A 112,567-nucleotide genomic window follows, 5' to 3' on the forward strand; every position below is an offset into this window, starting at 1 on the left:
GCTCAGGAAGTGTCAGGACCACGGGCACCGGAACGTGCTCCTGGTCCTGACAACTCTGCGGGTTCGGCAGGGGAGGACAGCCCGGAGCCGAACCTCGTCGGGTACGGCGCGCGCCCCGCGCGCACGGGACGCCCGGCGCGACGACGGCGCCGGGACGCCCCGGTCGCCGTCCCGGCTCCCGCCGCGGCGGCGACCCCGGCCCCGACAGGTTCCGCGAACGGCGTCGCGTCGTCCCCGTCGCCGGACGGGCGGGGGGAGCGGCCGCGGTCGACGCCGGTCGTGCGGGCGCTGGCGCGGCAGCACGGGATCGACCTCGCCACCATCACGGGCACGGGCCCGCACGGCCGCGTCACGCGCGACGACGTCGAGGCGGCGTCGTCGGGCACCGCGGGCCCGGTGGCACAGGGCCCGACGTCGGCCCCCGCGAGGACGGCGGACGGCGAGACACGCACCCCGGTGCGCAGCGTCCGCAGGCGCACGGCCGCGGCGATGGTCGCGAGCGCGGCGGCGCCGCAGGCGTCGGTGTTCCTCACCGTGGACGTCACGGCGAGCATGGAGCTGCTGGCCCGGCTCAAGACGCACCCGATGGCGGGCGGTCAGCGGATCACGGTGCTCGCGCTGGTGGCGCGCGCCGTCCTCGCGCTGCTGCCGCAGCACCCGTCGCTCACGAGCCGCTGGGTCGACCTGCCGGGCGGCGAGGCGGAGATCGTCCGGCCCGCGCACGTGAACCTCGGCATCGCCGTCGCGACGGACCGCGGGCTGGTCGTGCCGCACGTCCCCGCCGCGGACACGCTGTCGCTCACCGGGTTGGCCGCCGCCCTGACGGACCTCACGACGACGGCGCGGGCCGGTCGGACCACGCCCGAGCGGCTGATGAACGGGACGCTGACCATCACGAACATCGGCGTCTTCGGGGTGGACTCGGGCACGCCGATCCTCAACCCGGGCGAGCCCGCGATCCTCGGCCTCGGCCAGGTGGCGCGCCGGCCGTGGGAGCACGACGGCGAGGTCGCGCTGCGGCAGGTGACGACGCTCAGCCTCACGTTCGACCACCGCGTGGTGGACGGCGAGCAGGGCGCTCGCTTCCTCGCCGAGCTGGGGGCGGTGCTCGCCGACCCGGCGCTCGCCGTGCTGCTGGGCGGGGACACCCCCGTCCCGGCCCCCGAGGGAGAGGAGCCCGCGTGACCGTCCTCGACTCCGCCGTCGACCCCCGCGCCGACGCGGCCCGCGCCAACGACGAGGCGCAGCGGGCGCTCGCGGACCGGCTCCGCGAGCGCACCGCCGTCGCCGCGGAGGGCGGCACCCGGCGCGCCCGCGACCAGCACGTCTCGCGCGGCAAGCTGCTGCCACGGGACCGCGTGGCACGGCTCCTCGACGAGGGCAGCCCGTTCCTCGAGGTGGCGCCGCTCGCGGCGTTCGGCGTGGACGACGGGGCCTGGCCGGGCGCGGGCGTCATCGCCGGCGTCGGGCTGGTGAGCGGGCGGCAGGTGATGGTGGTCTGCAACGACGCGACCGTCAAGGGCGGCACCTACCACCCGCTCACCGTGAAGAAGCACCTGCGGGCGCAGGAGATCGCGCTGGAGAACCGGCTGCCGTGCGTCTACCTCGTGGACTCGGGCGGCGCGTTCCTCCCCCGGCAGGACGAGGTGTTCCCCGACCGCGACCACTTCGGGCGGATCTTCTACCACCAGGCGAGGCTGTCGGCGGCGCGCGTCCCGCAGATCTCGGCCGTGCTGGGCTCGTGCACCGCGGGCGGCGCGTACGTGCCGGCGATGAGCGACGAGACCGTCATCGTGCGCGACCAGGGCACGATCTTCCTGGGCGGCCCGCCGCTGGTGAAGGCCGCGATCGGCGAGGACGTCACGGCCGAGGAGCTGGGCGGCGGGGAGCTGCACGCGCGGCGGTCCGGCGTCGTCGATCACCTCGCCGAGGACGACGAGCACGCGCTCGACCTGGTGCGCGACATCGTGAGCACGCTGCCGCCGGACCCGGAGCCCGCGTGGGACGTCGCGCCCTCCCGGGAGCCCGTCGTCGACCCGCAGGGCCTGTACGCGGCCGTGCCGGTGGACGTGCAGCAGCCCTACGACCCGCGCGAGGTGATCGCCCGGATCGTCGACGGGAGCGAGCTGCACGAGTTCAAGCCGGAGTACGGCACGACGCTCGTCACGGGGTTCGCGCGGATCCACGGCCACCCGGTGGGGGTGTTGGCCAACGCGGGCGTGCTGTTCCGCGAGTCGGCGCTCAAGGGCGCGCACTTCGTGGAGCTGTGCGACCAACGCGGCATCCCGCTGCTGTTCCTGCAGAACATCTCCGGGTTCATGGTGGGCCGCGACGCGGAGGCGGGCGGCATCGCCAAGGACGGCGCCAAGATGGTCACCGCCGTCGCGACGACCCGCGTGCCGAAGCTGACCGTCATCGTGGGCGGCTCGTTCGGCGCCGGGAACTACGCGATGTGCGGGCGGGCGTACTCGCCGCGCTTCCTGTGGTCGTGGCCCGGCTCCCGCATCTCGGTGATGGGCGGCGCGCAGGCGTCGTCCGTGCTCGCGACCGTGAAGCGCGACCAGCTCGCCCGCCGCGGCGAGGAGTGGGACGCGGGCGAGGAGGAGTCCTTCCGCGCCGAGATCCGCGAGGGCTACGAGGTGGCCGGCGACCCGTACCACGCGACGTCGCGCCTGTGGGACGACGGCATCGTCGACCCGCCCGACACCCGCCGCGTGCTGGGCCTCGCGCTGGGCGTGTGCGCCCGCACCCCGCTGCCCGGCGGCTCCCCGACCGCCCCCGACGACGAGCCCCGCTTCGGGCTCTTCCGGATGTGAGGGCGATGGGTACCCGAGAGCTCTCGACCGTCCTCGTCGCCAACCGCGGCGAGATCGCGTGCCGCGTGATCGGCACCCTGCGGCGGCTGGGGATCCGGTCCGTGGCCGTGTACTCCGACGCCGACGCGGACGCCCGGCACGTGCGGGAGGCCGACGTGGCCGTCCGCCTCGGCCCGGCACCGGCCGCGCAGAGCTACCTCGACGTCGAGGCGGTCGTGGCGGCGGCCGTCGCCACGGGCGCCGACGCGATCCACCCCGGCTACGGCTTCCTGTCCGAGAACCCCGCCCTGGCGCGGGCGTGCGAGCGCGCCGGCGTCGTCTTCGTCGGGCCGTCGGTCGAGGCGCTCGAGACCATGGCGGACAAGGCCGCGGCCAAGCGCCTCGTCGCGTCCCACGAGGTGCCCGTGCTGCCCGGCACGCTCGACGACGGGCTCGACGACGCGGCGCTCGTCGCGGCGTCGGACGGCGTCGGGTTCCCCCTGCTCGTCAAGCCCGTCGCGGGCGGCGGCGGCAAGGGCATGGAGGTCGTGCGAGCGGCGGACGAGCTGCCGGGCGCGCTGGCGTCGGCCCGGCGGGTCGCCGCGGCGTCGTTCGGGCACGACGGGCTCCTGCTCGAGCGGCTCGTCGAGCGCCCGCGGCACATCGAGGTGCAGGTGCTGGCCGACACGCACGGCGCCGTCGTGCACCTGGGCGAGCGCGAGTGCACGCTGCAGCGCCGCCACCAGAAGGTGGTGGAGGAGGCGCCGTCGCCCGCCGTCGACGACGCGACCCGGGCCCGGCTCGGGGAGGCGGCCTGCGCGGTGGCGCGGTCGGTGGGGTACGTCGGCGCGGGGACCGTCGAGTTCCTCGTGCCCGGCGACGACCCCGGCGCGTTCTGGTTCATCGAGATGAACACCCGCCTGCAGGTGGAGCACCCCGTGACCGAGCTGGTCACCGGGCTCGACCTGGTGGAGCAGCAGCTGCGCGTCGCGGCGGGCGAGCCGCTCGGCCTCGCGCAGGGCGACGTCCGGCTGGACGGGCACGCCGTGGAAGCCCGCCTGTACGCCGAGCAGCCCGCGCGGGGGTTCCTGCCCGCCGCCGGGCGGGTGCTCGCGTACGACGACGCCGGCGTCCCCGCCGGCCCGGGGGCCGTTCCCCTGCGGCTGGACAGCGGCCTGCTGGCGGGCGCCGCGGTGACCGGCGACTACGACCCGATGCTCGCGAAGGCCGTGGCCTGGGCGCCCACCCGCGCCGAGGCGATCGCGCGGCTCGACGGCCTGCTGGCCGACGTCGTCGTGCTGGGCGTCGAGACCAACGCCGGCTTCCTGCGCGACCTGCTCGCCGCCGACGACGTGCGCGCCGGCCGCCTCGACACCGGCCTCATCGACCGCTTCGTCGCCGAGCGGTCTGACGCGCGGCACGCCCCCGACAACGTGTCAGACGCTCGGGTTGCCCCGGTGGCGCGGACGCCTGAAGGGTCGCTGGTCGCGGCGGCGCTGCTCGCCGTCGACACCGGCGCCCCCGCGGCGACCGGCCCGTGGGCCGCCTCCGACGGCTGGCGGCTCAACGGCGCGCCCGTGCCGCGCCGCGCGGTGCTCGTCGACGCGGCGGGCGCGGAGCACGCAGTCACCGTCATCGGGACACCCCAGGACGCCGTCGTCACCGTCGACGACGACGAGCCGGTGCGCGCCTCCTTGCGCACCCGGGACGACCCGGCCCGCGGACGCCACCTGCTCACCGTCGACGGCGTCACGCGCACCCTGGTCACCGCTGTGAGCGGGAGACACGCCCACGGCACGCCGGGCGACGGGGCCGACCGCCCGCTCACAGCAGCGCCGGCGGTGGTGTGGACGCACCTCGACGGGCGGACGTCGTCGTGCACGGTGCTCGACCGGGCGGCGCTGGCCGCACGACGGCGGGCGGAGCGCGCGCTCGGCGACGACGGCGCGGCGGGCGGAGCGACCCGCGCACCGGTGCGCGTCGCGATGCCCGGCACGGTGTCCGCCGTGCCCGTCGTGGACGGCGACGTCGTCGCCGCCGGCCAGCCCGTCGTCGTCGTCGAGGCGATGAAGATGGAGCACCCGCTGCTCGCGCCGATCGGCGGCGTCGTGCGCCTCGACGTGCGCGCCGGCGACCAGGTGCGCCTCGACCAGGTGGTCGCCGTCGTCGATCCGACCGCCGAACAGCCTGTCGACCCACCCGTCGACACCCCCGAAGACCACGCTCCCGCGCCGGCAGACCCCGCCGTGGCGGCAGCACACTCCGACACCCGAGGAGCGTCATGATCAGCGAGACCCAGTCCACCGTGCTCAGCGACGAGCAGCGGAAGCTCAGCGCCGTGGTGCGCGAGTTCGCGGACCAGGTGGTGGCGCCTGCTGCCTACCGGTACGACACCGAGCGGCGTCTGCCGGTCGAGATCATCGAGCAGATGGGCGAGCTGGGGCTGTTCGGCCTGCCGTTCCCGGTGGACGTGGGCGGGCAGGGCAAGGACTACGTGTCCCTGTGCCTCGCGGTCGAGGCGCTCGCGCGGGTGGACCAGTCGATCGCGGTGACGCTCGAGGCGGGTGTCGGGCTGGGCATCATGCCGATCTTCCGGCACGGCACGGACGAGCAGAAGCAGCGCTGGCTGCCCGGCCTGGTCAGCGGCCGCGCGCTCGCCGCCTTCGGCCTCACGGAGGCGGGGGCGGGGTCGGACGCCGGCGCCACGCGCACCACGGCGCGCCGGGACGAGGCCACGGGCGAGTGGGTGATCGACGGCTCCAAGCAGTTCATCACCAACTCCGGCACGCCGATCACCAGCGTCATCACCGTCACCGCGGTGACCGGGACGCGCACCGGCGCGGACGGCGCGACCCATCCCGAGCTGTCGTCGTTCCTCGTGCCGTCCGGCACGCCCGGCCTCACGGTGGAGCCCAGCTACGACAAGGTCGGCTGGCACACCTCCGACACCCACCCGCTGACGCTCGACGGGGTCCGCGTCCCCGCCGGGAACCTGCTCGGCGAGCAGGGCCGTGGGTACGCGAACTTCCTGCGCGCGCTCGACGAGGGCCGGATCGCCTTCGCCGCCCTCGCGACGGGCGCCGCGCAGGGCTGCCTCGAGGAGGCCCTGCGCTACGCGAAGGAGCGCGAGGTCTTCGGCCACGCGATCGGCGGCAACCAGCACATCGCGTTCACGCTGGCCCGCATGCAGGCGCGCGTGCACTCGGCCCGCCTGTGCTGGCTGGACGCCGCGCTCAAGCAGGTGCACGGCAAGCCGTTCAAGGCGGAGGCGTCCGTCGCGAAGCTCGTGGGCGGGGAGGCCGCGATGGCGAACGCCCGCGACGCGTCGCAGATCTTCGGCGGCTACGGCTTCCTCAACGAGAACGCGGTGGCCCGGCACTACCGGGACTCCAAGATCCTCGAGGTGGGCGAGGGCACCACGGAGGTGCAGCTCATGATCATCGCCCGCGACCTGGGGCTGGCGTCGTGACCGCCGACCATGCAGCTGCGCACCGTCAGACGGCTCAGAACGTGCGCAGCTGCCTGCTCGGCACGGACGAGGGAGGGCGCGATGCGTGACGAGGTGCAGCGCGGGCTGTACTACGACGAGCTGGACCCGGACGTGCGGTACGTGCACCGGCCGGGCCGCACGATGACGGAGGCGGACGACGTGCTGTTCACGTCCGTCACGATGAACCCGCAGGGGCTGCACCTGGACGCGGCGTGGGCGGCGACGCAGCCGTTCGGACGCCCCCTGGTGAACTCGATGCTCACGCTGGCCACGCTGGTGGGGCTGTCGGTGGCGCACCTGACGCGCGGGACGCTCGTGGCGAACCTCGGCTTCACGGAGGTGGCGTTCCCGCACCCGATGTTCCACGGCGACACGCTGTACGGGGAGACGACGGTCGTCGACCGGCGGCTGTCGCGCTCGCGCCCCGGCACGGGCGTCGTGACCGTCGAGCACGTGGGCCGCAACCAGGACGGCGAGGTCGTGGCGAAGGCGGGGCGGACGATGCTGATGTGGACGCGCGAGGGCCACGAGGAGCACGAGCACAAGAACGCCAGCGAGCACGGCGGGGGCGTGCTGTGAACCCCGCCCCGTTCACGCTCGGGCCGGCGCTCCTGTTCTGCCCGGCCGACCGGCCCGACCGGTTCGCCAAGGCCCTGGACCGCGCCGACGCGGCGATCCTCGACCTCGAGGACGCCGTCGCGCCCGGGCGCAAGGAGGCGGCCCGCGCCGCGCTGGTGGACACGGTGCTGGACCCGGAACGGGTGATCGTGCGCGTCAACGCGGTCGGCACCCCCGAGCACGACGCCGACCTCGCCGCCCTGGCCCGCACGCCGTACCGCACGGTGATGCTGCCGAAGGCGGACGGCCGGTTCGTCGGCCCGCTGCTCGCGCCGGACGGCGGCCCGTACGCCGTCGTCGCGCTGTGCGAGACGGCGGCGGGAGTGCTCGCCGCGCCCGCCCTGGCCGCGCGGCCCGACGTCGTCGCGCTCGCGTGGGGCGCGGAGGACCTGGTGGCGTCGCTGCACGGCACCTCGAGCCGGTTCGTCGACGGCGGCTACCGCGACGTCGCGCGGCACGCCCGGTCGGCGGTGCTGCTCGCGGCCGTCGCGGCGGGCAAGGCCGCGATCGACGCCGTGCACCTCGAGCTCGACGACCTCGCGGGCCTGCGGGCCGAGGCGCAGGACGCCGCGGCCAGCGGGTTCGTCGCGTCGCTGTGCGTGCACCCGAGCCACGTCGCCGTCGTGCGCGCCGCGTTCGCGCCGTCCGAGGCCGAGGTGGAGCGGGCACGCGAGGTGCTCGCCGCGGCGTCCGGCCGGGCGGAGGCGCTCGCGGGCATCGCGGGTGAGCACGCCGGTGAGCACGCCGGTGAGCACGGACGGCGCGTGTCGGCCGACTCCGGCGTGCTCACCGTCGGCGGCCGGATGGTCGACGCGCCGTTGCTGCGGCACGCCGAGGCGGTGCTGCGCAGGTCCGAGCAGGCGGAGCCGGGCGCGCAAGGCACTCCCGACGGCCCCGCCGTCGGACGTACGGTCGAGGAGAACGGGGGACGACGATGACGGTGTCGAGGACGGTGGACCGGCTGCAGCCCAGCGCCGTGGCCGCGCTGGACGGCCTGCTGCACGACGGCATGACCATCGCCGTCGGCGGGTTCGGCCTGAGCGGCAACCCGAACGACCTCATCGAGGCGGTGCGCGACTCCGGGGTGAAGGACCTGACGGTCGTGTCCAACAACATGGGCGTGGACGGCAAGGGGCTCGGCATCCTGCTGGAGAACGACCAGGTGCGGCGGGTGCTGTCGTCGTACGTGGGGGAGAACAAGCTGTTCGCGCAGCAGTACCTGGACGGCGCGCTCGAGGTGGAGTTCGTGCCGCAGGGCACGCTCGCCGAGCGGCTGCGCGCGGGCGGCGCGGGCATCCCCGCGTTCTACACGCCGACCGGGGTGGGCACGCCCGTCGCCGAGGGCAAGCCGGTCGACGAGATCGACGGCCGGCGGTACGTGCTGGAGCGCGCCATCGTGGCGGACCTGTCGCTGGTGCACGCGCGTCGTGCGGACCGGTTCGGCAACCTCGTCTACCGGTACACGGCGCGCAACTTCAACCCGGTGATCGCGACGGCCGGGCGGGTCACCGTGGTCGAGGCGGAGGAGATCACCGACGAGCCGATCGACCCGGACGTCGTCGTGACGCCGGGCATCTACACGCACCGACTGGTGCTCGCGCGCGAGCGGGTCAAGGACATCGAGCAGCGCACGGTGCGCCCCGCACCGGCGAGCAGCGTGGCCGACACGACGACGACGGGAGGTGCGGCATGACCTGGACGCGCGACGAGATGGCCGCCGTGGCCGCCGCCGAGCTGCAGGACGGCGACTACGTCAACCTCGGCATCGGCATCCCGACGCTGGTGGCGAACCACCTGCCGCCCGGCGTGGGGATCACGCTGCAGAGCGAGAACGGGCTGCTCGGCATCGGGCCGTTCCCGGTCGAGGGCACCGAGGACGCGGACCTCATCAACGCGGGCAAGCAGACGGTCACCGCGGTGCCCGGCGCGAGCTTCTTCGACGCCGCCGACTCGTTCGCCATGATCCGCGGCGGCCACATCGACATCGCGATCCTGGGCGCGCTGCAGGTGTCCGCCACCGGCGACCTGGCGAGCTGGACCGTGCCCGGCAAGCTCGTCAAGGGCATGGGCGGCGCGATGGACCTCGTCGTCGGGGCGCGGCGCATCGTCGCGCTCATGGACCACGTGGCCCGCGACGGGTCGCCCAAGCTGCGTCGGCGCTGCACGCTGCCGCTCACGGGGGAGGGCGTCGTCGACCGGATCGTCACCGACCGGGCCGTGCTCGACGTGACCGACCACGGCCTCGAGGCCGCGTTCGTGCTGCGGCGGCTGGCGCCGGGCGTGACCGTCGACGAGGTGCGCGAGGCGACCGAGGCGGAGCTGGTCGTGGAGCTGGAGGACGATCCGGAGGACGACGCCGGGACGGGCGACGGCTCGGCCGCGGCGGTGGAGGAGGGACGACGATGACCGTGATCGCGGGATACCGGCGGACGCCGTTCGTGCGCTCGAACGGGGCGTTCGCGTCCGTGCCGGCGACGACGCTGGGCGCGCACGCGCTGGCGGCGGCGCTCGCGGCGGCGGGCGTGGAGCCGGGGGAGGTGGACGTCGTCGTCGGCGGGCAGGTGCTGCAGGGCGGCGCGGGGCAGAACCCGGCCCGGCAGGCGGGTGTCGGCGCAGGAGTGCCGATGACCGTGCCGGCCGTGACGCTCAACGCCGTCTGCCTGTCCGGGGCGGAGGCGGTGGTGCAGGCGCACCGGCTGATCTCGGGCGGCGAGGCGACGATCGTCGCGGTGGTCGGGATGGAGTCGATGACGCTGGCCCCGCACGCCTGGGTCGGCTCGCGCGCCGGGAAGAAGTTCGGCCCGGTCGAGCTGATCGACACGATGGCGCACGACGGGCTCACCGACGCCTTCGAGCACGACTCGATGGGGCTGAGCACCGAGCGGCACGGCGAGGCGATGGCCGCCGCGGCCTGGAACACGCGCGAGGCGCAGGACGCGCTGGCCGTCGCGTCGCACACGCGGGCCGCCAAGGCGGCCGACCTGCTGGCGGAGGAGATCGCGCCCTACGACGTCCCCGGCCGGCGCGGCACCGTGCGGGTGGAGGCCGACGACGGCGTGCGCCCGGACTCCACGCTCGACGGTCTCGGCCGGCTGCGGCCGGCGTTCCGGGAGGACGGCACCATCACGGCCGGCAACGCGTCGCAGATCTCCGACGGCGCGGCGGCCCTGGTGCTCGTCGCGGACCACGTCGCGGAGGCACGCGGGCTGTCCGGTGTCCGCGTGCGCTCCCACGCGCTCGTCGCGGGGCCCGACGTCGGCCTGCACGCGCAGCCGGCGAACGCGATCGCCGCCGCCTGCGAGCGGGCGGGCCTGTCCCCGCGCGACCTCGGCGCCCTCGAGATCAACGAGGCGTTCGCGGCGGTCGTTCTCGCGTCGGTGGACAGGCTCGGCCTCGACCCGGAGCTGGTGAACGCGCACGGCGGCGCCATCGCGCTGGGGCACCCGATCGGGGCGTCCGGCGCGCGCGTGGTGGGGCACCTCGCCCGGCGGCTGGAGCTGCTCGGGCCCGGCTCGGTGGGCGCCGCCGCGCTGTGCGGCGGCGGGGGCCAGGGGTCCGCGGTGCTCCTGGAGGCCTGAGGCGCGCGGACGGTGGCCGTCACCGGGCGGCGGCCACCGTCACCAGGACGAACGCCGCGACGATCACCGCGAGGCGCACCAGGTGCAGCCGGTCCCAGCGCGTGGCCTGCTCGCGGTGGTCGGCGGGGGCGGTCTCGGCGGTCCAGGTCTTGGCCCGGTCGTTGATCGGCACCAGCAGGGTGACGGACAGGACGACGCTGACGAGCAGCAGGCCGACGGCGGCCCAGGCCACGACCGCGGCATCGGGGACGACCAGCGCGGTGCCGGCGACCAGCAGAGTCGAGCCGATGTACCAGAAGGGCATGAGGCGCCCCAGCATCCGGCCGCCGTGGGCACGGGCGAGGATCCCCGCGCCGTCGGGCAGGCTGTCGAAGATCGGGTTCATCACGAACGCGACGGACAGCTCCACCCCCACCATCAGCCCGGTGACGACGACGGCGACGATCGGCAACCACTCCATGGCCCTGCTCCGTTCCGTGAGCTAGCGCCGCTAGATCTAGCAGCGCTAGAGAACATATCAGCGATCGTCTAGCAGTGCTAGAGTCGCCGGCATGACGACCGCTGCCGCTGCACGACGAGCCCGCCAGGTCGCCGAGCGCCGGGACCGCATCGTGGCCGCCGCCCGCGCGCTCGCCGAGGAGCAGGGGTGGGAGGCCGTGACGACCCGGCGGCTCGCGGACGCGATCGAGTACAGCCAGCCGGTGCTCTACGGGCACTTCCCGCAGGGGCGCACGGAGATCGTCACCGCGGTCGCCCTGGCAGGGTTCGAGGAGCTGGCGGGCGTCCTCTCGTCCGCGACGTCCGGGCAGACAGGGACGGACGCCGCGCGGGTGCGCGGGCTGGTGACGGCGTACCTGGACTTCGCCGCGCGGCACCCCGCGACCTACGATGCGATGTTCCTCCTGCCCGTGCTGGTCCCGTTCGCCTCGGACGACACGCCGGAGACCCTCCGCGCGGGCTTCGCGGCGATCGAGGGGGCGCTGACGGGGCTCGAGGCGCCGCCCTCCGACCCGGCGACCGCGGCCGAGGTGCTGTGGGGCGCCGTGCACGGCCTCGTCGCGCTGCACCGGGCGGGGCGTCTGTCGGCCGGCAACGACGACCGTCGGGTCGACGCGCTCGTGCGGCTCGTCGTCGGCTGACCCGGCGGCGCGATCGATCCCGATCGTTCGGTGGTCCCCGGCGGGTCCCGACCGGCAGGATGGGGCGTCGTGACGACGACGCGCGACTCCCGACCTCCCCGCATCCTGATCCTCGCCGGCCGCGGCCGCCACGAGGACCCCTGGCACGACCACGCGGCGACGTCGCACCGGCTGGCGCTGGTGCTCTCCGGGCTGGACCCGGACGGCGGCGCCCCCGACGTCGTCGTCCGCTCGACGTTCCCCGACGCCCTCGACGACCTGGACGACATCGACCTGCTCGTCGTCAACGCCGGCACGCCGTGGCCGGGGCTCCGGGAGGCCGGCATCGGCCCCGACGACGCGGCCTGGGCGCCGTTCCACGCGCGCCTCGACGCGTGGGCGCGCGCCGGCGGACGGATCCTCGCGGTGCACCAGGCGGCGAACGCGTTCGGCGACCACCCGGAGTGGGAGGAGGTGCTCGGTGGCCGGTGGGTGCCAGGGGAGTCGATGCACCCGCCGCTGGGTCCCACCACGGTGCCGCTGGCCGTGGGGGCGCACGCGATCACGGAGGGGATCGGGGCCGTCGAGGTGGTCGACGAGCGGTACTGCCACCTGCGCGTGGCGCCGTCGTCGCAGGTGCTGGGCTGGGTGATCGGCGACGACGGGGAGCGGCACCCCGCCGTGTGGGTCGCCGACGCGCACGGCGGCCGCACCGTGTACAGCGGGCTGGGGCACGACGTCCGCGCCTACGACTCGCCGTCCCACGCCGAGCTCCTGCGCCGCGCCGCGACGTGGCTCCTGGAGGGTTGAGGCGGTGCGAGTCGTCCTCGTCGCTGCGCTGTTCGTGACCCTTGCGGGCGCGTCGGTCTCCGTGATCGAGGCGCTCGCGCCCGACCTCTCTCCGTTCGGCCGGTTCCTGGTCAATGTGCCGATCTTCATGGGCGGCGGGTGGGCCGTCCGGGCTGCCGCGGAGCGCCGTCGTCGAGAGCGCGCACGCGACCGGATATCTTGACGTCGAGATACTTTCGGAGACGAGGAGACGACATGCGGCTGCATCACGTGCAGGTGGCCTGCCCGCCGGGCGGCGAAGACGCGGCACGCGCGTTCTACGGCGCCGGGCTCGGCCTGACCGAGGTGGCGAAGCCGCCGGAGCTGGCGGGACGCGGCGGCTACTGGTTCCGGGGGGTCGACGCGAGGGGCGCCGTCGTCGCGGAGATCCACGTCGGCGTGGAGGACCCGTTCGTCCCGGCGCGCAAGGCGCACCCGGCCCTGGTGGTGGACGACGTCGCCGCGCTCGACGCGACGGCGGACCGGCTGGAGGATGCGGGCTTCGCCGTCGACCGCTCCGAGCGGACGACCTTCGCGGGGTACCTGAGGTTCCACACCCGCGACGGCGCGGGCAACCGCGTCGAGGTGCTCGCGCCCGCCTGACGCCGGTCCCAGGCGTGCCGGGACGCGCCAACGGCCGGGCGCCGCCGCGACCGGCGTCAGTTCTGGTTCGGCAGCGGGTGGCCCTCGGACGCCTGCACGACGACGATGCCCTGGCCGGTGAGCCCGAGCTGGTACGCCTCGCCCGAGCCGCGGCCGATGGCGGCGCCGAGCTTCGCCGTCTTGCGCACGGTGCTGGTGAGGGTCGTGGACCAGAGCACCACGCTCTGCATGTCGACGTAGGTGGGCTCGTCGACCTCGAGCACCACGGGGGTGCCGTAGGCGGTGACGGCGAGCGCGCCGGAGCCGGTGAACGTGGTGTTGAACAGCCCGCCGCTGAGCACCGACGCGCCCTGCACGCGGTTGATGTCCCAGGTCAGCGAGCTCTCGAACGCGAGGATGTTGCTGCCCGAGACGGTGACGCTCTCGTTCTCCAGGTACAGCACGAACACCTCGTCGGCGTCCTGGGCGAGGAAGACGTCGCCGCTGCCGGACACCTTCATCAGGGACATGCCCTCGCCGGTGAACGCCTTCTTGAAGAGCTTGGTCATTCCGCCCGCGCCCTCGTAGGCGAAGTCGACGTCGCCCTGGTAGGCGACCATCGACCCCTGCTTGGCGTAGAAGAACCCACCGGAGCCGGCGAGGTCGACCTTGAGCATCCGCGGGTTGACGAGCTGGAAGCTGCCGGGCTCGCCGTGCGGCTCGGTGTGGTGGAAGAGGCTGCTGCGCATGGTGCACATCCTGTCGTCAGCCCCGCAGTGCCCACCACTGGAGCAGCATGATGGTCTTGCCGTCGACGATGCGGCCGTCGCGGACCATGGCCAGGGCGTCGTCGCGGTGGAGCTCGACGGCCTCGATGTCCTCGCCCTCGTGGGCGACCCCGCCGCCGGGTCCGACACGGTCGCCCGGCGTGTAGGGCGCGGCGTAGAAGTGGACCTTCTCCGTGACGGAGCCGGGGCTCATGTACGCGGTGAAGACGTGCGCGACCGGGCCGACGGCGACACCGAGCTCCTCGGCCACCTCGCGGCGGATCGCGGTCTCGGGGTCGTCGTCGTCGAGCAGGCCCGCGGCCGTCTCGATCAGCATCCCGTCCCGGTGGTCGTTGACGTACGCCGGGAACCGGAACTGGCGGGTGAGCAGCACGGTGGACCGCGCGTCGTCGTGCAGCAGGATCGTGGCGCCGTCCCCGCGGTCGTAGGTCTCCCGCTCGAGGGTGCGCCAGCTCCCGTCACGCCGGCGATGGTCGAACGTCGTGCGGCGCAGCACGTGCCAGCCCCGGGAGGTGAGCTCGACGTCGCGCACGACCACGTCCGGGTTGCGGCGCAGGTCCCGTCCGGCCCGGTCGAGGCCGGTCCGGCCGCGGTGGTCGGGGACGTCGACGCCGGGAAGGCCGCTCACCGGTCGGCGTCCGCGAGACGCGGCACGTCGGCGACGTCGTAGTAGACGGGGAGGCCCCGGCTCTCGGCGATCGCGACGTCCTGGTCGGCCCCGGTCGACTCGCCGGGCAGCCGGAGCACGGCGTCGCAGTGCTGCAGCAGCCGCTGCGCCGTCGGGTAGAGCACGTCGTCCGCGAGGTCGTCGTCCAGCGTGGCGCCGGCCGAGCGCAGCACCGGCAGCGCCACCCACTCGCCGACCACGGGGATGTGCCCGGCGGCGAAGACGGGCCAGGCGGCCTCCTCGAGCCGGCGCAGGTTGGCCTCCATCGCGGCGGGGTCGCCGTCGGTGCCGGAACGGTAGGGGCCGGCGACGAGGATGAGCAGTGGTCGGGTCATGCCCGTAGAATAGACATAAACATGCAAGACTACGAAGAAACGAGAAGACGCGATGCTCGCTGCCGAGAGGCGTGACCACCTCCTCGAGACCCTCCGTCGCGACGGCAAGGTCGTGGCCAAGACGGCTGCGGCGGAGCTCGGCCTGTCGGAGGACAGCATCCGGCGCGACCTGCGCGAGCTGGCGGCCGAGGGGCTGTGCCAGCGCGTCTACGGAGGCGCGCTGCCGGTGTCCCCGGCGGTCGTCGACTACGCCGGCCGGCAGCGGGTCGAGGTGGCGGGCAAGGAGCGCGTCGCCGCAGCGGCGGTGCGGCTGATCGACCCGGGGAGCACGGTGATCCTCGACGGCGGGACGACGGCGCTCGCGGTGGCAAGGGCGCTCCCGCCGGACCTGGGGTGCACCGTGGTCACGCACAGCCCGACCGTGGCGACGGCGCTGGTCGAGCACCCCGTGGCCGAGGTCTTCGTCCTCGGCGGCCGGCTCTTCAAGCACTCCGCGGTGGCGAGCGGCGCGGCCGCGGTCGAGGCCGCGCGGCGGATCTCCGCCGACGTCTTCCTCCTCGGGGTCACGGGCATCCACCCCGACGCCGGGCTCACCACCGGCGACCCGGACGAGGCCGCCATGAAGCGGGCGCTGGCCGGCCGCGCCGCGGAGACCTTCGTGCTGGGCTCGTCGGAGAAGGTCGGGGCCGCGTCGCCGTTCGAGGTGATCGGGTTCGACGCCGTCGCGGGCGTCGTCACGGACGCCGACCCGGGCTCCGACGTCATGGCCAGGTTGGGAGAGCTCGTCCGCGTCGTCGGCGTGGACGCATGACCGGGCCGGGCGCGAACGTGCACGACCGTGCGCCGCTGGAGTACCGGGGAATCATCGACGTCCTGCCCGGGTGACGGCGCCGCGAGACGCGCCGCGTCGCGCTCAGACGGCGCCCGGGAAGCCCGCCTGCCGCCACGCCTCGTAGACGACGATGGACGCGGCGTTGGTGAGGTTGAGCGAGCGCCGACCGGGCAGCATGGGGATCTTCACGCGGTCGGTGACGCGCGGATGGTCCATCGCCTCGTCGGGCAGGCCGGTCGGCTCGGGGCCGAAGAGCAGGATGTCGCCGCGGCGGTACTCGACGTCGGTGTAGGTGGTGTCGGCGTGCGCGGTGAACGCGAAGACGCGCGCGTCGGGCAGGGCGTCGAGCGCGGCGTCGAACGTCGGGTGCACGTCCATGACGGCCAGGTCGTGGTAGTCCAGCCCGGCGCGCTTGAGCTTCGCCTCGGACAGGTCGAAGCCCAGCGGCTCCACGAGGTGCAGCCGCGCCCCGGTGACGGCGGCGAGGCGGATGGCGGAGCCCGTGTTCCCCGGGATGCGCGGCTCGTAGTACACGACGTGGGCGAACGGGGACGCGGGCACGGGCGGGAGCTGGTCGGGCACGGCCCGATTCTCCCACCGGTCGCCCGGGTGGTCGGGCGGGTGGCCGGGAGAGCGGCCGGGCGACGTGCCGCCGTCCCGATGACGCGACGGGCCTGCCGCCCCTACGCTCACTTGATGGCGGAGATCCCGGCGGTGATGAAGGCGGTCCAGCTCGTCGGCCACGGTGGCCTCGACCGGCTGGTGTACCGCGAGGACGTGCCCACGCCCGCGCCCGCCGCGGGCGAGGTCCTGGTCGACGTGCACGCCTGCGGCATGAACAACACGGACGTCTGGGTCCGGGAGGGCGCGTACGGCACGGAGACGGACCCGGGCTCCGTCTCGACGTGGAGACGCGGCAGGTCCACGCTCACCTTCCCCCGGATCCAGGGCGCGGACACGGTCGGCGTGATCGCCGCCGTCGGCGACGGCGTGCCCGCCGGCCGGGTCGGCGAGCGCGTCGTCGTGGACTTCAGCATCTACCACCGGCCCGAGGGCGACGACAGCCTGGCGGACATCGACTACATCGGGCACGGCCGCGACGGCGGGTACGCCGAGTACATGACCGCCCCCGCCGAGAACGCCTACGAGATCACGGCCGAGATCGCCGACGCCGAGCTCGCGACGTTCTGCTGCGCCTACCTCACCGCGGAGCAGATGCTCGACCGGGCGCGGCTGGCCGCGGGGGAGCGGGTGCTCGTGACGGGGGCGTCCGGCGGCGTGGGGTCGGCGATCGTGCAGCTCGCCCGCGTGCGCGGCGCCGTCCCGTACGCCGTGACGAGCGCCGGCAAGGAGGCCGCGCTGCGGCAGATCGGGGCGCAGGACGTCGTGCTGCGCGACTCCGCCGACCTCGTCGCCGAGGTGGGGCGTGTGGTGGACGGCCCGGTCGACGTCGTCGCCGACCTGGTGGCCGGGCCGATGTTCAACGACCTGCTGCGCATCCTGCGGCCCGAGGGGAGGTACACGACGGCGGGCGCGATCGGCGGCCCGGTCGTGCAGCTCGACCTGCGCACCATGTACCTCAAGCAGCTCGAGCTGCACGGGTCGTCGCAGGGCACGCGCACCGCCTTCCGGCGGCTGGTGCGCTACATCTCCGACGGCGAGATCCGTCCGCTCCTGGACCGCACGTTCCGGCTCTCCGACCTGCACGACGCGCAGCGCGCGTTCCTGGCGAAGTCCTACGTCGGCAAGCTCGTCGTCGTGCCGGACCGGCACTGGGACGGCGTGGGGGCACCGTATGCGCAGCCGTGAGCGCACCATCGAGCTGATCGACGCGCAGTCGGGCGGAGACGTCAGCCGGGTCGTCATGTCCGGCGTCGAGTCGCTGCCCGGGCGGACCGTGCTGGAGAAGGCGCGCTACCTGGAGCGGCAGGGCGACGGGCTGCGCCGCCTGCTGCTGTCGGAGCCGTACGGCGACCCGGCCATGTCGGTCGACCTGATCGTCGAGCCCAGCGACCCGCGGGCGCAGGCCGGCTACGTGATCATGGAGGCGATGGGGTACCCGCTCTACTCGGGCTCCAACACGATCTGCACGGCCACGGCGCTGCTGCAGAGCGGGGCCATCCCGCTGCGCGACGGCGACGGGCTCCAGGACATCGTCCTGGAGTCCCCCGCGGGCCTGGCCCGGGTCAGCGCGCGGGTGATCGACGGGCGGGTCGTGTCCATCACCACCGAGGGCGAGCCGGCGTACGTGGCCGACGAGGCACTGAGCGTCGAGGTGCCGAACCACGGCGACGTGCTGTTCGACCTCGTGTGGAGCGGGGCGTACTACGCGCTCATCGACGCGTCCCGCTACGGGTTCGACATCGGCCCGACGGAGCAGGTCGCGCTGACCGCGTTCGGGGACGCCTTCGTCCGCGCGGCCCGGCCCGGCCTGCGCCAGGAGCACCCCGACCTGGGCGACGTCGGGCCGTTGCCGTTCGCGCACTTCATGGGCCCGCTGCGCCAGGTCGGCGACGGCCGCTGGGAGTCGCCGTCGGCCACCTACGTGCACCCGGGCGTGCTCTGCCGTAGCCCCACGGGCACCGGCACGTCGGCGCGGCTCGCGCTCATGGCCCAGCGCGGGGAGATCCGCGAGGGCGAGTCGCTGGAGACGGTCTCGCCGCGCGGCAGCCGGTTCGTGGGCACCGTGCTGGAGCGCACCCGGGTGGGCGACTACCCGGCGCTGCGCTCCGCCGTCACCGGCGCGGCCCGCGTGATGGCGCGGTCGCAGATCACGGTGGACCTCGACGACCCGCTGGTCGACGCCTCCGACCTCGAGCCGCTGCTCACGCCGCCCGCCGACCGGTCCCGCTGACGAGCGACCCTCCGGCCACGAAGGGCCGGAGGGTCACCGTCGTGTCACGCCTGGACGAACGCCACGAGGTCCTTCGTGAACTCGTCCTCGTACGCCCCGACGATGCCGTGCGGTGCGCCCGGGTAGACCTTGAGCGTCGCGTCGGCGAGGATCTCCGCCGACCGGATCCCGGCGGCCTTGATCGGCACGATCTGGTCGTCGTCGCCGTGCGCCACGAAGACCGGGACGTCGATCGCGCGCAGGTCGTCGGTGTAGTCGACCTCCGAGAACTGCGCGATGCAGTCGTACGCCGGCTTCAGGCCGGCCTGCATCGAGAGCCGCCAGAACTGCTCGATCGCGCCCTGGGAGACGTTCGCCCCCTCGCGGTTCGCGCCGAAGAACGGCACGGCGAGCTCGCGGTAGTACTGCGAGCGGTCCGTCCGCACGCCCTCGCGGATGCCGTCGAACACCTCGATCGGGGTGCCGTCCGGGTTCTCCGGCGTCTGCACCATCAGCGGGGGAACGGCCCCGACGAGGACCGCCTTGCGCACGCGGGCCGAGCCGTGGCGCGCCAGGTAGTGGGCCACCTCGCCGCCGCCGGTCGAGTGGCCCACGAGCACGACGTCCGTGAGGTCGAGCTGGTCCAGCAGCGCGGCGAGGTCGTCCGCGTAGTGGTCCATGTCGTTGCCGTCGCCCGTCTGCGTGGAGCGACCGTGACCGCGTCGGTCGTGCGCGACGGCGCGGAAGCCGGCGTCGGTGACCGCCATCATCTGGCGGTCCCAGGCGTCCGCGTTCAGCGGCCACCCGTGCGAGAACACGACCGGGGTACCGGTGCCCCAGTCCTTGTAGAAGATCTCGACGGGACCGGTCGAGCTGTCGGAAGTGGTGATGAAAGGCATCACAGCCCCTTTTCCTTGAGCCACGCGAGCGCGGCGTCCGCGACCTCGGCCCAGCCGTGGTCGATGGTGAGCGAGTGTCCCCGGTCGGGGAACTCGACGAGGTCGGTGACGGCGCCGGAGTGCTTCCGGTGGATCTTCGCGGAGGTGCGCGTCAGGGACGCGGGCGCCGTGTGATCCATGCCGCCGCCGATGAACAGGAGCGGACCGCGGTCCGCGTCGCGGGTGTCGACCCGCGCGGGCGAGCCCGGCAGCAGGTTCGCCGCCGCGTCCTCGAACAGGGGCCTGCCGGGGGAGGGGATCGTCCACTGGTCGTAGAGCGCGGCGGCCTCGTCGTCCGAGAGCTCGTTGGCGAAGCCGTACCGGAACTCCTCCGGGGTCAGCGCGACGGTGCCCCGGAAGCTCGCAGGGCTCGTCAGCGCGACGGCGGCCACCCGCAGCGAGCTCGGCGGAAGGAGGATGTTCCCGCGCATGGGTGCCGGGTCGATCGCGACCGCCGCGGCCGCGTGGCCCTCGGTGAGCAGGCGCTGCGCGACGAGGCCGCCGAACGAGTGCCCGACGACGACGGGCCGCGGGTCGAGACCGTCGACGTACAGGCCGTCGAGGACGTCGGCGTAGTGCGCCACGACGTCGTCGATGCCCACGCCGCCCGCCAGCTCGGGGTTCTCCCTCGCCTCCGCCACGGTGGCGGAGGCGCCGGGCCAGCCCGGGTTGTGCGGGTCGTAGCCGGCCTCCGCGAAGCGGTCCATCCACGGTGTCCACGAGTCGGCGTGGAGCCACAGGCCGTGGACGAAGACCACGGCACGGCGGGACGCGCTGAACTCGGTCATGGTGTGTCTCCCAGGGTCGGAGACATCACCCTCACCCGTGCGGGTGGCCGGCCGCTTCTGTCAGATGACTGGTCGCGGTTCGGAGGCCCCGGCGTCGACCAGGTCGCGCAGCTGGCCGCGCGACGTCACGCCGAGCAGCGGGAACACCCGGTAGAGATGGAACCCGACCGTCCGGGGGGACAGGAAGAGGCGCTCCGCGATCTCCCGGTTGGTGCGTCCCTCGGCCGCCAGCCGCACGATGCGGCGCTGCTGGGGAGTGAGCTGTGCGAGGGCGTCGGGCGTGCGCTCCGCCACCGCGACGCCGGCGGCGCGGAGCTCGGCGCTCGCCCGGTCCGCGAACGAGGCGGCGCCGATCCGCAGGAAGGTCTCGCGCGCGGCGCTGAGCTCGGTCCGTGCCTCGCTCACACGCTGCAGGCGCCGCAGCCGCTCGCCGAGGTCGAGCCGGACGAGGGCACGCTCGAACGGCCAGGTGGCGCCGGCAGGGTCGGCCAGCGCGGCGCGGTACTCGCCCACCGCGTCGTCGGGGGACGCCAGCAGGGCGCGGGCGTGGTGCAGCAGGGCCGCCACCCGCGGCCCGGGGGCGTCGCCGACGTGTGCCGTGACGGCGGAGAGCACCTGGGCCGCGTCCTCGAGCCGCTCGGGCCGGTCCGCGCGAGCGGCGGCGGAGGCGAGCAGCGCGATCCCGTGCACCGAGGCGTGCCGGTGGGTGGGGCGCCCGTCGGGGGCGAAGGTCCGGCGGAGGGCGTCGTAGGCGGCCTCGGGCTCGCCGGCGACCAGGGAGGCGAGACCGAGCGCCTGTCGCGCGCGCACCTCCACCGACCGGGTCGCCCCGGGCCCCACGTCGGCGAGCGCGTGCTGCGCGAGCTCTCGGGCCTCGTCCGTCCTGCCTCGGCCGGCGGCGAGCAGGGCAGCCGTCTCGACCGCGGCCGCCCGCACGACCGGCATCCCCGTGGCCTCCGCGACGCGCACCGCGTCCTCGACGTGCCCCTGGGCGTCGTCCCACCTGCCGAGCTCGTGCAGCGCAGCGGCGAGGGTCGCCGTGACGAGGGCGTTGGCCCCCTGCGTGGGGCCGTGGGAGAACAGCTCCAGCAGCTCGCCGAGCAACCGCGCGGCCAGCCCGGTCTCGTCGAGCATCCACGCCGCCCCGCCGAGCACGTTGAGCTCGCTGATGCCGAGGTGCGTGGCCGCCCGGACCGCGCCGTCCAGCGTGGCGCGCGACGCCGGGGCGAACGGCGCCGCCGCGGCCCGCACCCACGCGGTCACCGGCACGGTGTCGTCCGGGTGCAGCGCCTCGAGGCAGCGCGCGACGTCGTCGATCAGCTCGTCGTCGCCGGAGTAGTAGGCCGTCACGGCGGCGGGGGCCAGCGCGGCCAGGGCCAGCTGGGGGTCGGACGCCCCCGCCCGGCGCGCGACGGTCGTCAGCCGTTCGACGGCGGCGCGGTGGCGGGGCGTCGAGGCAGCCGCCCATCCCCCGTAGAGGTCGGCCTCCCAGCGCGTGTGCTCGTCGTCGGTGGCCTCGAGGGCGCGGTCCGCCAGGCGCTCCACCCAGGCCGTGCGCCCGGTGTACATGGCGGCCGGTGCCGCGAGCACGAAGCGGCGCGCCGCCTCGTCCGAGGTTGCCGAGAGCTCGCCCGCACGCTCGAGCGCGCGGGCGCTCGCGGCCCAGCCCCCTCGCTCGCGGGCCCGGTCGGCCGTGGCCTCGAGGTCGGTCGCCACGGCGGTGTCGGGGCCGACGGCGGCGGCCGCGCGGTGCCAGGCGCGCCGGTCGAGGTCGTCGACGGCCTCCGCCAGGGCCAGGTGTGCGCCACGTCGTTCCGCGAAGGGCGCGGCGTGGTAGACGGCGGCGCGTGCCAGCGGGTGACGGAACCGGAAGCGGGGCCCGTCCAGGTGGACGAGGCCCGCGGTCTCGGCCGGTGCCCACGCGACCAGCCGGTCGTCGTCGGGCACGTCACCGGCGGCGGCGAGGACGGGCGCGAGGTCGTCGCCGTCGGCCGCCGCGGCGAGGAGCAGCAGCCAGCGCGTCGGCGCGGGCAGCGCGGGGAGCCGGGAGGCGAACGCCCGCTCGATCCGCCCGCTCACCGGCCAGGGGCCGTCGGGCGGCGCGGGCGAGGGCACCGCGGCGTCGGCGCGGGACAGCTCGACGAGCGCCAGGGGGTTCCCGGCCGCGTGCTGGATGAGGTCGTGCCGCACGGCAGCGGCGGGAGGGACGGGCTGCAGGTCGAGGACCCGGGCGGCGTCACGGGGGTCGAGGCTCGACAGGGTGATCGTCGGGAGGGGCTCGGGTGCCTCCGGCCGCGTGGACAGGAGGAGGGACGTCCCGGCGGACGCGTCGGCCAGCCGGCGGGCGCAGAAGAGCAGGACGTCGCGGGAGGCGTCGTCCGCCCAGTGCAGGTCGTCGACGACGGCGAGGGTGCCGCTGTCGCTGGAGCCGTCGCTCGTGGAGGGCCCGACGTCGCACAGGAGCGTGAGCGCCCCCGCTGCCAGGTGCAGCCGGTCCGGGACGGCCGTGGCCTCGTGCAGACCGAGGGCTGCCCCGAGCGCGCGGGCCTGCGGCGCCGGCAGGCGGTCGAGGCGGTCGAGACGCGGCAGCAGGAGCTGGTGCAGCGCGGCGAACGGCAGCTCGCGCTCGCCGCGCGCGCACCGCGCCGTGAGGACGTGCCGTCCCGACCGGCGGGCGAGCTCGCGACCGTGCTCCAGCAGGGTCGTCTTGCCCAGTCCCGGTTCTCCGACGAAGAGCAGCACGCCGCCCGAACCCGGGGCGGCGAGGCGTTCGACGCGGGCGAGCTCGGCGTCCCGGCCCAGGATCGGGGCCTGGCCCTGGGTGGTCCCGGTCGGGCGTCGTGCTGCGTTCTCCACGGGAGAATCTGACCACGGCGTGCACGGACGCGGCGCACGGACGTCCCCGGGTCACCTCGCCGCGGGCCTGGCCCGGCCGTGGCGCGGATTCCGGTCCCCCGGCCGCGGGCATAGGCTGACGTCATGACGACGCGCGCGAGCTGGTGGTGGCTGCCTCCGCAGCCCTGACCCGACGCGCCCACGTCCCCGTCCCGAGCTGCCCGTCGCAGCCGGGGCGTTCTCGTGTCCGGACCGGTCCGACGGGCGGCGATCCCCCTGAGGAGCCGAACCGATGACCGCACCGACCGTCCTGACCACCCCCACCCCCGCGACGACGAGCGCCGCCGTCGCGCAGGCCCGCTCCGCCGAGATCGAGGCGGAGATCGCGCGCGACCCGGGCCGCTTCCGCGTCCTCACCGGCGACCGGCCGACCGGCACGCTGCACCTCGGCCACCTGCTCGCCACGCTCGACAACCGGGTGCGTCTGCAGGACGCCGGGGTCGAGGTGGTGCTCGTCGTCGCCGACTACCAGGTCATCACCGACCGCGACGACGCCGGGGACCTGCCCGCCGTCGTGCGCGAGGTGGTGCTCGACTACCTCGCCGCAGGCATCGACCCGGCGCGCTCCACGGTGTTCACCCACTCGGCGGTGCCTGCCCTGAACCAGCTGCTGCTGCCGTTCCTGTCGCTGGTGAGCGTGACTGAGCTGGAGCGCAACCCCACCGTGAAGGCGGAGGCCGCGGACGCCGAGAAGCGGCAGGGGCGGGGCATGTCCGGGTTGCTCTTCACCTACCCGGTGCACCAGGCGGCGGACATCCTGTTCTGCCACGGCAACCTCGTGCCCGTGGGGCTCGACCAGCTGCCGCACCTGGAGACGACGCGGACGGTCGCGCGCCGCTTCAACCAGCGGTACGCAGGCGCCCGCCCGTACTTCCCGGAGCCGGAGGCCCTGCTCACGCGGTCGCTCACGGTGCTGGGGAACGACGGCGCCAAGATGAGCAAGTCGCGCGGCAACGCGCTGGAGCTGCGCGCCACCGAGGACGAGACGGTGCGCTTCTTCCGTCGCGCCCGCACCGACTCCGAGCGGCACATCGCCTACGCCCCGGAGGACCGGCCGGAGGTGGCGAACCTGCTGCGCATCGGCGCGCACTTCGCGGGCACGACGCCGGACGCACTGGCCGCGTCGGTCGGCGACGCCGGGGCGGGGCGGCTGAAGGCGGTCGTGACGGAGGCGGTCGTGGAGGGGCTGCGTCCGCTGCGCGAGCGGCGGGCCGCCCTGGCCGCCGACGGACCCGCCGTCGTGCGCGACGTCCTCGCCCGGGGGAACGCCCGGGCGAACGAGGTCGCCGACCGCACGCTCGCCGACGTCCGGGAGCTCATGGGCACGGTGTACGCCTGACGCCCGGCGCGGCTCGGCGCGGCAGTCTCGGCTCGCCGCGGCAGGACGGACTGCCGCCGTGAACCCGGACTGCCGCGCCGGGCGAGGGGTACGGGCCCGCCGGTGCCTCTCCGGCGGGCCCGGGTCTGGGGGTCAGCCGCGCGCGCCGAGCCGCTCGCGCAGCAGGGAGAGCTGCGCCCAGAGCTGGTCGGGCACGCGGTCGCCGAAGGTCTCGAAGAACTCGCCGGTCAGCGCCGTCTCGGCGAGCCACGCCTCGGCCGGGACGTCGAAGAGGGCGGCGAGGTCGTCGTCGGTCAGGTCGAGGCCGTCGGTGCGCAGCGCGCCCTTTGCGGGCAGCAGGCCGACGGGGGAGTGCACGGCGCCGGCGTCGGTGCGCAGGCCGCGCGCCCGGTCGAGCTGGGTGACGATCCACTCCACGACACGCGAGTTCTCGCCGAACCCGGGCCACAGGAAGCTGCCGTCCTCGCCCTTGCGGAACCAGTTCACCTGGAACACCTTGGGCCGCTTGTCGGCGTCGAGGCCCTTGCCCACCGCCAGCCAGTGCGACCAGTGGTCGGCCATGTTGTAGCCGCAGAACGGCATCATCGCGAACGGGTCACGACGGAGCTCGCCGACCGTGCCCTCGGCCGCGGCCGTCCGCTCGGAGCTGATCGTGGCGCCCATGAAGACGCCGTGGTCCCAGCTCGTCGCCTGGGTCACGAGCGGCACGTTGGTGGCGCGGCGGCCGCCGAAGACGATCGCGTCGACCGGCACGCCGGCCGGGTCCTCCCAGACGTCCGCGATGGACGGGCACTGCGCCGCCGACACCGTGAACCGGGAGTTCGGGTGCGCGGCCGGGGTGTCGGAGCCGGGCGCCCAGTCGTTGCCCTGCCAGTCGATCAGGTGCGCCGGCGGCTCGGGCGTGAGGCCCTCCCACCACACGTCTCCGTCGTCGGTCAGGGCCACGTTCGTGAAGATCGCGTCGTGCGTGAAGGTCTCGACGGCGGTGGGGTTGGTCTCGACGCCCGTGCCCGGCGCGACACCGAAGAAGCCGGCCTCGGGGTTGATGGCGCGAAGGCGGCCGTCGGGGCCGGGGCGCATCCAGACGATGTCGTCGCCGAGCGTCTCGACCGTCCAGCCCGGGATGGTCGGGCGCAGCATGGCGAGGTTCGTCTTGCCGCACGCGCTCGGGAACGCGGCGGCGAGGTGGTACTGCCGCTGCTCCGGCGAGGTGACGCGGACGAGCAGCATGTGCTCGGCGAGCCAGCCCTCGTCGCGGGCCATCGCCGACGCGATGCGCAGCGCGAAGCACTTCTTGCCCAGCAGGGCGTTGCCGCCGTAGCCGGAGCCGTACGACCAGATCTCGCGGGTCTCGGGGTAGTGGACGATGTACTTCGTGTCGTTGCAGGGCCACGGCACGTCGGCCTCGCCGTCCGCCAGCGGGGCGCCCACCGTGTGCACGGCCGGCACCCACTGCTGCCCGCCGTCGACGAGGTCCATGACCTGCGGCGAGACCCGCGTCATGACGTGCATCGACACGACGACGTACGGGGAGTCGGTGATCTCGATGCCGACCTGCGAGATCGGGCCGCCGACGGGTCCCATCGAGAACGGCACCACGTACATGGTGCGGCCGCGCATCGAGCCGGCGAAGACGCCGTCGGGCCCGGTCAGCACCTGGCGCATCTCGGCGGGCGCGCGCCAGTTGTTCGTCGGGCCTGCGTCCTCCTCGCGTTCCGAGCAGATGAAGGTGCGCGACTCGACGCGGGCGACGTCGGACGGGTCCGACCGGGCGAGGTAGGAGTTCGGCCGCTTCGCCTCGTCCAGCTTGATCAGCGTGCCGGCACCGACCATCTGGGCGAGCAGGCGCTGCTTCTCCGCGGGCGAGCCGTCGCACCACACGACCTCGTCGGGCTGCGTGAGCTCGGCGATCTCCCGTACCCAGGCGCGGGGGTCCCGCGGCGACGGGGCGGTGGCGCGCGACGACGCCGCGCCGGCGTGCTCCGCGGGCGCCAGGGCGCTGGGGGCCAGGACGTCCGGGGCGAGCTCGGCGATCGCGAGTCGCGTGCGGCGCGGGTTCGCGGTGAAGGTCATCGGGTGCTCCGTCCGTCGAGGCCCCGGCGTGCGCCGCCGGGTGGGCTGCCTCCAGCGTCCCTCCCCGCCGCACCGACTTTCCAGCGGATCGGCCGTGAAGAAATGCCGATCTTCACGTAACGTCAAACCATGGCTGCCAAGGACGTCCCCGGGGCGGATGCGCCGGACCTCATCACCCTCGGCCGGCGCATCCGGCACGCGCGCACGTCGCGGGGCCTCACGCTCGAGGCGCTGGGGGAGCGGGTGGGATCGGCGCCGAGCCTGCTGTCCCTGATCGAGAACGGGCGGCGCGAGCCGCGCCTGTCGCTGCTGCGCTCGATCGCCGACGCCGTGGGCGTGGCCGTGCCCGACCTGCTCGCCGACGAGCCGCCGTCGCGCCGGGCGGAGCTGGAGATCGCCCTGGAGCGCGCGCAGCGCGGACCGCTCTTCGGGGCGCTCGGCCTGCCGTCGGTCAAGCCCAGCCAGAAGCTCCCGATGCCCGTGCTGGAGCAGCTCGTCGGCCTGCACACGGAGCTGTCGCGGCGCGAGGAGGAGGCGATCGCCACCCCCGAGGAGGCGCGCCGCGCGAACACCGAGCTGCGCCACGAGCGCCAGGTGCGCGACAACTACCTGCCCCAGATCGAGGCGCTCGGCGAGGAGCTGACCCACCGCGCGGGGTACGCGGGGGCGGGCGCCCTCACGCACCGCACGGTGGCGCGCATGGCCGAGCAGCTGGGACTGACGATCCTGCACGTGGACGACCTGCCGCGGTCGGCGCGGTCGGTCACGGACCTGAAGAACGGCCGGATCTACCTGCCGCCGGCGTCCATCCCCGGCGGGCACGGGCTGCGCTCGCTCGCGCTGCAGGCCATCGCGCACCGCGTGCTGGACCACGAGCGGCCGCGCAGCTACGCCGAGTTCCTGCAGCAACGGGTGGAGATCACCTACTTCGCGGCGAGCTGCCTCATCCCGCAGTCGGTCGCGGTGGAGTTCCTGCAGCGACGCAAGCGGGAGAAGGACCTGGCGGTCGAGGACTTCCGTGACGCGTTCGGCGTCACGCACGAGGCCGCGGCGATGCGCCTGACCAACCTCGCCACCGTGCACCTCGGCATCCCGCTGCACTTCCTGCGCGTGGGCGACGACGGCGCGCTGTTCCGCGGCTACGCCAACGACGGGCTGCCCCTGCCGCAGGACGTGACGGGCGCGATCGAGGGGCAGCTCGTGTGCCGGTGGTGGGCGGGGCGCGAGGCGTTCACGCGCCGCGACCGCGCCACCGAGTCCTACCAGTACACCGACACCCCCGCGGGCACGTTCTGGGACTCCGTGCAGACCGGCACCGGCGCGGACGGCCGGCAGTTCTCCATCACCGTCGGCGTGCCGTACGCGCACGCGAAGTGGTTCCGCGGCCGCGACACCCACGTGCGGCACGCCTCCACGTGCCCCGACCCGGCGTGCTGCCAGCGCCCGCCCGCCGATCTGTCGCAGCGGTGGGACGGCGTCGCCTGGCCCAGCGCCCGCATGCACCAGCAGGTGCTCGCGGCGCTGCCGCGCGGCGCGTTCCCCGGCGTCGACGACACCGACGTCTTCGCCTTCCTGCAACGGCACGCCCCCGCCGCCGACCCCTCCTGACGGCGCCCACCATGTTCGGTCGGCAGGTCGGGAGAGCATGCAGGTCAGTCGAGGCGGACCTCGCGGATGCGGCGGTCCTCGACCGCAGTCACGCGCAGGACGTGCTCGCCGTCCGCATCGGGGTGGTCCGTGGCGGGGCCGGCGTCGTCGACCACGACGGCGTCGCCGGTCTCGGCCAAGCGCCCCAGCCGTGCCAGGACGTAGCCCGCGACGGTCTCGTACGGACCGTCGGGCAGCTCGACGCCGGTGAGCCGGGCGAAGTCCTCGATCGTGAGGCCGGCGTCGTACGTGCCCGCCACGCGCACCGCGGCGAGCGGGTCGTGCTCGTCGCGGATGTCGCCGACGAGCTCCTCGACGAGGTCCTCCAGCGTGACGATGCCGTCCGTCCCGCCGTACTCGTCGACGACGAGCGCGAGGTGGGTGCGGGTGCGCTGCATCTCGGCGAGGGTCGGCAGCAGCCGTCCGGTCGCCGGGAGGTCGAGCACCGGCCGGGCGACGTCGCGCACGGTGCGTCGGCCGGCCGACGGCGCCCCCGCGCCGCGGGCGAGGTCGCGCACGTGCACGAAGCCGAGCACGTCGTCGACGTCGTCGCCGATGACGGGGTACCGCGAGTAGGGCAGGTCGCGAGTGCGCTCCTCGGCCGCGGCGAGCGGCAGGTCCGCCCGCAGGAAGACGACGTCGCCCCGGGGGCGCATGACCTCCCCGAGGCTGCGCTCCGAGGCGGCGAACACGTCCGAGAGGATGCGCCGCTCGTCCTCGTGCAGGCCGGGGTGGGCGGCGACGAGGTCGCGCAGCTCCTGCTCGGTGATCTCCTCCGAGCGCAGGCTCGGGTCGCCGCCCAGCAGGCGCACGACGGCGTCCGTGGAACGCGACAGCAGCCAGATGACGGGCCGCATCAGCACGGCGAAGCGGTCCAGCGGCGGCCCGACGGCCAGGGCGACCTGCGCGGTGCGCTGCAGCGCGATCCGCTTGGGCACGAGCTCGCCGAGCACGAGCGACAGGTAGGCGATGACGAGGGTCAGGCCGACGAGCGCGACCGTCGCGGCGGCGCCCTCCGGGAGACCGAGGGACTCGAGCGCGGGGGCGACGTCGGGCGCCAGGGTGGACGCGCCGTAGGCCGCGGAGAAGAAGCCCGCCACGGTGACGCCGATCTGCACGGCCGCGAGGAAGCGGTTCGGGTCGCGGGCGATCCCGGCCACCCGGCGGCCGCGAGGGCCGCTGCGCTCGAGCTGGTCGATCTGCGTGCCCCGCAGCGAGACCAGGGCAAACTCCGTCCCGGCGAACACGCCGCCCAGGAGCACGAAGAGCAGGACGAGCGCGATGTTCCACCAGGTGTCCGCGTCCACCGGGGTCCTCTCGGTCGGTCGGCGGCCGAGGCGCCGACGGTCGCCCCGGTGTCGTCACCCGGTGAACGCGTCGCGGTGCGGCCCGGTTCCGGCGGGAAAGCTCCGGCGGGAACGTCCCGTCGGGAACCGGGGGGCCGCGAGAGACCAGGTCAGCGGAAGCGCTGCGCCGCCAGGGGCGCCGCCTCGGCGAGGCCGCGGACGGCGGGGTGCGCGTCGTCGTCGGAGCCGGCTGCCAGGACGTCGCCCATCGGGCCCGAGGCGACGAACGTGCCGTCCGCGAGCACATGCACGGTGGGGCAGAGCCGCCCGACCAGCTCGACGTCGTGCGAGACCAGCAGCACGGCGGTGCCCTCGGCGCGGGTGGCGTCGGTGAGGCGGCGCACGATCTCGCCGCGCATCGCCGGGTCGACTGCGGTGAGCGGCTCGTCGAGCAGCAGCGCCTCGGGGCGGGTGGCCAGGGCGAGGGCGAGCGCGAGGCGCTGCTTCTCCCCGCCGGAGAGGGAGTAGATCGCGCGCTTCGCGAAGTGCGGCTCCAGCGCGACGTCGTCCAGCAGGTCCGCCACGGTGCGGCCGCTCGCGCGGCCGGCCTTGCGGGCGTCCGACAGCGCGCCGGAGACGGCGCGCTCCACGGTCCAGCGGAGGTCGACGTCGAGCCCGTTCTGCGCGACCGTGCGCACCGCCGCGCGGAACTTCTTCTTGTCGCGCCGGCCGAGCTTGGCGACGGTGCGCCCCTGGAACGTCACGTGACCCTCGCGGATGCGCAGCTGACCCAGCAGCGCCTGCACCAGGGTCGACTTCCCGGCGCCCGACTCGCCCAGCACGCCCACGGGCTCCGCGCCGGGCAGCAGCTCCAGGTCGATCCCCTCGAGGATCGCGGGGCCGCCGTAGCCGACCACGAGGCCGGACGCGCGCAGGATCGGGGCGGGGGAGGTCGAGCTCATGCTGGTGTCACCTTCGTGTGTGCGTGCGCCGGACGACGGGGCCGGCCCGACAGTCCGACGAACGACGGTACCCCGCGGTTCCCGCCGCCCTCGACGGCCGAGGGCGGCGGGGACGGCGCACGGTCAGGTCACACGCCGGCCAGCACCGCCGCGGCGGCGGGCTCGTCGGGCGTCGCGGCGGGGCTGCGGCCGAGCACGGCGGACAGGGCGTCCGCGAGCCACGCCCGCGCCTCGGCCGCCGTGGCGGGAGCGCTCGCCCGACGGGCGGCGACGTGCAGGTCCGGGCGGACGAGCAGCACCCCGGAGTCCTCGATCTCCCGCAGGCCCGCCCACGTCCCGTAGGGGTCCTCGACGTCGCGGCCGGGCCCGATCGCGACGGTCGTGAGGTCGAGCCCGAGCTCCTCGCCGAGCTCCCGGGCGGCGTCGACCCACGCCTCGCCGCCGATCCCGGTGACGACGGCGAACCGCCCGTGCCCGACGAGGTCGAGGGTCGAGACCTTGGCGCCGTCGACGGTCACCCAGGTGTGCGGGATCCGGGCGCCCGGCCACGTGGTGGGCTGGGCGTACAGCTCGGGGTCGAGCGCGTACTCCGGCTCCGGGGTGCCGTCCGGCAGGACCGCGCCCGAGGCGTACCGGTGGTTGTGCTCCACCCCGTGCGCGTCGAATTCGTACTGCTTGAAGGCGATCGCCTCGCGCAGCGCGGCCCGCACGCGCTCGCCGTCCGCGCCCGGCGCCTTGCGGAGCTCCAGCTGGGCCTCGAGCCGCGCGGGGTCGCTCGTGTCCTCGAGCTCCAGCGCGGCCAGGATGCGGCCCGTGTCGGCGATGCTCTGGTTGGCGCGCTCGACGATCTGCCGCGCGATCGGGGCCCGCTCGGCGTCGTAGGAGTCCAGCAGCGCCGGGTCCGCCTGTCCGGCGACGACGTGGGCGAGCTTCCAGGCGAGGTTGTAGGAGTCCTGGATCGACGTGTTCGAGCCCAGGCCGTTCGTCGGAGGGTGCCGGTGGACGGCGTCGCCCACGCAGAAGACGCGGCCCCTCGCCAGGGTCGTGGCGTAGTGGTGGTTCACGGTCCACGGGGACGCGGACTTCACGCGCATCTCGAAGTCGTCGGTGCCCACGAGGTTCACGGCGAGCTCGCGCACGAACTCGTCGGTGAGCTCCGGCGGCCCGGCCGCGACCTCGTAGCCCCACATGACCATCCACTCGGTCCAGGGCTTGATCATGCGCAGCACGCCGAGCCCCACGCCCTCGCGCTCCGCGCCCGGCTGCAGCATCCAGTAGAGGACCGACGGCCGGTGGGCCACGAAGCGGGAGAGGTCCGCCTCGAACACGATGCTCAGGGACCCGCCCACGGCCCCGGGGCCCTCGTAGGGCAGGTCCAGGTGCTCCGCCACCCTGCTCCGGGCGCCGTCCGCGCCGACGAGGTAGCGCGAGCGCACCCGGTACGTCGCCCCGGTGAGCCGGTCGCGGACGGTGGTGGTGACGCCGTCGGCGTCCTGCACGTGGTCGACGTACTCGGTGTCGAAGCGCACGGTCGCCCCGCGCTCCTGCGCCGCCTGCACGAGGATCGGCTCGGTGATGGTCTGCGGGGCGTCGACCATCGGGCACGGGCTCTGCAGCTCGTACCGGGCGCGGCGCGCCGTGTCGGTGCCCCAGGAGGGGATGCGCCCGAGCTCCTCGCCCGCCAGGCTCGTGCAGAACGTCGTGTTGCCCATCGAGTCCCACGGCGTCGCCTCGCGCAGCAGCGCGTCCTCGAGCCCCATGTCGCGCAGCGCCTCCATCGTGCGCTGGTTGGTGATGTGCGCGCGGGGGCTGTCGGCGAGGCGGCCGTACTTGGTCACCACCATGACGCGCGCGCCGTACGTGGCGAGGAAGAGGGCGGCCGAGGCGCCCGCGGGTCCGGTGCCGACGACGAGGACGTCGGTCTCGAGCACGGGGAGGTCGGGGACGGGGGAGTCGTGGGTCATCGCGATCAGCTCCTGGTCGTGAGGGTTTCGACGCCCGCACGGTAGCGAGAACCGGCCCTCACCTGCAGCGACGTCCCGAACAGGTGTGGCGCGCCGTCCGCGGTCATACTGCACGGATGGTGGACCGGGAGTCGGTACGGAGCTGGGTCGCGGGGTACGAGCAGGCGTGGCGCGAGAGCGACGCCGACGCCGTCGCGCGCCTGTTCACGCCGGACGCGCGGTATGCGCGCTCGCCCTACGACCCCGAGGAGCTCGTGGGCCACGACGCGATCCGCGGGTTCTGGACCGTCGACCAGGACTCGGCGTTCACGATGGCGGCCGAGCCGCTCGCCGTCGAGGGCGACGTCGCCGTCGTCCGGGTCGAGGTGGGCTACACCGCGCCCCGGGAGCAGGAGTACCGCGACCTGTGGGTGCTGCGCTTCGCCGACGACGGCCGCGTCGCGGACTTCGAGGAGTGGGCGTACTGGCCCGGAAAGGCCTGGACGGCGGCGACCTGAGTCACGCGCCGTTCGTCTCCCAGTAGTCGAGTTCCACGCGCCACGGCTCGGGCAGGACCGCGGCCAGCGCGTCGCGGAGCGACTCTCCCTCGGCCCGGTGCGCCGCGGCCACTCCACGGTCGTCCCAGCCGTGCAGGTAGTGGTAGTGCCGGTCGAAGGTCGCCGCCCACGCGCGCAGTCTGGCGCCGAGGGCCTCGCCCACGGACTCCTCGACGGCGGCGGGAAGCTCGAGCGCGTGCTTCGGCCACAGGGGCCAGTCCGCCCCGTAGTCGTTCATGAGCCGCACGGTCACCAGGTCCTCGGGCGACGCCGGCGGTGACGGCAGCGGGCTGTCGGGCCACGGGCCGGCGTCCGCCCTCGGCACGAACACGGCGCCCGACAGGGGCGCGTACGCGTACCAGCCCGAACGGGGCGCACCGGCGGGGAGGTCCGGGACATCGTCCTCGGGCCGACTGCCGCCGCTCCTCCTGCTCACGACCGTGCGCCCCCGCGGGCGTCCATGCGGGCGAGGAGCCGGGGGAAGACGTCGCCCAGGCGCAGGCCGTCGTGCTCGAACTCGTTGGTCACCCAGGCGCGAGCGTTCCCGACGTGGGCCGCCGTCTCCAGGGAGAGTCCGGCGTCCACGAACATGTCGTCGTGGTAGACGGCGGCCTCGAGCGGCGCCTCGTTGCGGGCGAGGACGCCGAGGTCGTACAGGTCGGTCCAGTCGGTGCGCGCCGCCAGCGCCTCGGCGGCCGGGCGGAACGGGCGCAGCGCCGAGACCTGCTCGAACATCCAGGGGTAGATCATCTCGCCCGTGAACAGCAACGGCCGGGCGTCGGCGCCGAACGACGCGTCGTCGTCGCGCACCCGCTGCGCCGTCCATGCCGTGGCGCCGGTGCCGGACTGCGCGTAGATCGACTCGTGCAGGACGGCGTACATCGGGTTGGTGGCGAAGCCGGTGGCGGCCTCGACCTCGGCGAGGAACGTGTCGGTCAGCTCGTCGGGCGCGCCCTCGTCGAAGGCCTCGTCGACGATCCAGTGCACGCGCTCGAAGCCCGGCCCCATGCCGAACGCCATGCCGAGGGTCTGGAACCGCTCGACGGTGAGCGGGTCCCCGCCGGGCAGGCGCACGTCGCCGACGGCGAGCCGGTCGGCGATGCGCGCCACGCGGTCGACGTCGTCGGGGTACCGCTCGCGGTAGAGCGCGTTCTTGGCGACCACGCGCGGCTGGGTGCGCCGGTAGACGTCCTCGGCGCTCGCGGTGAGCCCGGCGAGGCCGCCGGTGACGTACGACGCGGCCACGCCGTCCGGTGCCTGGGACAGGTACGTGAGCGTGAGGAACCCGCCGTACGACTGCCCCAGCGTCGACCAGCGTCGGCCGCCGTAGACGGACTTCCGCACGTGCTCGGCGTCGGCGACGATCGAGTCGGCGCGGTGGTGCGTCAGGTGCTCGGCCTGGGCGTCGGCAGAGCCGAGCGCGGTGAGCGCGGCGGCCCGCACCGCCGTCGAGCGACCGGTGCCGCGCTGGTCGAGCAGCACCACGCGGAACCGCTTCAGGGCCTCGCCCACCCAGCCGTCGGGACCGGTCGGGCGCGGGCCCTTGCCGCCCGGGCCGCCCTGGAGGAAGACGAGCAGCGGCAGGTCGTCGGTGCGCCTCGTGGGGTCCACGAGCTCGCGGACGAAGAGGGAGATCGTGCGCCCGTCGTCGGGGTGCGACCAGTCCAGCGGCACCGTGAGGGTGCGGTCGGTGACATGGACGCCGGGGATCGTGGAGGTGCGGGTGCTGGTGACGGTCACCGGGTCAGCCTACGAGCGCCACCTGGGGGCGTCACCGCCGCCGTCACCGAGGCCTTCAGAGCTGGACGGTCTCGTTCTGGCCACCCTCGTACGGCTTGCCGGTGATCTTCGTGGCCACGAGGCGGAAGAGCGTCGCCACGCGGCCTCCGGGCGAGTCCCAGTACTCGGCGCTCGTCGCGCGCAGCCGGACCAGGGCCACGTTCGGGTCGTCGGGACCGTCGGGGAACCATGCGTCGGCGACGGCGTTCCACAGATCGCGGAGCTTGTCGCGGTCGCGCACCAGCGTGACCTGTCCGGCCACCGACACCCAGGACGACGAGCCCGAGAAGGCGGCGTTCGCCGCGGGCTCCTGCCGGGCGTCGGCGGCGAGCGAGGAGTCGGCGGCCGCGAAGAACCACAGGTCCCCGTCGAAGTCGACCGCCTGGACGCCCATGGGCCGGCTGACCAGGGTGCCGTCGGATGTCACGGTCGTGACCATGGCGATCGTCTCGTCCTTGATCAGCTCGCGAACCTTCTCGATCTCCCCCGAGTTAGGGCGGTCCTGGGCGGGCGTGTCACTCATGGCGTCTCCTCTCGCGGCCCGCTTGGTCGGTGGGCACCCCGCGACGCTAGGCGCATCGCCGGATGCTCGCGCGTCGCCCGCCGGATCGGGATCCGCCGCTGACCATGCCCGCCTTGGGCGCTCCGGCAGTCCACGCGCGGGTCACAGCACCAGAGAACCCACCACGCGCCGTAGTCCGAACGCAGAGCGGCGGGGAGGAACGTCGTGCGGGCGGTCGTAGACGTCCCGAAGTGGAGGGCGCCCTGGCGCCCGTGAACGCGACCGCCCGCACGACGTTCCTCCCCGCCGCGGGCTCAAGTGCGACTACTGCACGTCAGCATCAACCCAGTCGAACGTCTTCGTGACCGCCTTCTTCCACGACCGGTAGAGCCGCTCGCGCTCGTCCTCGGCCATGGCCGGCGACCAGCGCTTGTCCTCCGCCCAGTTCGCGGTGACGTCCTCCTCGCCCTTCCAGAACCCGACGGCGATGCCGGCGGCGTAGGCGGCGCCGAGCGCCGTCGTCTCGGCGACCTTGGGCCGCACGACGTCGACGCCGAGCTGGTCGGCCTGGAACTGCATGAGCAGCTCGTTCTGGACCATGCCGCCGTCGACCTTGAGCTCGGTGAGGTCGACGCCGGAGTCCTTCCTCATGGCGTCGACGACCTCGCGGGTCTGGAACGCCACGGCCTCGAGCGCCGCGCGGGCGATGTGGTTGCGGTTGACGTACCGCGTGAGCCCGACGAGCGCGCCGCGGGCGTCGGGGCGCCAGTACGGGGCGAACAGGCCGGAGAACGCGGGCACGAAGTACGCGCCGCCGTTGTCCTCGACCTTGCGGGCCAGCCACTCGACGTCGGGGGCGTCCTCGAACATGCCGAGGTTGTCCCGCAGCCACTGGATGAGGGAGCCGGTGACGGCGATGGATCCCTCGAGGGCGTACACCTGGGGGGCGTCGCCGATCTTGTAGCAGACGGTGGTGAGCAGGCCGTTCTTGCTCGGCACCTTCTCCGTGCCCGTGTTGAGGAGCATGAAGTTGCCGGTGCCGTAGGTGTTCTTCGCGGTACCGGTCTCGAAGCACGCCTGGCCGAACGTGGCCGCCTGCTGGTCACCGAGGATGCCGGCGATCGGCACGCCGGGCACGAGGCCGCGGGGGCGGCCCTGCCCGTACACCTCGGAGGAGGAGCGGATCTCGGGCAGCATCGACAGCGGGATGCCCATGTCGGCGGCGATGTCCTCGCGCCAGCTCAGGGTGTCGAGGTCCATGAGCATGGTGCGCGACGCGTTGGTGACGTCGGTGACGTGCACGCCGCCGTCCGGCCCGCCGGTCATGTTCCACAGCACCCAGGTGTCGGTGTTGCCGAACAGGAGGTCGCCCTTCTCGGCGGCCTCGCGCGCGCCCTCGACGTTGTCGAGGATCCACTTCACCTTGGGGCCGGAGAAGTAGGTCGCCAGCGGCAGGCCGACGATCGACTTGTACTTGTCGGCGCCCTCGGAGCCGCCGAGCTCGTCGACGATCGCCTGCGTGCGGGTGTCCTGCCACACGATCGCGTTGTACACCGGCTTGCCGGTGTTCTTGTCCCACACGACGGCGGTCTCGCGCTGGTTGGTGATGCCGATGGCGGCGAGGTCGGTGTGCGCCAGGTTGCCGCGCGTGAGCGCCAGCCCGACGACCTCGCGCACGTTGCTCCAGATCTGCTCGGCGTTGTGCTCGACCCAACCCGCCTTGGGGAAGATCTGGTCGTGCTCGAGCTGGCCGGTGGAGACGATCCGGCCGGAGTGGTCGAAGACGATGGCACGCGAGCTCGTCGTGCCCTGGTCGATGGCGAGGACGTAGTCAGCCATGGGGGTTGCCCTTCACGTCGGTGTGGGTGGTGCGGGGTGCCGGCCGGGCCGTGGGCCCGGCCGGCGGGGTGGATCAGGAGTAGACGGAACCGAGGAGGCCGGCGAGCACGCCGCCCACGAGCGGGCCGGCGACGGGCACCCAGGAGTACGCCCAGTCGCTGGACCCCTTGCCCTTGATGGGCAGGAGCGCGTGCGCGATGCGGGGCCCGAGGTCTCGGGCGGGGTTGATGGCGTACCCGGTCGGGCCACCGAGGCTGGCGCCGATGCCGACCACGATGAGCGCGACGGCGAGCGGCCCGAGCCCGGACGGCGTCTTGCCCGAGATGACGACGAAGAACACGAGCACGAAGGTCGCGATGACCTCGGTGATGAAGTTCCAGCCGTAGGAGCGCAGCTCCGGCCCGGTCGAGAACACCGCGAGCTTGGTGGCGCCGGGCGCCTCCTGGTCGAAGTGCTTCTTGTACACGATGTAGGCCAGCACCGCGCCGATGATGGCGCCGATCATCTCCGCCGCGAAGTAGATGAACATGTTGCCCACGGTCGGCTCGATCGTGGCGGTGACCCGCCCCTCCGGCCCGGTGAGCGTCGCGAACGGCGACTGCGCGGCGTAGAGCCCGATCGTCACGGCCGGGTTGAGGTGCGCGCCCGACTTGTACGCGGTGAAGACACCCGCGAAGACCGCGAGGCCCCACCCGAAGTTGATGAGCAGCCAGCCGCCGTCAAAGCCCTTGGTCCTGGGCAGGATGACGTTGGCGACCACTCCGGCACCGAGCAGGATCAGCGTCGCGGTCCCGAGGATCTCGGACCAGAACGCCTGCATGATCAATGAGTCCATCGTCGGATCTCTTTCTCTTGAGGGACCACGTTGTCCTCTCCGGGTCGGAGAGAGCCCGCGTCGGGCGGAGCCCTGCGGGAGACCGGCCGGACGTCCGGCCGGGGTCGGGTCAGCCCCGCAGGGGCTGCATGGCGGCGACGTCGGTGGCGCGGAGGCGTACGGCCTCCGCGGTGGCGTCGTCGGGCTCGTGCTCCGCCGCGTCCTCGGCCTGGGCGCGGGCGGTGTAGGCGTCGATCTCGGCCTGCTTGGTCGCGTCGTCCCAGCCGAGCAGGGGTGCCGCGATGTCGGCGATCTCGGGCAGCGCTGCCAGGCCGCGGTCCAGGACCTCGTAGACGAGGCGGGTGCGGTGCAGCAGCAGGTCCTCGAGGTGCAGCGCGCCCTCGTGGCTGACGCCGAAGTGGATTTCGGCGCGCAGGTACGCGGGGGCGTGCTCGAGCGGACGGGCCATCGACGGGTCCTGCTCGCACAGGTCGACGAGCTGGCGCAGCGACGAGCCGTAGCGGTGCAGCAGGTGGTCGACCATCTGCGGCTTCCACCCGTACTTCGCCGCCCAGGTGCGGGCGAGGCGACGCGTGGCCTGCAGGCCGACGGCGCCCAGCAGCGGGATCTGGTGCGTGATCGACGGCAGCGCGGCGGCGCGCTGGCCGATGGCGAAGTCCACGGCGTCCTTCGCCATCACGCGGTAGGTCGTGAGCTTGCCGCCGGCGATGACGGTGAGTCCGGGCACCGGGCTGGCGACGGTGTGCTCGCGCGACACCTTGGCGGAGCTGGTGCCCTCCTTGGTGCCGGGCTGCAGCAGCGGGCGCAGGCCGGCGTAGGTGCCGATGATGTCGTCGCGGGACAGGGGGTGGGCCAGCACCGCGTTCGCGTGGTCGAGGATGTAGTCGATGTCCTGCGCGGTGGCGACCGGGTGGGTCGGGTCCTGGTTCCACGGGGTGTCCGTCGTGCCGACCACCCAGTAGCGCGACCACGGGATGACGAACAGCACCGACTTCTCGGTCTGCAGGATCAGGCCGACGGTGCCCTTGATCCGCTCGCGCGGGACGACGATGTGCACGCCCTTGGAGGCCAGCACCCGCAGGCCGCCGGTGTCGCCGGCGAGCGCCTCGGTGTCCTCCGTCCACACGCCGGTGGCGTTGATGACGTGCCGGGCGCGGACCGTGATCTCCTCGCCGCTCTCGAGGTCCGTGAGAACGGCGCCGTTCACCGCGCCGGTGGCGCCCTTGGTGAGCGCCACGACCTGGGTGCGGGACGCCGCGTGCGCACCGTAGCTGACGGCGGTGCGCACGAGCGTGGACACGAGCCGGGCGTCGTCGACCGACGCGTCCCAGTACTGCACGGCGCCGATGGCGGCGTCGTGCGCGAGGTCGGGGAACTTCGTGGACATCCGCCGGCGCGACAGGTGCCGGTGCAGCGGCATGGCCCGACGCCCCGGGGCGAGGGACGCGAGCGTGTCGTAGAGCGCGATGCCGGCGCCCACGTACGCGCGCTCCCACAGCCGGTGCTCCAGCGGGTACAGGAAGGGCACGGGCTTGACGAGGTGCGGGGCGATGTCCTTGAGCAGGAGGTCGCGCTCGGTGAGCGCCTCCTTGACGAGGTGGAAGTCGAGCATCTGCAGGTAGCGCAGCCCGCCGTGCACGAGCTTGCTGCTGCGGCTGGACGTGCCCGACGCCCAGTCCTGCGCCTCGACGATCGCGGTCGACAGGCCGCGGGTGGCGGCGTCGAGCGCGATGCCGGCGCCGGTGACCCCGCCGCCGACGACGAGCACGTCGAGCTCGCCGCTGGGGGTCTGCGAGCCCTTGAGCGCGGCGAGGGCCTGGGTGCGTGACTCGGCTGTGAGCCGGGTGGAGGCCATCGTGGTTCCTTCCGATCGGGACGACGCTCCCAGAGCAGCACCGCCAGCACGTCCGCGCAACCTGGGTGCACAAACGTGCAGGAGGGCATCATGGAGGCATGGCGAGCTACCGGGAACGCGACGTGGTCATGGCCGCGACGATGTACTACCTCCAGGACATGAAGATGGAGACGATCGCGCGGCACCTGCGCACGTCCCGCTCCACCGTCTCCCGGCTGATCAAGCGCGCGCGGGACACGGGCGTCGTCGAGATCACGCTGCGACCCGGCCCGTCGCGCGCGCCCGGACTCGGCCAGGAGATCGCCGAGCGGCACGGCATCGACGCGTACGTGGTGCCCGTCTCGGACTCCGCCACCGACGACGACCGCCTGCAGCAGGTGTCCATCACCACCGCGCGGCTCCTGGCGCGCTGGTTCGACTCCGACATGGTGCTCGGTGTGGCGTGGGGCACCACCCTCGCCGCGATCACGGAGCACCTGCCCCACAAGCCGACCCGCGGGTCCGCCGTCGTGCAGCTCAACGGCGCCGCCAACACCCGCACCTCGGGGATGAGCTACGCGGGCGACCTGATCTCGGGGTTCGGCACGGCCTTCGACGCGTCCGTCCACTACTTCCCCGTGCCGGCGTTCTTCGACTTCGCCGACACCAAGGCCGCGATGTGGCGGGAGCGGTCGGTGCGCCGCGTTCTCGACGTCCAGGGCCGCGCCGACATCGCGCTGTTCTCCGTGGGGGCCCTCACCGGGGGCGTGCCCTCGCACGTGTACTCCGCCGGGTACCTGGAGCCCGACGACGTGGCCGTGCTGGACGCCGAGGGGGTCGTGGGGGACGTCTGCACCGTCTTCGTGCGCGCCGACGGCACCTACCGCGACATCTCCCTCAACGCCCGCGCCACCGGGCCCGCGCCCGCCGAGCTGCGACGCATCCCGCGGCGGCTGTGCGCCGTCGCGGGCGACAACAAGGTGGCGCCCTTGCGGGCGGCGCTCGCGGCCGGCGTCGTGACCGACCTCGTGATCGACGAGGTCACGGCCGCCGCTCTCGTGGAGGAACCGTGAACGTCCGTGCACCGGGACGCGCGCGCCGCACGGGGATCACGCTCGTAGAGTGACGGCGTGCTTCCGGAACCGCCCGCGGACCGCCGACCCCAGGACCACGGCGCGTCGTTCGCCGTCCGTTCTGCGATGCCGGCCGACATGCGTGCCGTGCGCCGCCTCGTGGAGCCGTACGCCGAGCGCCGCATCCTCCTGGCCAAGGAGATGGTCGGCTACTACGAGGCCGTGCAGGAGTTCCTCGTGGCCGCCGACGTCGACGGGGGCGTCGTGGGGTGCGGCGCGCTGCACGTCATGTGGGACGACCTCGCGGAGGTGCGCACCCTCGCCGCCGATCCGGCGTGGCGCGGCCGCGGCGTCGGGCACGCCCTCGTCGAGGGCCTCGTCGACCGGGCGCGCCGCCTCGGGCTGCGCCGGGTGTTCTGCCTGACGTTCGAGGTGGGCTTCTTCCGCACGCACGGGTTCCGTGAGATCGACGGCACGCCCGTCGACGCCGAGGTGTACGCCGAGCTGCTGCGCTCCCACGACGACGGCGTCGCCGAGTTCCTGGACCTGGCGCGCGTGAAGCCCAACACGCTCGGCAACACGCGGATGCTGCTCGAGCTCTGACCCGCCCACGACGTGGGACTAGGCGGGCAGGTGGTAGCGGCCGGCGTCGTCCTGCTCGACGAGCCCGTCCTCGACCAGTCCGCCGAGACAGCGGTCGACCTGGCCCTGGTCGGGGCCGGAGTCGGCGAGCAGGGAGCGGGGCACGGGCTCGACGGCGGCGCGCAGCGCGGCCATGACGCGGCCGCGCACCTGGCGATCGGTGCCGTGCCAGGCCTGGGTGCGACGGCGGTGGGCGTGCGCGTCGGGCGGGTGGCCGGCGGCGCGCCAGGCGCACAGGTCGGCGACGGGACAGGCCCCGCAGCGCGGCGCCCGCGCGGTGCACACGACGGCGCCGAGCTCCATCGACGCGGCCGCCCAGCGCGCGGCGGTCGCGTCGTCGTCGGGCGCGACGCCCGCGGCGAGCTCGCGCTCCGCGGCCGTGGGGGAGGGCGCGCCGAGCGCGGTGCCGCCCAGCGTGCGGGCCAGGACGCGGCGCACGTTGGTGTCGACGACGACGGAGCGGCGTCCGAACGCGAACGCGCGCACGGCTGCCACGGTGTACTCGCCGATCCCGGGCAGGGCGCGCAGCGCGTCCTCGTCGTCGGGGACCTCGCCGTCGTGCCGCTCGACGATCGCGGCCGCGCACTGCTGCAGGCGCAGCGCGCGGCGCGGGTAGCCGAGGCGGTCCCACGCGCGCAGCACGTCCGCCGTGGGCGCCGAGGCGAGGTCGGCGGGCGTCGGCCACCGCTCCAGCCACGCGCGCCACACCGGCTCGACCCGGACCACCGGCGTCTGCTGCAGCATCACCTCGCTGACGAGCACGCCCCACGGGGTCCGGTCCGGGCGCCGCCACGGCAGGTCCCGGGCGGCGTCGTCGAACCAGGCGACCGTGCGCCCGACGAGCGGGTCCGTGGTGTCCGGGACGGACGGCGTCGGGCGGAGCGGGGCGGGGACGACGGGCACGGCGCCCATTCTCACCCACGAGTCGTCAGACCCACGGCGGGGTGTACCCCGCTGTGAGCCTCACAGCTCGGCGGGTGATGGGCGACGCGGCGCGGCTCCGCCGCAGGTGGGGGCGTGCGTCGTACGGTGGCGCCGCGGCACGGATCGAGACGGAGGGGTGGCCCGTGGCACGTGCGGAGGACGGGCGTCGAGGTGGCGGCACCTCGCGTGGTTCCGGCGCGCGCTCCGGTGCGGGTCGGTCCGGCTCCGCGGGCACGGGACGGTCCGGCGGCGGCACGCGCAGGACGACGTCGGGCGGCGCCCAGGGCGCGCCGAAGAAGGTGGCGAAGAGCACCCCGAAGGGCGCCGCCGGCCGGGGCAGCGCGAAGGGCGCGGCCCAGGGTGGCTCGCGCGGCGGCTCCGCACGGGGCGGCGCGACGTCGTCCGGTCGGTCCTCCGGCGCCGGCGGCTCGGCTGCCCGCTCGTCGGCCGCGCGTTCTTCGAGCACACGTTCCTCGACGTCGCGTTCCTCGACGTCGCGCTCCTCGGGCTCGCGGGCGACGTCGTCCCGCTCGGCGGGAGCTCGCCGGGGCGACCGCCGCGTCGCCACCGCGTCGCAGCTGGTCGCCCCGGGCGGGTCGCGCGCGGGCTCGCGCTCGGCGTCGTCCCGCCGGACGACGAGCCCCCGGCCGCGGAAGCCGGCGCCGCGCCGCGGCCGTCGGTCGCTGATCGTCTCGATGCTGGTCGTGGTGCTGCTGTGCGCGGTGGGCGTCGTCGGCGGCTACGGCCTGGGGCAGGCGGTCGACGGCGCGCGGAGCCTGCTCGCGGGGCCGGAGAGCCTCCCCGCCGACAAGGTCGCGGCCCCCGAGCCGCTGAGGCTGGGTGGTCCGGCCACCACGTGTCGCGCGGACGACGTCGAGCTGCGGCTCTCGTCGAGCGCGCCGACGGTGACGGCGGGGTCCCCGATGTCCTTCATGGTGCGGGTCACCAACGTGGGGCGGGTGCCGTGCCTGTTCGACGGCGCCGCCGCCAGCCGCGCGGTGACGATCACCGACGAGTCGGGCAAGGAGGAGGTCTGGTCGTCCGCGGACTGCTCCGACGGGTCACGACCGCTGCTGCTCGGGCCCGACGGCGTCGACGCCGGCGAGGTGCACTGGAAGTCCGTCCAGGGCTGCGCGAAGAAGGCGCCGGTCGTCGGGGCGGGCACCTACGAGGCGACCGCGTCGCTGGAGGACGTCCCGGGCGCCACCAGCGAGCCGCTGACGATCACCGTCGCGGCGAAGGCCGAGGCGAAGACCGCCCCGACGTCGGACGACGGCACCAAGGACGCGACGTCGCGCGACGAGGCGAAGGGCGCGGCAGACGACGCCGCGACCGACGACGAGTCGCAGGGGGAGACGTCGAAGGGCGACGCGAAGTCCGGCGACGACGCGAAGGCCGACGCCGAGGGCGACAGGTCGGAGGGCGCGACCGGCGACGCCAAGGACGCCGCGGACCGCGCCGCCGACCGCGAGGCCACCGCGGAGGAGAAGGACGCGACCGACTGAGCGGGTCCCGGGCCCGGGCCGGCCCGTGGACCGGCGGGCCCGGCTCGGGGTCTCCGGCGTAGCGTGCCGGGGTGCTCGAACCCGTGCGCCCCGGCGACGTCCCGGACCTGACCGAATTCCTCCGCGGCGCCGACCTCACGGTGGCGGGCCTGGACGCGCCGGCCGTGCGCCTGTGGACCCGGCGTGACGACGCGGGGATCGCGGCGAGCGCGGGCTACGAGCTCAGCGCGGACGGCCGGCACGCGCTGATCCGCAGCACCGCCGTGCGGCGCGACCTGCGCGGGCGGGGTGCGGGCCTCGCGGCCGCGACGTTCGCCGTCGACCGGGCCCGGGAGTCCGGGGCGGCCACGGCGTGGCTGTTCTCACGCCGGTCGGGGGCGTTCTGGCAGCGGCTCGGCTTCACCCGCTCGACGACGGACGCCCTCGCCGCGGCACTGCCCGAGGCGCAGCAGGTGCGGCTGTTCCGTCGGACCGGTCAGCTCGACCGGGAGGTCGCATGGAGCCTGGCGCTGCGGGGGTGAGGTCGGCCGTGCGGGTCCGATGCCCCGGAACCGTCAGACGTAGCGCTCCAGGATGCTGGACTCGGCGAGGCGGGACAGGCCCTCGCGCACGGCGCGGGCACGCTGCTCGCCGACGCCGTCGACGGCCATGAGGTCGTCGACGCTCGCCGCGAGGAGCTTCTGCAGCCCGCCGAAGTGCCCGACCAGTCGTTCGATGATGGCGGCGGGCAGGCGCGGCACCTTGGACAGCAGGCGGTAGCCGTGGGGCGCGACGGCGGCGTCGAGCGCCACCCCGCCGCCGGGCAGCTCCAGGACACGGCCGATGTGGCCGAGGTCGAGCAGCTGCGCGGAGTCGAGGGCGGCGAGGTCGGCGTGCACGCTGGCGAGCGAGCGGCCGCTGCGCTCGAGCTCCACGTAGTCCCGCACGACGAAGTCGCGGTCGGCGCCGATGCCGCCGATGAGCTCGTCGAGCTGCAGGGCGAGGAGGCGGCCGTCGGCGCCGAGCTCGACGACGTACCCGTCGATCTCCTCGGAGATCCGGCGCACCATCTCGAGGCGCTGGACGACGGAGCACACGTCGCGCACGGTGACGAGGTCCTCGATCTCCAGCGCGGAGAGCGTGCCGGACACCTCGTCGAGGCGGGAGCGGTACCGCTCGAGGGTGGCGAGGGCCTGGTTGGCGCGGCCGAGGATGGTGTCCGGGTCCTCCAGCACGTGCCGGTGCGACCCGACGTAGATCGCGATGATCCGCATCGACTGGCTGACCGAGATCACGGGCAGGCCGGACTGCTTGGCCACGCGCTCCGCGGTGCGGTGGCGGGTGCCGGACTCGCTGGTCTCGATCGACGGGTCGGGCAGGAGCTGCACGGCGGCACGACGGATGCGGGTGGCGTCGTGGTCGAGGACGCACGCGCCGTCCATCTTCGACAGCTCGCGCAGCCGGGTGGCGGAGAACTGGACGTCCAGCTCGAAGCCGCCGGAGCACATCTGCTCGACGGTCTTGTCGAGTCCGAGCACGATGAGCGCGCCGGTGCGCCCGCGCAGGATGCGTTCCAACCCGTCGCGCAGCTCGGTGCCGGGGGCGACCGCGGCGAGGGTCTCCCTGAGCAGGGCATCGGAGTGCACGGAGGAGGGAGCCACGGGGGAATCCTACGACGTCAGGGGTCACTCGCCCCGGCGATCCGCCGATCGGACGCCGACCCCGGCGAGCTCGACCGCCTCGGCGAGGTGCCGGGCCTCGAGCAGCTGCATCCCGGCGGGCGCCTTGACCGACGTCCCGGCGGGGACGACGGCGCGCACGAAGCCCAGGCGGGCGGCCTCCCCGACGCGACGGTCCAGCCCGGTGACGGGCCGGATGTCGCCCGCGAGGCCGACCTCGCCGACCGCGACGGTACCGGTGGGCAGCGGCTCGCCGGTGCGCGCGGAGACGATCGCGAGGGCCGTGGCGAGGTCGGCGGCGGGCTCGGTGACGCGGGCGCCGCCGATGGTGGAGACGTAGACGTCCTGGTCGGCGAGGCGCAGGCCCGCGTGCCGGTGCAGGACGGCGAGGATCATCGCCAGCCGTGACGACTCCACGCCGCTCGTCGTGCGCCGCGGGTTGGCGAGCGGCGACGGGGCGACGAGCGACTGCAGCTCCAGGGCGAGCGGGCGGCGGCCCTCGAGCGTCACGGTGACGCACGTGCCGGGCACGCCCGCGCCGAGGTGGGAGAGGAACAGCCCGCTCGGGTCGCTGAGCCCGATGATGCCCCGCTCGGACAGCTCGAAGCAGCCCACCTCGTCGGTGGGGCCGTACCGGTTCTTCACGGCCCGGACCATGCGCAGCCGCGAGTGCCGGTCGCCCTCGAACTGGCACACGACGTCGACCAGGTGCTCCAGGGTGCGCGGCCCCGCGACCGTGCCGTCCTTGGTGACGTGCCCGACCAGCAGGACGGGCACCTGCCGCGACTTGGCGACGGCGATGAGCGACGCCGCCACCTCGCGCACCTGGCTCACGCCGCCGGGGGCGCCGTCCACCTCGGCGGACGCGATGGTCTGCACGGAGTCGACGACCAGCAGGTCGGGCTCGTTGGCCTCGACGTGGCCCAGCACGGTGCCGAGGTCGGTCTCGGCGGCGAGCAGCAGCGTGGGAGCGAGCGCGCCGACCCGCTCGGCGCGCAGCCGCACCTGCCCGGCGGACTCCTCACCCGTCACGTACAGCACGGTCCGGGCGTCGCGGCCGTCCGCGCCGCGCGCGTAGGAGGCCGCGACGTCGAGCAGCAGGGTCGACTTGCCGACGCCGGGCTCGCCGGCCAGCAGCACGACGGCGCCCGGCACGAGGCCGCCGCCCAGCACGCGGTCCAGCTCCGGCACCTGGGTGGGCGCCGCCTGCGCGGCCGCGACGTCGATGTCCCCGATCGGCCGAGCCGGGGCGCGCCCGGGGCTGGTGGCGACCGTGCGCGGCCCGGCCGACGCCGGCCCCTCGTCCGTGACCGTGCCCCACTCCTGGCACTCGCCGCACCGGCCCACCCACTTGGGCGTGGTCCACCCGCACTCGGTGCAGCGGTAGCCGGGGCGCGACTGCTTGGCGCGGGTGCGGGACGACGTCGTGGTGCTCACGTCGTCAGACGCTAGGGGGCGGCACCGACAGCGGCCTCTCGGCGGCCCGTGCGCGCCGCGCGCGATGATGGCGACATGTCCTCAGCGCCCCCGGACGTGAGCCGGTTCCTGCACGACGGCCGTCTGGAGACGATGCCCCGGCGCCGGGAGCACCGCCGCACGGTGGCCCGCTGGCTCGCGCACGCCGCGCTGCCGGCGCTGCTCGACACGGTCGGCGAGCGGGAGCTCACCGACCGGCTGGCGCGGCTCGCCGACGACCCGGTCGGGGTGCGCCGGGCGCTGGTGGACCTCGGCGTCGTGCACCGCACCCGCGACGGCGCGGAGTACTGGCGCACTGAGGTCACCGAGTTCGACGACGTCGGGTCGCCCGACGACGCCGGGCACGTGACGCTGCACCTCGACGGCGGCCGGGTCCACTCGATCGCCTCGTTCTACGACGAGCTGAACCGCGTGTTCATGGCGGGCGAGGGCTGGCGGCTCGGCCCGAGCCTCGACGCCCTGGACGACCTGCTGCACGGCGGCTTCGGCGCCGCGCACGGCGCGGACCGGGTGACCGTCGTCTGGCGCGGGTTCGCCCGCTCGCGCGAAGCGCTGGGCTTCGCGGCCACGCGCGACCACTATCGCGCGAAGGTCGCGGACCCACGCTTCGACACCGCGCTGTTCCAGGGACGGCTGGACGACCTCGAGGCCGGGCGCGGCAAGACGTACGCGGAGCTGGTCCTGGAGGTCTTCGCCGACCACCCTGAGGTGGAACTGCTGCTGCGCTGAGCGCGGCGGGCCGGCACGCACGGGCGACCGACACGCGGCGGGCGGACGCGGACGATGCGGCGGGCCGCGCCCTAGGCTGCGTCCTGCACCGCCGCCGACCCCGCAGGAGGACATCGTGAGCCAGGCACGCACGGGCGGGAACGGTTGCCCGTCGCCCGAGGTGTTCCGGCGCCGGCGCATCGTGGTGGCGTCGGCCGCGGGTGCGCTGGTGCTGGTGGTCGTGCTGCTGACGGCGTTCGTGTGGCCCGGGTTCGCGAAGAGCGAGCCGGAGCCGCAGGCCACGGTGACCGCGCCGGTGCCGACGCCGACGATCTCGCCCAGCGGGCGCCCGAAGGACCAGACGGCGTTCGTCAAGGCGCAGCCGGACTCGGTGCTGGCGCTGGCGCTGCGCGAGGTCACGGAGGACAAGTCCTGGGAGGACGACGCGGACGCGGTCGAGTCCTGGCAGCTCGTCTACGCGGACGGTGCCGGCGAGGGCGCGACGACGGTCCAGGTGCACGCCGGCCAGTGGGAGGACGACGAGGCGGCGACCGCTGCGTACGGGGCGCTGGTCAAGGCGGCGGGCGAGCCGACCGGCGAGGGCGAGGTGTCCGTCGACGGCAAGGCCACCGGCGCGTACGTCGTGACGCCCGGCTCCACCGAGGGCTCCGCCGTCGTGACCTGGCGCAACGGCACCGCGGTGCTGCAGGCCACCGGCCCGGCGGACGTCGTCGAGGGCTTCTACTCCGCTTATCCGTTGTAGTCCGCCGTCCCCCGCGGCGACGTACCGTGGTGCCCGTGAGCGAGCAGACTGACGAGCAGGCCGGTACCCCCGAGAACACCCAGGTGGGCGGCGTGAGGATGGCGTTCCTCGGGACGGGGAACATGGGCGAGGCGGTGCTGGCCGGCGCGCTGTCCGCGGGGGTCGCGCCGCAGGACGTGGTGGCCACCTCCCGCCGGCCCGAGCGCGGCACGCACCTCACCGAGCGGTTCGGCGTCCGCGCGACGACGGACAACGTCGCCGCGGTCGAGGGCGCGCACGTCGTCGTCATCGGGGTCAAGCCCAAGGACGTGGGCGCGATGCTCGACCGCGTCGCCGACGCGCTCGAGCCGGGCGCCGTCGTCGTGAGCGTCGCGGCGGGCCTGCCGCTGTCCTTCTTCGAGCAGCGGCTGCCCGCGGGCACGCCCGTCGTGCGCGCCATGCCGAACACCCCCGCGCTGGTGGGCGCGGGCGTCACCGCCGTCGTCGGCGGCACGGCGGCCCGCGAGGACGACGTCGCGCTCGTCGAGCAGGTGCTCGCCGGCTCGGGCCACGTCTTCCGCGTGGCGGAGAAGGACATCGACGCGTTCGGCGCGCTGGCCGGCTCGGGCCCGGCGTACGTGTTCTACGTGGTCGACGCGATGGCGGAGGCGGGCGTGCTGCTCGGCCTCACGCGCGACGTCGCGCGCCGGCTCGCCGTCGAGACCGTGCTCGGCTCGGCGAAGCTGCTCGACGAGACGGGCGAGCACCCCGTGCTGCTGCGCGAGAAGGTGTCCTCGCCCGGCGGCACCACCGTCGCCGCCCTGCGCAAGCTCGACGACGGCGGCGTGCGCGCCGCGTTCCTCGACGCGCTCGAGGCGGCGCGCGACCGGTCCCGCGAGCTCGCGGCCGAGCACGCCTGATCCGGGTCCGACGGGGGAGCGCTCGTGACCGGCGGTCGGGCGGACGACGAGGCGGGCGCCGCACGTCGCGGACGGCGGCCCGCGGGGCAGGACACGCGCGACGTCGTGCTGGCCGGCGCGCGTGCTGAGTTCCTCGAGCGCGGCTACGAGGCGGCGTCGGTCCGCTCGGTCGCGCGGCGTGCCGGCGTCGACCCGGGCACGGTGCGGCACTGGTTCGGCGACAAGACGCGCCTGTTCACCGCCTCGCTCGGTCTGGCGGACGTCGACCCCGCGGCGCTCGTCCGGGCGGCGGCCGACGGACCGGTCGACGGGCTGGGGGAGCGGCTCGTGCGGGCCGTCGTGGAGCTGTGGGACGGGGACGGCGGCACCACCGTGCGGCTCGTCATCCCCGCCGTGATGAGCGACCCGGGGCTGCGCGGCCTGCTGCCGCAGTTCCTCGGCGCGGAGATCCTGGGGCCGATCGTGCAGCGGCTCGACGTCGCCGACGCGCGGCTGCGGACGGCGCTCGTCGCGTCGCAGGTGGCGGGCGTGCTCCTGACCCGGTTCCTCGTGCCCATCGACCCGCTGGCGTCCCTCCCGCCGGAGCGGGTCGCCGCGCTCGTCGGCCCGACCGTCCAGCGCTACCTCACGGGGGACCTGCCGGTCGCGCTCACCACCGTCGAGGGCGTTGCGGGACGGGGCGGCGAGGAGCAGAATTCCTCACATGGGGAATAATGACGCCGCGGTGCGGGTCCGGGGGCTGCGGGTGGAGCGCGGCGGCCGGCCGATCATCGACGGCCTGGACGTGGCGGTGCACGCCGGTCAGGTGGTGGGCCTGCTCGGCCCCTCCGGCTCCGGCAAGACGACGCTGCTGCGCGCCGTCGTCGGCGTCCAGGCGCGGGTGACGGGCGAGGTGACCGTGCTCGGCGAGGCGGCCGGCTCGCCCGGCCTGCGCCGTCGCGTGGGCTACGTGACCCAGGCCGCCTCCGTGTACACGGACCTCACCGTGGTGCAGAACCTGCGCTACTTCGCGCAGCTCGCGGGCCTGCCGCATGCCGGCGCGGAGGCCGCCGTGCGGCGCGCCGTGGCCGTCGTCGACCTGGCCGGGCACGAGAAGCAGCGCGTCGGGACGCTGTCAGGCGGCGAGCGCTCCCGGGTCTCCCTCGCGGCCGCGCTGGTCGCCGACCCCGAGGTCCTCGTGCTCGACGAGCCCACCGTCGGCCTCGACCCCGTGCTGCGCCGCGACCTGTGGGCGATGTTCCGTCGCCTCGCGGGCGAGGGCCGCACGCTGCTGGTCTCCAGCCACGTCATGGACGAGGCCACGCAGTGCGACCGGCTCCTGCTGCTGCGCGACGGCGCCCTCGTCGCCGACACCACGCCGGCCGAGCTGCTCGCCACGACGGGCGCCCCGGACGCCGAGCGGGCCTTCCTCGCACTCATCGACCAGCAGGCCGCGACGACCGGCTCGACGTCCGAGGAGGGCTCCCGATGACGCTCACCGCCACGACCGCGGGCCGCGTGCTGGCCCAGCTCCGTTTCGACCGCCGCACCGTCGCGCTCATCCTCGTGCTGCCGTGCCTGCTGCTCGGCCTCATCGCGTGGATGTTCGACGGCACCCCGGTGCTCGACCAGTTCGGGCCGATGCTCGTGGGGCTCTTCCCGCTCATCGTGATGTTCCTGGTGACGAGCGTCGCGACCCTGCGCGAGCGACAGTCCGGCACGCTCGAGCGGCTCATGACGACGCCGCTGCGCAAGGGCGACTTCGTGGCGGGCTACGCGCTCGCGTTCGCCGCCCTCGCGCTGCTGCAGTCGCTGGTGGTCGTGGGCTTCGCGCTCGCCGTCGGGATGGACGTGCTCGGCCCGCTGTGGCTGGTGCTGGTCGTGGGGATGCTCGACGCCGTCCTCGGCTGCTGCCTCGGCCTCGCCGCCTCCGCCCTCGCACGCACGGAGTTCCAGGCCGTGCAGATGATGCCCGCGGTGATCTTCCCGCAGCTCATCACCTGCGGGCTGCTCATGCCGCGCGACCAGATGCCCGAGGTGCTCGAGTGGCTCTCGCGCGTCTTCCCCCTCACCTACGCCGTCGAGGCCATGCAGACCCTCGCCGCCGGCGGCGAGTGGGCGGACGTGCAGGGCGCCGTCGGCGCCATCGCGGTGTTCATCGTCGGCGCCGTCGTCCTGGGCATCGCCACCCTGCGCCGTCGCACCGCCTGACCCACGACGCTCGCGCGGTGGTCAGCGGAAGCGCGGGTCGTTCCCGGCGCGGGTGCTGACGACGAGCCCGAGCTCGTCGGCGACGTCGTCCCAGGCGACGTACGAGAACCCGGTGGCGTCGCCGCGGCCCGGCTCGACGTCGGCGCCCGTCTCCGGCTCGTCGTGGGTGACGAGCAGGCCCTGGCGGTACGGGCCGACAGGGCGGTTCGTCACGGCCAGGCCGTCGGAGCCGTCGACCTCGTCCACGCCGTCCGTCCCCGCGACGCGGAAGGAGCCGACGGCCTTGTTGCGGCCCGTCGTGGAGTAGACGGCATAGGTGTCGTCGCCCTGGCTGGACACGATGACGTACCCCGCGCGGCCGGGCCCGTGGTAGACGTCGACCCCCTCGGCATCGGCGGTGAGCAGGTCGCCGCCGAACGGGTTCGCGGCGACGGCGGCCTCCTCCGACGAGCCGTCGGCGGGGGAGCACTCCTCGGTCTCGGGGTCGTAGGCGTCCTCGACGCCGAAGTCGGTGACCGTGTCGACGAGCCGCGGCTCGCCGGACCCCAGCGGCAGCGGCAGGCGCCACAGGCCGACGTCCTCCTGCGCGGCGTACAGGGTGCCGGTGCGCTGGTCGACGGAGAGCCCCTCGAGCTGCGGCCCCACGCCCGGCTCCTCGCACGGCGTCCACGTGCTGCCGTCGGGCAGGCCGAACGACGCGGGCAGGTCGAGGTGGTCGACGTCCGTGTAGCCGACCGTGCCGTCGGCGCGCGGGACGAGGCGGGCGGTCGCGACCGCCGTCGTGCCCTCCTGCGTGACGACCGCGTACGCCGCGCCGTCGCGGGGCTGCCACACCGCCAGCCCGTACGCGGTGTGCTCGGAGTCGACGCCCGCCCGGTCGGGCTGGAAGAGGAAGCCCTGCTCGGCGGCGGTGATCTCGGTGAGCGGCACGTCGGCGCCGGCGCCCTCCGGGTCGACCGCGAAGAACCGGAGCTGGTCGTTGTACCGGTCGGACACCACGGCGACGTCCACGGTCTCGCCGCCCACGCGCAGGCCGTAGGCGAGGTCCACGTTGTTGTACCGGCCGGCGACGCCGTCCGCCCGCGGCGCCGGGTCCGCGGCCAGCGCCTGCAGCTCGTGGCCGGACGTGTCGTACACGCGCAGGCCGCCCTCCTTGGCGGTCGCGAGGACCAGCGAGTCCCGGGAGCCGCCCGGGTGCACCCAGATCGCCGGGTCGTCGCCGGACGCGGCGCCGCCGTCGTCGTCGTACAGCGGGGGCGTCTCGACGTCGGTCGTCACGGTCGCGACGTCGCGACCGGGGCGGTCGTGGCCGTGACCGGGCCCGTGGCCCCACGCCGTGGACGCGGGCACGACGGCGAGGGCGGGGAGAAGCAGCAGCGCCGGCAGGGCGCGTCGGGGGGATCGCATGGACCCCGAGCGTGCCGGGCGCCGTTGGCCGGGCGGTGGCGTCCTCGTGAACGGTCGCCGAACACCGGCCCGGGTCAGGGCCGCGCGGAGAACCGCTCCAGCAGATCGGCGTGGCCGGAGCAGACGAGCAGGTCGTTCGCGCTCACGCGCGTCTCGGGCGTCGCGTACTGGAACTCCACGCCGGGCGACTTCACGCCGATGACGGTGACGCCGTACCGCTTGCGGATGTCCGACTGGGCGAGCGTGAAGCCCTGCATCTCCTTCGGCGGCCGCATCTTGACGATGGTGAAGCCGTCCTCCACCTCGATGTAGTCGAGCATCTTGCCGCTCACGAGGTGCGCCACGCGGGAGCCGGCGTCGGCCTCGGGGTAGACGACGTGGTGCGCGCCGATGCGGGTGAGGATGCGGCCGTGCTCCGCGGAGATCGCCTTGGCCCAGATCTGCGGCGTGCCGAGGTCCACCAGGTTGGCGGTGATGAGCACCGACGCCTCGAGCTCCGTGCCGACGCCGACCACGGCGACGCCGAAGTCCTTGGCGCCGAGCTGGACCAGGGCCTCCGACTCCGAGGCGTCCGCCTCGACCAGGGGCAGACGACCGGACCACTGCGCGACGAGCTTCTCGTCGCGCTCGACGGCGAGCACGTCCTGACCGAGGCGGTCCAGCACCGTCGCGAGCGAGGAGCCGAAGCGGCCCAGGCCGATCACGAGCACGCCCGCGTCGCGCGCGGGTGCCTTCTTGTCCGCCACGGTTCTCCTCTGTCGGCCGGGTCGCCGGCCGGGTCGTCGGTACGGGTCACCCGATGATCGGGCGTTCCTCGGGGAAGCGTACGATGCGTCGCCGGTCGCGCAGGGCCAGTGCGCCGAGCAGCGAGATGACGCCCACTCGCCCGACGAACATGAGACCCGCGAGCAGGTACTTCGCGCCGTCGGGCAGGGACGCGGTGACGCCGGTGGACAGGCCCACCGTGGCGTAGGCGGAGATCACCTCGAACAGCGCCTCGGAGAGCCGCAGGTCGGTCATGCGCAGCAGCGCGAGGCACGACACGAGCACGGCGGTGGCGCCCACGAAGACCACCGCGATGGACAGCCGCAGGGTGTCGCGGGGGATGCGCCGGCCGAACACCTCGGTGTCGGCGTCGCCGCGTGCCTCGGCGACGATCGCGAGCAGCATGACGGCGAACGTCGTGACCTTGATGCCGCCCGCGGTCGACGCCGAGCCGCCGCCCACGAACATCAGGGCGTCCGTGAGCAGCCAGGTCTCCTGGGTCATCTCGTGCACGGGCACGGAGCTGAACCCGGCCGACCGCGGCATCACCGACGCGAAGACCGACGACAGGATCTTGGTGGAGAAGCTCTGCTCGCCGAAGGTGGCGGGGTTGTTCCACTCCAGCGCGCCGATGAGGACCGCCCCGGACACGAGGAGCGCGAGGCTCGTGGTCACGGTGAGCTTGGTGTGCAGCGACAGGGCCCGCACCCAGTGCTTGTGCTTGCGCCGACGGTTGGTGATCACGTTGAGGATGACGGGGAAGCCGAGCGAGCCGATGAACACGCCCAGCGCGATCGGCACCAGCACGAACCAGTCCGACGCGAAGGGGAGCAGGCCGTCCGGGGTGGGCACGAAGCCGGCGTTGTTGAACGACGAGATGCCGTAGAACAGGGCGTGCCACGCGGCCGTCCCGGCGTCGTCGCCGAGGACGAGGAACCGGGGGAACAGCAGCAGCGAGAGGGCCAGCTCGATGCTCGTGGCGGTGACGATGATCGTCTGCAGGAGGGCGCCGACCTCGCCGAGCCGTTCCGTCTTCGTCTCGGAGGCGGTGAGGAGCTTCTGCGTGAGGCCGAGCCGCCGCGAGACGGCGAGGCCCAGCAGCGAGGCGAGCGTCATCACGCCCAGGCCGCCCACCTTGATGCCCACGAGGATGACGACGTGCCCGAACTCCGACCAGTAGGTCGCGGTGTCCTGCACGACGAGTCCCGTGACGCAGACGGCCGACGTCGCCGTGAAGAGGGCGTCGACGACGGAGGCGCCGCGGCCGGACGCCGTCGCCCAGGGGGTGAGGAGCAGCAGCCAGATGACGGTGATGACGGCCGCGAAGACCGTCATCGCGAGCCGGGCGGGGTACTCGCGGGCTGCGCGGTTGGCCCATCCGCGCAGCGCGAGCGCGCGACCGCCCCAGCTCCCCGGCACCCTGTCCCCTTCCGCCCCTCAGTCGCTGGGCACAGCCTGCCACGGCGTCGGCTACCGTGACGGGATGCGCGTCGCCCGGCTGCTGTGGAGCCCCGAGCTCCTGCGTTACGACTTCGGCCCCGGGCACCCCATGGCGCCCGCCCGCCTCGACCTCACGATGCGGCTCGTGGCGGAGCTCGGTCTGCTCGACGAGCCCACGCTGGAGCTCGCGGACGTCGAGCCCGCCCCCGACGCGCTCATCGAGACGGTGCACGACGCCGCCTACGTCGCGGCGGTGCGTCGCGCGGCCGCCGACGGCACCGCCGACCCGGCGCGCGGTCTCGGCACCGAGGACGACCCGGTGTTCCCGGCGATGCACGAGGCCGCGGCGCGCCTCGTGGCGGCGTCGGTGGACGCGGCGGAGTCGGTCTGGTCGGGGCACGTGGCCCACGGCGTGAACATCGCGGGCGGCATGCACCACGCCCAGCGCGGCGCGGCGTCCGGCTTCTGCATCTACAACGACGCCGCGGCGGCCGTGCAGCGCCTGCTCGACCTCGGGGCCGAGCGGGTCGCGTACGTCGACCTGGACGCCCATCACGGCGACGGCGTCGAGGCGATCTTCTGGGACGACCCGCGGGTGCTCACCGTCTCCGTGCACCAGGACGGGCACACGCTCTTCCCGGGCAGCGGGAACGCCGGCGACACGGGCGGGACGGCGGCGCAGGGCACCGCGGTGAACGTGGCGCTGCCGCCGCGCACCGACGGCGCGCACTGGCTGCGCGCGGTGGACGCCGTCGTGCCCGCGGTGGTGCGCGAGTTCCGCCCGCAGGTGATCGTGTCGCAGCACGGCTGCGACGCGCACGGCAACGACCCGCTCACCGACCTGAACGTGGGCGTGGGCGCGCAGCGGACCGCCGCGCGCTGGGTGCACGAGCTCGCGCACGAGCTGGCCGACGGCCGCTGGGTCGCCCTCGGCGGCGGCGGGTACGCGGTGGTCGACGTGGTGCCGCTGGTGTGGGCGAGCCTGGTGGCGGAGGCGGCGCACGCGCCCCTGGCGATCGGCATCGAGCTGCCGGAGTCCTGGCGGCGGGAGGTGGAGGAGCTGTCCGGGCTGGACCCGGCCGAGCGCCTGGGCAGCGGCGACGTCGAGTGGCGGCCCTGGTCGGACGGCTACGACCCGGCCGACGACGTCGACCGCGCGGTCCTCGCCACCCGCCGGCACGTGTTCCCCGTGTGGGGCCTCGACCCGTACCGCGACTGACGTCACGGCGCCGGTCGGACGGGCGCCGGTCGGGAGGGCGCCGGGCATCGGGTACCCTGGGGGACGGACTTTTCCGCGTTGGTCGGCTGCTCCTGGAGACAGGGCTCCTGGGACCAACCGTGTTCCACCGACCGACAAGCATTGTGAGGACCTCATGGGCTCCGTCATCAAGAAGCGCCGCAAGCGCATGGCGAAGAAGAAGCACCGCAAGCTGCTGCGGAAGACGCGTCACCAGCGTCGCAACAAGAAGTGACGCCGTCCGCCTGACGGCGGACAGCGTGCGCGAACGGGCCCGGCACCTCCACGGAGGTGCCGGGCCCGTTCGCTGTTCCCGGCCGGCGCGCAGGGCGGTCAGCGGCCCTGCAGCCGCCGCCGGATGCTGCGGAGCACGAGGCCGGCGACCCAGGCGGCGCCGGCCCACGACGCCGTCTTCATCCCGCGCCCGGCCACGCGCCGTCCGCGGCCGCGGAACTCGCGGATGGGCCAGCCGACCTCCTTGGCGTGCCGGCGCAGGCGGGCGTCGGGGTTGATGGGGCAGGGGTGCCCGACGGTGCGCATCATCGGCAGGTCGTTGAGGGAGTCGCCGTACGCGTAGGAGGCGGACAGGTCGATGCCCTCGCGCTCGGCGAGCTCGCGGACGGCGGCGCCCTTGGCCTCCCCGTGCATGAGGTCACCGATGAGGCGGCCGGTGTAGAAACCCCCGGAGTGCTCGGCGATCGTGCCGAGGCACCCCGTGGCGCCGAGTCGGCGCGCGATGAGCCCGCCGATCTCGACCGGCGTGGCGGTCACGAGCCACACCTCGTCGCCGGCGGCGAGGTGCTCGTCGAGCAGCCGCTTGGTGCCCGGGAAGATGCGCAGCTCGAGCACGGTGTCGTACACGTCCTCGCCCACGGCCGTGATCTCCGCCACCGAGCGCCCGGCGATGAGCGACAGGGCGCGGCTGCGCACGGTCTCGATCTGGGAGCGGGACTCGCCGAACACCAGGTACTTCGCCTGGATCAGCGCGAACCGCAGCAGGTCGCGGGTGCCGAAGAACCGGCGCTGGTACAGGGCGCGCGCCAGGTGGAAGGCGCTGGCGCCCCGGATGATGGTGTTGTCGACGTCGAAGAAGGCTGCGGCGCGCGCCGGCGGGGACGACTCGGCAGGCGACGGCATGCGGCCCACTGTATCGGCGCCGCTAGTCTTGGCAGGTGAGCATGCCGCAGGGATCCGAAGGCGAACCCCGGGTGCTCCTGTACACGCGTGCCGGCTGCCACCTGTGCGAGGAGGCTCGGGCGGTGGTCGCGGACGTGTGCGGGGCCGCGGGCGAGACCTTCCGGGAGGTCGACATCGACGTCGACGGCCCCGGCGGGGACCTGGTGGGCAAGTACGGGGACTACGTGCCCGTCGTCGAGGTGGACGGCGTGCAGCAGGGCTTCTGGCGGGTGGACGGCGCGCGGCTGGCGCGCCGGCTGGCCCGCTGAGCCCGGGAGAGGACGACAGGGTGATCCAGCAGTGATCGAGCTCGGTGAGGCGACGGTGCCGGCCGCGACGGTGGCGAGGCTGCCCTACTACCTGCGCGCCCTGCGCGACCTGGCGGAGGGCGGTGTGACGACGACGTCGTCGTCGGAGCTGGCGGAGCGGTCGGGGGTGGGGTCGGCGCAGCTGCGCAAGGACCTGTCCTACCTCGGGTCGTTCGGCACGCGCGGCGTGGGCTACGACGTGCAGTCGCTGGCGCAGTACATCGCGACGGCGCTGGGGCTCGGGTCCGAGCACCGGCTGGCGATCGTCGGCATCGGCAACCTGGGCCACGCCCTGGCGAACTACTCGGGCTACGCGGCCCGCGGGTTCCAGGTGGTGGCGCTGCTGGACGCCGACCCTCAGGTGGTCGGGAACTCCGCGGCCGGGCTGACGATCGAGCACGTCGACGCGCTGGAGGACGTGCTCGCGCGCACCGGCGTGTCGATGGTGGTGCTGGCGACCCCCGGGCCGGTGGCGCAGGCCATCGCCGAGCGGATCGTGGCGTGCGGGGTGCGGGAGATCCTGTCCTTCGCGCCGGTGGCGCTGCAGCTGCCCGACGACGTCGTCGTGCGCTCGGTGGACGTGGCCGGCGAGCTGCAGATCCTCGCGTTCCACGCCGCGGCCCGGGCAGCCACCAACGGCACCCCGAGACGTCGAGGGCGATCTTGACCTTGTCGCCCACGAGGACGCCGCCGGTCTCGAGCGCGGCGTTCCAGGTCAGGCCGTAGTCCTTGCGCGAGATCTCGATCTCGGACTCGAAGCCCGCGCGCGGGTTGCCGAAGGGGTCGGTGGCGGTGCCGGTGAACTCGGTCGGCAGCTCGACCGAGTTGGTGACGCCGTTGATCGTGAGGTCGCCGGTGATCGTGTAGTCGTCACCGTCGGTGGAGATGTCCTTGGACGCGAAGGACCAGACCGGCTTCTCCTCGGCGTGCCAGAAGTCGGCGCTCTTCAGGTGGCCGTCGCGGTTCTCGTCGCCCGTGTTGACCGACGCGGCGTCGAGCTCCGCGGTGACGGCCGTGGACTCGAGGTCGTCACCCACGGTGATCGCGCCGGACGCGATGGCGATCGTGCCGCGCACCTTGGCGATCCCGGCGTGGCGCACGGAGAACGAGGCGGTCGAGTGGGCGGTGTCGATGGCGTAGGTACCGGCGGTCAGGCCTGCGGGCAGCGCGGTCATGGTGTCTCCCTCGGGTTGGGTCGTGCTGACGTTCACCAAGATAGTTGATGAATCAACTATCGTCACGAGGGGTGGAACGCGGCGCTCTCGTAACCTATTCCCGTGGGTGCGACGAGTGCGCGGGAGCGCGACGACGAGGGCCGGGCGGACGTGCGCTGGCTCGACGTGGAGCAGCAGTGGGCATGGCGACGGTTCCTCGAGGGGACGTCCCGCTTCTTCGAGGCGCTCGGGGACGCCCATGACCAAGGGCTGCCCGTCACGCTCGGCGAGTACCACCTGCTGGTGCAGCTCTCCGAGGCGCCGGGACGGACGCTCCGGATGTCGGCGCTCGCGGACTTCCTCGCGCTGTCGCGCAGCCGCCTGACGCACACGGTCGACCGCATGGAGCGGCGCGGGCTCGTGGTCCGCACGCCGGTGCCGGGCGACCGTCGCGGCGTGAACTGCGTCATGACCGACGCCGGGTACGCGGCGCTCGTCGATGCCGCACCCGGCCACGTCACCGCCGTCCGTCGCCTGCTGGTGGATGCCCTCACCCCCGAGGAGTTCGCGACCCTGGGCCGCGCCATGGCGAAGGTGGCGGACGCGGCCAGGGGGCCGGCGGCACCCTGACGTGAGCGCCGTCACGCTTGGCTGGACGGGACCTGGGTACCCCGGAGTTCTGGGACACTGGGACCCATGGCCACCACCACCGTCCATCTCGTACGGCACGGCGAGGTCCACAACCCGGACGGCGTCCTCTACGGGCGCATCCCCGGCTACCGCCTGTCCGACCGCGGCCAGGCGATGGCGCGCCGCGTGGCGCAGCACCTGTCCGGCGCGGGCCGCGACGTCGTCGCCGTCGTCGCCTCCCCGCTGCAACGTGCGCAGGAGACCGCGACGCCCACGGCCGAGGCCTTCGGCCTGACGCTCGCCACCGACCACCGGCTCGTCGAGGCGGGGAACCACTTCGAGGGCACGACGATCGGGAAGAACCCGGGGCAGCTCGCCAACCCGAAGTACTGGCGCTACCTGTGGAACCCGCTGCGCCCGTCGTGGGGCGAGCCGTACGCGGACCAGGTGACCCGGATGCGTGCCGCCGTGGACGACGCGCGTCGCGCCTACGAGGGCCACGAGGTCGTGCTGGTCAGCCATCAGCTCCCGGTGTGGGTCACGCGCCGGTCGTACGAGGGCGGCTCCCTGGCGCACGACCCGCGCCGTCGTCAGTGCGCCCTCGCGTCGATGACGTCGCTGACGTTCGACGGCGAGACGTTCGTGGGCCTGCACTACACCGAGCCCGCCGCCGACCTGCTCGCCGGCGCCGACCCCGTGCCGGGGGCATGATGCGCACCGTCCGATCGCGCGTGCTCCGGCGCGCCTCCGCCGCCGTCGGCGCCGTCCTCGGCCTCGGCCTGCTCGCCGCGTGCGGCGCCCAGGACTCGGGCGCCGGCGACGTCGTCGGGCAGGGCTTCGTCTCCGGCGACGGCTCCGTGAAGCAGTGGGACGCGGGCGACCGCGAGGACCCCGTGACCGTCGAGGGCACGTCGTTCGAGGGCGACGAGGTGAGCACCGCCGACTGGCTCGGCGACGTCGTCGTGGTCAACACCTGGTACGCCGGGTGCGCGCCGTGCCGCGCCGAGGCCCCCGACCTCGTCGCCCTGGCCAACGAGCGCGAGGCCGACGGCGTGCAGGTGCTCGGCATCAACACGGAGGACGAGGCCGGCGCCGCCACCTCGTTCCAGCGCACCTTCGACGTGCCCTACCCGTCGATCGAGGACCGCAGCGGACAGGTCGTGGCGAGGCTGTCCGGCGTCGTGCCGCTGCAGGCCGTGCCGTCGACCGTCGTGCTCGACGCCGAGGGTCGCGTCGCGGCCCGCGTCATCGGCCAGGCCGAGGCGTCGACGCTCGACGCGATCGTCGACGAGGTGCTCGCCGAGTCGGGCGACGGCGCGAAGGGCGCCTGATGGGCGAGACGTTCGCGACCACGGTGTTCAGCGGCTCGATGCTGCTGGCGCTGCCCGTGGCGCTGATCGCCGGCCTCGTGTCGTTCGCCTCGCCGTGCGTGCTGCCGCTGGTGCCCGGCTACGTCGGGTACGTCAGCGGCATGGCCGCCGCGTCGGCCGGCACGGGCGCGAAGGGGCGGCCCGGGGTGCCCCAGGACCCGGCCCGCCGCCGCGTCGTCGCCGGCGTGGCCCTCTTCGTCCTCGGCTTCACCGCGGTGTTCGTGGCGTTCATGGCCGCGGCGGGTGCCATCGGCTCCTACCTGGTGCAGTGGGAGGGCACGATCATGCGGGTGCTCGGGGTCGTCGTGATCCTCATGGGCCTCGCCTTCCTCGGCGCCGTGCCGTTCCTGCAGCGCGAGCGGCGCATGCACCTGAGCCCCCGGGCGGGCCTGTGGGGCGCGCCGCTGCTGGGCGTCGTGTTCGGCCTCGGCTGGACCCCTTGCATCGGCCCGACGCTCGCGGCCGTGCAGACGCTGGCGCTCGACCAGGCGTCGGCCGGCCGCGGCCTGGTGCTCGGCGTCGCGTACTGCGTCGGGCTGGGCGTGCCGTTCCTGCTCGTGGCGCTCGGGCTGCAGTCCTCGCAGCGCATGCTCGGTTTCCTGCGCCGGCACCGCCTGGGCATCCAGCGCGCGGGCGGCGCCCTGCTGGTGCTGGTCGGCCTGGCGCTGGTCACGGGGCTGTGGTCCACGTGGACCAGCCAGCTCCAGGGCTGGATCGGCGGATTCGTGACGGTGGTGTGATGAGCGAGAAGGCGACGTACCGACCGGAGGGCATCAACGACGCGTTCGTCGAGGGCCGCGCCGACGCCGGGCCCTCGTCCCCGGCCGAGGGGCCTGCCAGGCCCGCCGGCCCGAGCCTGCCCACGCTGGGCTGGCGCGGCATGCTGCGCTGGACGTGGCGCCAGCTCACGAGCATGCGCGTGGCGCTCATGCTGCTCATGCTGCTCGCCGTCGCGGCCGTCCCCGGCTCGGTGCTGCCGCAGCGCGGCCAGGACGCCGCCGCAGTGCTCGAGTACCTCGGCGACCACCCCACGCTGGGGGAGTGGCTGGACCGGTTCGGCTTCTTCGAGGTCTACAGCTCGGTCTGGTTCTCGGCCATCTACATCCTGCTGTTCGTCTCCCTCGTGGGCTGCATCGTGCCGCGCACGCTCGCGCACGCCCGCAACCTGCGGAACCGGCCGCCCCGGACGCCGGTGCGGTTCGGCCGCTTCCCTGCCACCGCCGAGACCAGCACGACGGCGTCGCCCGACGAGGTCGTCGAGGCCGTGGCCGGCCACCTGCGCGGCCCGCTGCGTCGCCTGCCCACGTTCCGCGTCGACGTCGGGTCGGAGGAGCCGCGGCTCGGCCGCCCGGCCACCCGCACGGTGGCGGCGGAGCGCGGCTACCTGCGCGAGACCGGCAACCTCGTGTTCCACCTCGCCCTGCTGGGCCTCCTGGTGTCGGTCGCCCTCGGCCAGCTGATGCACTACCGCGGCCAGGCGATCGTCACGGAGGGCCGCGGCTTCGCGAACGCCGTCGTGGACTACGACACCTTCGACAAGGGCGCCTGGTTCCGGCCGGCGTCGCTGTCGCCGTTCTCGATGACGCTCGACTCGTTCGACTCCGAGTTCGCCTCCGACACCGTGGCGTTCGCGCAGGCGCGCGACTTCACCGCACACGTGACGGTCACCGAGCCGGACGGCGGCCAGCACTCCGACCAGATCAAGGTCAACTCCCCGCTGACGGTCGACGGCGCCAAGATCTACCTACAGGGCAACGGCTTCGCCCCGGAGATCACCGTCAAGGACGGCGCCGGCGAGATGGCGTTCTCCGGCCGCGTCCCGTTCCTGCCCGAGGACACCATGTACACGTCGCGCGGCGTCGTGAAGGTGCCGGACGTGTCGGAGGGCCAGGAGCAGATCGGCCTGGTCGGCTACTTCCTGCCCACCGCCGTCGTCGACCAGGACGGGTCGGCCCGCTCCGTCTTCCCGCAGCCGCAGAACCCGCTCATGGTGCTCGAGGTGTACCGCGGCGACCTGGGCCTGGACGACGGCGTGCCGCAGAACGTGTACCGCCTCGACACCGCGTCCCTGACGCCGTCGGTGGACGAGGACGGCGAGACGATCAAGCTGCTCGTGAAGCCGGGGGAGACGGTCGAGCTGCCCGACGGCCTCGGCACCGTCACCCTGGGGCAGGACGTGCCCCGCTACGTCGCCCTCGACCTGCGGTACGACCCGTCCCTCGCCTGGGTGCTGACCTTCTCCCTGCTGGCCCTCGCCGGCCTCGCGGTCTCGCTGTTCACGCCGCGCCGCCGCGTGTGGGTGCGATCATGGGAGACCACGGACGACGACGGCAGGGCCGTCACGCACGTCGAGCTCGCCGGGCTCGCGCGCGGGGACGACGCCGGCCTGCAGCGCGAGGTCGACAAGGCCCTGGCAGCGGTGCCGGGCCACGCCGACGATCCCGACGACCACCAGAGAACCGCCACGGAGGACTGACCATGCAGATCGCCGAGCTGAGCGTGCTGCTCGTCTGGGGCGCCGCCACGGCGCTCACGATCGCGCTCGTCGCGTTCGCGATCGACCTGGGCCGGCGCACGGAGGCGCGGGCCGAGGCCCACGCCGAGGCGCGCACGCCCGTCGCGGTGGGGGCCGCGTCCCGGCCCACGCTCGCGCCTGCGAGCACGGTGCCCGGCGCCAGGGACGGCGCGTCCGCCCCCGCGCGCCGTCGCGCCGCGGGCATCGCGATGTCGACCACCTGGCTGGGCACCGCCCTGCTCCTCGCGGCCATCGTGCTGCGCGGGCTCGCCGCGGGCCGCACCCCCTGGGCGAACATGTACGAGTTCACGCTGGTGGGGTCGTTCATGGCGCTCGCCGTGTTCCTCGGCATGAACGTGCGCAAGGACTTCAAGTTCCTCGGCGCGTTCGTCACCGGCCTGTCCGTGCTGTTCCTGGTGCTCGGCCTGAACGTCTTCTACGTGGCGGCGACGGGCGTGCAGCCGGCCCTGCAGAACTACTGGCTGGTCATCCACGTGGGCGTCGCGATCAGCGCCACCGGCATCTTCACCGTCGCGTTCGTGGCCTCGGTGCTGCAGCTCGTGCGCGACAGCCGCGACTCCGGGTCCCCGTACCTGCAGCGCCCCGGCTTCCGCTGGCTCGACCGCGTGCCCACCCCGACGTCGCTGGAGGCCCTGTCCTTCCGCCTCAACGCCGTCGGCTTCGTGCTGTGGACCTTCACCATCATCGGCGGCGCCATCTGGGCCGAGCACGCCTGGGGCCGCTACTGGGGCTGGGACCCCAAGGAGGTCTGGAGCTTCGTCATCTGGGTCGTGTACGCGGCGTACCTGCACGCCCGCACGACCCGCGGCTGGGACGGCCGCCGCGCCGCCTGGTTCGTCATCGTCGGCTACCTGTGCGTGCTGTTCAACTTCACCGGCGTGAACCTGATCTTCAACGGCAAGCACTCGTACTCGGGCCTCAACACCGACACCACCGGCGGCGCCTGAACCCTGCCGAGATAGAGAGGCTCCCCGCCGAGATAGAGAGGCTCCCCGCCGAGATAGAGAGGCTCCCCGCCGAGATAGAGAGGCTCCCCGCCGAGATAGAGAGGCTCCCCTCTCTATCTCGGCGGGGAGCCTCTCTATCTCGGCACTAGGACTCGCCGCGCTCACGGCGGCGCTTCTCCTGCTCCAGGCGCCACAGGAACTCGGGGTCGTCGTCGGGCGCCACGGGGCCGGACGGGCGGCGCGGGCCGGAGGGGCCGGGCCGCCGGGGGCGGGACGACGGCCCGCGGCCGCCGGACGCCCGGCGCGCGGACTGCTTGACGACGATCCACGCGACGGCGCCGAAGATCGGCAGCAGCACGATGATCACCGCCCACAACCAGCGGGGGAGCCCGCCGCGCTCGTCCTCCTCGGAGCCGAACAGGTCGAGAAGGGCGTACAGGGCGAGCCCCACCACGAGGAGGGGCAGGATCACACGCGCGAACATGCCTCCAGCCTAGTTCGGCGTCGGGATGCTCAGGAATCGCGCCTACCCTGGAACCGTGCCCCTCGTCATGTACACCGTCTGGCGGATCCTGCTGTTCGTCGCCGGCCTCGGCGCCGGCTACCTGCTCGGCCTGCGCAGCTGGCTCCTCGTCCTGGTCGCCGCCGTCGTGGCGTTCGCCGTCTCGTACCTCGCCCTGAGCAAGCCGCGGGACGCCGCCGCGCGCTGGCTGGCGGAGAAGGAGCAGCGGCGCAAGGACGGCTCCGACAAGCACGACGTCGACTCCGACTACGAGGACTCCGTCGTGGACCGGGAGCACCCCACGGCCGGTTGAGCCGGCGGGCGAGCAGGCGTCAGAGCGCCAGGCCGAGGGCCAGCAGCACGCCGTAGGCGAGCTCGAACATCCCGGTGCCGGCGAGCACCTTGACGAGCAGCGGCCCGCGCGCCCCCGCGATCACCGGGGCGACGAGCAGCGCGGCGGGCAGCAGCAGCACCGTGACGAGCAGCGCCCACGGCGACCAGGCCGCGCACACCATGCCCAGCACCACGGGCAGCAGGATGCAGGCGGCGTACCAGCGCCGGGCGCGGTGGTCGCCGAGGCGGACGGCGAGGGTCCGCTTGCCCGCGACGACGTCGGTCGGGATGTCGCGCACGTTGTTCACCATGAGCAGGCCGCACGCGATCATGCCGACGCCGACGGCGCCGAGCACGGACGGCCAGGTGAGGGTGTCCGCCTGGGTGTACGTGGTGCCGAGCGTCGCGACGAGCCCGAAGAACACGAACACGCCCACCTCGCCGAGCCCCGCGTAGCCGTACGGGTGCTTGCCGCCCGTGTAGTACCAGGCGGCCAGCACGCACAGCACGCCCACCGCGAGCAGCCACCAGTGCCCGCTGACGGCGCACAGCGCCAGGCCGAGCACCCCGGCGACGCCGAACGACGCGAACGCGGCGCCCTTGACGCGGCGGGGCGGGGCGATGCCGGACGCCGTGAGGCGCAGCGGGCCCACGCGGTCCACGTCGGTGCCCCGGACGCCGTCCGAGTAGTCGTTGGCGTAGTTGACGCCCACCTGCAGGGCGAGCGCGACGCCGAGCGCGAGGACGGCGGGCAGCCACGCGAAGGCGTCGACGTCCGCCGCGGCACCCGACCCGATCAGCACCGGCGCGGCCGCGGCCGGCAGGGTGCGGGGGCGTGCTCCGGCGATCCACTCGCTCGTCGTGGCCATGGTTCTCCGTCCGTCGGTGCGGCGCCGGGGCGTCGCGTGCGCGAGCAGGTCAGGCGTGCGCCTCGTGCTCGCGGACGAGGGCGACGACGCCGCTGCGGTCCACCTTGCCGGGGCCGCGCAGCGGGAGCGCGGCCGCGGCGTACACGCGGCGGGGCGCGGACGGCGCACCCAGCCTAGTCGCCACCGAGGACCGGACCCGCGCCAGCGCGTCGTCATCGACGGGCGCGATCCGCGGCCCGCCCGACGAGGCCAGGGTCGCGACCACGGCCACGAGCACCTGCCCCCACTCGGCGTCGGGCACGCCGACGACGCACGCCTCGCCGCCGAGCAGCTCACCGACCAGCGCCTCGACGGGCGCCGGGGCGACGTTGACGCCGCCGGTGACGACGACGTCGTCCGCCCGGCCGAGCACCTCCAGCGTGCCGTCGGGGGCGAGACGGCCGAGGTCGGACGTGCGAAACCAGCGCGACCCGTCGCCGTCGGTGCGGAACGCCGCGGCCGTGGCGGCGGCGTCGCCCAGGTACCCGGCCGCGAGCGTGGGCCCGCCCAGCTCGACGACCCCCACCTCCCCTGACAGGTCGGGAGGGACGACGCGGACCCGGACGTCGCGCAGGGGCGCGCCGTCGTACACGCAGCCGCCGGCGGTCTCGGACATGCCGTAGGTCGTCACGACGCGCACCCCCGCCTCGGCGGCGCGCGAGAGCAGGGCGGGCGGGGACGCCGCGCCGCCCAGCAGCACCGCCGCGCAGCGGGCGAGCGCCGCCAGCCCACGGGGCGCGCCGTCCTGGGCGGCGGCGAGCAGGCGGTGCACCTGGGTGGGGACCAGCGACACGTACACCGGGTCGTCGCCGGCGTCGAGGACCGGCGCGAGCAGGCCGGCCAGGCCGTCGGGCGTGAACCGCGCGTCCGGCCGCGCGGCCGTCAGCGGCGTGCCCGCGAGCACCGACCGCACCACCACCTGCAGGCCGGCGACGTGCGTGGGCGGCAGCGTCAGCACCCACCGACCAGGGCCGCCGAGCCGCTCGTGCGTGGCCGCCGCGGACGCACGCAGCGCGTCGGCCGGCAGCGCGACCTCGCGCGGCGTCCCCGTCGAGCCGGACGTGCGCACCACCAGCGCCGTGCCCGGCGCCACGGGGGCCGTCGTCGTGCGGGGCAGCGGGACGACGGCGGGGCCGTCGTCGAGCGCGGCGCGCACGGCGTCGCGGAGCGCGTCGACGGACGGGGGCAGGGACGCGAGGGGCACCGCACCAGCGTAGGTCCGGGTCGGTCCGGGTCGGTCCGGGTCGGTCCGGGGCCCGTCCGGGCCGTGACGGGCCTGCCGTAGGGTGGCACGGTCCCGGCCCGGGAGCCCCCGGGCCGCACGCACGTCGAGGAGGACGCCGAGGATGCCCACGAAGCCTGCGGGCGCGCCCCGCGGCGCCCGGACCGGGGCCGTCGGCGCGCTCGTCGCGCTCGCCCTGCTGGCCACGGCCGCCTGCGGCGTCGGCGAGCCCGCCGCGCCGCCCACCGTCACCGCCGCGCCGGACGTCTCCGTGCCGAAGGCGGCACCGCCCGACCCGGTGAAGCCCCAGCCGAAGCCGAAGCCGAAGCCCGTCGTCTGGCCGCTCAACGGCAGGCTGACCGGGACGAAGAAGGTCCCCGCCCGGCCGGCCGTCGCGGTGAAGATCGAGAACTCGACCGCGGCGCGGCCGCAGTCCGGGCTGCAGCAGGCGGACATCGTCTGGGAGCAGGTGGTCGAGGGCGGCATCAGCCGGTACGTCGCCGTCTACCACTCGAAGCTACCCGGCACCGTCGGGCCCGTCCGGTCCGTGCGCCCCATGGACCCGGCCATCGTCGCCCCGATGCGCGGCATCCTCGCCTACTCGGGTGGGCAGCCGCCGTTCATCCGCGCCGTCGGCCGCGCCAAGGTGCAGTCCGTGACGATGGACAGCGGCGACCCCGGCTTCCGGCGCAGCGGCGACCGGGCCGCCCCGCACAACGTGTACGGCTCGGTGAACGCGTTCGCGAAGCAGGCGAACAAGAGCCGCGCGACCCCGCCGCCCGCGCAGTTCAACTACGCCGCCAAGGTCGGGCAGGGGACCGCCGCGACGAACGACCGCAAGGGGCGCGTCGCCGACGTCCGGCTCTCCCCGGCGCAGCGCACCGTGTGGCGATGGACGTCGAAGACGAAGACGTACGCCCGCTTCGACGGCTCGGCCCCCTCGATCTCCTCCGGGAGCCAGCTGCGGGCCCGGAACGTGCTGCTCCTGTCCGTGACCATGAAGAACACGAAGTACCGCGACCCGAGCGGCGCCCCGGTGCCCGAGACGCAGATGGTGGGCCGCGGGAAGGGCGTGCTCCTCACCCGCGGCAAGGCGCTCAGCGTGACCTGGTCGAAGAAGTCGACGGGCAAGAAGCTGATGCTGAAGACCCGCGGCGGCGATCCCGTCCGCCTCGACCCGGGCAACCTCTGGATCGAGCTCGTGCCGCGCGGCACCGGGTCGTGGCGGGTGCGTTGACGCCGGATCGGGGCGTTCCCGGCCTACGGTGAGGGCGTGTGACCGCGCGCACGGCCCGTGACCCCGGGAGGACCCGCATGACCGCCACGCCCCGCCCGTCCCGCACCCGGCGTGCCGCAGCGCTGACGGTCGCCGCCGTCCTGGCGCTGGCGGCGTGCTCGTCCGGCGGGTCTCCGACGCCGACCGTGACGCCGGGCAGCACCGCCGACAAGGGCGCCCCACCGTCGCCCACGATGCCGTCGGCCTGGCCGCTCACCGGGGTGCGGTCGGACGACGTGGCGGCCCGGCCGGCGCTCGCGGTGAAGATCGAGAACGCGCCGGAGGCGCGCCCGCAGACCGGACTCGAGGACGCCGACCTCGTGTGGGAGGAGGTCGTCGAGGGCGGCATCACGCGGTTCGTCGCCGTGTACCACTCGCGGGTCCCGAAGGCGGTGGAGCCCGTGCGCTCGGTGCGGCCCATGGACCCCGACGTCGTCGCCCCGCTCGGCGGCATCCTCGCCTACTCGGGCGGTCAGGCGCCGTTCATCGCGGCGGTGGAGAAGTCCGGCACCCAGTCGGTCATCATGGACCGCGGCGACGCGGGCTTCTCCCGCGACCCGGGTCGCGCCGCGCCGCACAACGTCGTCGGGGACCCGAAGGCCTTCCTCGACCAGGCCGACGACGAGCGCACCGTGCCGCCGCCCGCCCAGTTCCGGTACGCGGGCAAGGCGGGCGACGGAACCGCAGCGGCCGACGGCACGAAGGCGGCCACTCTCGACGTGACCCTCAGCCCGGCGCAGCGCAGCGTCTGGGACTGGTCCGGGGAGGACAAGAAGTGGCTGCGCAGCGAGGGCTCGAGCGAGTCGGTGTCGTCGTCGGGGAAGCGGCACGAGGCCACCAACGTGCTCGCGCTGTCCGTGGACGTGGTGGACACGAAGTACAAGGACCCGGCCGGGGCCCCCGTCCCCCAGACCGAGCTGATCGGGAAGGGCAAGGGGGTGCTGGCGTCCGCCGGCAGGACGGTGTCCGTGCAGTGGTCGAAGAAGGACCAGAAGTCCCCGGTCGAGCTGACCCGCGACGGCGAGCCCGTCGAGCTCGACCCCGGCAGCACGTGGATCGAGCTCGTCCCCAAGGACGGCGGGACCTGGAAGGCCTCCTGACCGGCGCGTAGGACGTCCGGGCTCAGGGGCGTCCGAGCCCGGAGACGGCGTTCCCGACGGCGACGGGGCCGCCGCCGGCGGAGAACAGCCCCCAGAGCACCCCGGTGCCGGCGCGCTCCCACGCGGTGCTGCCGTCCCGCAGGTCGAGCGCGACCAGGCGGTGCGGGGTGCCCGCACCGTCGTCGCTCCACGAGGCGGGGGTGATCGCGAGCAGCAGCCGGGTGCCGTCGGTGACGGCACCCGCGATCGTCTCGCCGTCCTCGAAGCCGCCGTCGAGCAGGTCTGTCACCCGCCATCGCTGCGCGCCGGTGCGGGCGTCGAGCGCCGTGAGCGACGAGCCGTCCGCGAGCACGACCGTGTCCCCGACCCGGGCGAGCGGCGCCGTGAGGGGGTCGACGGTCACCGACCAGGCGGGATCCCCGTCCGCGCCGAGGGCCGCGAGCGACGGGGCGCTGCCGTCGGCGCCGAGGAGGACGAGCCGCGGGCCGTCGGGCTCCGTGTCGACGGGCAGGGCGAGGGCGGAGCCGTGGATCGTCTCCACCCGCTCGCCGTGGGCGTCGCGGACCTCGCTGGTCTCGCCCTGCAGCAAGAACGTCCCGCCGGTCAGCGGCACCAGGGTGCGCCCCGCGCCGTCGTCGCCGCCGACGTCGAACGCCTCGCCCGTCGGCGTGACTGCCCGCGTGACGCTGCACAATGCGAGCGTCGTCGACGACGGCGTCGCGTCGATCCAGGGCTGTGGCGCGACGGTCCGGCCGCCCTGGCCGTCCTCCATGACGCCGCAGGACTCGAGCGCCTCCGCCGTGAGGGGGATCGTCACCTCGGCGCGCTCCTGGCCGGTCCGGGCGTCGACGACCTGCAGCGTCGGGTCGTGCCAGCCCGCGTCGCGCAGGGTGCGCAGCAGGCTCGCGGCGTCCTCGTCCTCCCGCCACGGGACCTCGGTCGCCGAGGCGATCTCGTCGAGCACCGCGACCGTCCCGCCGGCGGCCGGGATCACCTGGGACCAGGAGAAGGAGCTGGGGTCGCCGTCGCCGGGCGCGTCGACGGGCTCGAGGAGGTCCAGCTCGCGCTCGCTCACCACCGTGCCGTCGGCGTCGAGCACCGTGACGCGGGAGAAGTCCTCGACGCAGACCAGGGTGTCGACCGGGGTGCTCCAGTCGACCGCGGTCCAGGGGGTGGGCCCGCACATCGCGCCGTCGGACGGGTGCTCCCACACGGCGTCGCCGGTCGCCGCGTCGACGGCCCGGACGCCGTGACCGTCGGTGAGGGCGAGCACCCCGTCCGGCAGCACGGCGGCGAGGGAAACGTCCCCCGGGAAGGACCAGACGACCTCGAGGGGCTCGGACAGGTCGTCCACGACGCCGGGCAGGCCCTGCACGGCCTCGGCGCGCAGGCGCTCGGCGCGGGCGTCGAGCAGGCCCGGGGCGACGGCGGCTCCTGCCACGGCGACCACGACGACGGCCGTACCGGCCGCGACGGCGGCGCGGCCTCGCCGGGACAGGCCGCGCCAGCGGGCGAGGGCCCGGTCGCGCAGGTCCGCCAGGTGTCGGCGGCCCTCCTCGGGCCGGTCGTCCGTGGCACCGTCGGGCGCGTCCTCGCGCTCGTCGTCGGGCACGAGCTCGAAGGTGGTCATCGGCTCGGGGCGACGGAACCTCGGAGGCATGACCGGAGGCTACCGGCGGCCGTCAGCCCAGGCCGTGGACGACGCCGTCGAAGGCCACCACGTGGCCGTCGACCGCCATCAGCCACTCGAGGAACCCGGCCTGCTTCCGCCGCTCCCACGCCGTCGTGCCGTCCCGCAGGTCGAGGGCGACCAGCCTGTGGTGCTCGCCGTCGCCACCGATGCCGACCAGCAGGCGGGTGCCGTCGGTGACCGCCCCCGCGACCCAGTCGCCCGAGCCGTAGCCCGAGACCTGCAGCAGGTCGTCACGCGCCCAGACCTCGTCGCCGGTCCGCGCGTCGAGACCGACGAACCCGTCGGCGTCCTGCACGACGACGACGCCCGAGACCCGCGCGAGCACGCCGCCCAGGTCGTCGACCGTCGCGACCCACCGCTCCGCACCGTCCGGGGCGAACGACGCGAGGCGCAGCGCCGACGGGCCCTCGCCCACCCCCGTCAGCGCGAGGTAGGAGGAGCCGGGGGCGTCGTCCACCGTCGGCGGGACCGACCACCCCGGCACCGTGGCCACGACCGTGCCGTCGCCGTCGAGCACGGTGCTCTCGTCCTGGCCCGGGACGACGTGCCGCCCGCCGGGGAGCGGCATCGCCCACTGGCCGTCGGCCCCGGCGTCGAGCACGGTGCCGTCGGGGGTGAGGCGGACCGCGCCGCCGCACACGGAGAGCACCGTCATCGACGGGGACGCGTCGACCTGGGGTTCCGTCATGAGCTCGGCGGCGGTGCCCTCGTCCTGCACCATGCCGCACTCCCCGAGGTCCTCCGGCCGGAGCCGGACGGTCGCCTCGCCCCGCACCTCGCCGGTGAGCGCGTCCTCCACGCGCAGCGTCGGGTCCGTCCAGCCGTCGGCGCGGAGCTCGCGCAGGGTGTCCGCGCCGGGCAGGTCGTCCGCCGGCCAGGGCGCGGTGGCGTCCGTGATGCCGTCGACCACCGCGACCGCCCCGGCGGCGGCGGGCACCACCACGGGGGCGCCGTCCGGCCCCCCGTCGCCGAACGTGTCGATCCTGGCGGGGCCGATCGACCGCTCGCCCACGACCGTGCCGGCGGCGTCGAGCACCGTGACGGTGCGGTCGTCCGGGTCGCCGCTGACGCAGACGACGACGGCGGCGGGCGGGACCGGGTCGGTCTGGTAGCCCCGCTGCGGGCCGCACGTCGGGAAGGTGCCGACGTCGTGCCGCCACGTCTCGCGGCCGGTGCCGGCGTCGAGCGCCGACACGGCCGTACCCTCCGTCGTGAGCACGAGGCCGCCGCGCAGCGTCGCCAGGCTGCCGTTGCCGTTCGTGAGCTGCCACGTCTCGGTCAGCGGCTCGGACAGGTCGCCGACGGCCCCGGGCAGGGCCTGCACGGCCTCCGCGCGCAGCCGCTCCGCGCGGGCGTCCAGCAGGCCGGGGGCGGCCACCGCGGTGGCGGCGGCGAGCACGACGACGGCGGTGCCGGCCGCGACGACGACGCGGCCGCGACGGGACAGGGCGCGCCAGCGGGTGACGGCGCGGTCGCGCAGGGCAGCCAGCCGTCGTCGGGCGGCGCCGGGCTCCGGGTCGTCCGGGGCGTCGTCGGGCCAGTCCTCGCGCTCGTCGTCCGGCACGAGCTCGAAGGTGGTCATCGGCTCGGCGCGACGGAACCTCGGCGGCATGACGGGAGGCTACCCGCGGGGCGGCGGCCCGGACGTGGTCACCGCCGCCGCACCCGGGTGAGAAATCGCCGGGGGAGCTCGCCGGTCAGCGGTCGAGGCGGCGCCGGCGATCGACCGCGAACCTGGCCGCCCCGGCGTCGTCCGTGCGCGCCACCCGGGGTCAGAAGGCGTCGGGTCAGAAGGCGTACGGGAAGCGCGACCAGTCGGGGTCGCGCTTCTCGAGGAAGGCGTCGCGGCCCTCGACGGCCTCGTCGGTGAGGTAGGCGAGGCGCGTGGCCTCCCCGGCGAAGACCTGCTGGCCCATGAGTCCGTCGTCGGCGAGGTTGAACGCGAACTTCAGCATCCGGACCGCCTGGGGGGACTTGCCCGCGATGGTGCGCGCGTACTCGATCGCCAGGCCCTCGAGGTCGTCGTGCTCGGCCACCTCGTTGACGCCGCCCCAGCGCTCGGCGTCGTCCGCCGAGTACTCGCGGGCGAGGAAGAAGATCTCCCGGGCGCGCTTCTGCCCCACCTGGCGCGCGAGGTAGGCGGAGCCGTAGCCGCCGTCGAACGAGCCGACGTCCGCGTCGGTCTGCTTGAACCGTCCGTGCTGGCGGCAGGCGATCGACAGGTCCGCCACGACGTGCAGCGAGTGCCCGCCTCCCGCGGCCCAGCCGTCCACGACGGCGACGACGACCTTCGGCATCGTGCGGATGAGTCGCTGCACCTCGAGGATGTGCAGGCGCCCGGCGCGGGCGGGGTCGACGGCGTCCGCGCCGTGCTCCTCGCCGCCGCCGTCGTCGGCGGTCGTGTACTGGTATCCGGAGCGGCCGCGGATGCGCTGGTCGCCGCCGGAGCAGAACGCCCAGCCGCCGTCCTTCGGGGACGGGCCGTTGCCGGTGAGCAGCACGGTGCCGACGTCGGAGGTCATGCGGGCGTGGTCGAGCACGCGGTACAGCTCGTCGACGGTGTGCGGGCGGAACGCGTTGCGCACCTCGGGGCGGTCGAACGCGACGCGCACCACGGGCAGGTCGCGCACGACGGCGCCGTCGGCGTCGCGCGCCACGCCGCGGTGGTAGGTGAGGTCGGTGAGGCCCTCGAACCCGGCGACCTCGCGCCATCGCGCGGGGTCGAACGTGTGGGAGACGGTGCGGGGGAGAGGTGCGCTGCTCACGCCGTCACCCTAGTTCGTCGGCGCGGCTCGTCGGCGCGGCTCGTCGGCGCGACGACGACAGCCCCAGCACGAGACCCGCCGCGACGACGAGCGCTCCCGCGACGCCGTGCGCCGTCGGAGCCTCGACACCGAGCGCGAGGGAGGCCGCGAGGGCCGCGACGGGCATCAGCCCCGCGAAGAGCCCGGCGCGGGCGGGGCCGACCCGGGCGAGGCCGGTGTACCAGAGCAGGAAGGCGACCGCGGTGACGACGACGGACAGGTAGGCCAGGGCCGCGAGCTCGCCGCCGTCGGGCACGACGAGCAGCGGCCCGGGCGCGAGCAGGCCGAGCAGCAGGAGCTGCGGGACCGCCGCGACGCAGGCGTACGCCGAGACGCGCAGCGGTCCCAGCGTCGGCAGCAGCGGCACGGCGAGCAGCGAGAACGCCGCCTCGCACGCGAGCGCCCCGACCGCGAGAGCCAGCCCGAGCGGGTCGGCCGACCCGAGGCCCTCGACGAGCGCCACCCCCGCTGTCACGACGACCGCCGCCGCGAGGGTCCGTGGGGCGAGCCGCCGTTCGCGGACGGCCTGCGTCGCGGCCAGGACGACGGGCGTGGCACCCACCACCGCACCCACCAGCGAGGGCTCGGCGTGCCGGGTGGCGAGGACGACGAACGCGCTGAACCCGGTGAGCCCGGTGGCGGCGAGCGCGACGAGGCGGGCGGCCTGGCGCGGGCGGGGCAGCACGAGCGCGACCCGTCGCCACCGCATCACGGCGAGCAGGCACAGGGCGGCGACGCCGTAGCGGACTGCCTGCCCGCCCGCCAGGGGGTAGTCGGAGAGCGCCGCGGAGGCGGTGAACGACGCGCCGACGAGTGCCATCGCGGCGGCGCAGCGGGCGTACGCGCCGGCGAGGTCGCCCGTCCCCGGCGACGTGACGGCGGTGGCGGCGCCCGCGGCGCCCGTCGAGGTGGTCATGGCGTCGACGGTACGAGCGCGCTGGACCGGCGGGCAGGGCCAGTTCGCTGCTGGTTCACTGGTCCAGATGGCACAGGTGTCCAGGTGGCGCAGGTGTCCAGATGGCACAGGTGGCCGGATGACGACGGTGGCCGGATGCGGACGTGCGGCCGGACGAGGAGCGTGACGTGATGAGGCGGCTGCAGCCGGAGGACCTGCTCCTCGTGCTCGGCGCGCGTCCGCCGACCGACGTGGGTGCCTGGTTGCGCGACGGCCTGCGGGACGCCGTCGCGACGGGGCGGCTCGAGCCCGGCGCGACGCTGCCGTCGTCGCGCACCGCGGCGGCGGGGCTGGGCGTCGCGCGCGGCACGGTCGCGGCGGCGGTGGACGAGCTCGTCGGGGAGGGGGTGCTCGAGAGCCGGCCCCGCTCGAGCGTCGTCGTCGCCGACCTCGACCGGCGTCCCCGCGGCGCGGCCGCCGGGCCGGCAGGCCCCGGCCCGGGGGCGGAGCGCCCGGCCAGCGTCGGGGCGCCCGACCCGGTGCTCTTCCCCCGCGCGGCCTGGGCGCGCGCCGTGCGCGACGCGATGCGCGAGCTGCCCGACGCGGAGCTGGGCTACCCGGACCCGCAGGGCCTGCTCGGGCTGCGCCAGGCGCTCGCCGCGCACCTGCGGACCGCGCGCGCCGCCCCGGTCGAGGCCGAGGACGTGGTGGTCGTGAGCGGCGTCGCGCAGGGGCTGGCGCTGCTCGGCGAGGTGCTCGCGGGAGGAGGCAGCGGCCGACGGGTGGTCGTCGAGGACCCCGCGTCGCCCGGCGTCGTCGCACAGCTGCGCGACTCGGGCCTGGAGGTCGTCCCCGTGCCCGTCGACGACCGCGGGCTCCGGACCGACGCCCTGCCCGACGCCGCGGCGGCCGTCGTGACGCCCGCACACCAGTTCCCGCTCGGAGTCGTCCTGGCGCCCGACCGGCGTCGCGAGCTCGTCGCCTGGGCGCAGGACGGCGGCCGCCTGCTGCTGGAGGACGACTACGACGCCGAGCTCCGGTACGACCGGCAACCCGTCGGCGCCCTGCGCGGCCTGGACCCGGAGCGCGTCGCGCTGCTCGGCTCGGTGTCCAAGCTGCTGTCCCCGGCGCTGCGGCTGGGCTGGGTCGTCGCGCCCGCCGGGGTGCGGGAGGCGCTCGTCGACGCGAAGCGCCGCGCCGACCTCGGCTGCTCGGTGCCTGAGCAGGCCGCGTTCGCGCGGCTGATCGCCGACGGCGCGTACGCGCGGCACCTGCGCCGGGCCAGGCTGACGTACAAGCGCCGCCGGGGGCTGCTGCTCGACGCGCTCGCGCGCGACGCCCCGCACCTCCCCGTCGAGGGCGTCGCCGCAGGCCTGCACCTCGTCGTGCGGCTGCCCGACGGCGACGGCGAGGCGCGGGCGGTGTCCGCGCTGCGCGGCGCCGGCGTGCCGGCGGAGCCGCTGTCCGGCACGTCGGCGCACCCCGGGGCCCGGGGTGTCGTCGTCGGCGCCGCGCGGGTGCAGGGCACCGCCGTGCCGCGGGTCGTCCAGATCCTGCGTTCGGCCGCCGACGGTGCCGAGGCTCGCGCGTAGCTGCCCACGGAGCCCGCCGGGACGGGTGCGGGGCCCGGTGTCGGCGCGCCCCGCAGGTTCCGGCGCCGCCCGCGTCAGTGCTGCGGCTCCTCGGGTTCGCCGTCGACCCCGTCGGTGGGCTCCGCGCGGGCCATCACGTCGCCAGGAAGATCGACCTCGTCGGGCACCTCGACGCCCTCGGGCGTGATCGGCCGGTCGGAGGGCTCGACCGCGATCGCGAACTCGTCCCCGTGCTCGGTGACGCCGGCGATGACCGCCTGCTTGACGGCCTCCCGGGCGTACTTCTGCCGGACGATCATCGGGTCCTGGTTGAGGTCCCGGGTCAGCGAGACCATCAGCAGCACCATCACGACCACGAACGGCAGGGCGACCAGGATGGTGAGGTTCTGGAGGCCGGTGAGCGCGTCGTTCCCGCCCACGAGCAGCATCACCGCGGCGACCGCACCTGTCGCGACACCCCAGAAGACGACGTTGGGACGGCTCGGTTCGGCGCTGCCCCGCTGCGACAGCGTGCCCATGACGATGGAGGCGGCGTCCGCGCCGGAGACGAAGAAGATCGCGACCAGGATCATCACGACCACGGTGGTGAGCGACTGCCACGGGTACTCGCCGAGCATCCCGAACAGCTGCGCCTCCGTCTCCCCGGCGCCGGCGATGTCGGTGCCGCCCTTCTGGAGGAAGAGGCTCGCGCCCCCGAAGACGCAGAACCACACGATGGTGACCAGGCTCGGCACCAGGAGGACGCCGCCGACGAACTGGCGGATCGTCCGGCCGCGGGAGATCCGGGCGATGAACATGCCGACGAAGGGCGTCCAGGAGATCCACCAGGCCCAGTAGAAGACGGTCCACTGCGCGAGCCAGTCGCTGGTGGAGACACCGCCGGGGGTGGAGGAGCTGTCGGCGCCGGTCCGGGCCGCCATCATCGCCAGGTCCTGGAAGTAGGTGCCGATCGAGTTCGGGATGAGGTTCAGGATGAACACCGTCGGCCCGACCACGAAGACAAACACCGCCAGCGCCAGGGCCAGCACCATGTTGATGTTCGACAGCCACTGGATGCCGCGGGCGACGCCCGAGACCGCCGAGAGCACGAAGCAGACCGTGAGCACCGCGATGATCGCGACCAGGACGCCGTTGCCCACGTCGCCGGCCCAGCCGACGACCTGCAGGCCGCTCTTGATCTGCAGCGCACCCAACCCGAGCGAGGCGGCCGAGCCGAACAGCGTCGCGAAGATCGCGAGCATGTCGATGACCTTCCCGGCCGGGCCGTGCGCGTGCCTGCCCAGCAGCGGCTCGAACACCGAGGAGATCAGCTGCTTGCGGCCCTTGCGGTAGGCGCTGTAGGCGATCGCCAGCCCGACCACGGCGTAGATCGCCCAGGGGTGCAGCGTCCAGTGGAACATCGTGGTGGACATCGCGTGCTGGACGGCCTCGGGGTCGCCGGCGTCGACGGTGCCCGGCGGCGGGTCCACGTAGTGGGCGAGCGGCTCGGCGACGCCCCAGAAGATCAGCCCGATGCCCATCCCGGCGGAGAACATCATCGCCACCCAGGACACCGTGCGGAACTCGGGTGCCTCGCCGTCGACGCCGAGCGGGATGGCGCCGAACCTGCTGATCGCCAACCACAGGCTGTACACGACGAACAGGCTGGCGGTCAGCACGAAGAGCCAGCCCATGTTCGTGGTCACCCAGCCCAGGGCCGAGCTGGAGGCGCTGGCCAGTCCGTCGGTGTCGACGAAACCCCAGACGAGGAAGGCGACGGCCACGGCGGCGGTGACCCCGAAGACGATCCAGTCCATCGGGCTGCGCCGATGCTCGTCGATCCCGATCGGGTAGTCCAGTGCGGGGTGCGGCACGACCTCGGCGGTGGGCGACCTGAGCGCGCGCCCGACCCTGTCCGCCGCGTCGTGCGCGTGCCGCCTCGCGCCGCGCTGTTCGACCTTGCCCGATTGCTCGTTCACTGCACAACCCCGTCCGTGACTTCGACGCCAGCTCCGTGTGCCCAGGTGGGACGGCGTCCGACCGTCTCGCACCTGGCCTCGTCGTGCAACCGCTGCGTGGCCACCGCGCGGGGACAGGGGCGCGGCCCGTCGCGGCACGCCCGGCGTTCCTCCCGACCGCGCGCCGAGAGCGGGCGCACCCTGGAGGCATGAGCGTGCGGGAACCGGACGACGACGTGGTGGACCCGGAGGACGTCGCGCACGAGATCTTCGTGTACGACGCCGAGACGGTCCGCCGCGACGCCGAGCGCATCGGTGGCCGTCCCGCTCCGAGCCCGTTGTCGTACGTGCCGGAGCTGACGGACTTCACCGACTGACCGCCGGGCGACCTCCGGGGCGAGGGCCACCCGGCGTCCTGGCGTGCCCGCGTCCTGCGACCGGCTCCCGTGCCGGCCAGTAACCTGAACGGGTGCAGCTGCTGCGTGAGATCGTGTACCGCACCCCGCTGACCACCCGGTTTCGCGGCCTCGACGTGCGCGACGGCGTGCTGCTGCGGGGCGACGCCGGCTGGGGCGAGCTGTCCCCGTTCTGGGACTACGACGACGCGGAGTCCGCGACCTGGCTGCGCGCCGCGCGCGAGGCCGCCGACGTCGGCTTCCCCGCCCCGGTCCGCGACCGCGTGCCGGTGAACGTCACCGTGCCGGCGGTCGGACCTGAGCGGGCGCGGGAGATCGTGCTCGCGTCCGGTGGCTGCCGGACCGCCAAGGTCAAGGTCGCGCAGCGCGACCCGTCGATCGCCGGACGCCCCGGCGCGCTCGAGCCGCTGGAGGCGGAGGAGGCCCGGGTCGCCGCCGTCCGCGCCGCGCTCGACGAGCTGCACGGCCCGGGCGTCGCCGCCGTCCGCGTGGACGCGAACGGCGGCTGGACCACCGACGAGGCGCTCGCGCGCATCCCCGTGCTCGACGCCGCCGCGGGCGGCCTGGAGTACGTCGAGCAGCCGTGCGCCACCGTCCCCGAGCTGGCCGCCGTCCGGCGCGGGCAGCGCTCGCCCGTCCCGGTCGCCGCGGACGAGTCGATCCGCCGCGCCGCGGACCCGCTGCGGGTGGTGCGCGAGGACGCCGCGGACGTCGTCGTGCTCAAGGTGCAGCCGCTGGGCGGCGTGCGCGCCTGCCTCGACCTCGCCGAGCGGGTGGGGCTGCCGGTCGTCGTGTCGTCGGCCCTCGAGTCGTCGGTCGGGCTCGCCGCGGGCGTGGCGCTCGCGGCCGCGCTGCCGGAGCTGCCCTACGCGTGCGGCCTCGCGACCTCGCAGCTCCTCGTCCACGACGTCGTCGCCGACCCGCTCCTGCCCGTCGACGGCGCGCTGCCCGTGCGCCGCCCCGCGCCCGACCCCGCCGCCCTCGCCGTGGCGCAGCCGGACCCGGGCACGCGCGACCGCTGGCTGGCCAGGTACGCCCGCCTGTCGGCCCTGCTCGAGGAGGCCGCGTGAGCGCCGCCCTGCCGCCGTCGATCGTCGCGGCGCGGGCGATCGTGGCCGACCTCGCGCTCCAGGGCGTGCGGGACGTCGTGCTGGCTCCGGGCTCCCGGTCGGCACCGCTCGCGTACGCGCTCGCCGAGGCCGCGGACGCCGGCCTGCTCACGCTGCACGTGCGCGTCGACGAGCGGACCGCCTGCTTCCTCGCGCTGGGCCTCGCGCGCGGCAGCGAGCCCCTGCTCCGGCACGCGGGCGGCGAGCCGGTCCAGGTGCCGCGCCCCGTCGCCGTCGTCACGACCTCCGGCACCGCCGTGGCCAACCTCCATCCCGCGGTCCTCGAGGCCCACCACTCCGGCGTGCCCCTCGTGGTGCTCGCCGCCGACCGCCCGCACGAGCTGCGCGGCACCGGGGCCTCGCAGACGACCGACCAGGTGGGGATCTTCGGGACCGCCGTGCGGTACGCCGTGGACCTCCCCGCCCCCGACGGGCGCGACGGCGAGGTGCGCGACCTGCTCGGCGCGCTCGGCCGGGCGCTCGCGGCGGCGCAGGGGCTGCGCGACCGGCACCCCGGCCCCGTGCACGTCAACGTTGCGTTCCGCGACCCGCTGCACCCACCGGTGCCGCTCGCCCCGCTCCCGCCCGCGGAGACCTGGCCCGCCGGCTTCCGCCGCACGACCGTCGCCCCGCCCGCCCCGGGCCCCGGCGGGGACCCGGCCCTGCAGGGCGACCCGGCTCGCACGCTCGTCGTCGCCGGCGACGGCGCCGGGCCGGTCGCGCGCGCCGTCGCCGATGCGCAGGGCTGGCCGCTGCTCGCCGAGCCGTCGTCGGGCGCGTGCGGCGGGCCGAACGCGGTGGCGGCCTACCGCTCGGTGCTGGGCGTCGAGGAGCTGACCCGCGACGTCGAGCAGGTGGTCGTCTTCGGACGCCCGACGCTGTCCCGCCCCGTGCAACGGCTGCTGGGGCGGCCCGACGTCGTCGTCACGGTCGTCGCGCCCGACGGCGGGCCGTGGCCGGACGCCGCCCGCAACGCGGAGCTGGTCGTCCCTGCGCTCGCCGACCGGTGGTCGTCGCCGACGACGCCCGTCGGGGCCGGCTCCGAGGGCGACGGCGGGTTCCTCGACCGGTGGCGCGCCGCCGGACGCGCGGCCGCCGCCGTCGTGGACGCCGCGACCGCGGACGCCGCCGTCGCCGAGGGGCTGCTGACGGCACCCCACGCCGCTCTCGCCGTCGCGCGCGCCGTGGCGTCCGTGCTCGGGCCCGACGACCTGCTCGTCGTCGGGTCGTCCAACCCCGTGCGGGACCTCGACCTCGTGCTCGGGCTGGACCACCCCCAGGCCGGCGAGCTGCCCGACGTGCTCGCCAACCGCGGGCTGGCCGGCATCGACGGCACCGTGTCGACCGCGGCGGGCGTCGCGCACGCCGCCGCCCGCCAGGGCCGCCGCACCCGCGCGCTGGTCGGCGACCTCACCTTCCTGCACGACGCCGGCGGCCTGCTGCGCGGGCCGCACGAGCCGCCCGTCGACCTCGAGGTCGTCGTGGTGAACGATGACGGCGGGTCCATCTTCGCCACCCTCGAGCACGGCGAGCTCGCGACGTCGTCCGCGCGGGGCACCGCCACCTTCGAGCGCGTCTTCGGCACCCCGCACGGAGCGAACCTGGCCCAGCTGTGCGCCGGGTACGGCGTGGACCATCAGCTCGTGCTCGACGTCGGCTCGCTGCGGCACGCCCTGCAGGCGCCGAGGCGGGGCGTGCAGGTGATCGAGGTGCACGTCTCGCGCGCCGACCGGCTGTCCGAGACGCGGGACCTCGCGGCGCGCGTCGCCGACGCCGTGCGGGAGACGCTCTGACCTGCGCCGTCACGATTCGCAGGAAGTTCTCAGGTTGAGCCAAGCACCACGCCAGGATGGGGTGGTCTCCTAGGGGCACACATCGAGGAGGGCACCATGAGCACCGACACCCCGGGCGCACCGCAGCCGTCGGGCGCCGACGAGCCGAACCGGAGCGAGAACCCCGCTGAGCGGCCGACCGAGCGGCCGGCCGAGCAGCCGGGCGCCGCGGACCGCACCGCGTCGCAGCCGGCCACGCAGGACACCCAGCACCTCACCGTGCAGCCGACCCAGCAGCTCCCCACCCAGGGGGCGCCCCAGCAGGGGCCCCCGCAGCCGCCCGCTCCGCAGCAGGCGTCGCAGCAGCAGTACGGCGCGCAGCAGCCGCGGTACGGGCAGATGGCCGGGTCGCCGTACTACGCGCAGCAGCAGTCCCAGCACCCGCAGGGCGCGCCGCAGCAGTACCAGCAGCAGCAGCAGCACCAGCAGCAGGGCCAGCACCCGCAGGGCCAGCCGTACGGCCAGGGCCCGGGCGACCCCTACGGCCTGAACCAGACGTCCCCGCAGCAGGGACCCGGGGGAGGGACCGCCACGAAGCGCGAGCGGTCCGTCTGGGTCCCGGTAGCCAGCGCGGCGGTCATCGCGGCCGTCCTCGCGAGCCTCGGCACCGCGGCGGCGACCGGCGCGTTCGACGCCGGCAACCCGTCGTCGCTGGCGAACGTCGGCGCGAGCTCGCAGGCCACCGACGAGGCCCCGGTCAAGAACTCGACGTCGAACAACCCGAACTGGGAGGCCGTCACGACGGCCGTCGCCCCGTCGGTGGTCGCCATCCAGGTGCAGAGCCAGGCCGGCGGCGCCGAGGGCTCCGGCGTGATCTACGACGACCAGGGCCACATCGTCACCAACAACCACGTCGTCTCGGGCGCGCAGAACGACACCGTGCAGGTCACGTTGTCCGACGGCCGCCTGTACGAGGCGACCATCGTGGGCACCGACCCGACCACCGACCTGGCCGTCGTCAAGCTGAAGAACCCGCCGGACGACCTGAAGCCCGCGTCCTTCGGCTCGTCCGACGACGTCACGGTGGGCGACGCCGTGCTGGCCGTCGGGAACCCGCTCGGCCTGGCGAACACGGCCACCACCGGAATCGTGTCGGCCGTGGACCGCCCGGTCTCGGCGTCGGGGGAGGACGGCAGCACGCAGGTCGTCACCAACGCGATCCAGATCGACGCCGCGATCAACCCCGGCAACTCCGGCGGCCCCCTGTTCAACGCGCAGGGCCAGGTCATCGGAATCACGTCGTCGATCGCCACGATGTCGAGCGGCATGAGCGGCGAGCAGTCCGGCTCGATCGGGCTCGGGTTCGCCATCCCGGTGAACCTCGCGTCGAACATCGCCGACCAGCTCATCAAGGACGGCTCGGCGGAACACGCGTTCCTCGGCGTGACCATGCAGGACGCGACGGCCACGGCCGACGGCGTCACGCGCCGCGGCGCCAAGGTGGTCGAGGTGTCGTCCGGGTCTCCCGCCGCGGACGCCGGCCTCCAGGCCGGCGACGTGATCGTCGCGATCGACGACGACTCCGTGAACGGCGCCGAGTCGCTCACGGCGTACGTCCGGGAGAAGGCGGCCAACCAGAAGGTCACGCTGACCTACGTCCGCGACGGCAAGACGCAGACCGTCGACGTGACCCTCGCCGTCCGCGACGAGTCCGCCACGACCGGCCAGGGCGACCAGGGCCAGAACGGCCAGGACGACCAGCAGGGTCAGGACCCGAACGGCCAGGACGGCCAGGGTGACCAGAACGGTCAGGACCAGGAGCAGGGCCAGGGCGGCTCCGACTCGACGGACCCGGGGAACCTGCCCGGCTGGCTCGAGGACCTGCTCCAGGGCGGCAGCGGCAACAACTGAGCCGCGACCGAGCCGCGGCCGGCCGGCACGCGCATCCGGCCGGCCGCATCAGCAGCCCCGCGGGCCCGCGACGACTCCCCCCTCCCCGTCGCGGTCCGCGGGGCTTTGTCGTCCGCGGACCACTCGGGGGGTGGTGAGCGGTATCTGGCCGTGTTCCGCGACCGGAACAGGGCCAGATGCCCGCTCACGGCGTCCGCCACCGTCAGCCGGCCGAGGGGTGCAGGGCGGCGAGGACGCCGAGCGCGCTGCGCTCGAGGAAGTCGGCGAGGTCGGACGGCGAGATCTCGGGGTCGGTCGCGGCCTCGACGAGCGCCTGCTCGGCGAACGAGATCCACGAGTGCAGCGCGACCTCGAGCAGGGGGGTGGGGGCGACGCCGATCTCCTGGAAGGCGTCGCGCAGGTGCCCGGCCAGCACGTCGCGCGCGTGCTGGATGGTGGCGCGCACGTGCTCGTCGCCGGACGCCGCGCCGCGCACGAGCGAGTAGAACGTCGCGTCGTGGTCGTGCACGAACTCGACGAACCGGTCGAGGGTGTCGCGGAGGCGCTCGCGCGGCGGCAGCTCGGGCCGCGGCTGCGTGGCGTGCAGCATCGCGTCGCGCGCGGTCCGGACGATGGCGGAGTGCAGGCCCTGCCGGTTGCCGAAGTAGTAGTGGACGAGCCCGGGGGAGACCCCGGCCTGGGCGGCCAGGTCCTCGACGGTGACGGCCTCCAGGGGACGGTCGGCCAGCGCCGCCACGCCGAGCGCGACGAGCTGCTGCCGGCGTTCGTCGGGGCTCATCCGGGTGCGTCGCGCGGCTGCCATGCCCCGAGCATATGGCCGTCTCGCGAGGTGACGGCGCCGCCCGGAGGGTGAAGCGCCGCGGGCAACCATTGCTATTGACGCCGCCTCAGTAAGGGGCGTACCGTCGCCACTCGTCGGCGACACAGGGGTCGCCATGTCGTCTTGGTGGAGGGGAAATGAAGCTCAGCGCACTGACGCGCACGCGTCGAGGCCGTGCGATGCTCGCGGCGGTCCCGACGGTGGCGGTGATCGGCGTCCTCATGGGCGGCGTCGCCCAGGGCGCCGTCCCGGTGTCGATGGCGATCTCGGGCCAGCAGTTCAAGATCGCGGCCGACAAGCTCGACGGGACCGGATTCTCGCAGTACGCCGGCGAGTCCAAGGACGCCGACGGCAAGTCGCGTCCGGTGGCGATCGCCAACATCAAGGACGCGACGCTGCACAACCTGTGCCAGTCGGTGAAGGTCCCCGGCATGCCGCTGGGCCTGCTCATCTCCGCGGGGACCGACCCCAAGAACCCGGTCAAGGCGACCGACCTGCAGATCGGCATGAGCGACCTGCGCGGCACCGCGCAGTTCAACCAGATCCGGATCGGCGTCGACGCCTCCACCGTGAACACGAAGGCGCACGGCAGCAAGGGCGACTTCGCCATGGACTCGGACGCGATCACCATCGACGACCTCAAGCAGGTCTCGACGAGCACGTCGGCCGCGGTCTTCACGCTCACCGACCTGCACCTCAAGATCTCCGACGGCACCGAGTGCTTCTGAGCGGCCCCGGCGACCAGGGAGATCACGCGTGAGCGACGACGAGAACACCTCGATCCCCGAGGCGTCCACGGGGTCGACCGCTGAGCCGTCCGTGGCGTCGACCCCGGAGGTGCCGGCCACCCGCCGCCAGCGGTTCGCCGCCTGGCGGCGGGGCCGGCCCTTCTGGGGCGGCACGCTGGTGGCCCTGTCGGGTGTGGTGCTGTGGTTCTCCGGCCGGCTGCAGATCGACAACTTCGAGATCCAGCTCGGCATCGAGGGCATGCAGTCCACGCTGCTGCCCGTGGCGCTGGTGCTCCTCGGCGTCCTGGTGACGACCCAGCCGCAGTTCCGGGTGTTCTACGGGGTCATCACCCTGGCGATCTCGGTCTACTCCCTGCTGGGCGTGAACCTGGGCGGCTTCGGCGTCGGCATGGTCCTCGGCGTCGTGGGCGGCATCCTCGCGGTGTCGTGGATGCCGCGACCCGCCGCCGAGGACGCCGAGGCGGGGACGGCGACGGACGGCGCGACGGACGGCGGGACGGACGAGGCGCCCGCGGCGTCGTCCGACCCTGCCGCGACCGCGGTGCCCGCGGACCCGCGCGAGGTGCAGGAGGTCGGCCTCGCCGAGATCCTGCCGTTCGACGAGGAGCCCGCCCGCGGCGGGCGGCACGTGGCCGTCGCCGCCGCGGTCGTCGTGCTCGCGCTGGGGAGCACGGGGGCGACGACGGTCGAGGCGGCCGCCGCGCCCGCGTCGCAGGTGCGCTCGGCGTCGGACTGCTGGGACCCGCTGGGCTGGCTCGAGTGGGCCTGCGGCAGCGACGACGAGGCCGAGCCGACGCCCAGCCCCTCGCCGTCCGCGTCGGAGGACGCCGGAGGCTCCGGCGAGGCGACCGACGACGGCGGCACCGCGGCGACGGACGACGGCGCGTCCGCCGGCGACGGGACGGCCGGCGGCGAGGCCGCCGACCCGACCGACGCAGAGGGAGGCGCCCCGAAGGACGCCGATGCGAAGGACGCCGACGGCAAGGACGCCGACAAGGGCGGCAAGGCCGACGAGGACACCCCGGCCGAGGAGCAGGCGCAGGACGACGTCGAGAAGGAGTTCAAGCTCGAGCTCGGCCCCTGCGCGCGGATCACGTTCGGCGGCGACTACGACATCAACGTCTCGCTGCCGGGGGACTGCGGCACGCGCGAGGACGCCAACGTGTTCTCCGTCGACGGCGAGCTGGAGACGCGGGACCTGCAGCTCCCGCTCACCGGCATCAACGGCATCGACGTGGTCAACGTGCCGGTGACGAACGGCGGTCCCCGCCGTGACGCGCTGCGGATCGACGTGGACTACGTCAAGGTGCCCGGGTTCTGGCTCAAGACCTACGCCGACAACGACGGCAAGGTCGGCGGCACCGTCACCGACGCGGACTACGTGTCGATGGAGGGCGACGCGCAGATGTACATCTCGTCCATCCACGCGGACCTGCCCGACGGCGACGACTGGGCCGAGCTGGGGGAGAAGATCGCGGCGGGAGCGTCGCCGGTCGAGATGCTGCTCGGTCTGACGGACGCGCGGATCGGCCTCATGGGGGCCACCTCGGACAGGCAGGTCTGGTCCGGCTTCCGCGAGCAGGTCTGGGAGGGCTGACCGCGAGATAGAGAACCCCTTTCGCCGAGATAGAGAGGCTCGGACAAGGCCGCAGCACTTGCGGCCTCGTCCGAGCCTCTCTGTCTCGGCGAAAGGGGTTCTCTATCTCGCGGAATGTTCAGTCCGCGCCGAGCGCCCAGCGCATGGGCACGAGCTTCGCCTCGGACTCGGCGAGCTCGGCCTCCGGGTCGGAGGCGGCGACGATGCCGCAGCCGGCGAACAGCCGGACGTGCCGCGGGTCCGCGGCCGAGAGCTCGGCGGACCGCAGCGCGATGCCCCACTCCCCGTCGCCGTCGGCCCCGACCCACCCGACCGGACCGGCGTAGCGGGACCGGTCCATCCCCTCGATCTCGCGGATGAGGTCGCGGGCGACGTTCGTCGGCGTGCCGCAGACGGCGGCCGAGGGGTGCAGCGCGGCGGCCAGCGTGAGCGACGACGGCGCCCGCCCGGTGGCGTCGTGGCCCCGGTCGAGGACGCCGGTCACGTCGGACGCGAGGTGCATGACGTTCGGCAGGTGCAGGACGAACGGGGCGTCGGGGACGTTCATCGACGAGCAGAACGGCTCGAGCGCGGCCGCGACGGAGCGCACGGCGTACTCGTGCTCCTCGAGGTCCTTGGAGGACCGGGCGAGCTGCGCCGCGTGCAGCAGCGCGTCGTCGTCGGACATCCCGGCCTCGCGGCGGATCGTGCCCGCGAGCACGCGGGACGTGACGAGCCCCTTCTCGCTGCGCACCAGGAGCTCGGGGGTGGCGCCGACCATGCCGGAGACGGAGAACGTCCAGCAGGCCTCGTAGCGGTCGGCGAGGCGGCGCAGCAGCCAGCGGGGGTCGAGGGGGTGCTCGGTGGTGGCGAGCACGTCGCGTGCCAGCACCACCTTCTCGAGGGCGCCCGACTGGATGCGGGCCACGCCCTCGCGCACGACGGCGGGCCAGTCGGTGGCGCCGACGGCGCCGTCGGCGAAGCGGACGCGGCCGGGGGCGACGACCTCCGTGCGCGGCTCGCGGCGCAGCGCGGCGATGCCGGGGGCGGCGTCGAGGCTCGCGCCGGGGGTGATGGTGGTCATCCAGGTGACGCCGGCCCGGCGGCCGACGAGGACACGCGGCACGACGAGCGACCCGTCCGGCCGCGGGTGGCCCGCGTCGTCGCCGTCCTGGTCGTCGAGCTGACCCGCGTCGTCGAAGGCGAACGTGCCGAACGCGACGGGTCCCGTGCCGGGCAGGCGCACGTCGTCGCGCACCACGGCCCGCTGGAGGGTGGCCTGCCAGGCGGCCTCGGCGTCGGCGAACCGGCCGGGCCCGAAGGTGTCGAAGCGGAGGGCCTCGCCCCAGCCGACGATGCCGTCACCGCGCCGCACCCAGCTCAGCGGGCGCGTGTCCGGCAGGAGGTCGACGAGGGCGGTGAGGCCGCCGGGAAGGTCGTCGATCCGGGAGGTGCGGACCAGGAGCGCGAGGGGCTCGGTCGCGGGATCGGGGCTGGTGCCGGTGGTCGTGCCCGGGAGGGGGCGCGGCGCCGGCAGGGGCGTGGCGGACATCGGCTCCAGGGTACGCCCGACGGTCCGCCACGCCCCGCTCACGGTGCGTGGGTCAGCCTCGTGTGCTGCCGGACGACCTCACCTCGAGGTCGCCTCGCCCTTCCGGCGGTTGGACCGGTTGAGCACGCCGTCGTCGGCGAGGTCCTCGAGCTGCTCGTCGTCGACGGCCTTGCTCGCGGTGCCCTTGACGAAGACGGACGGGTTCTCGGGCGTCCCGGCCTTGATGTGGTTGAACAGGATGTTCAGCAGGATCGCCATGAGCGCCGCCGAGCTGATCCCCGAGTGGAAGATGGTGCCGAACCACGTGGGGAACTGGTCGTAGAAGTCGGGCTTCGCGATCGGGATCATGCCGAACGAGATGGACGCCGCCACGATGATGAGGTTCATCGAGTTCTTGTAGTCGACCTTGGCGAGCGTGCGGATGCCCGACGCCGCCACGGAGCCGAACAGCACCACGCCGGCGCCGCCGAGCACGGGCGTCGGGACGGCGGCCACGACGCGGCCCAGCACGGGCAGCAGGCCCAGGACCACGAGGATGCCGCCGCCGGCGGTGACCACGAAGCGGGACTTCACCCCGGTGATCGCGACCAGGCCCACGTTCTGGGCGAACGCCGACTGCGTGAACGAGCCGAAGACCGGCGAGACGACGGACGACGCCATGTCGGCGCGCAAGCCGTTGGCGATGCGCTTGCGGTCCACCTTAGTGCCGACGATCTCGCCGACGGCGATGATGTCCGCCGTCGTCTCCGTGAGCGTCACCAGGATGACGATGAGCATCGAGACGATCGCGGCGACCTCGAACGTCGGGGCGCCGAAGCTGAACGGCATCGGGAACGCGACCACCGGGCCCTCACCGACGCCGGCGAAGTCCGCCATGCCGAGGGCGAGGGCGATCAGCGTGCCGGCCACGATCGCGATGAGGATCGACAGTCGCGACACGACGCCCGAGCCCACCTTGGACAGCAGGACGACGATGGCGAAGGTGAGGAACGCCAGCCCGATGTTGCTCGTGGAGCCGTAGTCGGGCGCCTCGGCGTTGCCGCCCATCGCCCAGTTCGCCGCCACCGGCATGAGGGTCAGTCCGATCGTCGTGATGACGACGCCGGTGACCACGGGCGGGAAGAACCGGATGATCTGGGCGAAGAACGGCGTGATGAGGAACCCGATCGCCGAGGCGACGAGCACCGCGCCGAGGACGGCGGGGATCCCGCCGCCGCCCCCGACGATCGCGACCATGGTCGAGACGCCGGCGAACGACACGCCCTGCACCAGCGGCAGCTGGGAGCCGAAGAACCTGATCCCGACCGTCTGCAGGATCGTCGCGAGACCGCCCATGAAGAGCGAGGCGGCGATGAGTGTGCCGATCTCCGCCGAGGTGAGGCCGGCGGCACCACCCACGATGAGCGGCGGGGCGATGATGCCGCCGTACATCGTGAGGACGTGCTGGAAGCCGTACCCGATGGTGGCGCCGAGCGGCAGACGCTCGTCCTCGGGGCGGGCGGGGCTGGTCGCCGCCGCCCGGGGGGATGCGGACCGTGACATAGCGGACCTCCTCGTTCGCTATCGATGGTCATTTCTTCCGGCCTACGGAAGAAGCCTTCCACTATTCGACCGGCAAGGGTGATCTGTGTCAACCCCTCCCGGGGGTGGATCTGCGGCTGCCGCGAGCTCAGCCCGCCACGAGCCGGCGTGCCGCCTCGCGGTGCTCGGCCAGAAGCGCGGGCAGGTCGAGCCCGACCACCGCGCCGTCGACGACGCGCCACTCGCCGCCGACCATCACCCGGTCGGCGCGGTCCGCGCCGCACAGCAGCAGGGCGGCGACCGGGTCGTGCGAGCCCGAGAAGCGGGGCTCGTCCAGCCGCCACAGCGCGAGGTCGGCCTGCTTGCCGACGGCCAGCACCCCCAGGTCGTCGCGGCCCAGCACGCGAGCCGAGCCGCGCGTCGCCCACCCGAGGGCGCGCGCCACCGGCACCGAGGCGCCGTACTTGAGCCGCTGCAGGTACAGGGCCTGGCGGGCCTCGGGCATCATCGTCGACGCGTCGTTCGACGCCGAGCCGTCCACGCCGAGGCCCACCGGCGCGCCGGCGTCCTCCAGCTCCAGCACGCGCGCGATGCCCGACGCGAGCCGCATGTTCGACGTCGGGCAGTGCGCCACGCCCGTGCCCGCCGCGCCGAGGCGGGCGATCTCGGCGTCGTCGAAGTGGATGCCGTGGCCCAGCCAGGCCCGGTCGGTGAGCCAGCCGACCGACTCGAGGTAGTCCACGGTGCGCATGCCGAACCGCTCGCGCAGGAAGTCCTCCTCGTCGATCGTCTCGGCCAGGTGGGTGTGCAGGCGCACGTCGTGCCGCTCGGCCAGCTCGGCGGTGTCGCGCATGTTCTGGGTCGTGACGGAGAAGGGGGAGCACGGCGCCAGCGCGATCTGGATCCGGGCCCCGGCGCCGCGCTCGTGGTACGTGGAGATCAGCCGCTCGGAGTCGGCCAGGATCGTGTCCGGGTCCTGCACCACCGACTGCGGCGGCAGGCCGCCGTCGTCCGTGCCGAGCGTCATCGAGCCCCTCGTCAGCGTGGCGCGCATGCCGAGCTCGCGGACCGCCGCGACCTGGAGGTCGATCGCGTCGTCCAGGCCCGCCGGGAACACGTAGTGGTGGTCGGCGGCCGTGGTGCAGCCCGACAGCAGCAGCTCGGTCAGCGCGACCTTCGTCGCGAGCTCGTGGGCGCGCGGCGTGAGGCGCGCCCACACCGGGTAGAGCGTGGTCAGCCAGGGGAAGAGCTCGGCGTCGGCGACCGGCCCCCAGGCGCGCGTGAGGGTCTGGTAGAAGTGGTGGTGCGTGTTGATCAGACCGGGTGTGATCACGTGCTCGGACGCGTCGAACGTGATGTCGACCGGGGTCGACGGGCTCGCCCCCGCCGCGACCAGCTCGGTGATCACGCCGTCCGTGACGACGACGCCGCCACGGGCGTCGGGCGCCCCGGGTGCGTCGTCGGCGGTGAAGACGGCCAGCGGGTTCTTGATCCAGGTGCTCATCGGTGCCTCCATGGCGGCGGCACCGGGGAGCGGCGCCGCGTCGCGCCGGCTCAGTGGTCCTGTCTGCCGATCCAGGGAGCGACGGCACCGCGCCGTCCTCTGTCGGCGACGCTAGGCGACCGGCGCGCGCACCGTCAACGGTGCGGCCTCGGTGCGGGCCTCGGTGCGTGCGGCCGTGCGTGGGAGCATGACGTCCATGTCCCGCGCCAGCCTGGAGAAGAAGCCCGCCGAGGTCGCGTCGATGTTCGACGGGATCGCGAAGCGGTACGACCTCGTCAACGACCTCGTCTCCCTGGGGCAGGACCGGCGCTGGCGGCGCGCGGTGGTGGACGCCGTCGCGGCCGTGCCCGGCGAGCGGGTGCTCGACCTCGCGGCCGGCACCGGGACGTCGAGCGAGCCGTTCGCCGCGGACGGCGCGCTGGTGGTCCCGTCCGACTTCAGCCTCGGCATGCTCGCGGTGGGCAAGGAGCGTCGCCCCGACCTGTCCTTCGTCGCCGGCGACGCGACCCGGCTGCCGTTCGCGGACGCCGCGTTCGACGCCGTGACGATCAGCTTCGGCCTGCGCAACGTGGTCGACACCGACGCCGCCCTGCGCGAGATGCTGCGCGTCGTGCGGCCGGGCGGTCGCGTGGTGATCTGCGAGTTCTCGACGCCGACGTGGGCGCCGTTCCGCACGGTGTACATGGAGTACCTGATGCGCGCGCTGCCGGTGGTGGCGGGCGCCGTGACGCGCGACCGCGGGTCGTACGACTACCTCGCCGAGTCCATCCGGGGCTGGCCCGACCAGGCCGCCCTCGGCCGGCTTCTCCTCGACGCCGGCTGGGACCGCGTGTCGTACCGCAACCTCACCGGCGGCATCGTGGCGCTGCACCGGGCCGTGCGCCCGGCCTGACCGCCGTCGGGCGGTCCCCACCTCGGGCTTTGACGCCCTCGCGGGCCCCGGCGTATCGTCGATCCGATCCTGAAACGATTCAAAGACGATCGGCACGACGACGTACGCAGGGAAGGCACGGTCGATGACGACACCACACGGCGCGACGGCGGGCGGCGGCACCCGCCTGCACGGCTACCGGGCGACGGTCGCGGTCGCGATGTCCAACTACATCGAGGCGGGCTCGATCATCGCGCTCGCCACCAGCCTCACGCTCTGGCAGGAGCACTTCGGGCTGAGCAACCTCGCCGTCGGGCTCGCCGCGGCCCTGAGCGCCAACGCGTTCGGCGCGGCGGTGGGCGCCATGATCGGCGGCCCCCTCGGCGACCGGTACGGGCGCAAGTTCATCTACACCTACGACCTGCTGCTCTACATGCTCGGCACGGCCTTCATCGTGTTCGCCGGCGCCCCGTGGATGCTGTTCGTCGGCATCGTGCTCACGGGCGTCGCCGTCGGCGCGGGCGTGCCCGTCGCGTGGACGTACATCGCGGAGGAGGCTCCCGACGACCAGCGCGCCAGGCACGTCGGCACCGCCCAGCTCGCGTGGTCGCTCGGCCCGTTCGTCGGCTTCGTGCTCGCGACGGCGCTGGTCCCCCTCGGCCTGCTGGGCAGCCGCATCATCTTCGCGCACCTGTTCGTCATCGCGTTCGTCACCTGGTGGGTGCGGCGCGGGCTGGCGGAGTCGGACGTCTGGAAGGAGTCCAACGCCAAGCAGGTCGCGCTCGGTCGCAAGCGCCGCGGCTTCCGCGAGCTGATCTCGCACCCGCAGAACGTCAAGGCGCTGCTGTTCCTCGTCGGCGTCTACGCCCTGTGGAACACGGTGGCCGGGCAGGCCGGCATCTTCATGCCGCGCGTCTACCAGACGGCCGGCGTCGAGAGCGCCGTCGCGCAGAACCTGCTGCAGGTGCTGGTGTGGGGCCTGACGTCGGCGGCCACGTTCTGGGGCTTCATGAAGTACGGCGACCGGGTGAGCCGCCGCCTGCTCTACGGCATCGGCGCGGTGATGGCCGTCGCGGCGTGGATGATCCTCGCCTTCGTGCCGCACGTCTCGATGCCGCTGCTCATCGCGTACGCCGTCCTGTGGGGCGTGTCCGCCGGCATCGGCGCCCAGGCGTTCTACGCGCTGTGGACCGCCGAGCTCTTCGCGACGGCGTACCGCGCGTCGGCGCAGGGCGTGCTGTTCTTCGTCGCCCGCATCGCGGTCGGCCTGCTGAGCTACCTGTTCCCGACGATGCTCGCCGAGCAGGGCGTGCCCTTCGTGGGCGGGATCATGGTCGCGCTGCTCGTCGCCTCGCTGGTGATCGGCGTCGTCTGGACGCCCGACACCGCGGGCAAGAGCCTCAAGGAGATCGAGAAGGAGCGCTACGGCGCGGACCTCGACGACGCGGAGGTCTCGGCGGCCCGCTGACACTGACCGTCGGTCGTCGTCCGTTCGGCAGGGGGTGGATCAGCTCGGCAACGTCACGTGCCGACCTGATCCACCCCCTGCCGAACAGATCGTGGTCAGCTGGGTGAGTTGCCGGCCGTGCGGTCCATGAGGGTGCTGCCCTGCTCCTTGGCGAACTCGGTCACGCTGCTCGTGACGTCCGAGACCTTGGCCTGGACGCGCGGGTCGTTCCAGGTCTCCGTCGCCCAGTCCTTGGCCTTGTCGAGCTGCTGCCGGCCCTTCTCGGTGCCGAGCAGGTAGCCGAGTGCCGCGCCGACGACGAATGCCGGTCCTGCCTTCATGTGTCACGCCTCCCTGATGGTCGTGCTGCCGGGTCGTGCTGCCGGGTCGTCCGGCGGTCGTTGTCGTGGGTCGTGCGCACGACCGTAGGCACGACCGCCGTCGTACGCACCCCGCGACATGCCGACGGCGGCACCCTGCGGGACCTGCGGGGACGCGCCGTCCCGCGGCCCGGCGGCGCGTCGTCGGGCGAAGGAAGGGTTGCCTTCCTACACAGCGCCGCCAGAACGTGACTAGAGTGCTCGCAAGAGTTGTGATGGGGTTCACAAATCGACTCCGGCACCGTCGCCGGGGCGCTCGAGGGAGCGAGGTGAGCACGTGCGGTCAGGTCGCGTCGACGACGCCGACGTCATCGTCGTGGGCGCCGGCCCGGCCGGTTCGTCCACGGCCCACTGGTGCGCCGCCGCGGGCCTCGACGTGCTCCTGCTCGACAAGGCCTCCTTCCCTCGCGACAAGGTGTGCGGCGACGGGCTGACGCCCCGCGCCGTCGGCGAGCTGGCCCGCATGGGGCTCGGCACCCGCGAGGACGACGGGTGGATCCGCAACGAGGGCCTGCGCGTGGTCGCCGGCGCCCGGTCGTGGGAGCTGCCCTGGCCCGACGTCGACTCGTACCCGGGCTACGGCATGGCCCGCGCCCGGACGTCGCTCGACCACCGGCTCGCGCAGCACGCGCAGGCGAGCGGCGCCAAGCTGCTCGAACGGACCAAGGTGACCGGACCGGTCCTCGACGAGCGCGACGGCCGCGTCCTGGGCGTGCGGGCGCAGGCCCTCGACGTCCGGGGGCGCGCCGACGGCGCCGAGACCACCTACCGGGCGCCCGTCGTCGTCGCCGCCGACGGCGTCTCCTCACGCCTCGCGACGGGGCTCGGTGTCGCCCGCCGCGACGACCGCCCGCTCGGCACGGCGGTGCGCACGTACTTCCGCACCGAGGGCACCTCCCGGCACGAGGACGCGTGGATGGAGTCGCACCTCGAGCTGTGGGACGGCGCGCCCGGCGCCTCGAACCTGCTGCCCGGCTACGGCTGGATCTTCGCGCTCGGCGACGGCACGGCCAACGTCGGCCTGGGGTCCGTGAGCTCCACCCCCGCGCGGCAGTCCGCGAACGGTCACGACTACAAGGGCATGATGCGGGCCTGGATGCGCAACGCCCCCGCCGAGTGGGGGTTCACCCCCGAGAACCAGGTGGGGCCGGTCCGCGGGGCCGCGCTGCCGATGGGCTTCAACCGCACCCCGCTGTACCGCGACGGCGCGGTGCTGGTGGGCGACGCGGCCGGGATGGTCAGCCCGTTCAACGGCGAGGGCATCGCCTACGCCCTGCAGGCGGGCCGGGTCGCCGCCGACGCGATCGCGCAGGCGCGCACCCGAGCCACGGACGACGCGCGCGAGCGGACGCTCGCGTCGTACGCCGACCGGATGCGGGCCGACCTGGGCGGCTACTACACGCTGGGCCGCTGGTTCGTGCGGCTCATCGAGCACCCGCAGATCATGCGGATCTGCGTGAAGCACGGGCTGCCGCGGCCGGTGGTCATGCGGTTCGTGCTCAAGCTGCTGTCCGACTGCTACGAGCCGCGCGGCGGTGACTGGGTGGACCGGGTCATCGCGGGGCTCACGAGGGTGGTCCCGTCGGCATGAGCGCGGCACGACGATCGGGCGAGGCCAGCAGAGCATGAGCGCACACGAGCACAAGGGAGTGGTCGAGATGCACGAGGTCGAGAAGCGTGCGGCCGTGCGGACGGGGGACCGGCGATGACGAACCCGTACGTGCCGGTCCTCATGCTCATGGGCGTGGCCCTGGTGCTCGCCGTGGGCGGCGTGGCGGCGAGCGCCGTCATCGGGCCCAAGCGCTACAACCGGGCGAAGCTCGACGCCTACGAGTGCGGCATCGAGCCGACGCCGCACGCGGTCGGCGGCGGCCGGCTCCCGGTCAAGTACTACCTGGTGGCGATGACGTTCATCGTCTTCGACATCGAGGTGGTCTTCCTCTACCCGTGGGCGGTGGACTTCGCCGTGCTGGCCGGCTTCGGCCTCGTCGCGATGCTCACGTTCCTCGCCCTCATCACCGTGCCGTTCGTCTACGAGTGGCGGCGCGGCGGCCTCACCTGGGTCTAGGCCCGGGCGCACGGCCAGCACCACCGCACGACAGCACGACCTGCACCACCCAGCACGACACGGCACTACGGACGGCATCGGCGCCGAGGATCCGGCACCGATGTTCACGAAGGGGAGGGGTCATGGGCCTGGAAGAGGCTCCGTCGGGCTTCCTGCTGACGACGATCGAGGACCTGGCGGGCTACCTGCGCAAGGCGTCCGTGTGGCCGGTGACGTTCGGACTGGCGTGCTGCGCCATCGAGATGATGGCGGCCGGCGCGTCGCGGTTCGACCTGTCGCGGTTCGGTATGGAGGTCTTCCGGGCGTCGCCGCGGCAGGCGGACCTCATGATCGTCGCGGGACGGGTGAGCCAGAAGATGGCGCCCGTCGTGCGGCAGGTCTACGACCAGATGAGCGAGCCCAAGTGGGTGCTGTCCATGGGCGTGTGCGCGTCCAGCGGCGGCATGTTCAACAACTACGCGATCGTCCAGGGCGTCGACCACATCGTGCCGGTCGACGTGTACCTGCCCGGCTGCCCGCCGCGCCCGGAGATGCTCATCAACGCGATCCTCGCGCTGCACCAGCACATCCAGGACTCGCCGCTGGGCGTGAACCGCAAGGAGGCGGCCGCGGCCGCCGAGGCGGCGGCGCTCGAGGCCACCCCGACGTTCGAGCTCAAGGGGCTGCTGCGATGAACGACGGCACGACGGCGGGCGGGTCCGCGGCGGACAGGCCCGTCCCGCAGCCCGAGGAGGTCCTGGGGCCCCGCTCCGGGGAGCTGGTGCCGGGCAGCGAGCAGGCCGGCCGGGGCGGGCGCGGGCCGGAGGTCGTCGAGGTGCGGCGCGGCATGTTCGGCGTCCGCGGCTCCGGCGACACGTCCGGGTACGGCGGCCTGGTGCAGCCGGTCGCGATGCCCGGCGCCGCGACGCGGCCGTACGGCGGCTGGTTCGACGAGGCCGTGGACGTGCTCGCCGAGGTGCTCGGCGAGCAGGGCGTCGCGTTCGACGTCGCCGTGGAGCGCGTCGTCGTCGACCCGCACACCGACCCGCCGAGCCCGCACGCCGAGCTCACGCTGCACGTGGCGCGCGAGCACCTGCTCGCCGTCTGCCGCGCGCTGCGCGACGACCAGGACCTGCGGTTCGAGCTCAGTCTCGGAGTCTCGGGCGTGCACTACCCCGACGACACGGGCCGCGAGCTGCACGCCGTCTACCACCTCACCTCGGTGACGCACGGCCGCCGCGTGCGGCTCGAGGTGTCGGTGCCCGACGCCGACCCGCACGTCCCCTCCACCACGTCGCTGTACCCGACCAACGACTGGCACGAGCGCGAGACCTGGGACTTCTTCGGGATCGTCTTCGACGGCCACCCGGGCCTGGCACGCATCGAGATGCCCGACGACTGGCCGGGCCACCCCCAGCGCAAGGACTACCCGCTCGGCGGCATCCCCGTGGAGTACAAGGGCGCCACGGTGCCGCCGCCGGATACGAGGAGGTCGTACTCATGAGCTCCGCCACCTACACCGCGACGCGGCCGCCGACCGACGACGAGTTCGACCCGGGCATCCCCGGCTTCGAGGCGTCCGGCGGCGACTGGGACGAGATCGCCCGCGAGGCCGTGGGCGAGGAGCGCATCGTCGTCAACATGGGCCCGCAGCACCCGTCCACGCACGGCGTGCTGCGCCTCATGCTCGAGATCGACGGCGAGACGGTCACCGAGGCCCGCTGCGGCATCGGCTACCTGCACACCGGCATCGAGAAGAACATGGAGTTCCGCACCTGGACGCAGGGCACCACGTTCTGCACCCGGATGGACTACCTGGCTCCGTTGTTCCAGGAGACGGCGTACTGCCTCGCGACCGAGAAGCTGCTCGGCGTCACCGACGACGTGCCGGAGCGGGCGTCGATCATCCGCGTGCTGATGATGGAGCTCAACCGGGTGGCGTCCCACCTCGTGTGCCTGGGCACGGGCGGCAACGAGATGGGCGCGACGACGGTCATGACGATCGGCTTCACCGCCCGCGAGGAGATCCTCCGGCTGTTCGAGGCCGTCACCGGGCTGCGCATGAACCACGCGTACGTGCGTCCGGGCGGCGTGGCGCAGGACGTGCCGGAGGGCTTCGAGGACCAGGTGCGGGCGGCGCTGCCGAAGATCCGCCAGTACCTCGGCCAGCTCGGCGACCTCATGCTCGCGAACCCCATCTTCAAGGCGCGCCTCACCGACGTCGGCGTGCTCAACCTCGCCGGCTGCATGGCGCTGGGCGTCACCGGACCGGTGCTGCGCTCCACGGGGCTGCCCTACGACGTGCGCAAGGCGTTCCCGTACTCCGGGTACGAGACGTACGACTTCGACGTGCCGACGTCGACCGACGCGGACTGCTACTCCCGCGTGGTGCTGCGCCTGGAGGAGTGCTACCAGTCGCTGCGCATCGTGGAGCAGGCGCTCACCCGTCTCGAGGCGACGTCGGGGGCGCCGGTCATGGTGGCGGACAAGAAGATCGCGTGGCCGGCGCAGCTCGCGATCGGCGCCGACGGGCAGGGCAACTCGCTCGACCACATCCGCCAGATCATGGGCACCTCGATGGAGGCCCTGATCCACCACTTCAAGCTCGTCACCGAGGGGTTCCGGGTGCCGGCCGGGCAGGTGTGGCAGACCGTCGAGCACCCGCGCGGCGAGCTGGGCGTGCACGCGGTGTCCGACGGCGGCACCAAGCCCTACCGGGCGCACTTCCGCGACCCGTCGTTCAACAACCTCCAGGCCGTGTCGGTGATGTGCGAGGGCGGCCAGGTGGCCGACGTCGTCGTCGCCGTCGCCTCCCTGGACCCCGTGCTGGGAGGGGTCGACCGATGACGGCAGAACCCACGAGCGCCCGCTCGGCCACGCGGTACGACGCCGACACGCTCGCGTCGCTGGCCGCCGACGCCGCGGCCGTCAAGGCGCGCTACCCGGACCCGCGCTCCGGCCTGCTGCCGATGCTGCACCTGGTGCAGTCGGTGGACGGGTACGTGAGCCGCGACGGCATCCTGTTCTGCGCCGAGCAGCTCGAGATGACGCCCGCCGAGGTGAGCGCCGTCGCCACCTTCTACACCCAGTACAAGCGGCACCCCAACGGCACCTACACCGTGGGCGTGTGCACCAACACGCTGTGCGCGGTGATGGGCGGTGACGCCATCTTCGACGAGCTGAGCGAGCACCTCGGCGTCGGGCACGACGAGACCACCGACGACGGCGCGATCACGCTCGAGCGCGTCGAGTGCAACGCCGCCTGCGACTACGCGCCGGTCGTGATGGTCAACTGGGAGTTCTTCGACAACCAGACGCCGGAGTCGGCCACGGACCTCGCCGACCGCCTGCGGGCGGGCGAGGAGGTGGCGCCCACGCGCGGCGCGTCGTCGGTGTGCGGCTTCAAGCAGATGAGCCGCGTGCTCGCGGGGTTCACCGACGGCCGCGCCGACGAGGGCGTGGGCGCGGGGGAGCCGACGCTCGCCGGCCTGCGCCTGGCGCGCGCCGCGGCCGCCGTCGACGGCGGTGAGCCCTCGTCGGTCCAGCCTGCCGAGACCACCGACGGGGGCTCGACCGGCTCGGCCGCCGAGGTGCCCCCGGAGACCGGGACGGCGCAGTCGAGCGCGGAGCGCAAGCCCGCCGCGCCGGGGGACGAGAGCCCCGGCCGCTCGCCGTCGGGCGGCGACGCGAACCCCGAGCCGGAGAAGGGTGGCAGCGATGACTGACCTCATGCCGGTGCTCACGGACACGTGGGACGCCGACCGGTCGTGGAAGCTGGCGTCGTACGAGGCCGCCGGCGGGTACGCCGGGCTGCGCAAGGCCCTGACGATGGAGCCCGCGGACCTCGTGCAGACGGTCAAGGACTCCGGGCTGCGCGGCCGCGGCGGCGCCGGCTTCCCGACCGGCATGAAATGGGGCTTCCTGCCCCCGCCGGACGGCGGCCCGCGCTACCTCGTGGTCAACGCGGACGAGTCCGAGCCCGGCACCTGCAAGGACATCCCGCTCATGCTGGCGAGCCCGCAGCACCTGGTGGAGGGCATCGCGATCACCAGCTACGCGATCGGCTGCCACCACGCGTTCGTGTACGTGCGCGGGGAGGTGCTGCACGTGTACCGGCGGCTGATGGCCGCGGTGCAGGAGGCGTACGACGCCGGGTTCCTCGGCAAGGACGTGCTCGGCACCGGCTTCGACCTGGACGTCACCGTGCACGCCGGCGCCGGCGCCTACATCTGCGGCGAGGAGACGGCGCTGCTCGACTCGCTCGAGGGCAAGCGCGGCCAGCCGCGGCTCAAGCCGCCGTTCCCCGCCGTCGCGGGCCTGTACGCGCGGCCCACGGTGGTGAACAACGTCGAGTCCATCGCGTCGGTCCCGGGCATCGTCGCGCGCGGTGCCGACTGGTTCGCCGGCATGGGCACCGCGAAGTCGCAGGGGCACGGCCTGTTCTCCCTGTCCGGGCACGTGACCCGGCCGGGGCAGTACGAGGCGCCGCTCGGGATCACGCTGCGCGAGCTGCTCGACCTGGCCGGCGGGATGCGGGCCGGGCACGAGCTGAAGTTCTGGACGCCGGGCGGGTCGTCGACTCCGCTGTTCACGGCCGACCACCTCGACACCCCGCTCGACTACGAGTCGGTGGGGGCGGCGGGGTCGATGCTCGGCACCCGGGCGCTGCAGCTCTTCGACGACACGACGTGCGTCGTCCGTGCGGTGAGCCGGTGGACCGACTTCTACGCGCACGAGTCGTGCGGCAAGTGCACGCCGTGCCGCGAGGGCACCTACTGGCTCAAGCAGGTGCTGCACCGCATCGAGGCCGGCCAGGGCGAGGAGCGCGACGTCGACCTCCTGCTCGACCTGTGCGACAACATCCTCGGCCGCGCGTTCTGCGCGCTCGGCGACGGCGCGACGTCGCCCGTGACGTCGAGCGTCCAGCTCTTCCGCGACGAGTACCAGGCGCACATCGACGGCCGCGGGTGCCCCTTCGACCCGCGCGCCAGCGCCCTGTTCCCGTACACCCCCAAGCAGTCGCCGGCGCTCGCCGGGGCGGGAGGTCACTGATGACGGCGACCACGGACAAGTCCACCGCGGCCGCGCCCCCGGTGGAGACGGTCACGCTCACCATCGACGAGGTCGAGGTGACGGTGCCGAAGGGCACGCTGATCATCCGCGCGGCCGAGCAGGTGGGCATCCAGATCCCGCGGTTCTGCGACCACCCGCTGCTCGAGCCCGCGGGCGCGTGCCGGCAGTGCCTGGTCGAGGTCGCGATGCCCGACCGCGAGGGCAACGTGCGGCCCATGCCGAAGCCGCAGGCGTCGTGCACGATGACGGTCACGCCCGGCATGGTCGTCAAGACGCAGCGCACGTCGCCGGTCGCGGACAAGGCGCAGCACGGGGTCATGGAGCTGCTGCTCATGAACCACCCGCTGGACTGCCCGGTGTGCGACAAGGGCGGCGAGTGCCCGCTGCAGAACCAGGCGATGAGCAACGGTCGCGCCGAGACCCGGTTCGAGGACGTCAAGCGCACCTTCCCCAAGCCGATCGCCGTGTCCACCGAGATCCTGCTGGACCGCGAGCGCTGCGTGCTGTGCCAGCGCTGCACCCGGTTCAGCGACGAGATCGCAGGCGACGCGTTCATCGCGCTGCAGGAGCGCGGCGCGCACCAGCAGATCGGCCGGTTCGACGAGACGGTGCTGGACTTCACGCCGCCGCCCGGCGAGCCCGCCGAGGAGACGTTCGGGTCGGCCGCGGCGACGGACGGCGGTCAGCCGTTCGCGTCGTACTTCTCCGGCAACACCGTGCAGATCTGCCCGGTGGGCGCGCTCACCGGCGCGGCCTATCGGTTCCGCTCCCGGCCCTTCGACCTGGTGTCGACGCCGGTGATCTCCGAGCACGACTCGTGCGGCTCCGCGATCCGCGTCGACCACCGGCGCGGCGTGGTGCTGCGCCGGCTGTCGGGGGAGGACCCGGCGGTCAACGAGGAGTGGATCACCGACAAGGACCGCTTCGCGTTCACGTGGCAGGCGGCGCCCGACCGGCTCACCGTCCCGCTGGTGCGGGACCGCGTGCTGGACGCGCACGGCACCGTCGTGTCGCGCGGCGAGCTGCGGCCCGCGTCGTGGGTGGAGGCGCTCGAGCTCGCCGCCGAGGGCCTGGCCGCCGCCCGTGCGGCCGGCGGCGTCGGGGTGCTGCCCGGCGGACGGCTGACCGTCGAGGACGCGTTCGCCTGGTCGCGGTACGCGCGCACCGTGCTCGGCACCGACGACGTCGACCTGCGGGCCCGCGTGGGCTCGGCGGAGGAGACGGCGTTCCTGGGCCACGCGGTGGCGGGCACCGGCGTCGGCGTGACCTTCGGCGACGTCGAGGCCGCGCCCGCCGTGCTGCTCGCCGGCCTCGAGGCCGAGGAGGAGGCCGGCGTCACCTTCCTGCGGCTGCGCAAGGGGGTGCGCAAGCACGGCACCAGGGTGTGGGCCGTCGCCCCGTTCGCGAGCCGTGGTCTCGCCCGGCTCGACGGCGAGCTGCTGCCCGCCGCGCCCGGCACCGAGGCCGAGTGGCTGGGCATCCTCGCCACCCGCGCCGGCGGCGGGCTCGTGCCCGCCGACTCCGACACCGCCACGCTGGGCGCCGTCGCCGACGGGCTCGCGACGCCCGGCGCGCTGATCCTCGTGGGTGAGCGGCTCGCGTCGGCCCCCGGCGCCTACGGGGCGGCCCTGCGGCTCGCGGAGGCCACCGGGGCCCGCGTCGCCTGGATCCCGCGCCGCGCGGGGGAGCGCGGGGGCGTCGAGGCGGGCCTCCTGCCCGGGCTGCTGCCCGGCGGACGACCGCTGACCGACCCCGCGGCCCGCGCCGAGGTGGCCGCGGCGTGGGGCGTCGACGCCGACGCGCTGCCGGCCGCCCCGGGCCGCGACGTCGCGGAGATCCTCGACGGGCTCTCCGTCGGGCAGCTCGGCGGCGTCCTCGTCGGCGGGGTGGAGCTCGCCGACCTGCCCGACCCCGCGCACGCCCGGCGCGCGCTCGAGGCCGCGGGCTTCGTGGTCTCGCTCGAGGTCCGGAGGACCGAAGCCGTCGAGCTTGCCGACGTCGTGCTTCCTGTTGCTCCTCCCGTCGAGAGGGCGGGGTCGTACTGGAACTGGGAGGGGCGCGTCCGCGCGTTCGGCCAGGCGCTGGAGTCGTCGGCGCTGCCCGACCACCGCGTGCTCGACGCGCTGGCCGACCAGGCCGGCGTCGCGCTCGGCGCGGCGACCCCGCTCGACGCGCACCGCGCGATCGCGGCGCTGCCGGCCTGGGGCGGGGCGCGCGTGCCGGCACCGGAGGGGGAGCCGGTCGAGCCGCCCGCGGTGCCGACCGGGTCCGCCGTGCTGGCGAGCTGGCACCTGCTGCTCGACGACGGCGCCCTGCAGGACGGCGAGCAGTTCCTCGCCGGCACCGCCAAGCGGCCCGTGGCACGGATGTCCGCGGCCACGGCGGCCGCCGTCGACGTGTACGACGGCGACCGCGTGACCGTGGCCACCGACCGCGGCGCCGTGACGGTGCCCGTCGCCATCACGGAGATGGTCGACCACGTGGTGTGGCTGCCGCTCGCGTCGCGCGGGTGCCGCGTGCACGACGCGCTCGGCGCCGCGCCGGGCGACCTGGTGCGGATCGGCGCGCCGGAGGCGGTCGCCGCCGGCGGGGTCCCAGGCTCGACCGACGAGAAGGCACAGGGAGGGGCCGCATGATCCCCGGCGTCGCGTCCGACTTCAGCAACGACTGGCTGTGGGTGTCGCTGATCAAGGCGGTGCTCATCGTCGTCTTCCTGCTGACCAGCGTGCTCTTCGCGATCTGGTTCGAGCGCAGGGTCGTGGCGCGCATGCAGGTGCGCCCGGGGCCCAACTGGCACGGCCCGTTCGGCCTGCTGCAGTCGCTCGCGGACGCGATGAAGCTGCTGCTCAAGGAGGACGTGAACGTCACCCGGGCGGACCGGATCGTGTACCTGCTGGCGCCGATGATCTCGGTGTTCTGCGCGCTGCTCGTGTTCGCGGTCATCCCGTTCGGCCCCGAGGTGACGATCCCGTTCACCGACTACTCGACGCCGGCGCAGCTCACCGACTTCCCCGTCGCCGTCCTGTACGTGCTGGCGTGCGCGTCGATGGGCGTCTACGGCATCGTGCTGGGCGGCTGGTCCTCCGGCTCCACCTACCCGCTGCTCGGGTCCGTGCGGTCCACGGCCCAGGTGATCTCGTACGAGCTCGCCATGGGGCTCTCGCTGGTCAGCGTGTTCATCATGGCCGGCTCGATGTCCACCTCCCAGATCGTGGCCTCGCAGACCAGCATCTGGTGGTTCCTGCCGCTGCTGCCCGCGTTCGTCGTCTACGTCATCTCGATGATCGGCGAGACCAACCGCCTCCCGTTCGACCTGCCGGAGGCCGAGGGCGAGCTCGTCTCCGGCTACATGACCGAGTACAGCTCGATGAAGTTCGCCTGGTTCTTCCTGGCGGAGTACATCAACATGCTCAACGTCTCCGCGGTCGCCACCACGCTGTTCCTGGGCGGCTGGCGAGCACCGTGGCCGCTGTCGGCGATCAACGACGGGATGTTCAACACCGGCTGGTGGCCGGTGCTGTGGTTCCTGGTCAAGCTCTGGCTGGTCATGTTCGTGTTCGTCTGGGTGCGCGGCACGCTGCTGCGGCTGCGCTACGACCAGTTCATGTCGTTCGGCTGGAAGGTGCTCATCCCGGTCGCGCTGGTGTGGGTCGTGGTGCTGAGCGTGTTCCAGTACCTCGGCCTGGCGGGCGTCACCCGCACCCAGCTCATCACCGGCGTCGCCGTCGCGGCGGTGGTCGTCATCGGCCTCCTGTGGCTGTGGCCCGACCGGAAGGCGAAGGCCGCCGACGGCGCCGGACCACCGGGGGACGCGCGTCGTCCGGCCGGCGACTTCGACGCCTTCGCGGACGGGTTCCCCGTGCCGCCGCTGCCCGGCCAGGCCCTGCCGCCGTCGCCCCGCGCGCGCCGGCACGTGATGCAGGCCGCCGACGTCCCGGGCGCGTCCGCCGCCCCCGACCCCGCCGTCGACCGATCCGAGGAGACGCGATGACCGACAAGCCGTACGAGCCGCTGCGCCCGTCCAAGGGGCCGCTGGGGGAGCTGTTCGCCCCGGTGGCCGGGTTCGGCGTGACGTTCTCGTCGATGTTCCGGCCCACGGTGACCGAGCAGTACCCGCGCAAGAAGACGGCGCCGCAGCGCCGGTACCACGGGCGCCACCAGCTCAACCGCTACGCGGACGGGCTGGAGAAGTGCATCGGCTGCGAGCTGTGCGCGTGGGCGTGCCCCGCGGACGCGATCTACGTGGAGGGCGCGGACAACGCGGAGCTGCCCGACGGCGAGCACATGTCGCCCGGCGAGCGCTACGGCCGCGTCTACCAGATCAACTACCTGCGCTGCATCTTCTGCGGGCTGTGCATCGAGGCGTGCCCCACCCGGGCGCTCACGATGACGAACGACTACGAGCTCGCCGGCCCCGACCGCGCCGGGATGATCTACGAGAAGCAGGACCTGCTCGCCCCGCTCGCGGAGGGGATGCTCGCCGCGCCGCACCCGATGGTCGAGGGGACCACGGACACGGAGTACTACCGCGGCGAGGTCACCGCCCCGACGGCGCAGCAGGTCGACTGGGTCCGCGAGCACCGGCCGGACGACCCGACCCTGGACGCCGCCGCCCGCGTGGTACACGGGGACGCGCCGCCCCCGACCCCGCGCCGGCACCGGCTGCGCGGCAGCGCCACCAAGGCCGCCGTCGCGACCCGGCAGGCCGCCGAGGGCGGGCACGTCGCGACGCTCCCCACCCCTGACCTGACGGACGGCCCGCGGTGACGGCGTCGGGCGCGGAGGCCGCGCTGTTCTGGGTGCTCGCGCCGCTCATGGTGCTCGCCGCGCTCGGGCTGCTGTTCGCCCGCAAGGCGGTGCACGCCGCGGTGTGCGTGATGTTCGTGATGGTCGGGCTGGCCATCCTCTACGTGGCGCAGGAGGCGCCGTTCCTCGGCGTCGTGCAGGTCGTCGTCTACACGGGCGCCGTGATGATGCTCTTCCTGTTCGTGCTGATGCTGGTGGGCGTCGACTCCGCCGACTCGCTGACCGAGACGATCAGGGGCCAGCGCTGGCTGGGCGTGCTGCTCGGGCTCGGGCTGGTCGTCGTGCTGCTGGGCGTGATCGCACAGGCGGCGTTCCCGCCCGCGGTCGGGCTGGCCGCGACCGAGGAGCTCACCAACCCGGTGGCCCTGGCCCGGGTGCTGCTCGGCGACTACGTCCTCGCGATGGAGGTGGTCGGCGTCCTGCTGGTCACCGCCGCGCTGGCCGGCCTGGTGCTCACGCACCGTCGTCGGCTCAGCGTGCGGCCCACCCAGCGCGTCCTCGCGGCCGCGCGCGTGGCCGCCCTGCCGCAGGGCAGCACGCTCACGCCGCTGCCCGCGCCCGGCGTCTACGCGCAGAACAACGCCATGGACACGCCGGCGCTCGGCCCCGACGGCGAGCCGCTGCCGCACTCCGTGCCGCGCGTGCTGCGCATCCGCGGGCAGGAACGGTCGGCCACGGCGGTCCTCGCCGAGGAGGAGACGCTCGTGGCGCGTGACGACCTGCGCCTCCTCGGCGTCGGCCCGGCGGCGGACGCCACGGTCGAGCAGGTGGGCGACCCGGTCGCGACGGGCACGACCGACGCGGGCACGACCGACGAGGGCGACGAGGACGGGGAGGTGCGCTGATGGAGATCACCCACTACCTGGGGCTGGCCGCGATCCTGTTCGCGATCGGCGCGGCGACGGTGCTGCTGCGGCGCAACGCCATCGTGGTGTTCATGGGCGTGGAGCTCATGCTCAACGCCACCAACCTCGCGTTCGTGACGTTCGCGCGCATCCACGGCGACGTGACGGGCCAGGTGCTCGCCTTCTTCGTGATGGTGGTCGCCGCGGCCGAGGTCGTGGTGGGGCTCGCGATCATCATCACGATCTTCCGTTCCCGCCGGTCGGCCTCGGTCGACGACGTCAACCTGCTGCACAGCTGAGAGGCGACCTGTGGACACGCAGACGACGATGCAGACTCTCTCCCTCGCCCCCTGGCTGGTCGCGACCCCGATGATCGGCGCCCTCGTGCTGCTGGTCGCCGGCCGGCGCACCGACCGGTGGGGGCACTGGCTGGGTGTGCTCGCGAGCGCGGCGACGTTCGTCGTCGGGCTGGTGATGCTGCTCGACATGCTCGGCACCCCCGCTGACCAGCGGGTGGGCACCCACACCGTGGGCACGTGGATCGACGCGGGGGCCCTGCACGTGGACCTCGGGTTCCAGGTGGACCCGCTGTCGATGACGTTCGTGATGCTCGTGACGTTCGTCGGCACGCTGATCCACGTGTACTCGGTGGCGTACATGGACCACGACGTCGACCGGCGCCGGTTCTTCGGGTACCTCAACCTGTTCGTCGCGGCGATGCTGCTGCTGGTGCTCGCGGACTCCTACCTGCTGCTCTTCGTCGGCTGGGAGGGCGTGGGCCTGGCGTCGTTCCTGCTCATCGGGTTCTGGGACGGCAAGCGGGAGAACGCGGTCGCGGGCAAGAAGGCGTTCGTCATGAACCGCGTCGGCGACATGGGGCTCATCGTCGCGATGATGCTGCTGCTCGCGACCTTCGGTTCGCTGAGCTTCGGCACGGTGCTGCCGGCGGCCGGCGAGGGGGCGACGGCGGCGGGCCAGGGCGTGATGACGGCGATCGGCCTCATGCTGCTGCTGGCGGCGTGCGGCAAGTCGGCGCAGCTGCCCCTGCAGGCGTGGCTCGGGGACGCGATGGCGGGCCCGACGCCGGTGTCCGCGCTGATCCACGCGGCGACGATGGTGACCGCCGGCGTGTACCTGCTGGTGCGCTCCGGCCCGATCCTCGAGGCCGCGCCGGACGCGCAGCTCGTCGTCGCGATCGTCGGCGCGCTGACCCTGCTGTTCGGGGCGGTCGTCGGTACCGCCAAGGACGACATCAAGAAGGCGCTCGCGGCGTCGACGATGTCGCAGATCGGCTACATGATGCTCGCCGCCGGCCTGGGGCCGATCGGGTACGCGTTCGCGATCTTCCACCTGCTCACGCACGGCTTCTTCAAGGCGGGGCTGTTCCTCGGCGCCGGGTCCGTGATGCACGCGATGGACGACGACGTGAACATGCGCCGCTTCGGCGGGCTCGCCCGGCTGCTGCCGGTCACCGCGATCACGATGGGGCTCGGCTGGCTCGCCATCCTGGGCGTGCCGCCGTTCTCCGGGTTCTGGTCGAAGGACAAGATCATCGAGGCGGCGTTCGTCGGCGAGGGCTGGCGGCCGTGGGTGTTCGGCCTGGCGGCGCTGCTCGGCGCCGGGATCACCGCGTACTACATGTCGCGGCTGTTCTTCATGACCTTCGCGGGGCGCCGGCGGTGGCGGCCCGACGAAGGGTCCGGGGACGACGGCGCCCCCGTGCGGCACCCGCACGAGGCCCCGCGCCTCATGACGTGGCCGATGATCATCCTCGCCGCGGGGTCGGTGTTCCTCGGCGGGATCCTGGCGCTGGGCGACCGGTTCGTCACCTGGCTGGAGCCGGTCACCGGGCACGCGGAGCACCACGAGCCGGTGCTGCCGGTGTGGCTGCTCATGACGCTCACCCTGGTGCTGGTGGTGCTCGGCGCGTTCCTCGCGTTCCGGCAGTACGCGGTCGCGGCGGTGCCGGTCGAGCCGCCGCCGGCGCCGGCCGTCGTGCGGGCGGCGCGGGTCGACCTGTACCAGGACGCCGTCAACGAGTCGCTCGTGATGCGGCCGGGGCAGTACCTCACCCGCGCGCTCGTGTACTCGGACCGCACGGCGGTCGACGGCGGCTGGCTGGGCCTGGCGGGCGGCATCGGGCGCCTCGGCGCACGGCTGCGGCGGATGCAGAACGGCTACGTGCGGTCGTACGCGGCGACGATGCTCGGCGGCCTCGGCGTCGTCGGGCTGGTCGTGTGGGTCCTGGCGAGCTGATCGGGGTGGCGGGAGCGATGGCGATGACGCCGAACATGACGCCGAACATGACGCCGGACACGACGTCGACGACGAAGGACGGGGACGCATGACGATGTCCACAGGGTTCCCCTGGCTCACGGTCCTCATCGTGTGGCCGCTGGTGGCCGCGGCCGCGACGGCGCTCACGGGGGTGGGCAGAGGCCGCCCGGCCGCCGGCCCGGTGACCGGGGGTCGGTTCGGGGCCGGCGCCGCCCGCACGGTCGCGCTGGTCGGCGCGCTGGTGGAGGTCCTCCTGCTGGTCGGGGCCTTCGCGGCCTTCGACACCGGCGACGCGGGGACCCACCAGCTCACCGAGACGTACTCCTGGATCCCGCCGATCGGCGCCAGCTACGCCGTCGGCGTCGACGGCGTGGGCCTGCTGCTGGTGGCGCTCTCGGTGGGCCTCGTGCCGCTGGTGATCCTCGCGGCCTGGCGCGAGCAGGGCGGCGACCACGTGCGGCTGCGTCGCTACCTCGCGACCGTGCTGCTGCTCGAGGCGTTCATGGTGACGGTCTTCGTGGCGCGCGACGTGTTCCTCTTCTACGTGGTGTTCGAGGCCATGCTGATCCCCGCCTACTTCCTCATCGGCGGGTTCGGGCAGGGGCCGCAGCGCCGGTACGCGGCGGTGAAGTTCCTGCTGTTCTCGCTGGCCGGCGGCCTGGTCATGCTGGTGGGCGTCATCGCGCTCTACCTGCAGGTGCCGGCCGCGGACCGCGGGCCGCAGACCTTCCTCACCGACAACCTCACCGGGCTGACCCTCGACCCCACGGCCGAGAAGCTCATGTTCTGCGCGTTCTTCCTCGCGTTCGCGATCAAGGCGCCGATGTTCCCGGTGCACTCGTGGCTGCCCGACGTCACCCAGCACGCGACGCCCGGCACCTCGACGCTGCTCATCTGCGTGCTCGACAAGGTGGGCACCTTCGGGATGCTGACCCTCTGCCTGCCGCTGTTCCCCGAGGCGAGCCGGTGGGCGGCGCCGTTCGTCATCGTGCTCGCGGTGATCTCGATCCTGTACGGAGCGGTCCTCGCGATCGGCCAGAGCGACGTGCTGCGCCTCATCGGCTACACGTCGGTGTCGCACTTCGGGTTCATCATCCTGGGCATCTTCACGTTCACGTCGCTGGGCACCGCGGGGTCCAGCCTGATGATGCTCAACCACGGCATCTCCACCGGTGCGCTGTTCCTGGTCGCCGGGTTCGCGATCGCGCGGCACCCGCGCCAGAGCCAGCTCATCGGCGACTACGGCGGCCTGCGCACGGTGGCGCCGATCCTGGGCGGCACGTTCCTCGTGGCCGGCCTCTCCGCGGCCGCGCTGCCCGGCCTCGCGACGTTCGTCTCCGAGATCATGGTGTTCCTCGGGTCGTACGCCCGCTGGCCCGCCGCGGTGATCGTCGCCGTGCCCGCCGTCGTCCTCGCCGCCGTGTACGTGCTGCTCACGTACCAGCGCATGTTCACGGGGGAGACGACGCCGGAGCTCGCGTCCGCGCGCGACCTCGACGGCCGCGAGAAGACGGTGGCCGGCGTGCTCGTCGGCGCGCTGCTCGTGCTCGGCCTCGTGCCCGGTCCGGTGCTCGACTACGTGCGCGCGCCCGGTGAGGTCGCCGTCGAGCAGGTCGGGGAGACCGATCCGCCACCGGTGCTCGAGCCTGCTGCGTCCGGCGTCATCACCGAGGGGAGCCAGCTGTGAACGACTTCGTCGCCCCGCCCATCGACTGGGCGGCCGTCTCGCCGGTGCTGATCGTGCTGGCGGCGGGCGTGCTCGGCGTGCTGCTGGAGGCGTTCGTGCCCGAGAAGGCGCGCCGCACGACGCAGCTCACGCTCACCCTGGCGGCGCTCGCGGGCTCGCTCGTGGCGGTCGGGCTGCTGTGGGACCGGGTGCAGGAGAACGCGCTCTCCGTGGTCGGCGGGTCGTACCTGCTGACGCCGTTCGGCCTGGGCGTGCAGGCCGTGATCGGCGTGTGCGCGCTGCTGGGCGTGCTCGTCGTCGCGGAGCGCACCACGACCGGCCAGGACGCGTTCGCGCCGGCCGCGGCCGCCGTGCCGGGCACCGCGTACGAGGACGAGACGCGCCGCGCGGGCCTGCAGCAGACCGAGATCTACCCGCTCCTGCTGTTCTCGACCGGCGGCATGCTGCTGTTCCCGGCCACCGACGACCTCATCGTCATGTTCGTCGCGCTCGAGGTGCTGTCGCTGCCGTTGTACGTGCTGTGCGCCACGGCGCGCCGCCGCCGGCTGCTCAGCCAGGAGGCCGCGTTCAAGTACTTCGTGCTGGGCGCCTTCGCGTCCGCGCTCTTCGTCTTCGGCATCGCGCTCGTCTACGGCTTCGCCGGCACCGTGCGGCTGCAGGGCGTGGTCCAGGTGCTCGCGGACCCGTCCGTCTCGCCGCTGGGGTCGATGCCGGCCCTGGTGGTGGTCGGGCTGCTGCTGGTGCTCAGCGGGCTGCTGTTCAAGATCGGCGCCGCGCCGCTGCACGCGTGGACCCCGGACGTGTACCAGGGCGCCCCCACGCCGATCACCGGGTTCATGGCGGCGTGCACCAAGGCCGCCGCGATGGGCGCGCTGGTGCGCGTGCTGTTCACGCTCGCGAACGGCCTGGACCCCGCGACCCGGCACGACGTCGAGGTGGCGCTCTGGGCGGTCGCCATCCTCACGATGCTGATCGGCACCGTGGTCGGCGCCGTGCAGACCGACGTCAAGCGCCTGCTCGCGTACTCCGCGATCGCGCACGCCGGGTTCCTCCTGGTCGGCGTCGTCGGGATGGACGAGGCGGGCTCGCGGGCCGTGCTCTTCTACCTCCTCGCCTACGGGCTCGCGTCCGTCGGCGCGTTCGCGGTCGTGACGCTGGTGCGCGAGCGCACGGTGTCGGGCGACGACACCGGCGACGGGGCGACCGGGACGGTCCCCGACGACGGCGTCGTGCTGGGCGAGGCCACGCGGCTCGCGCAGTGGGCGGGCCTGGGCCGCAAGGCCCCGTGGCTCACCGCCGCGTTCTCGCTGTTCCTCCTCTCGATGGCGGGGATCCCGCTCACGGCCGGGTTCGTGGCGAAGTTCGGCGTGTTCTCGGCCGCCGTCGAGGCGGGGGCGTGGCCCCTCGCGCTGCTCGGCGTGCTCGCATCCGCCGTCTCCGTGTTCTTCTACGT

General features: G+C 74.2%; 104 protein-coding genes and 1 pseudogene (2 of these 105 cut by a window edge). 66 read left to right on the forward strand and 39 right to left on the reverse strand.

Annotated features, from left to right (window positions below; all coding sequences use genetic code 11):
* The 9 genes from ACH443_RS02485 to ACH443_RS02525 all read left to right on the forward strand — a co-directional run.
* Positions 1-1,185: the 3' portion of a dihydrolipoamide acetyltransferase family protein gene (locus ACH443_RS02485; RefSeq protein ID WP_430589379.1), read on the forward strand. 285 nt of this gene lie to the left of the window's left edge; 1,185 of the gene's 1,470 nt are visible here — the last part of the coding sequence; its start codon lies beyond the left edge, outside the window; its stop codon occupies positions 1,183-1,185.
* A complete protein-coding gene (locus ACH443_RS02490; RefSeq protein ID WP_430589380.1) occupies positions 1,182-2,816 on the forward strand; it encodes a carboxyl transferase domain-containing protein in 1,635 nt (544 codons plus the stop codon). The genes ACH443_RS02485 and ACH443_RS02490 overlap by 4 nt, the downstream gene beginning before the upstream one ends.
* A 5-nt stretch (positions 2,817-2,821) precedes the next feature.
* Positions 2,822-5,080 carry an acetyl/propionyl/methylcrotonyl-CoA carboxylase subunit alpha gene (locus ACH443_RS02495; RefSeq protein WP_430589381.1) on the forward strand — a complete coding sequence of 753 codons (2,259 nt, stop codon included), beginning with the start codon at positions 2,822-2,824 and terminating at the stop codon, positions 5,078-5,080.
* A complete protein-coding gene (locus ACH443_RS02500) occupies positions 5,077-6,264 on the forward strand; it encodes an acyl-CoA dehydrogenase family protein (RefSeq protein WP_430589382.1) in 1,188 nt (395 codons plus the stop codon). Before ACH443_RS02495 ends, ACH443_RS02500 begins: the two co-directional genes overlap by 4 nt.
* Before the next feature lie 81 nt (positions 6,265-6,345).
* Positions 6,346-6,864 (forward strand): MaoC family dehydratase, encoded by a 519-nt coding sequence (locus ACH443_RS02505; protein WP_429765048.1) that lies wholly within the window; start codon positions 6,346-6,348, stop codon positions 6,862-6,864.
* Positions 6,861-7,841 carry an HpcH/HpaI aldolase/citrate lyase family protein gene (locus tag ACH443_RS02510; protein ID WP_430589383.1) on the forward strand — a complete coding sequence of 327 codons (981 nt, stop codon included), beginning with the start codon at positions 6,861-6,863 and terminating at the stop codon, positions 7,839-7,841. Before ACH443_RS02505 ends, ACH443_RS02510 begins: the two co-directional genes overlap by 4 nt.
* On the forward strand, positions 7,838-8,596 hold the full coding sequence (locus ACH443_RS02515) for a CoA transferase subunit A (protein WP_430589384.1): 759 nt from the start codon (positions 7,838-7,840) through the stop codon (positions 8,594-8,596). Before ACH443_RS02510 ends, ACH443_RS02515 begins: the two co-directional genes overlap by 4 nt.
* Complete coding sequence (locus tag ACH443_RS02520; protein ID WP_429765042.1) at positions 8,593-9,309, forward strand: CoA transferase subunit B; 717 nt, start codon at positions 8,593-8,595, stop codon at positions 9,307-9,309. Before ACH443_RS02515 ends, ACH443_RS02520 begins: the two co-directional genes overlap by 4 nt.
* Complete coding sequence (locus tag ACH443_RS02525; protein WP_429765040.1) at positions 9,306-10,481, forward strand: acetyl-CoA C-acyltransferase; 1,176 nt, start codon at positions 9,306-9,308, stop codon at positions 10,479-10,481. Before ACH443_RS02520 ends, ACH443_RS02525 begins: the two co-directional genes overlap by 4 nt.
* A 19-nt stretch (positions 10,482-10,500) precedes the next feature.
* Here the strand turns inward: ACH443_RS02525 and ACH443_RS02530 are convergent, their stop codons facing one another.
* The gene (locus tag ACH443_RS02530; RefSeq protein ID WP_429765039.1) at positions 10,501-10,941 is read right to left on the reverse strand and encodes an anthrone oxygenase family protein; all 441 of its coding nucleotides are present in this window, start codon (positions 10,939-10,941) and stop codon (positions 10,501-10,503) included.
* 91 nt (positions 10,942-11,032) lie between these two features.
* Here ACH443_RS02530 and ACH443_RS02535 point away from each other — a divergent pair, with 91 nt between their 5' ends.
* From ACH443_RS02535 to ACH443_RS02550, 4 genes are all read left to right on the forward strand, one after another.
* Positions 11,033-11,620, forward strand: coding sequence for a TetR/AcrR family transcriptional regulator (locus ACH443_RS02535; protein ID WP_429765037.1), 588 nt, complete (start codon positions 11,033-11,035; stop codon positions 11,618-11,620).
* A gap of 69 nt (positions 11,621-11,689) precedes the next feature.
* On the forward strand, positions 11,690-12,409 hold the full coding sequence (locus ACH443_RS02540; protein WP_429765035.1) for a ThuA domain-containing protein: 720 nt from the start codon (positions 11,690-11,692) through the stop codon (positions 12,407-12,409).
* A 4-nt stretch (positions 12,410-12,413) separates the two neighbouring features.
* Entirely contained in the window at positions 12,414-12,611 is a 198-nt protein-coding gene (locus tag ACH443_RS02545) for a hypothetical protein (RefSeq protein WP_430589385.1), read from the forward strand.
* Between the two features lie 32 nt (positions 12,612-12,643).
* The gene (locus ACH443_RS02550) at positions 12,644-13,030 is read left to right on the forward strand and encodes a VOC family protein (protein ID WP_430589386.1); all 387 of its coding nucleotides are present in this window, start codon (positions 12,644-12,646) and stop codon (positions 13,028-13,030) included.
* Between the two features lie 56 nt (positions 13,031-13,086).
* Here ACH443_RS02550 and ACH443_RS02555 read toward each other — a convergent pair whose 3' ends face one another.
* The 3 genes from ACH443_RS02555 to ACH443_RS02565 are packed head-to-tail and all read right to left on the reverse strand — an operon-like array spanning position 13,087 to position 14,799.
* Positions 13,087-13,758: an AIM24 family protein gene (locus ACH443_RS02555; protein WP_430589387.1), complete on the reverse strand. Its 672-nt coding sequence runs from the start codon at positions 13,756-13,758 to the stop codon at positions 13,087-13,089.
* A gap of 16 nt (positions 13,759-13,774) precedes the next feature.
* Entirely contained in the window at positions 13,775-14,425 is a 651-nt protein-coding gene (locus tag ACH443_RS02560) for an NUDIX domain-containing protein (RefSeq protein WP_430589388.1), read from the reverse strand.
* Positions 14,422-14,799 (reverse strand): DUF4406 domain-containing protein, encoded by a 378-nt coding sequence (locus ACH443_RS02565; RefSeq protein WP_430589389.1) that lies wholly within the window; start codon positions 14,797-14,799, stop codon positions 14,422-14,424. The genes ACH443_RS02560 and ACH443_RS02565 overlap by 4 nt, the downstream gene beginning before the upstream one ends.
* 52 nt (positions 14,800-14,851) lie before the next feature.
* Between ACH443_RS02565 and ACH443_RS02570 the strand changes: the two genes are divergently transcribed.
* Entirely contained in the window at positions 14,852-15,610 is a 759-nt protein-coding gene (locus ACH443_RS02570) for a DeoR/GlpR family DNA-binding transcription regulator (protein WP_430557266.1), read from the forward strand.
* A 102-nt stretch (positions 15,611-15,712) separates the two neighbouring features.
* Here the strand turns inward: ACH443_RS02570 and ACH443_RS02575 are convergent, their stop codons facing one another.
* Positions 15,713-16,213, reverse strand: coding sequence for a tRNA (cytidine(34)-2'-O)-methyltransferase (locus tag ACH443_RS02575; protein WP_430557267.1), 501 nt, complete (start codon positions 16,211-16,213; stop codon positions 15,713-15,715).
* 114 nt (positions 16,214-16,327) lie between these two features.
* Here ACH443_RS02575 and ACH443_RS02580 point away from each other — a divergent pair, with 114 nt between their 5' ends.
* Positions 16,328-17,440, forward strand: a complete 1,113-nt coding sequence (locus ACH443_RS02580; protein ID WP_430589390.1) for an alcohol dehydrogenase family protein — start codon at positions 16,328-16,330, stop codon at positions 17,438-17,440.
* Entirely contained in the window at positions 17,427-18,485 is a 1,059-nt protein-coding gene (locus ACH443_RS02585) for a proline racemase family protein (protein ID WP_430589391.1), read from the forward strand. The genes ACH443_RS02580 and ACH443_RS02585 overlap by 14 nt, the downstream gene beginning before the upstream one ends.
* A gap of 44 nt (positions 18,486-18,529) precedes the next feature.
* On the opposite strand, the gene ACH443_RS02590 is transcribed toward ACH443_RS02585, so the two are convergent.
* The 3 genes from ACH443_RS02590 to ACH443_RS02600 are packed head-to-tail and all read right to left on the reverse strand — an operon-like array spanning position 18,530 to position 23,046.
* On the reverse strand, positions 18,530-19,363 hold the full coding sequence (locus ACH443_RS02590) for an alpha/beta fold hydrolase (protein WP_429765017.1): 834 nt from the start codon (positions 19,361-19,363) through the stop codon (positions 18,530-18,532).
* Positions 19,363-20,190, reverse strand: coding sequence for an alpha/beta hydrolase (locus ACH443_RS02595; RefSeq protein ID WP_429765015.1), 828 nt, complete (start codon positions 20,188-20,190; stop codon positions 19,363-19,365). Before ACH443_RS02595 ends, ACH443_RS02590 begins: the two co-directional genes overlap by 1 nt.
* 60 nt (positions 20,191-20,250) lie before the next feature.
* A complete protein-coding gene (locus ACH443_RS02600) occupies positions 20,251-23,046 on the reverse strand; it encodes a helix-turn-helix transcriptional regulator (RefSeq protein ID WP_430589392.1) in 2,796 nt (931 codons plus the stop codon).
* 271 nt (positions 23,047-23,317) lie between these two features.
* Between ACH443_RS02600 and trpS the strand changes: the two genes are divergently transcribed.
* Positions 23,318-24,424: a tryptophan--tRNA ligase gene (trpS, locus tag ACH443_RS02605; protein WP_430589393.1), complete on the forward strand. Its 1,107-nt coding sequence runs from the start codon at positions 23,318-23,320 to the stop codon at positions 24,422-24,424.
* Positions 24,425-24,556: 132 nt separating this feature from the next.
* Here trpS and ACH443_RS02610 read toward each other — a convergent pair whose 3' ends face one another.
* Positions 24,557-26,497, reverse strand: a complete 1,941-nt coding sequence (locus ACH443_RS02610; protein ID WP_430589394.1) for a phosphoenolpyruvate carboxykinase (GTP) — start codon at positions 26,495-26,497, stop codon at positions 24,557-24,559.
* Between the two features lie 129 nt (positions 26,498-26,626).
* Between ACH443_RS02610 and ACH443_RS02615 the strand changes: the two genes are divergently transcribed.
* A complete protein-coding gene (locus tag ACH443_RS02615; RefSeq protein ID WP_430589395.1) occupies positions 26,627-28,105 on the forward strand; it encodes a helix-turn-helix domain-containing protein in 1,479 nt (492 codons plus the stop codon).
* A 44-nt stretch (positions 28,106-28,149) separates the two neighbouring features.
* On the opposite strand, the gene ACH443_RS02620 is transcribed toward ACH443_RS02615, so the two are convergent.
* From ACH443_RS02620 to ACH443_RS02630, 3 genes are all read right to left on the reverse strand, one after another.
* A complete protein-coding gene (locus ACH443_RS02620; RefSeq protein WP_430589396.1) occupies positions 28,150-29,451 on the reverse strand; it encodes a hemolysin family protein in 1,302 nt (433 codons plus the stop codon).
* A 149-nt stretch (positions 29,452-29,600) separates the two neighbouring features.
* On the reverse strand, positions 29,601-30,392 hold the full coding sequence (locus ACH443_RS02625; RefSeq protein WP_430557273.1) for an ABC transporter ATP-binding protein: 792 nt from the start codon (positions 30,390-30,392) through the stop codon (positions 29,601-29,603).
* Positions 30,393-30,520: 128 nt separating this feature from the next.
* Positions 30,521-32,356: an FAD-dependent oxidoreductase gene (locus ACH443_RS02630; protein WP_430589397.1), complete on the reverse strand. Its 1,836-nt coding sequence runs from the start codon at positions 32,354-32,356 to the stop codon at positions 30,521-30,523.
* A gap of 116 nt (positions 32,357-32,472) precedes the next feature.
* On the opposite strand from ACH443_RS02630, the gene ACH443_RS02635 reads away from it, so the two are divergent.
* Positions 32,473-32,853, forward strand: coding sequence for a YybH family protein (locus ACH443_RS02635; RefSeq protein ID WP_429765004.1), 381 nt, complete (start codon positions 32,473-32,475; stop codon positions 32,851-32,853).
* Between the two features lies 1 nt (position 32,854).
* Here the strand turns inward: ACH443_RS02635 and ACH443_RS02640 are convergent, their stop codons facing one another.
* From ACH443_RS02640 to ACH443_RS02665, 6 genes are all read right to left on the reverse strand, one after another.
* A complete protein-coding gene (locus ACH443_RS02640) occupies positions 32,855-33,328 on the reverse strand; it encodes a hypothetical protein (RefSeq protein WP_430557275.1) in 474 nt (157 codons plus the stop codon).
* The gene (locus ACH443_RS02645; protein WP_430589398.1) at positions 33,325-34,632 is read right to left on the reverse strand and encodes an alpha/beta fold hydrolase; all 1,308 of its coding nucleotides are present in this window, start codon (positions 34,630-34,632) and stop codon (positions 33,325-33,327) included. The genes ACH443_RS02640 and ACH443_RS02645 overlap by 4 nt, the downstream gene beginning before the upstream one ends.
* A 55-nt stretch (positions 34,633-34,687) precedes the next feature.
* Entirely contained in the window at positions 34,688-35,194 is a 507-nt protein-coding gene (locus ACH443_RS02650; RefSeq protein WP_430589399.1) for a pyridoxamine 5'-phosphate oxidase family protein, read from the reverse strand.
* 303 nt (positions 35,195-35,497) lie between these two features.
* Positions 35,498-37,012 carry a glycerol kinase GlpK gene (gene glpK / locus ACH443_RS02655; RefSeq protein WP_429765000.1) on the reverse strand — a complete coding sequence of 505 codons (1,515 nt, stop codon included), beginning with the start codon at positions 37,010-37,012 and terminating at the stop codon, positions 35,498-35,500.
* A 73-nt stretch (positions 37,013-37,085) separates the two neighbouring features.
* Complete coding sequence (locus tag ACH443_RS02660) at positions 37,086-37,847, reverse strand: MIP/aquaporin family protein (RefSeq protein ID WP_430589400.1); 762 nt, start codon at positions 37,845-37,847, stop codon at positions 37,086-37,088.
* A 109-nt stretch (positions 37,848-37,956) separates the two neighbouring features.
* On the reverse strand, positions 37,957-39,702 hold the full coding sequence (locus ACH443_RS02665; protein WP_429764997.1) for a glycerol-3-phosphate dehydrogenase/oxidase: 1,746 nt from the start codon (positions 39,700-39,702) through the stop codon (positions 37,957-37,959).
* A gap of 98 nt (positions 39,703-39,800) precedes the next feature.
* Between ACH443_RS02665 and ACH443_RS02670 the strand changes: the two genes are divergently transcribed.
* Together ACH443_RS02670 and ACH443_RS02675 are read left to right on the forward strand one after the other, a co-directional pair.
* Positions 39,801-40,754 carry a sugar-binding transcriptional regulator gene (locus ACH443_RS02670; protein WP_430589401.1) on the forward strand — a complete coding sequence of 318 codons (954 nt, stop codon included), beginning with the start codon at positions 39,801-39,803 and terminating at the stop codon, positions 40,752-40,754.
* 57 nt (positions 40,755-40,811) lie between these two features.
* Positions 40,812-41,357 (forward strand): amino-acid N-acetyltransferase, encoded by a 546-nt coding sequence (locus ACH443_RS02675; RefSeq protein WP_429764994.1) that lies wholly within the window; start codon positions 40,812-40,814, stop codon positions 41,355-41,357.
* 18 nt (positions 41,358-41,375) lie between these two features.
* Here the strand turns inward: ACH443_RS02675 and ACH443_RS02680 are convergent, their stop codons facing one another.
* Positions 41,376-42,308, reverse strand: a complete 933-nt coding sequence (locus ACH443_RS02680; RefSeq protein WP_430589455.1) for an A/G-specific adenine glycosylase — start codon at positions 42,306-42,308, stop codon at positions 41,376-41,378.
* Between the two features lie 155 nt (positions 42,309-42,463).
* Between ACH443_RS02680 and ACH443_RS02685 the strand changes: the two genes are divergently transcribed.
* Positions 42,464-43,825, forward strand: a complete 1,362-nt coding sequence (locus ACH443_RS02685; RefSeq protein WP_430589402.1) for a hypothetical protein — start codon at positions 42,464-42,466, stop codon at positions 43,823-43,825.
* A 71-nt stretch (positions 43,826-43,896) separates the two neighbouring features.
* Positions 43,897-44,346 (forward strand): GNAT family N-acetyltransferase, encoded by a 450-nt coding sequence (locus tag ACH443_RS02690; RefSeq protein ID WP_430557918.1) that lies wholly within the window; start codon positions 43,897-43,899, stop codon positions 44,344-44,346.
* A 33-nt stretch (positions 44,347-44,379) separates the two neighbouring features.
* Here ACH443_RS02690 and disA read toward each other — a convergent pair whose 3' ends face one another.
* Together disA and radA are read right to left on the reverse strand one after the other, a co-directional pair.
* Positions 44,380-45,465, reverse strand: a complete 1,086-nt coding sequence (gene disA / locus ACH443_RS02695) for a DNA integrity scanning diadenylate cyclase DisA (RefSeq protein ID WP_429764986.1) — start codon at positions 45,463-45,465, stop codon at positions 44,380-44,382.
* Between the two features lie 24 nt (positions 45,466-45,489).
* Positions 45,490-46,920 (reverse strand): DNA repair protein RadA, encoded by a 1,431-nt coding sequence (gene radA, locus ACH443_RS02700; protein WP_429764985.1) that lies wholly within the window; start codon positions 46,918-46,920, stop codon positions 45,490-45,492.
* 75 nt (positions 46,921-46,995) lie between these two features.
* Between radA and ACH443_RS02705 the strand changes: the two genes are divergently transcribed.
* From ACH443_RS02705 to ACH443_RS02730, 6 genes are all read left to right on the forward strand, one after another.
* The gene (locus tag ACH443_RS02705; RefSeq protein ID WP_430589403.1) at positions 46,996-47,688 is read left to right on the forward strand and encodes a DUF2087 domain-containing protein; all 693 of its coding nucleotides are present in this window, start codon (positions 46,996-46,998) and stop codon (positions 47,686-47,688) included.
* A gap of 115 nt (positions 47,689-47,803) precedes the next feature.
* Positions 47,804-48,430, forward strand: coding sequence for a hypothetical protein (locus ACH443_RS02710; RefSeq protein ID WP_430589404.1), 627 nt, complete (start codon positions 47,804-47,806; stop codon positions 48,428-48,430).
* Between the two features lie 98 nt (positions 48,431-48,528).
* Positions 48,529-49,329 (forward strand): pyrroline-5-carboxylate reductase, encoded by an 801-nt coding sequence (gene proC / locus ACH443_RS02715; protein WP_429765198.1) that lies wholly within the window; start codon positions 48,529-48,531, stop codon positions 49,327-49,329.
* Between the two features lie 24 nt (positions 49,330-49,353).
* Positions 49,354-50,043, forward strand: a complete 690-nt coding sequence (locus ACH443_RS02720; RefSeq protein ID WP_430589405.1) for a TetR family transcriptional regulator — start codon at positions 49,354-49,356, stop codon at positions 50,041-50,043.
* Positions 50,033-50,800 carry an ABC transporter ATP-binding protein gene (locus tag ACH443_RS02725; RefSeq protein ID WP_430589406.1) on the forward strand — a complete coding sequence of 256 codons (768 nt, stop codon included), beginning with the start codon at positions 50,033-50,035 and terminating at the stop codon, positions 50,798-50,800. Before ACH443_RS02720 ends, ACH443_RS02725 begins: the two co-directional genes overlap by 11 nt.
* On the forward strand, positions 50,797-51,519 hold the full coding sequence (locus tag ACH443_RS02730) for an ABC transporter permease (protein ID WP_429764977.1): 723 nt from the start codon (positions 50,797-50,799) through the stop codon (positions 51,517-51,519). Before ACH443_RS02725 ends, ACH443_RS02730 begins: the two co-directional genes overlap by 4 nt.
* Positions 51,520-51,540: 21 nt before the next feature.
* Here the strand turns inward: ACH443_RS02730 and ACH443_RS02735 are convergent, their stop codons facing one another.
* The 3 genes from ACH443_RS02735 to ACH443_RS02745 form a co-directional block, all read right to left on the reverse strand.
* Positions 51,541-52,926, reverse strand: coding sequence for a phytase (locus ACH443_RS02735; protein WP_430589407.1), 1,386 nt, complete (start codon positions 52,924-52,926; stop codon positions 51,541-51,543).
* A gap of 74 nt (positions 52,927-53,000) precedes the next feature.
* Positions 53,001-53,672: a potassium channel family protein gene (locus ACH443_RS02740; RefSeq protein ID WP_429764974.1), complete on the reverse strand. Its 672-nt coding sequence runs from the start codon at positions 53,670-53,672 to the stop codon at positions 53,001-53,003.
* Positions 53,673-53,718: 46 nt separating this feature from the next.
* Entirely contained in the window at positions 53,719-55,110 is a 1,392-nt protein-coding gene (locus ACH443_RS02745; RefSeq protein WP_430589408.1) for a TrkH family potassium uptake protein, read from the reverse strand.
* A 64-nt stretch (positions 55,111-55,174) separates the two neighbouring features.
* Between ACH443_RS02745 and ACH443_RS02750 the strand changes: the two genes are divergently transcribed.
* Together ACH443_RS02750 and ACH443_RS02755 are read left to right on the forward strand one after the other, a co-directional pair.
* Positions 55,175-56,350 carry an acetoin utilization protein AcuC gene (locus ACH443_RS02750; RefSeq protein WP_429764970.1) on the forward strand — a complete coding sequence of 392 codons (1,176 nt, stop codon included), beginning with the start codon at positions 55,175-55,177 and terminating at the stop codon, positions 56,348-56,350.
* 154 nt (positions 56,351-56,504) lie between these two features.
* Positions 56,505-56,603, forward strand: coding sequence for a 30S ribosomal protein bS22 (locus ACH443_RS02755; RefSeq protein ID WP_003792170.1), 99 nt, complete (start codon positions 56,505-56,507; stop codon positions 56,601-56,603).
* Positions 56,604-56,701: 98 nt separating this feature from the next.
* On the opposite strand, the gene ACH443_RS02760 is transcribed toward ACH443_RS02755, so the two are convergent.
* Entirely contained in the window at positions 56,702-57,505 is an 804-nt protein-coding gene (locus tag ACH443_RS02760) for an HAD family hydrolase (protein WP_430589409.1), read from the reverse strand.
* A 41-nt stretch (positions 57,506-57,546) separates the two neighbouring features.
* Here ACH443_RS02760 and ACH443_RS02765 point away from each other — a divergent pair, with 41 nt between their 5' ends.
* On the forward strand, positions 57,547-57,813 hold the full coding sequence (locus ACH443_RS02765; protein ID WP_430589456.1) for a glutaredoxin family protein: 267 nt from the start codon (positions 57,547-57,549) through the stop codon (positions 57,811-57,813).
* A 31-nt stretch (positions 57,814-57,844) separates the two neighbouring features.
* Positions 57,845-58,519, forward strand: coding sequence for a redox-sensing transcriptional repressor Rex (locus ACH443_RS02770; RefSeq protein WP_430589410.1), 675 nt, complete (start codon positions 57,845-57,847; stop codon positions 58,517-58,519).
* Here the strand turns inward: ACH443_RS02770 and ACH443_RS02775 are convergent.
* Positions 58,488-59,027 (reverse strand): annotated as a pseudogene (locus ACH443_RS02775) (YceI family protein); the annotation flags it as partial. The gene ACH443_RS02770 and the pseudogene ACH443_RS02775 overlap by 32 nt on opposite strands.
* A gap of 102 nt (positions 59,028-59,129) precedes the next feature.
* On the opposite strand from ACH443_RS02775, the gene ACH443_RS02780 reads away from it, so the two are divergent.
* The 6 genes from ACH443_RS02780 (at position 59,130) to ccsB (ending at position 64,489) form a co-directional block, all read left to right on the forward strand.
* Positions 59,130-59,636: a MarR family winged helix-turn-helix transcriptional regulator gene (locus ACH443_RS02780; RefSeq protein WP_429764965.1), complete on the forward strand. Its 507-nt coding sequence runs from the start codon at positions 59,130-59,132 to the stop codon at positions 59,634-59,636.
* A 66-nt stretch (positions 59,637-59,702) separates the two neighbouring features.
* The gene (locus ACH443_RS02785) at positions 59,703-60,347 is read left to right on the forward strand and encodes a histidine phosphatase family protein (RefSeq protein ID WP_429764964.1); all 645 of its coding nucleotides are present in this window, start codon (positions 59,703-59,705) and stop codon (positions 60,345-60,347) included.
* Positions 60,347-60,967, forward strand: coding sequence for a TlpA family protein disulfide reductase (locus tag ACH443_RS02790; protein ID WP_429764963.1), 621 nt, complete (start codon positions 60,347-60,349; stop codon positions 60,965-60,967). Before ACH443_RS02785 ends, ACH443_RS02790 begins: the two co-directional genes overlap by 1 nt.
* A complete protein-coding gene (locus ACH443_RS02795) occupies positions 60,967-61,746 on the forward strand; it encodes a cytochrome c biogenesis CcdA family protein (RefSeq protein ID WP_430553414.1) in 780 nt (259 codons plus the stop codon). Before ACH443_RS02790 ends, ACH443_RS02795 begins: the two co-directional genes overlap by 1 nt.
* Complete coding sequence (locus ACH443_RS02800) at positions 61,746-63,482, forward strand: cytochrome c biogenesis protein ResB (RefSeq protein WP_429764959.1); 1,737 nt, start codon at positions 61,746-61,748, stop codon at positions 63,480-63,482. Before ACH443_RS02795 ends, ACH443_RS02800 begins: the two co-directional genes overlap by 1 nt.
* 2 nt (positions 63,483-63,484) lie before the next feature.
* The gene (ccsB, locus tag ACH443_RS02805) at positions 63,485-64,489 is read left to right on the forward strand and encodes a c-type cytochrome biogenesis protein CcsB (protein ID WP_429764958.1); all 1,005 of its coding nucleotides are present in this window, start codon (positions 63,485-63,487) and stop codon (positions 64,487-64,489) included.
* A gap of 145 nt (positions 64,490-64,634) precedes the next feature.
* On the opposite strand, the gene ACH443_RS02810 is transcribed toward ccsB, so the two are convergent.
* Entirely contained in the window at positions 64,635-64,973 is a 339-nt protein-coding gene (locus ACH443_RS02810) for a PLD nuclease N-terminal domain-containing protein (RefSeq protein ID WP_429764957.1), read from the reverse strand.
* A 55-nt stretch (positions 64,974-65,028) separates the two neighbouring features.
* On the opposite strand from ACH443_RS02810, the gene ACH443_RS02815 reads away from it, so the two are divergent.
* On the forward strand, positions 65,029-65,304 hold the full coding sequence (locus tag ACH443_RS02815; protein ID WP_430589411.1) for a DUF4229 domain-containing protein: 276 nt from the start codon (positions 65,029-65,031) through the stop codon (positions 65,302-65,304).
* Between the two features lie 19 nt (positions 65,305-65,323).
* Here the strand turns inward: ACH443_RS02815 and ACH443_RS02820 are convergent, their stop codons facing one another.
* Positions 65,324-66,193 carry a 1,4-dihydroxy-2-naphthoate polyprenyltransferase gene (locus ACH443_RS02820; protein ID WP_429764954.1) on the reverse strand — a complete coding sequence of 290 codons (870 nt, stop codon included), beginning with the start codon at positions 66,191-66,193 and terminating at the stop codon, positions 65,324-65,326.
* A gap of 49 nt (positions 66,194-66,242) precedes the next feature.
* Positions 66,243-67,436 (reverse strand): AMP-binding protein, encoded by a 1,194-nt coding sequence (locus tag ACH443_RS02825; protein ID WP_430589412.1) that lies wholly within the window; start codon positions 67,434-67,436, stop codon positions 66,243-66,245.
* Positions 67,437-67,578: 142 nt separating this feature from the next.
* Between ACH443_RS02825 and ACH443_RS02830 the strand changes: the two genes are divergently transcribed.
* Positions 67,579-68,691: a DUF3048 domain-containing protein gene (locus tag ACH443_RS02830; RefSeq protein WP_429764952.1), complete on the forward strand. Its 1,113-nt coding sequence runs from the start codon at positions 67,579-67,581 to the stop codon at positions 68,689-68,691.
* Positions 68,692-68,768: 77 nt separating this feature from the next.
* A complete protein-coding gene (locus ACH443_RS02835) occupies positions 68,769-69,830 on the forward strand; it encodes a DUF3048 domain-containing protein (RefSeq protein ID WP_430589413.1) in 1,062 nt (353 codons plus the stop codon).
* A 22-nt stretch (positions 69,831-69,852) separates the two neighbouring features.
* Here ACH443_RS02835 and ACH443_RS02840 read toward each other — a convergent pair whose 3' ends face one another.
* The 4 genes from ACH443_RS02840 to ACH443_RS02855 form a co-directional block, all read right to left on the reverse strand.
* The gene (locus ACH443_RS02840; RefSeq protein ID WP_430589414.1) at positions 69,853-71,490 is read right to left on the reverse strand and encodes a PQQ-binding-like beta-propeller repeat protein; all 1,638 of its coding nucleotides are present in this window, start codon (positions 71,488-71,490) and stop codon (positions 69,853-69,855) included.
* A gap of 22 nt (positions 71,491-71,512) precedes the next feature.
* On the reverse strand, positions 71,513-73,135 hold the full coding sequence (locus tag ACH443_RS02845) for a PQQ-binding-like beta-propeller repeat protein (protein ID WP_430557944.1): 1,623 nt from the start codon (positions 73,133-73,135) through the stop codon (positions 71,513-71,515).
* A gap of 175 nt (positions 73,136-73,310) precedes the next feature.
* Entirely contained in the window at positions 73,311-74,288 is a 978-nt protein-coding gene (locus tag ACH443_RS02850; protein WP_429764948.1) for a 1,4-dihydroxy-2-naphthoyl-CoA synthase, read from the reverse strand.
* 4 nt (positions 74,289-74,292) lie between these two features.
* The gene (locus ACH443_RS02855; RefSeq protein WP_430589415.1) at positions 74,293-75,243 is read right to left on the reverse strand and encodes a DMT family transporter; all 951 of its coding nucleotides are present in this window, start codon (positions 75,241-75,243) and stop codon (positions 74,293-74,295) included.
* Between the two features lie 170 nt (positions 75,244-75,413).
* Between ACH443_RS02855 and ACH443_RS02860 the strand changes: the two genes are divergently transcribed.
* The gene (locus ACH443_RS02860) at positions 75,414-76,814 is read left to right on the forward strand and encodes a PLP-dependent aminotransferase family protein (protein ID WP_430589416.1); all 1,401 of its coding nucleotides are present in this window, start codon (positions 75,414-75,416) and stop codon (positions 76,812-76,814) included.
* Positions 76,815-76,888: 74 nt separating this feature from the next.
* Here ACH443_RS02860 and ACH443_RS02865 read toward each other — a convergent pair whose 3' ends face one another.
* Complete coding sequence (locus ACH443_RS02865) at positions 76,889-78,610, reverse strand: BCCT family transporter (protein ID WP_430589457.1); 1,722 nt, start codon at positions 78,608-78,610, stop codon at positions 76,889-76,891.
* A 350-nt stretch (positions 78,611-78,960) separates the two neighbouring features.
* Here ACH443_RS02865 and ACH443_RS02870 point away from each other — a divergent pair, with 350 nt between their 5' ends.
* From ACH443_RS02870 to ACH443_RS02885, 4 genes are all read left to right on the forward strand, one after another.
* Positions 78,961-79,128 carry a hypothetical protein gene (locus ACH443_RS02870; protein ID WP_429764943.1) on the forward strand — a complete coding sequence of 56 codons (168 nt, stop codon included), beginning with the start codon at positions 78,961-78,963 and terminating at the stop codon, positions 79,126-79,128.
* A 92-nt stretch (positions 79,129-79,220) separates the two neighbouring features.
* A complete protein-coding gene (locus ACH443_RS02875; RefSeq protein ID WP_430589417.1) occupies positions 79,221-80,237 on the forward strand; it encodes an o-succinylbenzoate synthase in 1,017 nt (338 codons plus the stop codon).
* A complete protein-coding gene (menD, locus tag ACH443_RS02880; RefSeq protein ID WP_430589418.1) occupies positions 80,234-82,069 on the forward strand; it encodes a 2-succinyl-5-enolpyruvyl-6-hydroxy-3-cyclohexene-1-carboxylic-acid synthase in 1,836 nt (611 codons plus the stop codon). Before ACH443_RS02875 ends, menD begins: the two co-directional genes overlap by 4 nt.
* 96 nt (positions 82,070-82,165) lie before the next feature.
* Entirely contained in the window at positions 82,166-83,959 is a 1,794-nt protein-coding gene (locus ACH443_RS02885) for a S1C family serine protease (RefSeq protein ID WP_430589419.1), read from the forward strand.
* 202 nt (positions 83,960-84,161) lie between these two features.
* Here the strand turns inward: ACH443_RS02885 and ACH443_RS02890 are convergent, their stop codons facing one another.
* Positions 84,162-84,761, reverse strand: a complete 600-nt coding sequence (locus ACH443_RS02890) for a TetR/AcrR family transcriptional regulator (protein ID WP_429764936.1) — start codon at positions 84,759-84,761, stop codon at positions 84,162-84,164.
* A gap of 155 nt (positions 84,762-84,916) precedes the next feature.
* Between ACH443_RS02890 and ACH443_RS02895 the strand changes: the two genes are divergently transcribed.
* Entirely contained in the window at positions 84,917-85,507 is a 591-nt protein-coding gene (locus tag ACH443_RS02895) for a DUF6230 family protein (protein WP_429764934.1), read from the forward strand.
* A gap of 28 nt (positions 85,508-85,535) precedes the next feature.
* The gene (locus tag ACH443_RS02900; protein ID WP_430589420.1) at positions 85,536-87,125 is read left to right on the forward strand and encodes a DUF6114 domain-containing protein; all 1,590 of its coding nucleotides are present in this window, start codon (positions 85,536-85,538) and stop codon (positions 87,123-87,125) included.
* Positions 87,126-87,243: 118 nt separating this feature from the next.
* Here the strand turns inward: ACH443_RS02900 and ACH443_RS02905 are convergent, their stop codons facing one another.
* From ACH443_RS02905 to ACH443_RS02915, 3 genes are all read right to left on the reverse strand, one after another.
* The gene (locus tag ACH443_RS02905; protein ID WP_430589421.1) at positions 87,244-88,656 is read right to left on the reverse strand and encodes an isochorismate synthase MenF; all 1,413 of its coding nucleotides are present in this window, start codon (positions 88,654-88,656) and stop codon (positions 87,244-87,246) included.
* A 78-nt stretch (positions 88,657-88,734) separates the two neighbouring features.
* On the reverse strand, positions 88,735-90,198 hold the full coding sequence (locus ACH443_RS02910) for a nucleobase:cation symporter-2 family protein (protein WP_430589422.1): 1,464 nt from the start codon (positions 90,196-90,198) through the stop codon (positions 88,735-88,737).
* A gap of 127 nt (positions 90,199-90,325) precedes the next feature.
* The gene (locus ACH443_RS02915; protein ID WP_429764926.1) at positions 90,326-91,681 is read right to left on the reverse strand and encodes an 8-oxoguanine deaminase; all 1,356 of its coding nucleotides are present in this window, start codon (positions 91,679-91,681) and stop codon (positions 90,326-90,328) included.
* A gap of 196 nt (positions 91,682-91,877) precedes the next feature.
* On the opposite strand from ACH443_RS02915, the gene ACH443_RS02920 reads away from it, so the two are divergent.
* Both ACH443_RS02920 and ACH443_RS02925 read left to right on the forward strand, forming a co-directional pair.
* Positions 91,878-92,573 (forward strand): demethylmenaquinone methyltransferase, encoded by a 696-nt coding sequence (locus ACH443_RS02920; RefSeq protein ID WP_430589423.1) that lies wholly within the window; start codon positions 91,878-91,880, stop codon positions 92,571-92,573.
* A gap of 124 nt (positions 92,574-92,697) precedes the next feature.
* Positions 92,698-94,020: an MFS transporter gene (locus tag ACH443_RS02925; RefSeq protein ID WP_430589424.1), complete on the forward strand. Its 1,323-nt coding sequence runs from the start codon at positions 92,698-92,700 to the stop codon at positions 94,018-94,020.
* A gap of 95 nt (positions 94,021-94,115) precedes the next feature.
* Here ACH443_RS02925 and ACH443_RS02930 read toward each other — a convergent pair whose 3' ends face one another.
* Positions 94,116-94,340, reverse strand: a complete 225-nt coding sequence (locus ACH443_RS02930) for a YtxH domain-containing protein (protein ID WP_430589425.1) — start codon at positions 94,338-94,340, stop codon at positions 94,116-94,118.
* A 316-nt stretch (positions 94,341-94,656) separates the two neighbouring features.
* Between ACH443_RS02930 and ACH443_RS02935 the strand changes: the two genes are divergently transcribed.
* The 15 genes from ACH443_RS02935 to nuoN form a co-directional block, all read left to right on the forward strand.
* Entirely contained in the window at positions 94,657-95,970 is a 1,314-nt protein-coding gene (locus ACH443_RS02935; protein ID WP_430589426.1) for a geranylgeranyl reductase family protein, read from the forward strand.
* 114 nt (positions 95,971-96,084) lie between these two features.
* Entirely contained in the window at positions 96,085-96,447 is a 363-nt protein-coding gene (locus tag ACH443_RS02940; protein WP_429735904.1) for an NADH-quinone oxidoreductase subunit A, read from the forward strand.
* A gap of 122 nt (positions 96,448-96,569) precedes the next feature.
* Complete coding sequence (locus ACH443_RS02945) at positions 96,570-97,121, forward strand: NuoB/complex I 20 kDa subunit family protein (protein WP_429735902.1); 552 nt, start codon at positions 96,570-96,572, stop codon at positions 97,119-97,121.
* Positions 97,118-97,930: an NADH-quinone oxidoreductase subunit C gene (locus ACH443_RS02950; RefSeq protein ID WP_429764918.1), complete on the forward strand. Its 813-nt coding sequence runs from the start codon at positions 97,118-97,120 to the stop codon at positions 97,928-97,930. The genes ACH443_RS02945 and ACH443_RS02950 overlap by 4 nt, the downstream gene beginning before the upstream one ends.
* Positions 97,927-99,273, forward strand: coding sequence for an NADH-quinone oxidoreductase subunit D (locus tag ACH443_RS02955; protein WP_429764916.1), 1,347 nt, complete (start codon positions 97,927-97,929; stop codon positions 99,271-99,273). Before ACH443_RS02950 ends, ACH443_RS02955 begins: the two co-directional genes overlap by 4 nt.
* Complete coding sequence (gene nuoE, locus ACH443_RS02960) at positions 99,270-100,151, forward strand: NADH-quinone oxidoreductase subunit NuoE (RefSeq protein WP_430589427.1); 882 nt, start codon at positions 99,270-99,272, stop codon at positions 100,149-100,151. Before ACH443_RS02955 ends, nuoE begins: the two co-directional genes overlap by 4 nt.
* Positions 100,144-101,478 (forward strand): NADH-quinone oxidoreductase subunit NuoF, encoded by a 1,335-nt coding sequence (gene nuoF, locus ACH443_RS02965; protein WP_429764913.1) that lies wholly within the window; start codon positions 100,144-100,146, stop codon positions 101,476-101,478. Before nuoE ends, nuoF begins: the two co-directional genes overlap by 8 nt.
* A complete protein-coding gene (locus ACH443_RS02970; protein WP_430589428.1) occupies positions 101,478-104,135 on the forward strand; it encodes an NADH-quinone oxidoreductase subunit G in 2,658 nt (885 codons plus the stop codon). Before nuoF ends, ACH443_RS02970 begins: the two co-directional genes overlap by 1 nt.
* The gene (gene nuoH, locus ACH443_RS02975) at positions 104,132-105,490 is read left to right on the forward strand and encodes an NADH-quinone oxidoreductase subunit NuoH (protein ID WP_430589429.1); all 1,359 of its coding nucleotides are present in this window, start codon (positions 104,132-104,134) and stop codon (positions 105,488-105,490) included. Before ACH443_RS02970 ends, nuoH begins: the two co-directional genes overlap by 4 nt.
* Entirely contained in the window at positions 105,487-106,266 is a 780-nt protein-coding gene (gene nuoI / locus ACH443_RS02980) for an NADH-quinone oxidoreductase subunit NuoI (RefSeq protein WP_430557612.1), read from the forward strand. The genes nuoH and nuoI overlap by 4 nt, the downstream gene beginning before the upstream one ends.
* Positions 106,263-107,150, forward strand: coding sequence for an NADH-quinone oxidoreductase subunit J (locus ACH443_RS02985; protein ID WP_430557613.1), 888 nt, complete (start codon positions 106,263-106,265; stop codon positions 107,148-107,150). The genes nuoI and ACH443_RS02985 overlap by 4 nt, the downstream gene beginning before the upstream one ends.
* On the forward strand, positions 107,150-107,449 hold the full coding sequence (gene nuoK, locus ACH443_RS02990) for an NADH-quinone oxidoreductase subunit NuoK (protein WP_429764904.1): 300 nt from the start codon (positions 107,150-107,152) through the stop codon (positions 107,447-107,449). The genes ACH443_RS02985 and nuoK overlap by 1 nt, the downstream gene beginning before the upstream one ends.
* Before the next feature lie 28 nt (positions 107,450-107,477).
* A complete protein-coding gene (gene nuoL, locus ACH443_RS02995) occupies positions 107,478-109,406 on the forward strand; it encodes an NADH-quinone oxidoreductase subunit L (RefSeq protein ID WP_429764903.1) in 1,929 nt (642 codons plus the stop codon).
* Positions 109,407-109,500: 94 nt separating this feature from the next.
* On the forward strand, positions 109,501-111,114 hold the full coding sequence (locus ACH443_RS03000; protein WP_430557635.1) for an NADH-quinone oxidoreductase subunit M: 1,614 nt from the start codon (positions 109,501-109,503) through the stop codon (positions 111,112-111,114).
* Positions 111,111-112,567: the 5' portion of an NADH-quinone oxidoreductase subunit NuoN gene (nuoN, locus tag ACH443_RS03005; RefSeq protein ID WP_430589430.1), read on the forward strand. It continues 295 nt past the right edge of the window; the window shows 1,457 of its 1,752 coding nt (coding positions 1-1,457); the start codon lies at positions 111,111-111,113; its stop codon lies off the right edge, out of view. The genes ACH443_RS03000 and nuoN overlap by 4 nt, the downstream gene beginning before the upstream one ends.

The sequence above is a fragment of the Isoptericola sp. NPDC019571 genome (assembly GCF_044389385.1).
Taxonomy (GTDB): domain Bacteria; phylum Actinomycetota; class Actinomycetes; order Actinomycetales; family Cellulomonadaceae; genus Isoptericola; species Isoptericola nanjingensis.

Coding starts and splice junctions, on each gene's coding strand:
- ACH443_RS02495 (WP_430589381.1), top strand. CDS start 2,822: ATGGGTACCCGAGAGCTCTCGACCGTCCTCGTCGCCAACCGCGGCGAG.
- ACH443_RS02500 (WP_430589382.1), top strand. CDS start 5,077: ATGATCAGCGAGACCCAGTCCACCGTGCTCAGCGACGAGCAGCGGAAG.
- ACH443_RS02505 (WP_429765048.1), top strand. CDS start 6,346: ATGCGTGACGAGGTGCAGCGCGGGCTGTACTACGACGAGCTGGACCCG.
- ACH443_RS02515 (WP_430589384.1), top strand. CDS start 7,838: ATGACGGTGTCGAGGACGGTGGACCGGCTGCAGCCCAGCGCCGTGGCC.
- ACH443_RS02520 (WP_429765042.1), top strand. CDS start 8,593: ATGACCTGGACGCGCGACGAGATGGCCGCCGTGGCCGCCGCCGAGCTG.
- ACH443_RS02525 (WP_429765040.1), top strand. CDS start 9,306: ATGACCGTGATCGCGGGATACCGGCGGACGCCGTTCGTGCGCTCGAAC.
- ACH443_RS02530 (WP_429765039.1), bottom strand. CDS start 10,941: ATGGAGTGGTTGCCGATCGTCGCCGTCGTCGTCACCGGGCTGATGGTG.
- ACH443_RS02535 (WP_429765037.1), top strand. CDS start 11,033: ATGACGACCGCTGCCGCTGCACGACGAGCCCGCCAGGTCGCCGAGCGC.
- ACH443_RS02550 (WP_430589386.1), top strand. CDS start 12,644: ATGCGGCTGCATCACGTGCAGGTGGCCTGCCCGCCGGGCGGCGAAGAC.
- ACH443_RS02555 (WP_430589387.1), bottom strand. CDS start 13,758: ATGCGCAGCAGCCTCTTCCACCACACCGAGCCGCACGGCGAGCCCGGC.
- ACH443_RS02565 (WP_430589389.1), bottom strand. CDS start 14,799: ATGACCCGACCACTGCTCATCCTCGTCGCCGGCCCCTACCGTTCCGGC.
- ACH443_RS02570 (WP_430557266.1), top strand. CDS start 14,852: ATGCTCGCTGCCGAGAGGCGTGACCACCTCCTCGAGACCCTCCGTCGC.
- ACH443_RS02580 (WP_430589390.1), top strand. CDS start 16,328: ATGGCGGAGATCCCGGCGGTGATGAAGGCGGTCCAGCTCGTCGGCCAC.
- ACH443_RS02585 (WP_430589391.1), top strand. CDS start 17,427: ATGCGCAGCCGTGAGCGCACCATCGAGCTGATCGACGCGCAGTCGGGC.
- ACH443_RS02590 (WP_429765017.1), bottom strand. CDS start 19,363: ATGCCTTTCATCACCACTTCCGACAGCTCGACCGGTCCCGTCGAGATC.
- ACH443_RS02595 (WP_429765015.1), bottom strand. CDS start 20,190: ATGACCGAGTTCAGCGCGTCCCGCCGTGCCGTGGTCTTCGTCCACGGC.
- trpS (WP_430589393.1), top strand. CDS start 23,318: ATGACCGCACCGACCGTCCTGACCACCCCCACCCCCGCGACGACGAGC.
- ACH443_RS02610 (WP_430589394.1), bottom strand. CDS start 26,497: ATGACCTTCACCGCGAACCCGCGCCGCACGCGACTCGCGATCGCCGAG.
- ACH443_RS02615 (WP_430589395.1), top strand. CDS start 26,627: ATGGCTGCCAAGGACGTCCCCGGGGCGGATGCGCCGGACCTCATCACC.
- ACH443_RS02625 (WP_430557273.1), bottom strand. CDS start 30,392: ATGAGCTCGACCTCCCCCGCCCCGATCCTGCGCGCGTCCGGCCTCGTG.
- ACH443_RS02630 (WP_430589397.1), bottom strand. CDS start 32,356: ATGACCCACGACTCCCCCGTCCCCGACCTCCCCGTGCTCGAGACCGAC.
- ACH443_RS02635 (WP_429765004.1), top strand. CDS start 32,473: ATGGTGGACCGGGAGTCGGTACGGAGCTGGGTCGCGGGGTACGAGCAG.
- ACH443_RS02650 (WP_430589399.1), bottom strand. CDS start 35,194: ATGAGTGACACGCCCGCCCAGGACCGCCCTAACTCGGGGGAGATCGAG.
- glpK (WP_429765000.1), bottom strand. CDS start 37,012: ATGGCTGACTACGTCCTCGCCATCGACCAGGGCACGACGAGCTCGCGT.
- ACH443_RS02660 (WP_430589400.1), bottom strand. CDS start 37,847: ATGGACTCATTGATCATGCAGGCGTTCTGGTCCGAGATCCTCGGGACC.
- ACH443_RS02665 (WP_429764997.1), bottom strand. CDS start 39,702: ATGGCCTCCACCCGGCTCACAGCCGAGTCACGCACCCAGGCCCTCGCC.
- ACH443_RS02670 (WP_430589401.1), top strand. CDS start 39,801: ATGGCGAGCTACCGGGAACGCGACGTGGTCATGGCCGCGACGATGTAC.
- ACH443_RS02680 (WP_430589455.1), bottom strand. CDS start 42,308: ATGGGCGCCGTGCCCGTCGTCCCCGCCCCGCTCCGCCCGACGCCGTCC.
- ACH443_RS02705 (WP_430589403.1), top strand. CDS start 46,996: ATGTCCTCAGCGCCCCCGGACGTGAGCCGGTTCCTGCACGACGGCCGT.
- proC (WP_429765198.1), top strand. CDS start 48,529: ATGGCGTTCCTCGGGACGGGGAACATGGGCGAGGCGGTGCTGGCCGGC.
- ACH443_RS02725 (WP_430589406.1), top strand. CDS start 50,033: ATGGGGAATAATGACGCCGCGGTGCGGGTCCGGGGGCTGCGGGTGGAG.
- ACH443_RS02730 (WP_429764977.1), top strand. CDS start 50,797: ATGACGCTCACCGCCACGACCGCGGGCCGCGTGCTGGCCCAGCTCCGT.
- ACH443_RS02735 (WP_430589407.1), bottom strand. CDS start 52,926: ATGCGATCCCCCCGACGCGCCCTGCCGGCGCTGCTGCTTCTCCCCGCC.
- ACH443_RS02750 (WP_429764970.1), top strand. CDS start 55,175: ATGCGCGTCGCCCGGCTGCTGTGGAGCCCCGAGCTCCTGCGTTACGAC.
- ACH443_RS02755 (WP_003792170.1), top strand. CDS start 56,505: ATGGGCTCCGTCATCAAGAAGCGCCGCAAGCGCATGGCGAAGAAGAAG.
- ACH443_RS02760 (WP_430589409.1), bottom strand. CDS start 57,505: ATGCCGTCGCCTGCCGAGTCGTCCCCGCCGGCGCGCGCCGCAGCCTTC.
- ACH443_RS02765 (WP_430589456.1), top strand. CDS start 57,547: ATGCCGCAGGGATCCGAAGGCGAACCCCGGGTGCTCCTGTACACGCGT.
- ACH443_RS02785 (WP_429764964.1), top strand. CDS start 59,703: ATGGCCACCACCACCGTCCATCTCGTACGGCACGGCGAGGTCCACAAC.
- ACH443_RS02790 (WP_429764963.1), top strand. CDS start 60,347: ATGCGCACCGTCCGATCGCGCGTGCTCCGGCGCGCCTCCGCCGCCGTC.
- ACH443_RS02795 (WP_430553414.1), top strand. CDS start 60,967: ATGGGCGAGACGTTCGCGACCACGGTGTTCAGCGGCTCGATGCTGCTG.
- ACH443_RS02800 (WP_429764959.1), top strand. CDS start 61,746: ATGAGCGAGAAGGCGACGTACCGACCGGAGGGCATCAACGACGCGTTC.
- ccsB (WP_429764958.1), top strand. CDS start 63,485: ATGCAGATCGCCGAGCTGAGCGTGCTGCTCGTCTGGGGCGCCGCCACG.
- ACH443_RS02810 (WP_429764957.1), bottom strand. CDS start 64,973: ATGTTCGCGCGTGTGATCCTGCCCCTCCTCGTGGTGGGGCTCGCCCTG.
- ACH443_RS02820 (WP_429764954.1), bottom strand. CDS start 66,193: ATGGCCACGACGAGCGAGTGGATCGCCGGAGCACGCCCCCGCACCCTG.
- ACH443_RS02830 (WP_429764952.1), top strand. CDS start 67,579: ATGCCCACGAAGCCTGCGGGCGCGCCCCGCGGCGCCCGGACCGGGGCC.
- ACH443_RS02835 (WP_430589413.1), top strand. CDS start 68,769: ATGACCGCCACGCCCCGCCCGTCCCGCACCCGGCGTGCCGCAGCGCTG.
- ACH443_RS02840 (WP_430589414.1), bottom strand. CDS start 71,490: ATGCCTCCGAGGTTCCGTCGCCCCGAGCCGATGACCACCTTCGAGCTC.
- ACH443_RS02845 (WP_430557944.1), bottom strand. CDS start 73,135: ATGCCGCCGAGGTTCCGTCGCGCCGAGCCGATGACCACCTTCGAGCTC.
- ACH443_RS02855 (WP_430589415.1), bottom strand. CDS start 75,243: ATGACCACCTCGACGGGCGCCGCGGGCGCCGCCACCGCCGTCACGTCG.
- ACH443_RS02860 (WP_430589416.1), top strand. CDS start 75,414: ATGAGGCGGCTGCAGCCGGAGGACCTGCTCCTCGTGCTCGGCGCGCGT.
- ACH443_RS02865 (WP_430589457.1), bottom strand. CDS start 78,610: ATGGACTGGATCGTCTTCGGGGTCACCGCCGCCGTGGCCGTCGCCTTC.
- ACH443_RS02870 (WP_429764943.1), top strand. CDS start 78,961: ATGAGCGTGCGGGAACCGGACGACGACGTGGTGGACCCGGAGGACGTC.
- ACH443_RS02885 (WP_430589419.1), top strand. CDS start 82,166: ATGAGCACCGACACCCCGGGCGCACCGCAGCCGTCGGGCGCCGACGAG.
- ACH443_RS02890 (WP_429764936.1), bottom strand. CDS start 84,761: ATGGCAGCCGCGCGACGCACCCGGATGAGCCCCGACGAACGCCGGCAG.
- ACH443_RS02895 (WP_429764934.1), top strand. CDS start 84,917: ATGAAGCTCAGCGCACTGACGCGCACGCGTCGAGGCCGTGCGATGCTC.
- ACH443_RS02905 (WP_430589421.1), bottom strand. CDS start 88,656: ATGTCCGCCACGCCCCTGCCGGCGCCGCGCCCCCTCCCGGGCACGACC.
- ACH443_RS02910 (WP_430589422.1), bottom strand. CDS start 90,198: ATGTCACGGTCCGCATCCCCCCGGGCGGCGGCGACCAGCCCCGCCCGC.
- ACH443_RS02915 (WP_429764926.1), bottom strand. CDS start 91,681: ATGAGCACCTGGATCAAGAACCCGCTGGCCGTCTTCACCGCCGACGAC.
- ACH443_RS02920 (WP_430589423.1), top strand. CDS start 91,878: ATGTCCCGCGCCAGCCTGGAGAAGAAGCCCGCCGAGGTCGCGTCGATG.
- ACH443_RS02925 (WP_430589424.1), top strand. CDS start 92,698: ATGACGACACCACACGGCGCGACGGCGGGCGGCGGCACCCGCCTGCAC.
- ACH443_RS02930 (WP_430589425.1), bottom strand. CDS start 94,340: ATGAAGGCAGGACCGGCATTCGTCGTCGGCGCGGCACTCGGCTACCTG.
- ACH443_RS02940 (WP_429735904.1), top strand. CDS start 96,085: ATGACGAACCCGTACGTGCCGGTCCTCATGCTCATGGGCGTGGCCCTG.
- ACH443_RS02945 (WP_429735902.1), top strand. CDS start 96,570: ATGGGCCTGGAAGAGGCTCCGTCGGGCTTCCTGCTGACGACGATCGAG.
- ACH443_RS02950 (WP_429764918.1), top strand. CDS start 97,118: ATGAACGACGGCACGACGGCGGGCGGGTCCGCGGCGGACAGGCCCGTC.
- ACH443_RS02955 (WP_429764916.1), top strand. CDS start 97,927: ATGAGCTCCGCCACCTACACCGCGACGCGGCCGCCGACCGACGACGAG.
- nuoE (WP_430589427.1), top strand. CDS start 99,270: ATGACGGCAGAACCCACGAGCGCCCGCTCGGCCACGCGGTACGACGCC.
- nuoF (WP_429764913.1), top strand. CDS start 100,144: ATGACTGACCTCATGCCGGTGCTCACGGACACGTGGGACGCCGACCGG.
- ACH443_RS02970 (WP_430589428.1), top strand. CDS start 101,478: ATGACGGCGACCACGGACAAGTCCACCGCGGCCGCGCCCCCGGTGGAG.
- nuoH (WP_430589429.1), top strand. CDS start 104,132: ATGATCCCCGGCGTCGCGTCCGACTTCAGCAACGACTGGCTGTGGGTG.
- nuoI (WP_430557612.1), top strand. CDS start 105,487: ATGACCGACAAGCCGTACGAGCCGCTGCGCCCGTCCAAGGGGCCGCTG.
- nuoK (WP_429764904.1), top strand. CDS start 107,150: ATGGAGATCACCCACTACCTGGGGCTGGCCGCGATCCTGTTCGCGATC.
- nuoL (WP_429764903.1), top strand. CDS start 107,478: ATGCAGACTCTCTCCCTCGCCCCCTGGCTGGTCGCGACCCCGATGATC.
- ACH443_RS03000 (WP_430557635.1), top strand. CDS start 109,501: ATGTCCACAGGGTTCCCCTGGCTCACGGTCCTCATCGTGTGGCCGCTG.